This window comes from Bacillus sp. EKM501B, from assembly GCF_011800505.1.
Lineage (GTDB): Bacteria > Bacillota > Bacilli > Bacillales > Bacillaceae_G > Bacillus_A > Bacillus_A cereus.
On record NZ_JAALFZ010000015.1, the window covers coordinates 1 to 115,343 of the forward strand.

A 115,343-nucleotide genomic window follows, 5' to 3' on the forward strand; every position below is an offset into this window, starting at 1 on the left:
CTCCAGATAAAACAGTATTGAGTCCATCATATCAGATGGACTCTTTTTTTACTGTCTACCTATAGGGGATAATACCAACCCGCGTCCTCTTTTTTATTGGTGATTTTGTTGAAATTGACTCAATAAAATAATACCAAATATTATTTTACTTTTAAATATAGTTATATTAAAATTTACAAATAAAATACATTCATCTTATTCTTTTAATATATTTTTTACAAATATCCATATAGTATTGAAAAAACAGAGAAGGGGAAACTTCTCTGTTTACTTTTGTATGTTTTTTTCGACTTGTTCTCGAACTGTTTGAATGTAATTCATTTTATGATCCCAGCACTCTTGGCTTAAATCGACAGGGTATTCTTCAGGATTTAAAGTTCGCATATATTCTTCCCAAAATAGAGAGAGACTCTGTTCATTATATTTTTGAGTATCTAATATACTTGGTAGTTCATATGTTCTTTCACCGTTAACGAAAATATCTTTATGCAGTTCACGGGCTTCAAAGTTTGTTACGAATTTACTTATATATGTGTGAACTGGATGGAACATTTTTAAGCGCTCTTCTTTTCCAGGTTCTTCAGAATCTAATGCAATATAATCGCCTTCTGCATGATCGTTTACCCGATTGATAATACGATAAATTCGTTTCAGTCCTGGAGTGGTAATTTTTTCAGGGTTAGATGAAATTTTAATCGTATCATTTAATTTTCCGTCAGTATCTTCAATCGCAACTAGTTTGTAAACAGCCCCCAATGCAGGTTGCTCAAAGGACGTAATTAATTTTGTCCCAACGCCCCATACGTCAATTTTTGCTCCTTGAGATTTAAGGTGCATAATTGTATATTCATCTAAATCGCTAGAAGCGATAATTTTTGTATTTGTAAACCCTGCTTCATCTAATAGTTTTCGTGCCTTTTTCGATAAATAAGCCATATCACCACTATCAAGACGTATGCCATAGAAATCAATACGATCCCCAAATTCTTTTGCAACACGAATCGCATTTGGAACACCAGATTTCAATGTGTCATATGTATCAACGAGAAAGACGCACTTTTTATGAGTTTCAGCGTATTTTTTAAACGCGACGTATTCATCGCGATATGCTTGAACGAAAGAGTGAGCGTGTGTGCCAGCTACAGGAATCCCAAAGCGTTTCCCAGCACGAACGTTGCTTGTAGAGGAGAAACCACCAATAAAGGCAGCACGCGTCCCCCAAAGGGCAGCATCGAACTCATGGGCACGTCTTGTGCCGAACTCTAAAAGCTCATCATTACTTGCAGCATGTTTCATACGTGCTGCTTTTGTTGCAATTAATGTTTGGTAATTCACAATATTTAAGAGGGCAGTCTCAATAATTTGTGCTTCACCAAGTGGTGCATCAACACGTAATAAAGGTTCGTTATTAAATACAACTTCGCCTTCTTGCATACTGCGAATCGTCCCAGTGAATTTCATATTTTGTAAATAATGAAGGAATTCTTCTTCAAATTGTAATTCTGCTAAATAAGCGATATCGCTTTCAGTAAAACTGAAATTTTCTATGTACTCTACAATTTTCTCAAGGCCAGCAAAAACAGCGTAGCCGTTCTCAAATGGAAGCTTTCGAAAATATAAATCAAAAACAGAACGGCGATTATGAATACCATCTTTCCAATATGTATAAGCCATGTTGATTTGATATAGGTCTGTATGTAAGGCATAACTATCGTCTTTATAATGAGTCATCGCGAGAACACCTCCATAATTTGGTTATAGTATACCAATTTTTCACCATTCGTAGCAAAGAAGAGATATTGATGTGAAGTCAAGAGAGAAAAAAATGAAATTATGCATATTTTTTAGAAAATTTATATTTATCAATTTATATTTCTCCAGATTTTATGTATTATTAGAGTAATGGGGGTAATGAGAATGGAGGAGGACAATGCAACAAACATTAGAAAAAATAGGCAAACAAGTCTTTTATAAACGGCTACAGCAAAAAATGACACAAGAAGAATTATGTCAGGGCATTTGTTCTGTCTCATACTTAAGTAAGATTGAAAATGGAAAGATTGAAGCATCAGAAGAAATTCTACAATTGCTCTGCGCAAGATTAGAAATTGCCGTGACGGATTTGAGGGATGTAGAAGAAGATGTGAAGGGGAAGCTGGATGAATGGTTGAATGCACTAGTTCATTTAGACAAGCAACAAGTAGAACGTATATATGAAGAGTTGCAAGGTGAAATGAAGCATGTGTTGGATTTTGAAATTATAAATTATTATAAACTGCTGTATACACGTTATTTAATTATGAAAAGGGATATTTCTGCACTCGAAGAAGAATTAGATAAGTTGAAGAAGGTATATAAAAAATATTCTCCATTTCAGAAGTTGTTATATATGTACAGTAGAGGATTATTGTGCTGTTTACAGTATAGATGGAAGGATGGGCTAGATTACTTATTAAAAACAGAAGTAATGGCCAAAGAACAAGGGTATCATGAAACAGGCTTGTATTATAATATAGCGCTTGCATATACTCATTTAGATATTCATCATCTTGCAATTCATTTTGTAAATATGGCATTAGAAGGATTTCGTAGTGAATATAAGTTTAGAAACATAATTAATTGCCAAATCCTTATTGCGGTAAGTTATACAGAAAAAGGTCAGTATGAAGAAGCTTTAAAAATGTATGAGAGTATATTGAGAGAGGCCACATCTTTTGCTGATAAGGATGTACTATTAGCTATTACTTTAAGTAATATGGGAAGTATCTATTATAAAAAAGGCAAATATCAGCAAGCGAAAAAATATTATTTAGATAGTCTACAACTTCAAAAACAAATAGATTTAAACTATTTAGATACAATATACGAAATGGCATTAGTATGCATTAAATTAGAAGAGTTGGAAGAGGCAAGAACATTAATTGATAAGGGAATTGATGCAGCAAAACAGGAAGAGAGATTTAATGCAAAATTATATTTGCTTTTAATGCTTAGATATAAATATTTTGAAGAAGCAAAAGATTATAAAGCATTTTTGGAAAATGAGGCTATCCCGTTGTATAAATCCGCAGGAAATAAAATAGAATTAAAGAAAGTATACGTTGAACTAGCAGAACATTTTTCCAGTTTATCGAGATTTGAAGAAAGTAATCGATACTATAGGTTAGTTATTGATTTAATGAATGATAATAAGGAGGAATAAAAATGAAAAAGATGGTATTTGGAGTATTGGCGTTTATAGTGACTCTTACAGTTGTTGGAGGAATACATCAATATAGCAGTAAACCTGATATTGTTGGTCAACAAGCTAAAACTGTTGAACAAGTTAATTTATAATCTCCCCCCCTTTCCAACAGGAAAGGGGTTTTTCAATATTTGTTCCTCAAAATTCTACAAAACTTGAGAAAAAAATTATTTGAATTTTTAGTATATTAATAGTGGAAACATAATGCTAATATGAAACTACTCTTTTTCAAAAAAAATTTTTATTAGGGGGAAGGTTCATGAAAAAGAAAAGTTTAGCGTTAGTGTTAGCGACAGGAATGGCAGTTACAACGTTTGGAGGGACAGGCTCTGCATTTGCGGATTCTAAAAATGTGCTCTCTACGAAGAAGTACAATGAGACGGTGCAGTCACCTGAGTTTATTTCTGGTGATCTAACTGAAGCAACTGGCAAGAAAGCAGAATCTGTTGTGTTTGATTACTTAAACGCAGCAAAAGGTGATTACAAGCTAGGGGAAAAGAGTGCACAAGATTCTTTCAAAGTGAAACAAGTGAAGAAAGATGCTGTAACTGATTCAACAGTAGTACGTATGCAACAAGTTTACGAAGGAGTGCCTGTATGGGGTTCTACTCAAGTAGCTCACGTAAGTAAAGACGGTTCTTTAAAAGTATTGTCTGGAACAGTTGCACCTGATTTAGACAAAAAGGAAAAGTTGAAAAATAAAAATAAGATTGAAGGCGCAAAAGCAATTGAAATCGCGCAGCAAGATTTAGGGGTAACACCGAAATATGAAGTAGAACCAAAAGCGGACTTATATGTATATCAAAACGGTGAGGAAACAACATATGCATATGTTGTAAATCTAAACTTCTTAGATCCAAGCCCAGGAAACTACTACTATTTCATTGAGGCAGACAGCGGTAAAGTATTAAATAAGTTTAATACAATTGATCATGTGACGAATGATGATAAGTCACCAGTTAAGCAAGAGGCTCCTAAACAGGATGCGAAAGCTGTTGTAAAGCCTGTAACAGGAACGAATAAAGTAGGAACTGGTAAAGGTGTATTAGGAGATACGAAGTCGCTTAATACAACGTTATCTGGATCATCTTACTACTTACAAGATAATACACGCGGGGCAACGATTTTCACATATGATGCGAAAAACCGTTCAACATTACCAGGAACATTATGGGCAGATGCAGATAATGTTTTCAATGCAGCGTATGATGCAGCAGCAGTAGATGCTCATTACTATGCAGGTAAAACATATGATTACTATAAAGCTACGTTTAATAGAAATTCTATTAATGATGCAGGAGCACCGTTAAAATCGACAGTTCATTACGGAAGTAATTATAACAATGCATTCTGGAACGGATCACAGATGGTATACGGAGATGGTGATGGTGTAACGTTTACTTCATTATCTGGTGGAATTGATGTAATTGGTCACGAGTTAACGCATGCTGTTACGGAAAATAGTTCAAATCTAATTTATCAAAATGAATCTGGGGCTTTAAATGAAGCGATTTCTGATATCTTTGGTACTTTAGTAGAATTCTATGATAACCGTAACCCGGATTGGGAGATTGGTGAAGATATTTACACACCTGGTAAAGCAGGAGACGCACTTCGCTCTATGAGTGATCCTACGAAGTATGGTGATCCAGACCATTATTCTAAGCGTTACACTGGTTCAAGTGATAACGGTGGTGTTCATACAAACAGCGGCATTATTAATAAACAAGCTTATTTATTAGCAAATGGTGGTACGCATTATGGTGTAACTGTAACTGGTATCGGTAAAGATAAATTAGGTGCGATTTACTACCGTGCAAATACACAGTATTTCACGCAATCTACTACATTTAGTCAAGCTCGTGCTGGTGCAGTACAAGCTGCTGCAGACTTATATGGTGCAAATTCTGCTGAAGTAGCAGCAGTTAAGCAATCATTTAGTGCTGTTGGTGTAAACTAAGGCTTTAAGGAAGAGCTAGTAATAAAATACCTCAAAAATAAAGAAGGAGCATAGGCTCCTTCTTTATTTTTTTCTCCATTTTTTCCACAAATAAAACAATCCAATAACGCCTGCGATTGTTACAACCCACTTCGCTTCATTTGTTCCGTTCATGACTTGGTATGCCGAATATACTTCAATCAATAAGGCCGGTATTTTACCTATTGTACTGGCAATACTGAAGGAGAGTAATGACATTTTCCCTAGAGCTGCAAATAAAGTCACGATACTTGATGGGATGAAAGGTATCAATCGAAACGATAGAACGAGTAGAAAGGCCTCTCTACCTTCTACATAAAGAAGACGCTCTACCTTTGGGTACTTATTTACTTTATCGTGAGTGAACTTTTGAAGGCCCAGGCGGTAAATATAAAACGAGATAATAGCCCCTAAGGCCTCACCTGCGATCGAAATGATTGTGCCATTTGTTACACCGAAGAGCTGTATATTAATGGCGGTTAAAAAGATGCTAGGAATAACACCTAAAAGACTAATGATGATGTTAATTAAGATACTAAGTGGAATTGCGATTGAATAGTATTCTGTTAAGAAATTTTGAATCGTTTCAGCCATTGTTTAAAATCCTTTATCTTTTTTTGCATTACACCATATTTCGATTGTATAGGCAAGGGAAAATTTACATAATGTAGAAAAACGTTGATAAGAAGGGGTCCTGATACCTTATATAGGTATTAGGTATATAAAAATAGGGGTATTTTAAATCGTTTTGAAAAACAGTATAAAACCCTTTTTATAAAAGGGTTTTATAATTATATTATTGGTGATTTTATTTGGGAAATAATTATAAAATATAGGGGGTATATATTATAAAAGGCGGAAAATAGAGGGTTGATGAAATTGCGCGGGTAAATATGGAAAAATAGATGAAAAAAATGAAAACTGATAGATTTTTTCGTTGTGAAATTGACTTTTAGTGAAGTTGCGATAATAATCATGGAAGAGGTGATATGATGAAACGAATAAGTAGTCTTTTCTTCAGTAGTTTATTGGCATTAATGCTGATCTTAAGTGGATGTGCAGGAAAAGAACAAAAAACAGAGAAACAGACAGGTAATCAAGCTACATCGGTAGAAAAAATTAGTGATAATATTTTAGATGAAATGGAAGGACCACCTAAAAATGGTCATACGATTGAAAGACATGTAGGCAAGTCAGAAGAGGATTTGAAGAATCGCTTGAAGACAGATAAAGTGTCAGCCGCAAGTACATACTATGATAAAGAAACAGCGACGAAAGCTGTAAAAGATAGCTTGAAGCAACATGACAAGGAAATTCAAGATTGGTTAAAAAATTCTAAAGAGGCTCGTCTCGTAGTAAATACAACTCATTCATTCCCTGTTGGAAAAACGGTAATAAAGAAAAATATGAGTGTAAAAGACAAGTTGGTAAAAACTGTTACTGTTTTAGCAAGAGATAAGTCAGGGGAATTAGGGTTTAAGATTATTACTTCTTATCCATCTGATAAATAAGAAGGGGGAGTACATTATGTATATGACATTACAATACTTTCTTAAATCGTACTGTACGTTAAGTATTCATGAGGATGAAATAGTAAGCGTGATGGAAGAGTTTATTGAACAAGAAGACGAAGAAATTGTTTTGAAATTACGTGATGAATTAATAAATATGAAGAAAAAGAACGCGTGGGAAGAGGCGTGTGTATTAGCTGCGAAGCAAGGAAATCGTATGTGGTCTTTAGAAGAAACGAAAGACCATCTTGAAACTTTTTTACTATTACTGCAAAAGAAAAAGGCGTGATTTAATCACGCCTTTTTCTTTATGTTATTCGGTTGATATTATCTATTCTTTTGGGGCGCTTTTATATACACTTTTTGAAATTTGTCCATTTGATATTACTTCCCCGTTTTGTGTTACTTTTTTATACGTAACCGCTGTGATTTTATCACTAGTCCTACTAATTACTTGAGAAGAAACTTCAACATTTTTACCAGTATTTGTACCGAAAATGCGTGTAGTAATACTACCTCCATTTGAAAATGCTTGAATATAAATATGATTGCCTGTATTATTTTTAAATTTTAAATCTGGACCATAATCTGCTACTGCTGCATCTTGCCCAAGTGGTAAATAATTTACTGGCATAGAATGATTGCTTCGAGAAACAATTCCTAAATCAGCCCTTAAAGCTGCGCTGTATAAAGTACTACTGACTTGGCAAACTCCTCCGCCTGCACTTTGTATTACTTTACCTTGTGAATATACTGCTGCAGATTTGTAACCATGTGCAGCATCAGTTACGCCAACGCGGCCGTTAAAACTAAATGTTTCATCAGGTGCCACAATAACCCCACTTAAAGTATTAGCTGACTTATTTACGTTAAATGATTGATTTCCGTTACGGCCAGCCATTGGAGTAGAATATTCAGCAATGACTTCTTTAATACCCATTTTCTGTATATCTTCTGTAGAACGTTCTGGTTTTATGAATGTAACTGGTAATGTAACATCTGATTTACCAGTAGTAATAGCTTCGTTTGTTAAACTGTTTAGTTTTCCTTTATCAATTTTTTCTCCGTTTTGGCTTTGACTAACATTTACTGTTGAGCCTTCAATGCTTAATTCTGCATTAACAGGATTTTTTAATGTTTCATTATATTTATCTTTTATAAAGGTTTCATAAGCTGTTGCATTTAATTGTGGTGTTAATTTATAGTCACGTTTTAATTCACCGTTTTCAGCTTGCTTGCGCATTTCGTAACGATTCATTACGTTTCCTTCTTGTTCTTTGAAGATTTTGTCAATAATATCTTTCTCTTTATAATTTACCCCTAAATCTTTCCATGTGTAAGTTTGTTTATCGTTTTGGAATATGTAGGTAAGGGATTTTTGATCTAATTCAGTTACCCTTTGATTAATAATTGCTTGAATATCTTTCTTATTTTTTCCATCGAGAGAAATACCTTCAAATGTAGTATTTGGTAATGCAGTAGTATCTAATTGATTATTTAATTTGGATACATATTGATATCCCCCAACACCGCCTACACAAAGTAATATGCCCCCAGCAATTGCAGAACCAATCAGTATTTTACTTAGCTTCATTTATTTCCCCCCAGAAATTTATGTATAAATATATGTATTACATTTTTTGTATAAAAATGATGAAAATAACATTATGTACGTACTAGTATACTATTATTTTCACTGTGTGTGTAATGTTTTCATAAAAAATGTTACATTGCTGTAATAATTGTCACTTCTTGTCACAATGTGTATGAAAAATATGTTGAAAAATATAATAAAAAGGCTGTCTAGAATGATCTAGCAGCCTTTTTATTATATTTTTTTATGTTCATTTTTATTCGTAACACCGAGATGTTTTTGAAGGGTAGTTGAAATAGTATCGACGCTTTTTTCATTTGGCACGTAATAATAAATACCACCTATATATTTATCTGTACCTTCTACTTGCATTTTTTCCATCTTTAAATTTGAATCCATTGAATTTTTTGTAATTGTCATCATATCATCAAAAGTTAAATTGGTTTTTAAGTCTTTATCGACAGCGTCTAGTAGGCCACCGATTTTATTAATGGAATTAAGAGATAGTGCCTTTTCAGCAATGGCCTCTAATACAAGCTGTTGTCGTTGGCCACGCATATAATCACTATCGATGTGACGAGTTCTAGCTAGTGCCAGTGCCTCTTCTCCATTTAAATGTTGACGTCCTTTTTTTAGATGAATTGCATCTGCTTCATCTTTACTATTTTGCTCTGTGAATTCAACTGGAACGTCCACAGTAATGCCACCAAGAGAATCAACAATTTTAATAAAGGATTTAAAATTGAATTTTACATAATAATCAACTGGAACATCTAAAAAGTTCTCTACCGTATCAATTGTGCTGTCTACACCACCGAATACGTGCGCATGTGTGATTTTATCGTATTTATCACGTGATTTAATGTAGACGCGTGAGTCACGTGGAATGCTTACAAGTTTAACGGATTTATCGTTTTTATTAATTGTTGCAAGTAATAACGCATCTGTTCGAGTTGCTTTTCCATAATCTTTTTCCCTAATATCACTTTCATCAACACCCATAATTAGTACGGAAATGTTGTCGGTCATAGGTTTAACAGCTTTTTCACGTTTACTGGACTTTTCTCCTCGACCTAGTTCAGCATAAGCATTATTTAAGACGGACTTTGCTTTACTGTATATATGGAAGGAGTAGCCTCCTGCTCCAAGTGCTACAATTAGTAATGGAATAAGAAGGAACCAAAGTAGGCGTTTTTTCTTTGAGCGTCCTTTTTTGGCTCGCGTATCGTTGTTCGTGTCGGATTTCATCATTTTTTCTCCTTTAAAACTATCAAAGTGTATACATTTAGAAGTGTATTCAAACACATAAAAAATATTTTACGCTAAATAAAAGCGATTGTACATGTATAAAAAATAGATGTCTTGATTATTTATCCGGTATTAACGAGCAGTAAAACGCCCACCTCAAAGTCCAGTGAATACAATGAAGTTAGGTGGGAGATAACTGCCCGTAAATACCCGATTGATGAAGGCTAATAATCAGAGTGGGGATAGCCCCACTCTGATTAAAGTTTCACTTTATAAGACACCTATTCGTTATTGTATACAAAAGATAGGGATAAGAAAATGATAAAATTTTACCTAATTACAACATAATGCTTACGATAATTGCAGATAAAATACTAACGAGAGTAGCTCCATATAGTAATTTAAGGCCAAACCTCGCAACAACGTTTCCTTGTTCTTCGTTTAGTCCTTTTACCGCACCTGAAATAATACCAATGGAAGAAAAATTGGCAAAAGATACAAGGAAAACAGAAATAATACCAACTGTACGGGGAGAAAGGCTATTAGAAATTTTACTAAGGTCCATCATTGCGACAAATTCATTCGTTACAAGCTTCGTTGCCATAATGCTACCAGCTGCTACAATTTCAGAGCTTGGTACACCGATAAGGAATGCGATAGGTGCAAATACGTAGCCAATTAATTGTTGGAACGTAATACCGAATATAATGAGGAACAAGTCATTAATACAACTAATTAATGCGACAAATCCGATGAGCATAGCGCCGACAACAATGGCTACACGAAAACCATCAAGAATATATTCTCCAAGCATTTCAAAAAAGCTTTGTTTTTCACCTTTGATTTCTAAAATATCTTCGTCATCTTTAACGTCGTAAGGGTTAATGATGAGTACGATAATAAAACCGCTAAATAAATTGAGAACGAGTGCAGTTACTACATACTTAGGTTCAATCATTGTCATATAGGCACCTACGATAGACATAGATACGGTTGACATAGCGGAGGCACAAAGTGTATAAAGACGGTGTTTTGGAATTTGAGCTAATTGCTTTTTCACTGTAATAAAAACTTCTGATTGGCCGACAATGGCAGAAGCGATAGCGTTGTAAGATTCTAATTTCCCAAGACCATTTATTTTACTAAGAAAGTACCCGATCCAACGAATGAAAAATGGTAGTATTTTGAAATGTTGTAATATACCAATTAAAACAGAAATAAAGACGATTGGTAATAATACAGTAAGGAAAAATGGCATTTCACCTTTATTTGCAAGACCACCAAATACGAAATTTATTCCATTAGCAGCATACTCGAGTAGCTTTGTAAACAAACTGGAAATGATTCTAATAAGTATGAGGCCGATTTCTGTATTTAATAGTAAATAGGTTAAAATTAACTGTATAATAAGCATGATAAAAATTGGTTTAAATTTAATATGCTTCTTATTATTGCTAGCAATATAAGCGAGCAAGAAAACAACAATTAATCCGACGAAAAAAGTAATGAATTTCATGGTAAGCCCCCTAAAAGAGATATTCTGCTATATATGTTTTTCATTTCAAGGGAGAATATGCATCTTTGGTAAAGAAAGGAATAGAGAGAGTATGAATATATGTAGAGTGCATCACGTTGCAATTATTTGTTCGAATTATGAGACGTCAAAGTATTTTTATACTAGAATATTAGGGTTTAAAGAAATGAATGAAGTATATAGAAAGGAACGAGATTCTTATAAATTAGATTTATGTGTAGGAGAAGAGTATCAAATCGAATTATTTTCATTTCCAAATCCGCCTGAGCGCAAAAGTTTTCCAGAAGCAGCCGGTCTTAGACATTTAGCATTTGCTGTTACAAATATAGAAGAAGCTGTGAAGCATTTAAATCAATGTGGTGTTGAGATCGAACCGATCCGTATTGATGAAATAACGGGGAAGAAATTCGTCTTTTTCCAAGACCCTGATGGTTTACCTTTAGAATTGTATGAGGTTTGAAAATTGGTGGATTTTATATAGAGTTGCTTTCCAATAATTGAAGAAACTAAAGTGAAACTTCTTTTTAAAAGGAGGTGTAACTTTAGCTAAGAAAGCTAAAGAGCATATGTGGATATTTTAAAATTATTGATGGTAGTCATTCTTATTGGGTTAACAGCATTTTTTGTGGCTGTTGAATTTGCAATTATTAAGGTACGTAGCAGTCGTATTGATCAACTCGTTAGCGAAAAAAGACGAGGTGCACTGGCCGCTAAAAAGGTAACTACAAATTTAGATGAATATTTATCGGCCTGTCAGCTAGGTATTACAATTACTGCTTTAGGGCTCGGGTGGTTAGGGGAACCAACCATTAAACATTTACTCGAGCCGTTGTTTTTAAAATTGCAATTCTCACCTGCAATTTCCAGTACAGTTTCATTTATTATTGCCTTTGCAGTAATTACATTTTTACATGTTGTCATTGGGGAACTTGCTCCAAAGACATTTGCTATACAAAAAGCAGAACAAGTTAGCTTATTGTTATCGAAGCCACTTATTTATTTTTACCGAGTTATGTATCCGTTTATTTGGGCTTTGAATGGTTCAGCGAGGGTTGTAACTGGTTTATTCGGATTACATCCAGCTTCTGAACATGAAGTAGCTCATTCAGAAGAAGAATTAAGGTTAATCTTATCTGAGAGCTATGAGAGCGGAGAGATTAACCAAAGGGAATTTAAATATGTAAATAATATTTTTGAATTTGATAATAGAGTAGCAAAAGAAATTATGGTACCTCGTACGGAAGTTGTAGGCTTATATGAGGACGAACCATTTGAAACACATATTAAAGTAATCGCGCAAGAAAAGTACACGAGATATCCTGTATTTGGTGAAGATAAAGATGAAATTATTGGGATGGTTAATGTAAAAGATTTATTTATTCGTTATATGGATGGTAATCGGGACGAGGAGTGCTCGATTATGCTATATACAAGGCCAGTTATTGAAGTGCTAGAAAATATTCCAATTCATGATTTACTATTACAAATGCAAAGAAAACACATTCCATTAGCTGTATTGTATGATGAATATGGTGGTACAGCAGGGATTGTTACACTAGAAGATATTTTAGAAGAAATTGTTGGAGAAATTCGAGATGAATACGATGAAGATGAGAATCCACCTATAGAGCATGTAAGTGAAGGCTATAAAATCGTAGAGGGAAAAGTGCTTATTAGTGAAGTAAATGATTTGCTTGGCATACATTTAATTGCTGATGATGTAGATACAATTGGTGGCTGGATTATGGTACAAAAACAAATCGTTGCTGAAGGAGATATTATTGAGAAACACGGTTTTTATTTTAAAGTCCTTGAAAAGGATATGCATCAAATTAAACGAGTGGAAATAAGGAAAGTAGGAGAATGATTTTCTATAAACTTTAATAAAAAGGATATACAGAAAAATAAATGTTTGCGCTTTCAAAAAAGGTACTATATAGTGAAGGTGGATACTGAAAAATTCTTCTGAATGATACTCGTGTTTTTAGAGGGCGGATTTTTTGGATAAGGATTTAGAATGAAAAAGTATAGGTGATAAAAATGATAGCAACGAAGGATATACGTATAGAAAAAGATTTTTTAGGTGAAAAAGAAGTACCAAGTGCAGCTTATTATGGTGTACAAACATTACGTGCTGTAGAAAACTTCCCAATTACAGGATATCGCATTCATCCATCACTCATTACAGCAATGGCAATTGTGAAAAAAGCGGCGGCACTTGCGAATATAGATACTGGTTACTTAGCTAAAGACATTGGACATGAAATTGCAGAAGCAGCGCAAGAAATTGTTGATGGAAAGTTTCATGATCAATTTATCGTGGACCCTATTCAAGGCGGAGCCGGAACTTCTATTAATATGAATACAAATGAAGTAATTGCGAATAGAGCGTTAGAACGTATGGGATATGAAAAAGGTGCGTATGCGAAAATTAGCCCAAACACTCATGTGAACATGGCCCAATCAACGAACGATGCGTTTCCAACAGGGATTCATATTGCAACTCTTATGATGTTAGAAAAGCTTCTTATTACAATGGAAGAACTTCATTCTGCTTTTCGTAAAAAAGCAAAAGAGTTTGATCACGTTATTAAAATGGGACGCACACATTTACAAGATGCAGTTCCAATTCGCCTTGGACAAGAATTTGAAGCGTATAGCCGAGTGCTTGCGCGCGATATAAAAAGAATTAAACAGTCTCGTCAACATTTATATGAAGTGAATATGGGGGCGACAGCTGTTGGTACAGGATTAAATGCAAATCCTACGTATATTGAACAGGTGGTAAAACATTTAAGAACGTTTAGTGGGTTCCCACTTGTTGGTGCAGAGCATTTAGTTGATGCAACGCAAAATACAGATGCATACACAGAAGTATCTGCAGCACTTAAAGTATGTATGATGAACATGTCTAAAATTGCAAATGATCTTCGTATTATGGCGTCTGGGCCACGTGTTGGGTTGGCTGAAATTCAATTGCCAGCACGTCAGCCAGGTTCATCGATTATGCCAGGTAAAGTAAATCCAGTTATGGCAGAAGTGATTAACCAAGTCGCATTCCAAGTAATTGGAAATGATCATACAATTTGCCTAGCATCAGAAGCGGGACAATTAGAGTTAAACGTAATGGAGCCTGTGCTTGTATTTAATTTAATTCAATCTATTAGTATTATGAATAATGGATTCCGTGTATTCCGTGAATATTGTATTGAAGGAATTACAGCAAATGAAGAATTGCTGAAGCAATATGTTGAGAAAAGTGTTGGAATTATTACAGCAGTTAATCCTCATATTGGTTATGAAGCAGCATCTCGTATTGCACGTGAAGCGATTGAAACAGGAAAATCTGTTAGGGAGTTATGTTTAGAGCATGGTGTACTGACAGAAGAGGAATTGGATATTATTTTAGATCCATTCGAAATGACTCACCCTGAAATTGCTGGAGCTTCTTTATTAAAAAATAAAGAAATGTAATGTGAAAAACACCGATCCATTTGGATCGGTGTTTTATTTTTAAAAGATATTAAATACAGCGTTTAATTGAAGTAAGCTAATAACAGCTAAGAAGATTAAACTGTATTTCATTGCTGTTTTAAATAGAGCAGATTCTTTACCAACTAGTCCAACTGCGGCACAAGCAACTGCTACAGATTGTGGTGAAACCATTTTTGCCATTGTACCACCTACTACGTTTAAGGCAACGAGTGTAGAAGGAACGATGTTTAACTGGTCTGCTGTTACTGCTTGAAGTGGTGCGAATAAAGAACCACTTGAAACTACTGAACCTGTAATGAATACGCCAATCCATCCTAAGATTGGAGAAAGAATTGGGAATGCATTACCAGTAGAAGAGAATGCAAGTCCAAGTGTAGATGACATACCAGAGTAGTTCTCTACGTAAGCTAATGCGATAACGCTACAAATTGTATATACTGGAGCTTTTAATTCTTTCATTGTTTCAATCATTAATTCTTTAACCATTTTACCTTTTACGCGGTAAACGATAAGTGAAACGATAATTGCTAGTACAATCGCAGTAGTTGTAGAAGAGAATACATCAAATTTGAAAACAGCTGCGAAAGGTGTATCAGCTTTTGTAATTGGTGTAGTTTTCATAACAGCATTATGAAGACCAGGGAACTGAATGTTAAATACTAAGTTTGCTAACGCACCATCTGGAGCAAATAAAGCTTTAATCGGTTTTAAGTTAAAGATTGTTACAAATGCAGTTAAGAATACGAATGGAGACCAAGCATATAAAATTTGATTGAATGTATGTGATACTTTAGTTTCTTGTTTTTCTTCTTTAGTAGAAGATTTTGGTTGCCAAACACGTAAGAATAATGCAAGAGAGATCATACTTACAACGGCTGCGAAAATATTAGTAAGTTCTGCGCCTAAGAAGTAAGTTACAGCGAATTGAGTAATAGCGAAAGAAACACCACTTACAAGAATACCTTGCCAAGTTTCTTTAATACCTTTAATTCCATCGACCATTGAAACAAGTAAGAAAGGTAAGATAACACTAATGAAAGGTAAAATAAGAACAGTTTGACGACCAATAGTTAATGCGTCAAGTTGAGTTAATTGTGCTGGTACTGTAACTGGAATACCCATAGCACCCATAGCACCACCAGCAATATTAGCTACTAAACAAATACCTGCTGCTTTTAATGGATTAAAGCCCATACCTACAAGTAGTGCAGCTGTAATAGCAACTGGAACCCCTAGACCAGCTGCGCCTTCTAAGAAAGCACCGAAAGAATAAGCGATTAATAATACTTGTAAACGTTGATCATTTGTAATGCTTGAAATACTATCGCGAATAATATTGAATTGCTCTGTTTTAACAGTTAATTTGTAAAGGAAAATTGCAGCGATAACGATAGTACAAATTGGATAAAATCCAGATAAAACACCGAATCCGGCAGATGCTACAGCTACTGTTGCTGGCATTTTATAAACAAATATTGCAAGGATAATAGCGACAATTACACTATAAAGACCAGCCATGTAACTTTTCATTTTGAATCCCATTAAACAAATGATGAAACAAAAGATTGGAAGTGCTGCGATTAGTGCAGATAACCAAATATTGTTTAATGGGTCATAAATTTGTGTCCAAGTACTCATAATAATGACAACTCCTATCTATTATATGTGAAGAAATTCACATTATTTGTGAAACTATTCACAATCAACTTACATGCTTAGTATATTCTCCTTCAACACTATTGTCAACGTAAAAAAGTATAATTATTCCATAATAGTGTTAAAAGAAAAGCTTTGTTCATAAAGTAGACAAAAAACACACTCAAATGAATTTAAGTGTGCTGTATAAACTATGTGCATATTATTTTGCTTATTCAGATGGCATGTTCCTTATAGGCCTATATTAGATGAAGTCTTTTATATTAAGTATAAAGTTTGATATATGCAATTATCTGTCCTATTTGATCTAGTGGGGGGAACGGTGAGTGGATTTAATAGGAAGTTTTGCACAACAATCCAACCGCTTGCAATACGAATAAAAAATAAGAAACAAATTTTTAATATCACATCATCTCTTTTTACTGAAAATTCCTTTTAGCGTAACAAAGAGGTTAATTATAGTTCAACTACATTACGATAGGTTATCAATTATAGACGGTATTTTACAATACCGTTACTGTGCATTTCAATGAGGTGAAAATATAACAAAAAGCCTGATAAAACAACGTTTGCAAGCAAAGTATTCGTAGGCCATTATTTTGCTTTTTCGTTATATCATATAGTATAATATTCAAAATCAGCAAGGATTTTTTCCTGAATTTTTGCTGATAAAGATGGAAAAATTTTTCGGCTTTATAGGTTGATAAAGTTATGTCGTAACAGGAAATATAAGAACAGATATATAAATAAATAAAAAGAACATAAAAACGCAAATAAAAACGAAAATGAGGGGAACTTTATGAGCCAAAATCAATTCGAATGTCGTATTTCAGAAGAAGATGTACAAATGTTAAGAGCGTTAGCTCACCCACTTCGTCTACGTCTAGTAATGGAACTTATGCAAAGAGGAACATGTAATGTAACACAGCTACAGGAAGTATTAGAAATTCCACAATCAACTGTTTCACAACATTTAACGAAGTTAAAGCAAAATAAAGTAGTACGCTTTGAAAGACGAGGATTAGAAGTGTATTATCAAATCCATAATGATAAAGTAAGTGCGGTAGTAAAAACATTATTTTCTTAAAATTTGAATATTATGGAAAAAGACGTGTAGAATATACGTCTTTTTTTATTTGTCAGAAAGGTAGCGAGAGAGTAAATATTAGCATGTTAGGAAGAAATGACTATCAATCAACATGCTGCCTTACGGAATATATTCTAAAAGGAAAAGAAAAAATAAAAAGGAGTGTAGTAAGCAAAAGGAGGGATAGTAGTATGGATGTGAAACGTGTGAAACAAATCTTATCTTCTTCAAGTAGAATTGACGTTACATATGAGGGCGTACCAGTATGGATTGAGAGCTGTGATGAGCAGAAGGGGAGTGCTCAAGTGTATGATGTATCTAATCCTGGTGAGAGCGTTCATGTGGACGTGACGGCTTTAGCGGAGAAGTAATAGAAAAGACGCTTCTAAAATTAGAAGCGTCTTTTTTGTTATTCCATCATATGTGCAATTTTCTTAGAGAACATAAGAAGTACTAATCCCAGTACGATTACGATAATACCGATGCTTGCGAATACTTCTAAATATCCTAAAGATTGAGTGAAAGCAGCTAATTGTCCTGCTAAGAAGTTTGCACATCCAGTACCAGCTAACCATACACCCATTAATAATGATGCTAATTTAACAGGAGCGATTGCACTAACCATAGATAATCCGATTGGTGATAAGAATAATTCACCGATTGTATGGAACATGTAAGTGAATACAATGAATAGTAAGTTTGCCTTCATTGTAATGTTACCTTCATCGCTACCAGTTTTTAGAACAGCTAAAGTTAAAACTAAGTACCCGATTCCTAGTAAAATCATACCGAAAGCCATTTTTGTAGGGATTTTTAAATCACCATTTTTTGTTTTTGAAAGTTTGATCCATAAAGCTGAAACAGGTAATGCTAGTAAGATAATGAATAGTGGGTTTACAGATTGGAACCAAGGTGTTGGAATTGTAAATCCACCAATTGTACGATCTACGAACTTATCTGTGTAAAGTGTTAAAGAACTACCAGCTTGTTCAAAGCCTGCCCAGAAGAATACAACGAAACAAGTTAAAATTAAAATTGCAGCTGTACGTTTTTTCTCTTGTGATGTTAAAGGTTTTTTCTCAATTACTTTTGCAGTCTTTTCTTTAGACTTTTTACCTACAACAGTTGTACCAATTGTTCCTAAGTAACGAGGTGCTAAGAAATTAAAAGCAACCTGTCCAATGATCATACCGATACAAGCTGTTAGGAATCCATATTTGTAATCTGTGAAGTAACCGCAAATGAATGGAGCGATAAGAGCTCCTAAGTTAATTCCCATGTAGAAGATAGTGAAGGCACTATCACGACGAGAATCGTTGTCGCTATATAATTGACCTAGTAAAGTCGAAATATTTGGTTTGAAGAATCCATTACCAATAACTAATAAGCCTAATCCTAAAAATAGTCCAGTTTTTGTATTCATTGAAAATAGTACGAAGTTACCAATCGCCATAATGATACCGCCAATAGTAATGGCATGTCGTTTCGTAATGAAATGGTCAGTTAACCAACCGCCGAGAATCGGTGTGAAGTATACTAACATTGTGAAAATACCGTAAATTTGAACGGCAACTGCTTTATCAAATCCTAAACCGCCACTTACTAAGCTCGTTGTTAAATAAAGAACTAATAAGCCACGCATTCCGTAATAACTAAATCTTTCCCATGCTTCTGTAAAGAACAACAAGTATAACCCTGGTGGATGTTTTTTTGGTGATTGTTGCTCTCCAGCTTTGTCTAATTTTAAAGCTGCATCCATTTTTGTTTCCCCCTAATCCTGTATAACGGATATTTATGTAATCATTTTAATTTACAAAATATTTAGAAGTCAATAGAATTATATGGAAATAGAAAGAAAATTTCTAAAAAAGTTCTATTTTTCTTCGACCGTTACTGTATTTTGCCCTGAAAACGAGATGATAAGCGTTTTCAAATGTAATAATTGAATTCTAAAAGAAAATAAAATAGTGATTAATCAGAAAATTTAGATTAAAACATTTATTCTGATATAAAGAAAATATATTCTATTTACTTTCTCAATATAACATATTGGGAATAAAAATACAAAACGAAATAATGTGACATTTAAGTGAATTGAAAAATAACCAGCTCCACAGAAGGGAGCTGGTTAAGGAAATATTATTTAACAAAGCGTTTTTCAATGTCATCTAATAGTAGGTTAGCGGCCATTACGCCACCAGCTGTATTCCAAATAACGTCATCAACTTTGTATGCTTTACCATTTTTTACTGCATTTAAATTTTTAAATAGAGGATCGTTTATATACTCTTTTTCTAGTTCAGATCCTTTTTTCTCATTTCCTTTATCGAATGTGAAGTAGAATAATACGTCACCATCCATAGCAGAAATACGCTCTTTAGATACGTTACGCTCTGCAAAATCATCTTTATTTTGATCTCCAGGACGTTTAAATCCAAGTTCTTTTAAAATAACACCAGAGAATGTATCGCCATGATAAATACGAACATCACCAGGCATGAAACGAACCATAGAGATTTCTTGGTTTACTTTATCGCCAAGTTTGCCTTTTAAATCTTTTATACGTGATTCGTAATCAGCTACAACTTTTTGACCTTCTTTTTCTTTATTTAATGCTTTTGCATAAAATCTGAAGTTATCTTTCCATTCACCACGTAATGTTTCTGAGAACACAGTAGGTGCAATTGCTTTTAGTTGTTCGTACACTTTTTCGTGGCGCATTTTATTACCGATAATTAAGTCTGGTTTTAAAGAAGCAATTGTTTCAACGTTAACTTGTCCTTCATCACCAACAACTTTTACATCTTTCATTTTATCCTTAATATGTGGATACCATGGGTCACCAGTCCAAGACTTTACAGCACCAACTGGTTTCACACCTAATTCAAGTAAAGCTTCAGTTCCTTCATTTGTTAAGATAACTACACGTTTTGGATTAGCAGGAACTTCTGTTTTACCCATTGCATGTTCTACAGTAACCACTTCTTTTTTATTATCTTCTTTTGTAGATTCTTCTTTGTTATTTGATTTTCCACAAGCGCTTAAAAGCATTGAAAATGCTAGTAAAAATACAAATACTGTAAACGATTTCTTCCGCATGAAATTCATTATGTACCCCCTACATGTTGAGAATATTTTTCAATAGCAAGCATGATATTAAGCCTTTATCTTTTGATTGTCAATACATATGGGTGAAAATAATTCTCATTTCCGTTGACAATGAGAATTAAGTTGAAATACACTAACAACGTATCATTATACATTGAAGGGGAAACGCTGCATGTTATTAAAAACAAATCGAGCAAAATGGATTGGATTATTTGTTGGAATCATTGCAGTCGTTATTTGTATTTGGGGAAGTATTATTTTCGGGTATACAAATACGAGTTGGAAACTAGCATTGGATGCTTTTTTCCATTTTAACGGTTCCAATGAACATATTATTATTCAAAATGTACGTCTGCCTAGGGCGTTAATTGCAGCTAGTGTTGGTGCTAGTTTAGCCATTGCTGGTTGTCTTATGCAAACTTTAACTAAGAATCCACTTGCTTCTCCAGATTTTATTGGATTAAATTCAGGTGCTGCGTTCTTCATAGTTGTAGCAATTGTAATCTTTTCAGTAACATCATTATCAGCTTTCACATGGATTGCCTTTTTAGGAGCGGCGGTTGCAGCTGTACTTGTATTTGCTTCTAGTTCTTTAGGAAAAGAAGGAACTACTCCTCTTAAGTTAACGTTAGCAGGGGTCGCAATTAGTGCGTTATTTTCATCATTAACACAAGGATTACTTGTGTTAAATGAAAAAGCACTTGAAGAGGTATTATTTTGGCTTGCTGGATCTGTGCAAGGGAGAAAGTTAGAAATTTTACAATCTGTATTCCCATATTTATTAATAGGATGGATTGCATCTCTTATGATGGCAGGGAAAGTAAATACATTGATGATGGGAGAAGACGTCGCGAAAGGACTTGGACAACGAACAATTTTAATGAAATCATTCGTGTTACTTATTATTGTACTGTTGTCTGGTGGTTCGGTTGCGGTTGCTGGCCCAATTGGATTTATTGGAATTATTACTCCGCATTTTGCGAGATTTCTTGTTGGAGTTGACCACAGATGGAGAGTGCCTTATAGCGGATTGTTAGGTGCAATACTACTAATATTGGCTGATATAGCAGCAAGATATGTCATTATGCCACAAGAAGTACCAGTAGGAGTTATGACAGCATTTATTGGAGCTCCATTCTTTATTTATATTGCACGTAAGAGAGGGCTTAGCAAATGAAGAAATATATTCCGTTTCGTATAGGAAAAGGTGAGCTCTCGTTTTTAATGTATAAACGAGCTTGTCTCGTCTTGTTAAGTTTACTAGTTGTTTTAATAGGATTATTCTTTGCGAGCGCAGGTATGGGAGACATGAAAATTGCTCCTTATGACGTATGGCAAGCAATTACTGGAAATGGCGATGCGATGTCAAATATGGTTGTGAATAAGTTTCGTATGCCACGTATTTTAATTGCTATCCTCGTAGGAATTGCGCTTGCTGTAGCAGGATGTATTTTACAAGGTCTCGTTCGAAATCCACTTGCTTCTCCGGATATCATCGGGATTACGGGCGGGGCAAGTGTTGCAGTTGTATTGTTTTTAGCTATATTTAGTGATAAAAATAATGCGCTAACTGTAAGCATTCATTATATGCCGTTAGCAGCCTTTGTTGGGGCAACGATTGTGGCGCTTTTTGTATATTTATTTGCATGGAGAAATGACGGGTTATCGCCGATTAGTCTTGTTTTAATTGGTGTGGGGTTTTGGGCATTAACGAAAGCGGCAACGACTTTGTTTATGTTGTTAGCACCAATTTATCAAGCGAGTCAAGCGAATGTATGGATTACAGGTACTGTTTATGGTTCTTCATGGCAAAACGTTATGGTGCTTGCACCGTGGGTTCTCATTTTAACGGTAATATCATTTATAGCTGCTAGACATTTAAATGCGCAAGAGCTAGGGGATGATATTGCGGTAGGACTTGGTGTTCCTTTAACGAAGTCACGCGTATTCATGTTATTACTTAGTACGGCTTTAATTGGGGGAGCAGTTGCCTTCGCCGGAGGAATTGGATTTGTCGGTTTAATGGCACCTCATATTTCACGAAGGCTAGTTGGTTCTTTATACGGTGCATTACTCCCAGTTGCAGCTATTGTTGGTGCAATTCTAGTACTTGCTGCAGATTTAATTGGGCGTACAGTTTTCACACCACTTGAAATTCCAGCAGGGGTATTTACATCAGCAATTGGTGCACCTTATTTTATTTATTTACTTTATAAAAGTCGGAATTCATAAAGGGAGATGAATATGCAAAAAGCATTGGAGACGAAACGTTTGACGTTGTCTTATGGTGAAACAATTATTATTGATGAGTTGAATTTAGAAATTCCAAAAGGTGAAATTACAATCTTTATCGGTTCCAACGGTTGCGGGAAATCAACTTTATTACGTTCACTAGCTAGATTATTAAAGCCAACAACTGGTGACATTTTGTTAGATAATCAAGCTATTCAAAGTATGCAAACTAAGCAAATTGCTCGTCAAATGGCAATTTTACCGCAAGGACCGCAAGCACCTGAAGGGCTTACAGTATTGCAACTTGTAAAACAAGGACGCTATCCATATCAAACATGGCTGAAACAGTGGTCAGAAAAAGATGAGGAAATGGTACAGAAGGCACTTGCAGCAACAGGTATGACAGAATTTGCTGAGCGTGATGTGCATGCTCTTTCAGGTGGACAACGACAACGTGCTTGGATTGCAATGACGCTTGCACAAGATACAGATATTATTTTACTGGATGAGCCTACTACATATTTAGATATGACTCACCAAATTGAGGTGCTAGATTTATTATTCGAATTAAATGAAACAGAACAAAGAACAATTGTCATGGTATTACACGATTTAAATTTAGCATGTCGCTATGCAGATAACATTGTAGCCATTCAGGATAAACAAATATATGCACAAGGTAAACCTGAAGAAGTGGTAGATGAGAAACTAGTACGTGATGTATTCCGAATGGAGTGTCAAATTAGTACGGATCCGTTGTTTGGAACACCGCTTTGTATACCTCACGGAAGAGGAAGACGTGTAGTTAAAGAAGTTGCTCAGGTAATGAGATAAAAAAACGATGAGTGATTCATCGTTTTTTTTATTTGGTACAAGAAAATAAGAGGAAGAGAGGAATACGTAAGCGACGTTTATACTCTTCTTCATTTTGAAAATAGGTTGGATTTGGTGTAGCTTCTTTTAATGATGTAATGGTAAATCCAGCTTGCTGTAATAATGTGAAATAATCTTCCGTTGTACGATGATATTTAATAACTTCTTGGTCAATCCATGGTTCAACCCGTTTGCCTAGTTTAAAGTAATCATCGACGAGCCAACTCGTTCTTTTACCACTTGTTTGTAAGCTTTCAAACGAAGAAGTAATAACGGGATGTTGAACGCTAAAGGTAAAGGTGCCATTTGTTTTTAAAGTTTGAAACACATTTTGAAAAATGGTATCAAGATGTTCAATATAATGTAAGGCGAGTCTAGATGTTACTAAATCAAAAGTGGAAGAGGGGTAGGTATAATCTTTGAGGTTTAAAAAATGAACAGATCCATTTTTATTTTCTAGTTGTTTTTTAGCTTTTTCATACATAAGTTCAGAGCCTTCAATGCCGGTGTAAGAGTAGCATCCCTTTTCTAATAATTCCGCGCCAAACTTAGCATCACCACAGCCTAAATCGAGAATTTGTTTTCCTCGTACATGACCAATGAGCTGAAAGAATACTGGTTTTTCAATGGATTCATTTGGGCTATTTTCTCGGTATCTTCGTTTCATATATTGTTCGAAAAATGCTGTGTTATTGTATACATCAGATTCTGTAAATGCCATGTTTGAAACCTCCTGAAATATTTTTTTAATTCTATCAAATATGAAAAGTAAATAATAGATTTATTGTAATGAATCATATATAATCTAAAATTGTAAGCGGTTACTTTAAACTATTTTTCTATAATAAATTCTGAAAACGTGTTAAGCTAGTAGAGGGATTATTAGAACTATTAAGACAATAATCCGCTTACATGAACGATGGGAGGCTTCACGATGTCTAGTAAAACACTTGCGAAATTTTTAGAAGAAAATTTAGAGGATTTAAAATCAAAGGGGCTTTATAACGTAATTGATCCGCTTGAGAGTTCAAATGGACCGATCATTACAATTGGCGGAAAAGAATATATTAACTTATCTTCAAACAACTATCTTGGATTAGCAACAGATAGCCGTTTGCAAGAAGCAGCAATTGGTGCTATTCATAAGTACGGTGTTGGAGCAGGGGCTGTTCGTACAATTAACGGTACTTTAGATTTGCATATTAAGTTAGAAGAAACAATTGCAAAGTTTAAACATACAGAAGCAGCAATTGCTTATCAATCAGGATTTAACTGTAATATGGCAGCGATTTCAGCTGTTATGGATAAAAATGATGCAATTCTTTCAGACGAATTAAACCATGCTTCTATTATTGATGGTAGTCGTCTATCAAAAGCAAAAATTATTGTTTATAAACATTCGGATATGGAAGATTTACGCCAAAAAGCAATTGCGGCGAAAGAATCAGGTCTTTACAATAAATTAATGGTAATTACAGACGGTGTCTTTTCAATGGATGGAGATGTTGCAAAACTACCAGAAATTGTTGAGATTGCAGAAGAGTTAGATTTAATGACATACGTAGATGATGCACACGGTTCAGGTGTACTTGGAAAAGGTGCAGGAACTGTAAAGCACTTCGGTCTTTCTGATAAAGTTGATTTCCAAATTGGTACATTATCAAAAGCAATTGGGGTAATTGGTGGATATGTAGCAGGGAAACAAAACTTAATTGACTGGTTAAAAGTTCGTTCACGTCCATTCTTATTCTCTACAGCATTAACACCAGCTGATGCAGCAGCTTGCATGAGATCAATTGAAATCTTAATGGAAAGCACAGAGTTACACGATCGCTTATGGGAAAATGGCCGCTACTTGAAACAAGGATTAAAAGAACTTGGCTTTAACATTGGAGAAAGTGAAACGCCAATTACACCTTGTATCATTGGGGACGAAGTATTAACACAAGAATTTAGTAAACGTCTAAATGAAGAAGGGGTATACGCAAAATCTATCGTGTTCCCAACTGTAGCAAAAGGAACAGGGCGCGTTCGTAATATGCCTACAGCAGCTCATACGAAAGAAATGTTAGATGAAGCAATTCTTAAGTATGAAAAAGTAGGAAAAGAAATGGGCATCATTTAAGTAACGACATCTTTTGAATAGCTTGCAAATGAGGAGTGGGGAAAATGAAAAAAATTCTAGTAACCGGTTCTTTAGGGCAAATTGGTTCTGAACTAGTAATGAAACTTCGTGATGTATACGGCGCATCAAATGTTATTGCAACAGATATTCGTGAAACAGATAGTGAAGTAGTAACGTCTGGTCCATTTGAAACGTTAGATGTAACAGATGGACAAAAACTACATGATATCGCAAAGCGTAATGAAGTAGATACAATTATTCATTTAGCAGCTTTACTTTCAGCAACAGCAGAAAAAAATCCGTTATTCGCATGGAACTTAAATATGGGCGGACTTGTAAATGCATTAGAAGCAGCTCGTGAATTAAACTGTAAGTTCTTCACGCCAAGTTCTATCGGTGCATTCGGTCCATCGACGCCAAAAGATAATACACCGCAAGATACAATTCAGCGTCCTACTACGATGTATGGGGTAAACAAAGTGGCAGGAGAATTACTATGTGATTATTATCATCAAAAATTTGGCGTAGATACGCGCGGTGTCCGTTTCCCAGGTTTAATTTCTTACGTAGCTCCTCCAGGAGGCGGAACGACTGATTATGCAGTTGAAATTTATTATGAGGCGATTAAAAAAGGTGCATACACCTCATACATTGCTGAAGGAACGTACATGGACATGATGTATATGCCTGATGCTTTACAAGCGATCATTTCATTAATGGAAGCTGATCCAAGTAAGCTAGTGCATAGAAATGCATTTAACATTACAGCAATGAGCTTCGAGCCAGAGCAAATTGCAGCGTCAATTCGTAAACACATTCCGACGTTTACAATGGATTATGCAGTAGATTCAGCTCGTCAAACAATCGCTGATAGCTGGCCAAACTCTATTGACGCAACTGCAGCAATGAAAGAGTGGGGCTTTAAAGCAGAATACGATTTAGACAAAATGACAACTGACATGCTGGCTAAGTTAAAAAAAAAGCTCACAGCTGAGTTAGTGATGAATTAATAGGAAGAGTCGATTCTTAGGAATCGGCTCTTCATTATTTTTGGGAGGAGAGAAGTCTTATGCAAAGAGTTGATGTCGTATACGCACTAATACATGACGAAGAAACAGATAAAATATTAATGGTACATAATGTAGAACAAAACGTTTGGTCATTGCCAGGTGGGGCTGTGGAAAAAGGTGAAATATTAGAGGAAGCACTAATAAGAGAAGTGAAAGAAGAGACAGGTTTAACCGCCTTGGCTGGGGGGCTTGTTGCGATCAATGAAAAATTCTTTGAAGAATCAGGGAATCATGCACTATTTTTTACATTCCGAGCGAATGTAGTAAAAGGGGAACTTATTGCGGAAGATGAAGGTGAAATTTCTGCAATAGAGTGGGTAGATCGAACAATTGCGAATGAGCGTTTCCCATACTATGACGGAGGATTTGAATCTTTATTAGAAGTAGCCATTCCATACAAGTTTCAACCAGAAACAAAGTAATTGAACGAAAAAACAGGAGCCACAAGGCTCCTATTTTCTATTCAATCGTCTTCAGTAATAGTTTTTTCAGCAATGGTTTAATCTTCAATCGTAAATCTTCAGCATGATTTGCAACTAAGAAGTGATGGTTATAAATGTTTTTCATCAATTGATAAGTTGCTTCTTTCGCTTCGCCTTCTTCGATGAAGATACCGATTACTTCCATACCACTTTTACGCGCGAGTTTAACAGCTTCATGCGTATCTAAAATTCCGTCTTGTTGATAGTCTAGCGCAGAAGGCTCACCGTCTGTGAAGACTAGTAAGAATTTATGTTTCTCAGGTCTTTTGGCAAGTTTTTCAGAAACGATACGAATAATATATCCGTCGCGGTTATCTTCTTCTTCACGAAGTTGCATAATTTCTGGACCAACGTTTGGCAACGTTGAGTTTTTATAATTTACAACTTCATGGATAACGTTCGGCTTATCTTCAGGTTTAGCGCTAGAGGCATCTTCCCAAAATCCGCTAATAGCGTGCGGGATTTTTAAAGACTTTAAAGCTTCATGGAATAGTACAACACTCTTCTTCGTTTCTTCCATTTTGTTATACATAGAACCAGAACAGTCAACTAATAGTTGGAATGCAACATCGAGTTCTTGTGACTCTTGTCCTTTTTTATAAAACATACGCGGTTGTTTTTCGGTATAAATACGAAGGAATTTCTTACGAAGTCTTCCGTAATATTTATCACTATTCGCATTCGTTTTATTTTCAATTGTTTTTTCGATAATTTTCTTTAATTCTTTTACATCTTTATTGACGACTGATTTGATAGCTTGGTAATCTTTTTTCTCATCTGAGTTTGGTTTGCGAGCTTCTTTAAAAGTATGAGAAGCACCTACATTATACTTACCGTATGCACCGTCGTGCTGGCTAGAAGCGTGTGAAGCCCTTGCTTCTTCTGTATCAGCGCCATCAAAGTTGGATTGTGTACTTTTTTGTGAAGTACCTTGTACAGAACCAAGTGCTTGGTCGCCATCTTCTGATTCACGGGCAGTATCACCCATCATATTAGTTTTTGTTCCGCTTTCTAATTCAAAGCGTAAAAAGTTCTCGTTTTCGTTATTTTTATTTTCACGATGCCATGTGGAGAAACTTTCATCCATTTTGTTTTTATTTTCATCGTCATCTATAAGCTGCGTATCATCATTTGCTAAATCTTCGACGCGACAGTTCTTTTCGTCTGCAAGGACAGATAAGTAAAGTGGAGCATGTCCGAAATAGTTGTTAAGCATATCGCTTTCAAGAAGCGCCTCTAAGCGATAGCGAATTTTCTCAACGATATACATAATATCTTCTGTATTACGTGCTTGGAATGTTTCATGTAAAATCGCTTCAATTTGCTCAAAATATTCATTATTAAACATTTCGTATTTATCGCTAGTTAATGAAAGATAGCATAGGCAAAATAGACGATCACCGTGATAATTACGAACACGGTTTATTTCATTTTGAGAGCCGAAATAATTGCGGTACATTTCTTTTCGACGTTTAAAAACATGCTTCGTGCCAGGACGTAAGTTCTTTACGATTTCCTCAACGCGTAAATCTTCTAATAGAACAAATAATTGTGTTAAAAACTTTTTTAGGGGCGATTCTTGCAATTCAATCGCATAAGAACGAATTAAAGTCATGTCCGAGTAATGTTTATTACCAAGTGCTTTTAAGAACACTTCGCTTTTTAATCCGATTACTGTATCTTCTTCTTTTCGATCATCCCAAAAGTGACTAATGACAACCTTCTTTTCAATTTCGTCGTAGTATGCTTTATAGCCATATTCAAGATAGGCATCGTCTTCTTTTAGAAGGGCATACATTAAGTTTTCCATTTGTAGAAACAGCGACGCATCAATTTTTTTGTCACTAAAAATTTGTCTCATAAATTATCCCTCAAAGAAATAACTTTCTGCTAATTCACGGACAGTCATTTGTTCTGTTTCATCATTAAGTTTTGCAATTATGCTTCGTTCAATCGCTCGCATAACAGGAATATATACACCTAAATCACATGCGTCGATAATACCACGAATACTTGCTGCTTCTTCACTTACACGTCCATCGCGAGCTAAAGGCATAAGGTCGCTTGCAAATGCAACAAACTTTTCAATTGTTGCAACATCATTTAATTTTGATTCTGCTAATAATAGTTCTTTTAATGTATCACCTTGAATGTAAGGAACTTCAATAATAACGAAACGGTTTTTTAACGCTTCATTTAGTTCACTTGTTCCAACGTAACCTTCGTTAATCGCAGCAATTACACGGTATTCGTCATCACCGTATACAACCTCTTGTGTAAATGGGTTTGTAATCATTTTACGGTAATCTAATGCGCCGTGAAGAAGTGGTAACGTTTCAGGTTTTGCCATATTGATTTCGTCAATATATAGGAAGTGACCGTTCTTCATTGCTTTCATAAGAGGACCGTTAACGAATGAAACTTCAGATGCACCATCTTTCGTTTGTAGTGTGTTGTATCCTAAAATACCCTCTACATCTAAGTCGACAGAGCAGTTAATGCTATGCATTGGTTTTTGGAATAAAGAAGAAAGAGTTTCCGCTAGTACTGTTTTACCACTACCAGTCGGTCCTTTTAATAGAATGTTCTTGCCAAGAAGAAGTGCTGTAATCGCATCTTCAATAATGCTATTATCAGACGCTTTATATATTTTCGTTCCGATTAAATGTGCATTTTCACCAGCTTCTTGTTTATTCTTTTCATGAATCGTAGAAAGCTGTTGTTTTAAATCAGCATGTATATGAAATTGTTCTAACATGTATTTCCCACCTAACATTATTTTCATAAAGTAATACATCTTATGATAACTTGTTTTAATATGGTATGCAAAGAAAAGGAAGGAGGATAAAGGGAAAAGAAAAAGCAATCAAGATGAAGTTGATTGCCTACAGTAAAGGAGAAATGAGCCTCATGAAAGACTCCAATATGCGTTTTTTTATACTTCTTTTTTGGAAAGAGTTCCATTTAATTTCAGTTGAATGTTTAAAATCTTCTTCAAAATCACGTTTAATGTCGTGAACTGTTTTTGATTCATAAAGCACGCTAATAATTTCGTAATTCAATTCAAAGCTACGTACATCCATGTTCGCTGTTCCAATAGTTGCAATTGTATCATCAACGAGTACAATTTTTGCATGCATAAAACCATCTTTATAACTGTAAATAGAAGCACCAGCTTTTAAAAGCGGAGTGAAATAGGATTGAGATGCTTGATCACTAATGATGCTATCACTTTTACCTGGATATAAAATCCGTACATCTATTCCGGCAATTGCACTTAAGCGTAATAATGTTAAAGTTTCTTGATCTGGAATAAAGTAGGGTGTAGCGATCCAAATGGATTTTTTTGCAGAGCCCATAACAGCTAATAATGTATTACGAATACTTTTATCATCGGAGCTTGGTCCGCTTGCTACGATTTGAACAGCACCTTCTGCATTTGAAATCTCTTTACCTGGGAAGTATTGTCTATTCATGAATTGATCCCAGGAATAAGTATTTAAACCACTAGAGGCATAGAGCCAGTCTTCTAGAAAGATTGCTTGTAATTTATATAATGCTTTTCCTTCTATTTTTAAATGACTATCACGCCAAACAGGAAATTTCTTGGAACGGCCAAGATATTCATCACCGACATTGAGTCCTCCGGTAAAACCAATTTTTCCATCTACAATAACAATTTTTCGATGGTTACGATAATTGACAGTTTCAAGTAACCAAGCTGAAAAAATAGGGTCAAATTCTACAATTTCAATCCCAGCTTCTTTCATAGGTTGCAAAAATCGTCGTCGTAACGTATTACTTCCAAGGCCATCATAAAGGAAGCGTACAATAACACCATCTTTTGCTTTTTGTATTAAAGCATCTCGAACTTTTGTACCAATTTCATCAGATTTATAAATGTAGTATTGAATATGTATATGATGCTTTGCCTGCTCTATAGCTCGCAAAATTTCTGAAAATGTTTGATCTCCGTTTGTTAAAAGTTTTGTAGTTGTTTTATCTGCGGCAGGACCACCTCCAAATTTTTGTATGACTTCTGTTAAATGTATGGAACGTTCATTTAGTGGGACTGTGAGTAATAACTCTAGTCTTCTTCCTTCTAATATTTCACGGAATAATTTTCTTTGTTCTTCTGAACGATGGAGATGTTTTTTTCTTCTCCAGCGGCTGCGTCCGAAAATAGCGTATAAAAGCACACCTATAATAGGAAGAAGTGCTAATACTAAAAACCATGCTAACGTACTTTGTGGAGATCTATTTTCTATAAAAATAACGAATGAAATTCCGACAATTGTGATGGACCATAGAGCACCGACAAATGTATATAACGAAATATACGATGTATTTAATAGGAACAGAACGATAGATACAATTGTAAATATTAATAGTAATTGAACGATAGGCTTCTTCATTTCTATATAATTCCCCTAATCTTTTTTCAATATAGACTTCTTAAATAGAAGATGTAATATGACATCTTTATTATAAGGTGTTTTGCTTTTTTTACAAAATATAGACATTTCACCTATACTTTCCGCATTTGTCCTACATACAGTGTACTATCCCATTTTTTATCCCACTCTTAACGCATATGAAAATGAAAAAATCGAAAAGGAGCGGAGAAACATGAATTATATAGAAAATAATGGATTGTACTATCGAAATCATCATCATGGAGGACACAATCATGGTGGACATCATCACCATGGAGGACACAATCACTATGATCACCATCATCATCACGGAGGCGGATGGGGCTGGGGTGGTGGTAGTTCATGGGGAGGCGGATTTTTCCCTGGAAGCTTTGCAGGAGGAGTGTTAGGCGGACTGACAGCTGGTGCATTAACAGGTGCAACAAGTGGAGGATATTATCCGGCTCCATATCCAGTAGCTTATCCATCACCATACCCTGTAACGTATCCAATGCCATACCCAGGTTATCAGCAAATACCATATTCGTATTAAACTAAAAAAGAGGCTATCCTCTTTTTTAGTTTAATACAGTATTTATTTATAAAATAATTCCAAAGTTAAGGTGGAAATATGTTAATATTTTGTTATTGTAATTCAAAAACATGCACATTAATGTAGATTTTCATATTATTATTTGTGAATAGTTATGTAGTATGATCTAATTTCTATTTCGTTATTAAAAACAAAGAGATCAGATATGAGTGGTATTAGTTGGAAACAAGGCTTGCATAGAGCTACTTAAAAGGATTGCGGTATAATAAGGCGCGAAGTAATTAGAGATATGGGAAGCTACCAGTTATAATTGAAACGGTATAATATTGCTTTTTATTACAAATAATATTATGTTATTTTAATCGGTTTATTTAAAAAGATAATTTATGTAAAGGGCTAGTATTAGAAAATGAAATATCTCTATTTCTATGAAGAGAAACAGGTTGTGTTTTAGTCAGATAGAAGCAAGGAGAGATGCGCATGCTAGAACAGAGAGGTCATGCATTATATGACTCTTCGTTGCGAGATTTAAAGTTAGCATTAGATGAGTCTTCAATTGTTGCAATTACAGATCGAAAAGGTCTTATTACATATGTAAATGATAAATTTTGTGAAATCTCTAAATACAAAAGAGAAGAATTAATTGGAAAAGATCACCGTATTTTAAATTCAGGTCATCATCCGAAAACCTTTTTTCAAAACTTATGGAAACGTATTTTGAATGGGAAAGTATGGACAGGTGAGATTCGGAATCGAGCAAAAGATGGTACATATTATTGGGTCAAAACAACAATTGTTCCATTTTTAAATGAAAAAGGAGAGCCTTACCAGTTTATCGCAATACGAAATGATATTAGTAGTAGAAAAGAAGCGGAACAGAGGTTGCGGCTAAGTGAAAGTCGTTATAGGGAACTTGCCTATCATGATGCTTTAACGAGTTTGCCGAACCGTTTGCAATTAATAACGACCGTTAATAAATTGATTGCAGATAAAAAAGAATTTGGTATGATTTACTTTGATTTGGACCGTTTTAAATTAGTAAATGATACGTTAGGTCATATGATAGGGGACTTACTTTTAAGCGAAGTCGCTTCAAGGTTGCATTATGTACTAGGAGAGAAAGATGTTCTGGCTAGGCTAGGTGGCGACGAATTTGTGCTGTTAACAAAAAATCATAGACAAGATGATATGAGGCAGTTAGCGACATCTGTGTTGTCATGTTTCCAGGCACCATTTATTCTTGAAGGCCATGAAGTATATATTTCAGCTAGTCTAGGACTTTGTTCTTATCCACAAGACGGACAAGACGTGGAAACATTATTGAAAAACTCCGACTTAGCTATGTATAGTGCAAAAGAACAGGGGAGAAATGCTGCATGTTTCTTTACAGATGAGCTACGCGCGAAAATAAATCGTAGAATGAAAGTTGAGTTTGCTTTGCAAAAGGCAATTCGTGATGAAGAGTTAGATGTAGTATTGCAGCCTATTATTGATTTGAAAACGAAGAGATATTCTGGTATAGAAGCTCTAGTACGCTGTATGACAGAAGACGGACCTATTTCACCAAACGAATTTATCCCGGTAGCTGAAGAGTCTGGACTTATTATAAAGCTAGGAGACTGGGTATTAGAAAAATCGTGCCGATTGTTTAAAACATTGCCCAATTATCAAGAAGGACTAAAGTTATCAGTGAATTTATCTATACAACAATTAATGCAGAAACGTTTTATTTTCTCTGTACGTAGCATTTTAAAGAGAACTGGTTTTCCTCCGAACCGTTTAATATTAGAAATAACGGAAAGCATAGCAGTCCGCCATTTTGATTATATTATTGCTACATTACAAGAATTAAGAAATATGGGTGTTTTAATTGCTTTGGATGATTTCGGAACTGGCTATTCTTCCTTATATTATTTAAAACAACTACCACTGGATATTGTAAAAATTGATCGTAATTTTATTCGTGAATTTCATTATGATCACGCACAACCAGAACGAACGATTGTAAAATCCGTTATTGAAATTGCTCATAGTTTAAATTTAGCAGTAGTTGCTGAAGGAGTAGAAACAGTAGAGCAAGAGAGTTTGTTACAATCAATGAGCTGTGATTATGTACAGGGATTTTATTATGCGAAACCTTTATCTGTAGGAGAGCTAAAAGAAAAGTTAATTACAGATTTTTAATAAAAAAGAGAAGCCAGCAGCTTCTCTTTATTTAATCCGTTTTTTGTGAGTCTTTCATTAGTACTGGATAAAGAATAAGACCTAATACGAACAATCCAATTCCTAAGAAGAATGTTTTTAAATCAGCAGTTCCCGTTTTGATAACCCAAATAGAGTATACCAACGCTAATGTCGTAATGATTCCATCTTTTACTCGAGATCCGGGCAGTATATCATACGTTTCTCCTGTAATAACTAATTTTAATTGGTACAAGGTAGAAACAAGGTATGGAATTAAATAGGCTAATGTTGCTACGACGATAGCGAAACTATACGCTTCTGAAACAGTACCAGAAATCGTTGAAAATAAGAAAATTTGCGTCATTATATTTGTAATCAATAGTGATTTTGAAGGACTACCTTTTTTATTTGTTTTCCCGAAAAACTTAGGGAAAAGTCCATTTTTTGCTGCCTGGTAAGGTACTTCTGAACTAACAACAATCCAGCCAACTGTAGATCCAAATAAAGATATAAGAGCGAGTAAGGCCATTATATATGCACCTTTATTTCCAATTGCTAAATTTAATGCATCTACTAACGGTTTTTGAGACTCCTTTAAAGCATCTTGCGGAAGAGCTCCCATTGTAAGTAAAGTAATTGACATGTAAATAAGAAGAGCGATAATTAATCCGAAAATCGTAGCTTTTTTTACATCGCGCTGTGATTTTGCACGATTAGAAAGCATAACTGCTGATTCAATACCGATAAATGCCCAGAGTGTTGCAATAGCAGCTGAATTGATTTGGCCACCTAATGAGATTGATTGTCCTGCTTCATTCATAAAGGTTTGACCGTCTCCGAAATTAGAGGCGTTGAAAATGAACAATGTAATTACAATAAACATTGTAAATCCGATAATTTTTGCAATAGTAGCAAGTAGATTCATATTTCCAGCTCGATCAATATTTTGCGAAAGAATATATTGAATTCCCCACAGCATAAGGCTACATACGAGGAAAGTTAATCCTTTTCCGAGCTCCAGTGAAAATCCATTTATTGAAAAAAGAATTTGCTTACTTTGTAAAACTGGAAAGAATGTTGATAAATATCCAGCAAAGGAAATAATAACAGATGCTGTTGCAGCCCAGTTAGCAGCCCAATATCCCCATGCCATACTATATCCTGCAACTTTACCAGCTTTTTTTGAAGGAAACATCGCTTGAGCATAGCTTTGTGGTCCAGCTTTTAATTCTGGTTTCCGAATCGCTAAATTTCCAAATACAAGTGCAATCATAAATACGCCAAGGCCTGTAATACTCCATGCGAGTGTAGAACCCATTGGACCTGATACTTGTGCTAAATTTGCTGGAAGCATAAATACGCCACCGCCAACCATATTCCCGATAACAAATGCTGTTAAAACCCATAATCCCCATTTTTTCGTTTCCATTTTTGTTAACTCCTTTGTAGTAAGTTTTGCTTAAACATCATTTTTTACTAGCTTTTTGACAATAAAAAAAGAGCCATGTAGATAAAAAAATACCTACATGGCTCTTTTGCCAAAGCGTAGGTACAACGGGAATAACCCTTGTACCTACGCGTAATTTTTCCGCTAGGTTTCAAGGGTTACGTATGATGATGATGTTTTTGTGCAAATGTAACTACAGTTGTTGTATAAGTAAGCATAGTTCTTTGCTCCCTTTCTCCTCTGATTTTGAAGTTAGTATACTACATGTTTTTTTGAATGAAAAGAAAAATATAAAAATTTTTATAAAAATACGTTTTAAAGATTAAATATTTACCTATATTTTTCTTGTACTGGAAAATAAGTGAGAGATTGGCAGAAGAGTGAAGCATGTTATAATACATATAGAATTAGAAGGTGACAAGGGGCTATTGTAGATGATGAGTAAGTATGAACAAATTTATACAGAAATCAGTAAATCTATTGATAATAAACAATTAAAAGAGGGATGCAAAATCCCATCAGAAACAGAATTAATGAAGCAGTATGAGGCAAGCCGAGGCACGGTGAGAAAAGCTGTAGATTTACTGCAAGAACGTGGGTATGTGCAAAAAATTCATGGAAAAGGTGTTTTTGTTTTAAAGCGAAAAAATATTGAATTTAATTTTGGCGGTATTGTAAGTTTCCAAGAAGAAAATGAACGTTTGGGACGTCATTGTATTACGGAAGTTGTGGAAATGGACAAAGAAAAAGCCACAAAAGAAATTGCAAAATTATTAAATGTAAAAGAAAAAACAGAGATTGATCATATTAAACGTGTACGAAATATTGATGGAGAAAAAGTAATTTTAGATATAAATCATTTTGTATCTGAGTTTATTCCAGGATTAACGAAAGAAATTGCAACTGCATCGATTTATAAATACATCGAGAAAGAGCTTGGGCTACATATTAGTTATTCGCAGAGGGTAATTGAAGTACAGCCATGTACAGAGGATGACAGAAAGTATTTAGATTTAAATGGAACAGACTATGTTGTCGTTGTGAAAAACTTTACACATTTGTATGATGGAAGTCAGTTTGAATATACAGAATCACGCCACCGTTTAGATATTTTTCACTTTTCGGATGTGGCACGCAGGAAGTAAAGAGGTGGAACAAAATATTGTTTCATCTCTTTTTTTTATAAAAAAAACACAAACTCGTATATACGAGTGTTGACTAACTTATATATACGAGTTAATATGTAATTGTAAACGGTATCAAAAAAAGAAAAGAGGGACGGGAATATGGGGAAAGACTATCGTAAAACAGCAGAGGAAGTGTTGCAGTATATTGGTGGGAAAGACAATATTGAACAAGCTGCACATTGTGTGACGAGGCTCCGTATCGCTTTAAAAGATGAAAGTAAAATAGATAATGATAAATTACAGTCTGTTTCATTAGTGAAAGGAGCGTTTCATAACGCTGGTATATTTCAAGTTGTAATTGGTCCAGGAGATGTAGATCGTGTTTACGCTGAATTGATAACGCTTGCGGGTATGAAAGAATCGACTGTAGCTGACGTAAAAGACTCTGGAAATCAGAAGTTAAATCCAGCTCAAAAGTTTGTAAAAATATTTTCAGATGTATTTATGCCGATATTACCAGCGATCGTAACGGCTGGTTTACTAATGGGTATTAACAATCTATTAGGCGCAAAGGACTTATTTTTTGATGGGAAAAATTTATTAGATGTTTATCCGAACTTAGGCGGGCTTTGGGATTTAATTAATATGATGGCCAATACAGCATTCGTATTCTTACCAGCACTTGTCGGGTGGTCAGCAACGAAGCGTTTTGGTGGTAGTCCAATACTAGGGATTGTTATGGGATTAATGCTTGTGCACCCGGCCTTATTAAACGCTTGGGACTATGGAAAAGCAGCGACTGGTTTAGACGGACAAAAGATTGAGTACTTCGATATTTTAGGACTGTTCCAAATTGAAAAGGTAGGGTATCAAGGTCAAATCTTGCCGGTTTTAGTAGCTGCATTTGTGTTAAGTAAAGTAGAAATTTTCTTAAAGAAACATGTACCAAATGCAATTCAATTATTAGTTGTACCAATTACAACAATCGTTGTGACAGGTGTGTTAGCATTAGGAATTATTGGTCCGGTTACACGTCATATTGGAGATTTATTAACAGTAGGATTAGTAGGTGTATATGAAACAGTACCAGTAGTTGGAGCAGTATTATTTGGAGCGTTATATGCACCACTTGTAATTACAGGTATGCATCATATGTTTATTGCAATTGATTTACAATTGATTGCACAACATGGCGGTACATTTATTTGGCCGATGATTGCTCTTTCTAATATTGCGCAAGGTAGTGCGGCACTTGCGATGTTCTGGATTTCTAAAAATCAAAATGATAAAAGTATGGCATCAACATCAGCCATTTCAGCATACTTCGGTATTACAGAACCAGCGATGTTTGGTGTGAATTTACGAAATAAGTTCCCGTTTTATGCAGCGATTATAGGGTCTGCTGTGGCAGCGATATTCATTACATTAAATGGTGTATTAGCACCTGCTATCGGAATTGGGGGATTGCCAGCATTTATTTCTATCATTCCGAAATCGATTCCAATGTTTATTGTCGGAATGATTATTGCAGTTGTAATCCCATTTACTTTAACATGGTTATTTGCAAAAAGAGTGAAACAGAAGTAGGAGGAAGTTAAACATGAAGGATTGGCATAAAAGTGTAGTCTATCAAATTTATCCGAAGAGCTTTAATAGTTATTACAATAGAGAAACCGGTGATATAAAAGGGGTTACAGAGAAACTAGATTATTTAAAAGAACTCGGAGTGGATTATATTTGGTTAACACCGATATACCAATCACCACAAAATGATAATGGATATGATGTAAGTGATTATTACAGCATTGATCCATCTTACGGAACGATGGAAGAGTTTGAAGAACTTTTAGCAGAAGCGAAAGTACGTAACATTGAGATTATGCTGGATATTGTTGTAAATCATAGTTCGACTGAACATAAGTGGTTTAAAGAAGCGAAGGAAGATAAAAATAGTCCATATCGTAATTACTATATTTGGCGTGATGAAAAAAATAATTGGCAGTCTAAGTTTGGTGGATCTGCTTGGAAATATGATGAGAAGACGGAGCAATATTATTTACATTTATTTGATGAAACACAAGCTGATTTAAATTGGGAAAATGAAAAACTTCGTGAAGAAGTATATGATATGATGCGTTTTTGGCTGGATAAAGGGGTAACAGGATTTCGATTAGATGTCATTAACTTAATTTCAAAAGACCAATGCTTCTTAAACGATGAAGGTAGTACTGCGACAAGTGATGGACGCAAGTATTATACAGATGGTCCGCGTGTTCATGAATATTTACAAGAGATGAACCGAAATGTTTTTGCAGGAAAAGATGTCATTACAGTTGGAGAAATGTCATCTACGACAATTGATAATTGTATTAAATATTCTAATCCTGAGCGTAATGAATTAAGCATGACGTTTAGTTTCCATCATTTAAAAGTAGATTATCCGAATGGTGATAAGTGGACGAAAGCAGAGTTTGATTTTATTAAATTAAAAGAGATTATGTCTAACTGGCAAATTGAAATGCAAAAGGGCGGAGGATGGAATGCGTTATTTTGGTGTAATCATGACCAGCCTCGCATCGTGTCACGCTTTGGTGATGATGGAAAGTACCGAAACGAATCTGCAAAAATGTTAGCGACAGCCATGCACATGCTGCAAGGAACGCCTTATATTTATCAAGGGGAAGAAATCGGTATGACGAATCCTAAATTTGAGTCCATCGAGCAATATCGTGATGTAGAATCGTTAAATATATACGATATAAAGCTAAAAGAAGGGCTATCAAAAGAAGAGATTATAGGGATTTTAAAGCAAAAATCTCGTGACAACTCTCGCACTCCGATGCAGTGGAATGAAGAGATGAACAGTGGTTTTACAACAAGTACACCTTGGATTTCAGCGGCTGAAAATTTTAAAGAAATAAACGTAGAGAAGGCATTAGAAGATAAAGAGTCCGTATTTTATCATTATAAAAAGTTAATAGAGCTTAGAAAAACGTATGATGTAATTACAGAAGGAGAATATGCTATTTTGGATAAAAATGATCCTAAAATTTGGGCATATACTCGTACTACAGAAAGTGAAGTACTACTTGTTATAAATAACTTCTATGGAGAAGAAATAACGTATTCAGTACCAGCGCACGTTCAGTTAGATGGAATGAAACAAGAAGTACTACTGTCGAATTATAAAGATGCCAGCAAGGATATTGCAAAACTTAACTTAAGACCATATGAATCAATTGTGTATCGATATACGAAATAAAAAGGTTGTATGCCCGAGCGGCATACAACCTTTTTATTTTAAGACACCACTATACAAAATGCTTACTTCTACTTCAGGTTTGAATTTTACTTTTGCATAATCTTTATTCCAATTTTTTTTCTTCCATAAGTTAGGATGATAAGCGATAAGATGTCTTCCAATACCGAAAGCATCACAATTTGCTTTTTGTAGTTTTTGTGTTATTTTTTTCGCTTCTTTCGTGAGTTGCTTAGAAAGTTCTTTATTTAGTTTTTCTCTATCGTCCATTGTATACATATTATCTCTTGGAGATTCAAGTGCTATAACTTTTAATTGGAGCTTAATGTGAGCATAAACATTTCCTTTTTTATCTGTTGTTATTTTTAAGTCGCGTTTTAATTTTCGATTACTAATTTCCATTGTTAAATAATCAGATGTCTTCTCAGATTCATCACTAGTCAGTTTTTGGGTTATACGGGCACTTGTTCCCATTTTTCCGGTTAATAACACGAATAAAACAGATTGTTGCAAAGGTAAATGCCCAGTTAATTTATCATTGTTAAATAAAGCTAACCCGTTTGTAACTACTTCTTTTCCTTTTATTTTTATAGAAGGAAGGGTAAAGTCTTTACCGGGATCTAACATTTTTGTAGCAGCTGTTTCTAAAGTTTCTTTTGGAAATACACTCATATCTTCTAAGCTTTTCACTTTTTTCTTTAGAAAATCTCCAATTAGTAAATTTCCTATTTTCTTTTTTTCGAGTATCTCCGATGTTTCACCATCTACTGCAATAAGTTTTACTAAAGCAGTTGGGTTTGTTGGATCTCGAAAGCTGACATCTAAATAGGGGAGTATACCCTTTTTTAGAATTTTGGTTCCGAGTAATTGAACACCATATTTAAAATAGCGAATATTCCCAGTCACATTTTTTTTTAGGGTATCGCCTGTATCCATTATGTTATGCCCGGTTGCTGAATATATTTCATTCTCAAATGAAGATTGCTCTCCGCTTGAACTTTTTACGAGCTCGATTGTTTGCTGGAGTTTATTCTCTTCCGTAATATCAGCTCCAACGCTATAAGCTAAACTTGCCTCCCTTAATGGTTCTTGATCCCAACAGCCAGAAAGGAGGGAACTAGCACATAATATTAAAAGTAATTTAACTCTTTTTGGGAACATACTGTTCTCCTTTCTTCTTTCTTATTATTGAATAAAGTAGAAATAAAAGAGGGAGAACAACGATGAAAATATAGGTGAACTTATCAGTGAAAGTTGAAATTACTTTTAATTCTTCAGGTGTATCTATAAATAAGGCTACACTAAAAGCAATAATACCAACGATTGGAACAGCCTTTTTATGATTAGCAAGGTTGAATATATGTCCAATTCCGATTGAAGCAGCGCAGTAATAACTAGCAATAGAAGCGACAACTGTTATCATCCAAATTGGGATGAAGATTAGGTCCGTTCGATCTATAATTCCAATATGCAAGGAGCGTAATAAGTAAGCAACTGGCTCTGGAATAAGCTCAATTTGCTTTGGACTAAATACGATAAAGCAAATCCAAACGGTAAAAGTATAAAAAAGAGTTACAAATCCATTGGCGATAGAAATGGCCTTCAGTTTTGCAATAGAACTCCCATTTACTTTTGGGAAAGCGATAAGAATAATTTCAAAACCATACATGGCTGTAATTGTTTCCTTGGATGCTTGAATTATATTCCACCATCCGGCTTCTGTAATAGGAAAAATATAAGAGAAATCAGCTCGTGAAAGCCCTAGGGCAATTAAAAGAGCCATTGGAATAATGAGAATAGAGGCCATGACATAAAATCGTACGATGACTTTAAATGTGTTATAAGCTACATAACAACAAGCTACTGTACATAATATGAGAATTGCAGACCACGGAGTTGCGTGTAAAACCCATACTTTAATGACGTTACAAGCATTCAACATAACCGTCATACCGATAAGGGTAAAATAAAAAACATAAGAAAAGCCCAATAGTTTTCCTAACTTATTACCAAATAGCATACAAACACTTTTATACATATCTGCATCAGGAAATCGTTTTAAGAAAAGCCACATAAGTAAAATAATAAGTTGAATGGCAAGCCCCGCGATGAGCGCAGAAATCCAACCACCACCTTTTGCTATCGGATGAAGCCGGTTAGGTAGAGATAGTATACCGACCCCAATTTGGCATTGAATAACGAAAAAGGTAAATTGAACAAGTGAAATTTTACTTTGCGTGTTTGTCACCGTCCTCATCCTCTCTCGTTACATGTTGGCGCTGCATTTTTTTCGGTTTTGGATCATGTGGTCTTTCCCAAAATGACCAAATTGGTAGTCTTATGAAAGAATCTTTCATATCTTTAATCCGCATCGGGGCAACAGGAGAAAGATATGGTGTATGAAATGAATGAAGCTGACATAAGTGAACGAAAGTTATAATGAGACCGAATGATATTCCTACATATCCGAATATGGCAGCAAGGAGCATTAATGGAAAACGAAGAATCCGAACTGCTGAACTCATATCGTTTGATGGAACGAGAAAAGATGAGATTGCAGTTAAAGCTACAACGATGATCATTGTGTAAGAAACGAGTCCAGCTTTTACAATTGCATCCCCAATTACTAAACCACCTACAATACCGATTGTTTGTCCAACGCGGCTCGGCAAGCGAATACCAGCTTCTCGTAATAACTCGAAAATTAACTCCATTAAGAGAGCTTCAAAAATAGGAGGAAGCGGTACTTTCTCTAATGAAGCTTTAATCGTATACACAAGTTCGAGCGGTAACACATCAGGATGAAAAGCAACAGTTGCAATATATAAAGCTGGTAAGAGAAAGGCAATTAAAAAACTTACTAAGCGAATCATTCGGACGAAAGAACCGACAATCCAACGGTTATTATAATCATCTGGTGATTGATAGAAAGCAAATAACGTAACAGGAACGATGAGCGCTGTTGGATCTCCATCAGATAAAATAGCAACACGCCCTTCCATTAAATTAGCAACAGTTCTATCTGGACGCTCTGTATTTAATTGCTGCGGAAATGGGGAGAAAGACGTATCCTCTATAAATTCTTGTATGTATCCTGGTGGCATAAGTGCATCCGTTTTAATGGTTTCCAATCTTCTTTTCACTTCTATAACTAAATCGTCATTCGCTATATTTTGCATATAAGTAATTGCCACTTTCGTGTGCATTTCTTCACCGAGTGTAAAATACTTAACAACTAAATTTGGACTCTTAATGAGTTTACGAATAGAGGTTAAATTAGTTGCTAGATCCTCTACAAAACCAGTATGTGGACCGCGCACAACTCCTTCATTATCAGGCTCTGCTATATCTCTCTTTAAAGATAAGGTTGTTTCGAAAATACAAAAACTGTCGACGTGTTCATGAAAATATAAGGATTTACCTTGTAATAAAAGTTGTATCCCATAATTTAAATTCGTTTCTTTTTTCATATTTAACGTAGAAAAAGCTTTATCTAAAGATAAATCTGATCGCGTTAATAATGGCTCAAGGACTAACTGATGAATTAGATTTGGATCTGCTAAAGATTCGATATATAAGATTGCTCCTTTTCCGTTTTGAAAAGGGAGATCTAATTTTTTTATATCATCAGAATGAGAAAGTTTATTTTCAATGTAATTAATGTTCTCCGGAAGTGATGGAAACATATGCTTTTGGTTTTTACTCTCTTGTTGTTCTTTTTGCTCTGTCATAATTTCCACCTCTCTTAAAGTGCAATTGTTTCTGTTAATTTTTGTCGTTTGTGAGAAATTTATGCTTGAATTATTTTAAAAAAAGAGGATTGAAGGTTACGTTACATTGTCTTTTGTGCATTATTCAATTTCATAGCAGTACTTCTAACATTTGTGTCGAATTAAGAAGATATATAGGAGGGATACATATGGAAATAGCTGTAGAACGTGTTTTTACGAAAGAGATTTTAAAAAGAGCAGCGAATTTGTTTCATGTAACAGTGGAAGAAAAGCCACTTGGAGATTTTGAGAATTATATTTTTAAGGCGAAGGGTGATAATGATGAAGATTACGTATTACGTTTAACACATTCTTCTCATCGTTCTAAACAAGAGGTAGAGGCCGAACTAGATTTTTTACGATATGTTGCGGAGAATGGGGCAAAGGTAGCAGGACCTCTTTATTCAACGTCTCGAAATCTCGTAGAAGAAATCGTAGCAGAGGATGAAACTTTCTTTTTCGCTTCCTTATTTACATATGCAAAAGGTGAGCAAGTAAAAGGAGAGGAATCGCCTTATTGGGGCGAGCCTCTCTTTGAAGCATGGGGAAAAGCGATTGGGCAACTGCATCGCCTTACAATGGAATATCCTAAAACAGACTATCGTGATACGTGGGAAGAAGACGAGAGTGGGATTGTTAATGAACTAGAAGATGATCAAGTGAAAAAAATCGCTGCGGTATTAATGGATGAGATAAAGGCTCTTTCAATTGAAAGAGAAACGTTCGGCCTTATGCACGGGGATATTCATCCAGGTAATTTTCATTATGATGGTAAAGAGTTAACAATCTTTGATTTTGATGATGCAGCTTATAATTACTTTATACATGATTTAGCGATGGTTCTTTATTACTCTGTTCTATTTACACCGTGGACAGCAGAAGAGAAGACAGATTTTGCTCGTAAACAGTTACAAGTGTTACGAAAAGGATATGAGTATGAGCACAGGCTGGCGGATAGTTGGTATGAATCGTTGCCACTATTTTTACGTTTACGTGATATAGGTTTATATGGAACGCTTCAGAAGAAGTTTAAAGGGAAAGATATGCCTGATAACTTCTTGAAATTATCAGAAGAGCTATACGAAAGAATTATTAAAAGAGAAGCAATTGTGAATATATAATACATTTAGTTCAAAACAAAGTATATAAAACAAATATATACTTTGTTTTTTTATACAAAAATATGTTTACTTTATTAAAATAATATTGTCCTAGATTCGGTATGCACTTATAATTTTATATATATTCTGAATATTCTTTATAAAGAAGGAGGGGGAATGTTGGAAACTTTCGTAAATTGGTTAAATAATATTGTTTGGAGTCCAGCACTTGTTTATTTATGTTTAGGAGTAGGTTTATATTTTTCCATTCGAACGAAGTTTTTACAAGTAAGGCACGTAGGAGAAATGGTGAAGCTGACATTTCAAGGAGAAAAATCAGAGGCTGGTGTTTCTTCATTCCAAGCGTTAGCACTTTCGTTATCAGGACGTGTTGGGACAGGGAATATCGCTGGGGTAGCAACAGCGGTTGCATTCGGTGGACCAGGAGCTGTATTTTGGATGTGGGCAGTAGCCTTTTTAGGGGCAGGATCAGCTTATGTAGAATCAACACTCGCGCAAATATATAAGACGAAACATCAAGGGCAGTTTCGTGGTGGACCTGCTTATTACATCGAAAAAGGTCTAGGAGTTAAATGGTATGCTTTAGTATTCGTTGCAGCGACAATTCTTGCAACAGGACTTTTACTACCAGGCGTACAAGCAAATAGTATTGCTGTAAGTTTAGAAACGGCTTTTGGTATTAATACTACCGCATCAGGGGCTATATTAGTTGTCGTATTAGCTCTTATCATTTTCGGTGGAGTAAAGCGAATTGTTAACGTAGCGCAAGTTGTCGTACCTTTTATGGCAATAGGCTATATTTTAGTAGCTTGCGTCATTGTTGCTATGAATATTGAAAAATTGCCAGAAGCATTTATGTTAATTATAAGAAGTGCATTTGCATTAGAAGCTGCTTTCGGTGGTATTATCGGTTTAGCAATCTCTTGGGGGGTAAAACGTGGTATTTATTCCAATGAAGCAGGACAAGGGACTGGACCACACGCAGCAGCAGCAGCCGAAGTATCACATCCAGCTAAGCAAGGTTTAGTGCAAGCATTTTCCGTTTACATTGATACATTATTTGTTTGTTCAGCAACAGCATTTATGATGATTATTACAGGCATGTATAACGTATTTGATGCAAGCGGAAAAAACTTTATCGTTAATAAACTAAACGGTGCTCAGCCAGGACCAGGATATACACAGGCGGCGGTAGAATCTGTTTTCCCTGGATTTGGAAACGGTTTCGTTGCAATCTCGTTATTATTCTTCGCGTTTACAACAATTATGGCGTATTACTACATTGCAGAAACGAATATTGCGTACTTAAATCGTGATAAAGACCGTCCTTGGATGTCTATGGTACTAAAGTTTGTATTTTTAGGAGCTGTATTCTATGGATGTATAAAAACAGCAGCAACGGCTTGGGCTTTAGGCGACATTGGGGTAGGAATTATGGCATGGGTAAATATCATTGCGATTTTACTATTACAAAAACCTGCATTAGTCGCATTAAAGGATTATGAAAAACAGAAAAAAGAAGGAAAAGATCCAGTATTCGATCCAGGGCCATTAGGAATTAAAAATGCTGATTTTTGGGAGCATGAATACGGGAAAGATAAGAAAGAAGAAGTATCTTAACAGAATAGAAATGAAGAAGCAAAGGGGAAACTCTTTGCTTTTTTTTATGGACAAATTGAAGCTAAAAGTTATTTTTGGGACTATTTTTGAATATAAAAAGAATGTACATGCATTGTTAGGGGAAGGGGGAGTATGTTGATAGAATTTCGTAATGTAAATAAATATTATGGTAACTTTCAAGTTTTGAAAAATATTAATGTGCAAGTGAAAAAAGGCGAAGTGGTAGTAGTTGTCGGGCCTTCAGGATCAGGAAAAAGTACATTGCTTCGATGTATAAATCAATTAGAGGCAATTACAGATGGAGAATTAATTGTACAAAATACAGAGGTACACAATAAAAAAACGGACATGAATGAATTGCGGCGAAATATTGGGATGGTCTTTCAACATTTTTATTTATATCCACATAAAACGGTTCTTCAAAATATTACATTAGCACCGATTAAAGTAAATAAAGTTTCCAAAGAAGAAGCAGAGAAAACAGCAATGCTTTATTTAGAGAAAGTAGGAATCCCAGAGAAGGCTAATGTATATCCGCATCAATTATCCGGAGGACAACAACAAAGGGTAGCAATTGCTAGAGGACTTGCGATGCAGCCGGAAATTATGCTGTTTGATGAGCCTACGTCTGCTCTTGATCCAGAGATGATTGGAGAGGTACTTGATGTTATGAAGGCCCTGGCTAAAGAAGGGATGACGATGGTTGTCGTTACACATGAAATGGGATTTGCTAGAGAGGTAGCAGATAGGATCTTATTTATGGATGATGGTCAAATTATTGAAGATACAACACCGGCGCACTTTTTTGCAAACCCTGAACAAGAAAGAGCTCGTTTATTTTTAAGTCGGGTGCTAAATCATTAGAGGAGGAATTTCATGCTTAAAATGAAAAAATTATTTACTTTAATCGTATTTTCATGTTTATTCGTGCTTGTTGTTGCTGGTTGCGGAAGTAAGAAAGATGAGGCAAAGGAAACAAATACGAAGCAAGGCGGGGCTGTTGAGCAAATTAAGAAACGAGGGAAATTAGTAGTTGGGGTGAAGAATGATACGAATTTATTTGGATTAAAAAATCCTTCAACAGGGCAGGTAGAAGGATTCGATGTTGATGTCGCGAAGGCACTTGCGAAAAAGATTCTTGGAGATGAAAAGAAGCTAGAGCTGAAAGAAGTAACGTCTAAAACACGTATTCCAATGCTGAAAAATGGTGATATTGATGCAATTATTGCAACAATGACAATTACGGAAGAACGCAAAAAAGAAGTGGATTTTTCAGATGTATATTTTAAAGCAGGACAATCGTTACTTGTGAAAAAAGGAAGCAATATTAAGAGTGTCGATGATATAAAACAAGGCGTTAAAGTATTAGCTGTAAAAGGGTCAACATCTACAAATAACATTCGTCAAAAGTCACCAGAAGCGACTGTATTAGAGTTTGAAAATTATAGTGAGGCATTTACAGCGTTAAAGGCAGGTAAAGGTGATGTGTTAACGACAGATAATGCGATCCTTTACGGAATGGCAAAACAAGATTCTAATTATGAAGTAGTAGGAAAAATTTTCACAGATGAACCGTATGGAATTGCAGTGCAAAAAGGGGCAGATGATTTAACGAAAGAGATTAATACTTTAATTAAAGACATGAAAGCAAGCGGAGAGTATGACAAATTATATGAGAAATGGATTGGACAAAAACCAGAAAAGTAGATAGTAAAAGTGAGAGGATGAGAGTACTCATCCTCTTCTTGTAAAGAAAGAGGGGAGAATATGTGCCTGATTTTTCTATATTAACGAATAACATTGATATGTATTTAGAAGGATTTAAATATACAGTTATGTCTAGTGTAATTGCATTGATAGGCAGTTTTATTTTAGGAGTAATTTTGGCAGTAATGCGTATTGCACCTATTCGTATTTTAAATTGGATAGGATCAGCTTTTGTGGAGTTTGTAAGAAATATTCCACTCGTATTAATTGCATTTATATTCTATTTTGCTTTACCTGTAATAGGAATTACTTTAAATGGTTTTGTAGCAGGAACAGTTACGCTTACGGTATATACGGCAGCTTTTATTGCAGAAGTAATTCGCGCTGGTATTTTATCAGTTGCGAAAGGGCAGATGGAAGCTGCTCGCTCTTCAGGGCTAACGTATGTGCAGGCGATGTATTATGTTGTCTTACCCCAAGCAGTGAAAATTGTAATTCCCCCTTTAGGAAACCAGTTTCTCAATTTAGTTAAAAACTCCTCAATACTTGGAATTATTGCTGGTGCTGATTTAATGTATCAAGGAGATTTAATTTCAACGAAGACGTTTGTTACGTTTGATGTTTATATATTTGTCGGGATGTTTTATTTAATATTAACAATTCCGCTCAGTATGCTAGTGCGTTATTTAGAAAAACGCTTAGCAAAGGAGGCGGTGTAAATGGATTTCAAGGGAGCAATTACAGGAGATCATATTCTATTTTTATTAAAAGGATTACTTATAACATTAGAGGTAGCGCTCATAGCAATTGTACTTAGTTTTATTATTGGAAGTGTAATCGGTATATTGCGCTACACGAAAATACCTGTCGTCTCACAAATATTAGGAGTTATAGTTGAAGTGATTCGAAACTTACCACTACTTTTAATTATATTTTTCACGTATTTTGCACTTCCAGAAGCAGGCTTGAAATTAGAAATTATAACAGCTGCAATTGTTGCTTTAACAATATTTGAGGCAGCAATGATATCTGAAATTGTTAGAAGTGGTTTATTGTCTATTGAAAAAGGGCAGGTTGAAGCCGCAAGATCTTCGGGATTAACTTATGTGCAAGCGCTTTGGCATATTATTTTGCCACAAGCATTAAGGAGAATGGTTCCGCCGCTTGTCAGTCAATTTATTTCATTGCTGAAGGATACGTCGCTAGCGGTTGTTATATCACTCCCTGAGCTTATGCATAATGCTCAAATTATTAGCGGGCAAAATGTGAATTACATGATTCCAACATTTATATTAGTAGCTTGTATGTACTTTATCGTAAATTATAGTTTATCAATTTTATCGAGAAGATTAGAACTTCGTTGACTCTTACAATATATGTAAGGGTTTTTTCCTTGTTTCTCCTTATTTTCCTCTAAATAGAATCTAAATCTTGCAATAATTCGATTTTTATATTATTTTATCAGAAAAGTTTTAATTTTATATAGAAAATGTAATCGCTTTCGTGTATATTTTTATTATCAGAAAATTTTAACAAGATATAGGGGTATTGGTAGGGGGAGGATTTAGATGCAGCAACCAACGAATGAGAAATTACATCGCACGATGAAGAGTAGACATTTATTTATGATCGCACTTGGTGGTGTAATCGGAACTGGTTTTTTCTTAGGTTCAGGTTACACTATTAATCAGGCTGGACCAGGGGGAGCCATCCTTTCATATTTAGTAGGCGGATTTATTATGTATTTAACAATGCTTTGTCTTGGAGAGTTAACGGTAGCTATGCCGGTTTCAGGATCTTTCCAAAAGTATGCAACGAAGTTTATTGGACCAGGAACGGGCTTTATGATTGGCTGGTTATACTGGCTTGGCTGGGCAGTAACAGTGGGGCTAGAATTAACGTCAATCGGTTTAATGATGAAAAGATGGTTTCCAAATGTTGATGTTTGGGTATGGTGCCTTGTATTCGGTGTTATTTTATATGCTTCAAACGCAATTTCGGCAAAAAGTTATGCTGAATTAGAATTTTGGTTTTCTAGTATTAAAGTAATTACAATCCTTGCATTTGTCGTTCTTGGTGGTAGTGCATTATTAGGATTTATATCATATGACGGAAAAGAAGCAGCACCTCTTTTCTCTAACTTTGTAAGCGATGGTGGACTTTTCCCGAATGGACTAGCTGCCGTACTACTTACAATGATTACAGTTAACTTCTCATTCCAAGGAACAGAGTTAATCGGAATTGCAGCGGGAGAAAGTGAAAATCCAGAAAAAACAATTCCACGTGCGATCCGTAATACAGTATGGCGCATTATGTTATTCTTCATTTTAACAATGACAATTTTAGTAGGATTAATTTCTTGGAAAGAAGCAGGCGTAATTGAAAGTCCATTCGTAGTCGTATTTGATAAAATTGGTATTCCATACGCAGCTGATATTATGAACTTCGTTATTATTACTGCGTTATTATCTGTAGCGAACTCTGGATTATATGCAGCGACGCGTATACTATGGTCACTTGCAAATGAGGGAATGGCACCAACTTCCTTCCAGAAAGTAAATAAGCGTGGTATTCCAATTACAGCGCTAGTCGTAACGATTGCGGTAGCTGGATTATCTCTATTCACAAGTTTCCTTGCAGAAGATACAGTATACATGTATTTATTATCGATAGCTGGTTTATCGGCTGTTTCAAGTTGGATCATTATTGCTCTATCGCAACTTCGCTTTAGAAGTCAGTATATAAAGGGCGGAGGAAAGTTAGAGGACTTAAAGTATAGAACACCACTATACCCGATTGTTCCAATTTTAGCTTTAATTACAAATAGCATCGTTGTTATTAGTTTAGCGTTTATTCCTGAACAAAGAATGGCGTTATACTGTGGTATTCCATTTATCATTTTCTGCTATATATATTATTATATTAGTAAGAAACGGCAGAAACCGATGAAAGTGGAGATGGAAAAAACAAATGAAACTAACAATCAAACACGATGATATAGAAGCAGATTTATCGTATGGTCAATTAGCGATTGGAAAAGAAAACGGGTATTCACCGTTACAATTACTCATTTCTTCTATCGCAGGATGTAGTGCAATTGTCTTTCGAACAATTTTAGAAAAGAAACGTATTCCATACGATACGTTTACAATCGAAACTGAAGTTGGTAGAAGTGAAGCTTTATCGAAGCCAGTTGAAAGTGTCCATTTGCACTATAAAATTAAAGCACAAAATGTTACAGAAGAGCAGCTGGACAAGGCGCTGCAACTTGCAGTGAAAAATTGTACGATTGTTCAATCTGTAAAAGATAGTATAAAGGTTACGGAAACAATTGAACTAATAAAATGAAACATAAAAACGTGAGAATACGGCTCTCACGTTTTTATGTTTTTAATAAAGGGGGAAATATGATGGAATGTTTAGGGTGTAAATTAGCAGGCGGAGAGGAAATTATATATAAAATATATGAAGATGATTATGTAACTTGCTTTTTAGATCATGCGCCTTTCTACCCAGGACATACTTTAATTGTGCCAAAGCAACATGTTGTAGAAGTAGACGAATTAGATGATGTTGTAGCCAAATCCGTTATGGATGCTTCTAAGCTTATTGCAAAAGCGATTAAGATAGTATATAAACCTGACGGAGTTACAGTTTGTCAAAATGGTGGAGTATTTAACGAGTTAACACATTATCATATGCATGTCGTACCAAGATATAAAGAGCGTTCGTTTGCTGAGTTTTATATGGTACAACCGGGAGAAAAGAAGAATCATAACTTGGAAGAGACAAAGAATTTGTTAAAAGAAGCGATAGAGCATATGCTGCTTACTGAAAAGGCGTAGCGGTCAGGAAAATTCTAATATTAAAAAGCCCAATTTCTCAGTTAAAATAGAGAAATTGGGCTTTTGTTTATTCTATTATTAAATTTTATAAATAAAAAGATTTTGCAGTGTCACAAAGTATAGCGCTTATTCGTTATATAGAGTGAGAGGAGGAATTATATGAAAGTTACAAACAACGATTATGAAAAGATGGAAGAGCTATATGAGTTGTATGAACAAAAGATTTATTATGTAGCGTATTCTATTTTAAATAATATTCAACAGGCTGAAGATGCGGTTCAAGAGACGTTTATTACTCTTTATAAGAACTTGGAAAAGCTCCATAGCTTGGCTACTCGAGAGCTTAAACGCTACATTTTGAGGGTCGCGAAAAACAAGGCGATTGATAGTTACCGGAAAAACAAACGACATGAAACATTTTTAGAAGAATATGAAAGAGAATCTGTAGAAGCAGTAGATGAAAATATTGAAGAGTGGGAAAAACGTGTAATGTCCGAGGTTCAAATTGATGCATTGCTAAAAGAGTTAAACGAATCTAATAGACAGGTGTTTAAGTACAAAGTCTTCTATAACTTAACGTATCAAGAAATTTCAAGTGTCATGGGGATAACCGAGGCAAATGTCCGCAAGCAGTTTGAACGCGCTCGAAAACGAGTCCAAAATATGATAGGAGGTATACAACATGACGAATTCAAAGAACTCCAAAGAAATATATGAACTTGCTGAAAAAATTGCTTTAGATGATTTTGATAAACTTGAAGAACAACATGAATTTTCACATACATATACGCGCAAAAAGAAATTGTTTATGGAGGAAATGAAGCCGCAAAATGGACAACCGCTGAAAAAGCGTAAAAGACATCGTATGTTAATCGCTGCTGCTTGCTTATTGATCGGCATGCCGACAACCGTTTTTGGAGCAGTAAAAGTCTATAATATGATCGTTCAAAAACAAAATTATGAAGTAAATATTTCAGTAACAAATAAGGACTCGAAAAAGGCTGATAAGTGGTATAAGCTGAAAATCGATAAATTACCAGAAAATATGGAAGCAATTGATGACTCTGCTATGAAATATTCCTTTAAAGATAACTACGCAATGGGTGGATTTTCATTCGTTCTTTGGAGAGTAGGAGGGAATTCAGATTTTCCAACTCTGTACTCGAAAAATTATGAAGAAAAAGAGATAAATGGTAAGAAGGCAGTAATTGTCCATAGAGAAAATGGTAATAAAGATTTAATGTTTAATAGAGTAACTTTTCTCTATTTTGAGGAAGAAGGAATTATGTTACAAAGTTATATTGGAAATGATATAAACGAAGAACAAATGATAGATGTGCTAGGGAGCATTTCACTTGAGCCCACGTCAAAAGAAAAGTCATCATATATAAGCGATTATGATAAAAAGTATTTTAGCCAAGAAAGTAAAACAACTAAGGTAATTCCTTTGAAGAAGGATAGCAAACGACTATTTCATATAGGGCAAAAGGTTCCAGTAACGATATCTATGGATAACAGTCAAATTGAATATGTGATAGAAAAAGTTGAAGCCTTTGATTCAATCAAAGATTTTAAACAAGAGAACTTTAATGAAATGGGCTTAGGAATACTAAGCAGGAATCAAGCTTTGGATCAAGCTGGACAATTGATACCATATAGAAGAGATAAATATAAAATTGGAAATGGTAAAGATTCAATTGATCAATTAGTAGAATCAAAATTAATTCATCCTAAATTTGTCTACCTGACAACAAAAGTGAAAAATATAGGTAAACAGGCGACAGAAGAAATCTATATGACTCCATCTATAAAAGTTCTTGAAGATAAAGGAAATGCATGGCAGTATGCTGGGAAAGATGGAATCGCAGAAAAAAATATTATGACAGGCGAAGTTGATTATTTAGAGCCTCATGGAGATGGAAAAAGCTTTTACAATATTGGCAGTATCACACCAGGAGAAACGGTAAAAGTTAATTTAGGTTATTTTGTAGATGAAGATAAATTAGATTTAATCTTTTTGGATGCTTTCAATTACAGAGGGATTGGTGACACTGAAAATATGAATTCGAAAAATCGTTGGTGGTTTGATATTCGTCAATAATAAAACAATAGGAACAACAGGACAAAGAAGCTGCTTATATTTAGCAGCTTTTTTCGTCTTCATACATATGTAAAACTTCTTTCGCACGCATACGTAAACCATCTATCAATTCTGTCGGTTCTAAAACTTTTGCATCTTTTCCGAGTCTATAAAATAAAGGGGTAATAAAATTGATTTCTCCTTTATCAATTGTTGAATTTATATATCCTGTCCCATCCTCGTTTACTATAACGAATTCCTCAAGATAAGGGACGCTTTTACATTGGCGTACGCCTTCTGGTGTCAGTAAAACATGTAACTGAGTAGGGATGTGTACTACGTTAGAGTTAGAGGAAAACCACTCTTCTAAATTCATGAATGTATCCTCATTTTCTTTCGTTGATAATATAGAAAGAATACGATCGATGCGATACAGTAATACTTTTTTCCTGTCATAGTCATAGGACGGTAAGTACCATAGCCCGTCATGAGCATATACACCGATAGGATGAACATGTTTTGTTTTTATCCCCGTTTTAGATTCGTATTGAAAGTGTAAATTTTTATTTTCAATAGCCGCTGTTAACACTTCGTTTAAAAGTGGTGTATCAATTGTTCTCTTCGGATTCCAAAAGGCGATATAAGAACGTATTTTGTCAACTTTCGCTTTCGCATCATGTTGTAGGGAGCTATATAGTTTATGTGTAACGGAATTTATTTCTGTGTTAAAAGGTAAGTCTCTGTAGTAGCTTAAAGATTGAAAGGCAAAAAAGATGGAAACTGCTTCTTCTTCGGTAAATAAAATAGGCGGAATTACTCTATTCGTTAATACTTTATATCCTCCGTTGCGACCTTGTTCAGCGTAAATGGGTAATCCCATATCACTTAAATCTAAAATGTATCTATGGACAGTACGAACGGAAATATTAAATTCATCGGCTATTTCTTGAGCAGTAAATGCCTTTTTCGCAGAAGCAAATATAAGAATATCTAATAAGCGTTTAGCTTTTGACAAATGTATCACCTTTTTTCTTTTTAAACATGACACAAATTGTCGTGTTTTATTGTTAGTATATTGTTTACATCATATGTTATCAAGATGAGATGCAAGGAGGAAAAGATATGTCACGTGAAATAGTTTTATTTATTGCGGCGAGCTTAGATGGATATATTGCGAAAGAAAATGATGATTTACAGTGGTTAATGGAAACGGAAGGAGAGGGAGATAACGGTTATACAGAAATGTACGAAACGATTGATACAATAATTATGGGAAAAAGAACGTACAATTATGTAGTAGAGCATACAGAAACATTCCCGTACTTAGATAAAAAATGTTATGTTTTTTCTAATTCGGAAAAAGGTTCAAACGGAAACGTGGAGTTTGTAAATGAAGATGTAGTAGAGTTTACAAAAAGGTTAAAATCGCAAGAAGGATCTAAAATATGGATGGTCGGTGGAGGGAATCTACTGAGAGAATTCTTTAAGAATAATTTAATTGATGAATATGTTGTCACGATTACCCCTCACATATTAGGTTCTGGAGTTCCGTTATTTCAAGATAAGAATCCGGAAATTAATTTAACTTTAACGGATACGAAACGTTTTGGGCAATTTGTAAATTTATATTATAAAGTAAAATGATAAAGAAACACGACTACTGATGGTAGTCGTGTTTCTTTATAGATGGCAATGAAATGATAAAGCAAGACCCGTAATCGACTTCGCTCGTTACAGTAATATTTCCGTCGTGTAGTTCTACAATTTCTTTTACGATAGATAGCCCTAAACCAGTTCCGCCTGTAGATCGTGTTCTTGCTTTATCGACACGGTAAAAGCGGTCAAAAATGTGAGGGAGGTCTTCAGGTGGAATACCTTCGCCTTCATCTTCAATTGTAATGGAGATACGTTTATGTTCTTCTGTAATAGAAATGTTTATATGAGAATGTTCTTTTGAATGTCTATAAGCGTTATTTAAAATGTTTACTATAACTTGTTCAAATCGTTGTTCATCTAAGTTTACTAGCAGTGTAGGAGGACAAGAGAAAGAAACCTTAATATATCTTTCTTTATACATGGCGTTTACTTTTTCAGCTATGCGAGTAAAGAAGGTGTGTAAATGCACTTCCTTTACTTGAATAGAAAAGTTATGTTGTTCCATTTGTGCAAGTGAAAATAAATCTTGAACTAAGTTTGTAATGTAATCAGACTCATCTTTTATAATAGATAAATATCGTAAACGTTGCTCAGGAGAGGTGCTTTCTTTTAATGCAATGTCTGCATAACCTCTTACGTATGTTAACGGTGTTCGTAATTCGTGAGCAACACTTGCTAGAAATTCACTTCGCTCTGTTTTCATATAATGTAGATCATTTGCGAGCGTCTGAATAGATGATGCTAGTTCACCAATTTCATCATTTCGAGTAGTTGTTAATGAAACGGACAAATCACCTTTACTCATTTTTTCAGTGGCATGTTTCATGTGTAACAATGGTTTTGTTAATAATCGAGATAATAGAAAAATGGTGATGACTGTTAGTAGAAATGTGATGATACCGGCAATAATGAATTGTTTCGTTAACCCATTAACCAGCTCTTCAATTGATTCTGTTCCAAGAAACATATACACATACCCTTCATGTTTTCCATCTACTACAATGGGGCTAACTGTACATATATAATTAGATGTTTTCCAATGATTTTCTATAATCGCTCCGTTATGGTCTGTTCGAGTTTGCATTTTACTAATATGATCGTTTATAGTCGTGTTTATTTCGTTAGATTTAGCTAGTATTTCTTTATTTGCATTTGTAATAACGACAGTTGTTTCAGCTTCAGATTCCATTAATGCTACGTGAGAGATGGTTTGCTCATCGTAATATTTTTCAAGTACATCTCGATGACTATTTCCTCGCTTTAATAAAGCTGTCATTTCTTCATTTACTCTAGTGTTTACAAGACTATAATAGAGCAAAATAAAGAGAACACTTTCAATTAAAAGTGTAACAATTAAAAAATAAAATCCGAATTGAATTGAAATTCGTTTCATCGTTTTGCCCCTTACTGTTCAGTATCAATCCATCGATAACCTACTCCATACACGGTTTTTAAATGATGATCAATAGGGAAATTTGCTTTTCGCAATTTATCACGTAAATTACGAATATGTGAATCGACTGTGCGATCTTCTGTATTTGTGTTTAACCCCCAAATTCGTTCGATGAGCTGATCACGGTTTAATACGTAGTTCACATGGCGTAAAAATAATCCGAGTAAAGAAAATTCAATTGGTGTGAGAAGGAGTTCTTCATTATGGACAGAAACGAAGTGTTTTGTTTCATCCCATACAATACCGTGATATTGGATTTGTTTATGTTCATTTGTACGTCTTAAAACGGCTTCAATTCTTGCGAAAAGTTCTTCTTCATGGAAAGGTTTCGTTACGTAATCATCGGCTCCAATTTTTAATCCTTGAACGACATCTACTGTTTGATCACGAGCTGTAACCATAATAATAGGAATGTTACTAAAAGATCGGATTTTTTTGCAGGTTTCCCATCCGTCCATCTTTGGCATCATAATATCGAGTAAAACAAATTTAAAGTTTCGATTTTCTATATGTAAAATAGCTTCTTCTCCTGAAGTCGCACATACGCAGTTATATCCAATTGGTGTAAGATAAAGCGTTAATAATTCAAGCATTCTCGGTTCATCGTCTACAAGCAGTATATCAATCATAGAGAGCCCTCCATATTTATAATCGTTACTTAAAGTGTAATGCAAAATCATGAAGAAATGGTGCAGATTATGATGTGTCTGCATAATTTCTTCAGAATTGCTTGTTATTGTGGAGTTGAAATTACATTTTAGGTAATCATATTGGCTCAAAAATGATTAATACGGAGGCGGTATAGTGAAAAAAATGACCCGAATTTTTGGGATAACAATAATTACAGCAGTTGGTCTTGCTGCATGCGGACAAACGAATACAGACCATAAAAACCATGAATCTACAAAAGAGAAGAAAAAAGAGCAAAAGGAAATGAAAATGAATCAGGAGGTAACGGCGCCAAAAGAAATGAACCAAGGTGCATCTAATGATTTATTAACGACAAGTTTAAAAAATGTAACGAGATTAAACACAAATGATCCTTCGCAAATGGCAGTATTAACTTCGCAAACGATATGGCCAGCAACTCATAAGGAGAACCAGCCAGGTGCTGTTATTTTAGTACCAGCAAGCGAGTGGCAATTAGGTATTGCGAGTGCAGATCTTATTCATCATCCGAATAACGGGCCGATTTTATTTATAGAAAAAGAAAAGATACCGGAAATGACGTTAAAAGAAATAAAACGATTAAATCCAATCGGAACGAAAGATGGAACACAAATTATGGTGATGGGAGATGTAGGTACTAGCGCGCTTGAACAATTAAAAGGTTATAAAGTAAAACAAATAAAAGAAACGGACCCAGCTATATTTGCGAAGGATGTTGATAAGGAGTATGCCGATATAACAGGAAGCTACCCAAATAGTGTTATTATCGGTTCGTCTGCAGAAGAAGGACGTTTATATACAACCCCCGCTGTAAATTGGATTTCTCATATGCCGGAACCACTACTCTATACAGAAAAGAATAAAGTGCCAGAAGCGACAATAGAGGCATTAAAAATGAGAAAAGATAAAGCAAATATATATGTATTAGGGCCAGAAAAAATTGTTTCAAAAGAAGTAGAAAAAGAGCTAAGCAAATACGGGAAAGTAACGCGTATTAGTGGAGAGACCCCTACAGAAAACTCGATTGCGTTCGCTAAATTTAAAGATGAAAAAACAAAATTTGGCTGGGGATTCACAAAACCTGGTCACGGTTTATCATTTGTTTCAAGTAAAACACCAGATTTAGCAGTTGCTGGGGCACCTTTTTCACATATGGGTAAACATGCACCTGTTGTATTATTAGAAGAAGGTAAAGCTTCACAACCAGTGTATGACTTCCTTGCAAGCATTCAGCCGAAGTTTAAAGATGATCCAACACTTGGACCATATAATCACGGTTTCTTATTAGGAAGTACGAGTGATATTTCATTTGAAACACAAGGAATACTAGATGAGAGGTTAGAAATTGTTCAGGAAAGTGGTCAAGGACACGGTGGACATTAATGAAATGAGCAAAGACGCTACTGATATAGCGTCTTTTTCTTTAGGAAACTTTTACATAGTAAAAAATCTTCTACTCGTTATATAATAGCTTTCGTGCAGTCGGCTGATTTTCTTATGGAGAAAATCAAATGATAAAGGAGTAGAGGAGTGGTATTTTGTTTCAAACGATAAAAAATGATTGGTTTTCTAATGTGAGAGGGGACGTGTTATCAGGAATTGTCGTTGCTTTAGCATTAATTCCTGAAGCGATAGCCTTCTCTGTTATCGCTGGTGTGGATCCGACCGTTGGGTTATACGCAGCCTTTTGTATTGCAGTTACCATTTCATTTGTTGGGGGAAGAACTGGAATGATTTCAGCTGCAACAGGTGCAATGGCATTATTAATGGTAACGCTTGTTAAAGATTATGGTTTCAATCGGAACGTTTGATTGGAACTCTGTAACAACAATTCATAAAGTACCAAAAGGAAACTCATTTGTTATGATCGTAACAGTTGTGATTGTCCTAATTACACATAATTTAGCATTAGGTGTAATTATCGGAACAGTAATTAGTGCGGTGTTATTTGCATTCAATATGGCAAAGATTCACGTGAAACATTTATATATTGAAAATAAGAAAATATACGAAATTCACGGTCAACTTTTCTTTGTATCTACAGCCGATTTCATAAATAATTTTTCATTTAAAGAAGATGTAAAAGAAATTGAAATGAATTTTACTCATGCGCACGTATGGGATGATTCAGCAGTGGCATCAATTGATAAAGTTATCATGAAGTATGAACAAAGTGGTGTGAAAGTAACTATAACAGGATTAAATGAACGTAGTTCAAAACTTGTTGCAAATTTAGCGACTTATAATAAAAGAATTGCTAGTTAAAAGCCTCCTTTTTAGGGGGCTTTATTATATAATACGAGTAGGATAACGAAAAGGGGATTCAGCATATGTACAAACAAATTATATTAGCATGTGACGGTTCTGAACATGCACTTCGAGCAGCAGAGCATGCAACATATATTGCGAAATGTAGCGAAGAAACAAATGTTGAAGTTGTGTACGTAGTAGATAATAGAACGGCAAAATCAGATATTATACAAGGTCAAACAGATTTAGAAACAATATCGGCTAGTCGAAAAGATAAATTAAAAGAGATTGAAGGTTTATTAAAGAAAGAGAACATTTCTTATACAATTACGATATTACATGGTGATCCTGGAGATACAATTGTTCAATATGTAAATACAGGAGATATAGATCTTGTCATTGCTGGAAGTAGAGGGCTCAATACACTGCAAGAAATGGTGCTTGGAAGTGTAAGTCATAAAATAGCAAAACGAGTGAAATGTCCGGTGATGATTATAAAATGAAATAGAATGTAACGAAGACCTTAGTATAACTGAGGTCTTTTTTTATGTATAAATGACTCTTATTTGTGGAAATACTAGATATATAAGTTGAAAAGATGTTAACTTACAAATTTGTAAGTTAGTTGTTAGAGAAATCGATGTTATGAGATTTTTCCCATTGGTAAAATAAAAGTATCAAAGGGGAGATAGGGAGGATGGAAGTAATGAAATCATTTCAAAATTTGTCATATAGTCAAGGGGTAAGCTTAATTTGTCTAGGGGGATTTGCTGCATCTGTTACGTTAGCTGTTTTAATAAAGGTGTTTCATCAAATCTTTTAATTTTATAGTAGGGAAGGAATTGGTTGTTATCATTAGTAGGAACAGCAATGAAAATAAAAAATAGCTCTTAGCATGTATGTAAATGCTAAGAGCTATTTTTATGCTTGTTATATGTTATTTAAGCTTGCTTTTGTTTTACTGACCCTGTATTTAAAGTAAGAGCAAGGAAGAACATTGCAAGTACGCAAGATGCAAGTAATAAGATGAATCCGCCATCCCATCCGAATGCATCTACGATAAAGCCCATAGCTGCACTAGCGAAAGCAGCTCCGCCTAAGTAACCGAAGAATCCAGTTAAGCCTGCTGCAGTTCCAGCAGCTTTCTTTGGTGCTAAGTCTAGAGCGTGTAGACCAATTAACATAACCGGTCCGTAAATTAAAAATCCAATTGCGACAAGTGCGATACTATCAACCATTGGATTACCAGGAGGGTTTAACCAGTAAACAAGAACTGCGATAAATACACCGACCATAAATAGAATACCAGCAGGTGCACGACGTCCTTTAAATAGTTTATCACTCATCCATCCGCAAAGAAGTGTACCTGGAATACCAGCCCATTCATATAGAGCGTAAGCAGTACGTGAGCTACTATGAGTAAAGCTTTTTTCTTCTACTAAATAAGTAGGAGCCCAGTCTACAACGCCGTAACGTACGAAATATACGAAAACGTTCGCAATAGCGATGTACCATAAAAACTTATTGTTTAATACGTATTTAAATAAAATTTCCTTTACTGAAAGCTCGCGTTCGCGGTCTTTTACTTTTTCATCTGGTGGATATTCTCCAGTATGTTCTTCAATAGAAGGTAGTCCACAAGATTGAGGCGTATCTTTCATCGTAATTAATACATAAATACCAACTAAAATTGAAAGAATACCTGGGAAGTAAAAAATACTTTTCCAGTCATCTGCGAAGAAGTATAAGCCTAATGTTACAAGTGAAGGCATAAGCGCTCCGCCAACATTATGAGCGACGTTCCAAATAGACATTTTTGTACCACGTTCGCTAATAGAGAACCAGTGAACCATCGTACGACCACAAGGAGGCCATCCCATACCTTGTACCCATCCATTTAAAAACTGAAGTACAAACATAAGTATAATGCTCGTTGTAATGAAAGAAAATGAGCCGAAAATAATATTAATGATACCTGATAAAAATAGCCCAGCTGCTAAAAAGTAGCGAGGATTACAACGATCGGATATGATACCCATAAGAAATTTACTTAATCCGTAAGCGATAGAAACTGCTGAAAGGATAACCCCAAGTTCCCCTTTACTAAAGCCTTGCTCGATTAAGTATGGCATTGCTAGTGAAAAGTTTTTTCGAACAAAGTAGTAACCTGCATAACCGATGAAGATACCTAAGAATACTTGTAAACGTAATTTACGGTATTCGCTATCAACGCGATCAGCTGGTAAGCGTTCCGCGTGGGGCGCAGGTTTAAATAATTGTGTGAAAAACATAAAATGAAAATCCTCCCCTAATTAATTCGAAGCGTTTTAAGACAGAGAACATAAAAAGGCCATGAAATATAAAAAAGTTTCCTTTTTTATGATTCATAGCCGTGTACTCCGTTTCTCCGTGACTGTCAATATTAACTTCGTCGAAAATTATACAACTTTGTGACAAAAATGTAAACGTTTTTATGAATAAAAGTATTGACGGATTTTGTTCGTGGGATTAATATTTAAATACATTAAATATTTTATTGTTTAAATAAGAGGTGGATAACATGCCAAATGATATGACGCATATCGATAAAATTCAAGCTCTTGCCTTTTCGATTGGAAAGAAAATGCAGACGGAGTTATTAGAACAAATGCAAGCGACAGGACTTACACCACCGCAGTTTTATATTTTAAAGATTTTAGATCATTATGGGGCTTCAAGAGCGACAACATTAGCGAAAAAGATGTATGTGAAGCCTAGCGCGATTACAGTGATGATTGATCGTCTAATCGATCAAGAACTTGTAGAACGCTATCACGACAAAGATGACCGTCGCGTTGTCATCATCGAGTTAACGAAAAAGGGGAAAGCTAGAGTAGAAGAGGCAATGACAGCTCGTAACGAGCATATTGCAAAATACTTTTCACATTTAGAGTTGCAAGAAAGAGAAGATTTATTACGTCTCTTTGAGAAGTTAGAAACCATTATTTGCGGGACACAAGAGAAAAAAGAGAATAACTAAGAGGAATTGAGGAGATTACATGGAGCAACAAGAAAATCAAAATAGAAAGTTGTTGTTAATCGGTTTAGTAATCGCGATGCTATTTGCTGCATTAGATGGAACAATTGTTGGTACAGCAATGCCACGTATCGTCGGTGACCTAGGCGGATTAAGTTTAATGACATGGTTAACGACAGCTTATATGTTAACATCAACGACAGTTGTACCAATTGCAGGTAAATTAGCGGATTTACTTGGTCGTCGTAACGTATATATAACAGGGCTAGTTATTTTCATGATTGGTTCGGCGTTATGTGGTATGGCGAATGGTATGACAGAATTAATTATTTTCCGTGGTATTCAAGGTCTTGGTGGCGGTATTATGATGCCAATGGCTATGATTATTATTGGAGATATGTTCACGGGAAAAGAACGTGCGAAATGGCAAGGTATTTTTGGTGCGTTATACGGTCTTGCTTCTGTAATTGGACCGCAAGTTGGTGGTTGGATTGTAGATGCAGTGAACTGGAGATGGGTATTCTACATTAACTTACCGGTTGGTATTTTAGCAACAATCTTTATTGCAATGGGATTAAAATCGCATAAACAAACAGGACCAATTAAAATCGATATCGCTGGAATCTTTACGATGATTCTCGGTGTTGTAAGTTTATTACTTGCGCTAACGTTTGGCGGAAAAGATTATGCATGGGATTCTTGGCAAATTATCGGTTTATTTGCACTAGCTGTAATTGGTATCGTTAGCTTTGTTATCGTTGAAACGAAAGCTGAAGAGCCAATTTTACCAATGCATTTCTTTAAAAATCGCACATTTACAATACTGAATGCGATTGGATTCTTTATGAGTATTGGAATGTTCGGCGCGATTATGTTCGTACCATTCTTCATGCAAGGTATTGTAGGAGTAAGTGCTGCTGAATCAGGAACAATTATGACTCCAATGATGATTACAATGATTGTGATGAGTATTATCGGTGGGCAACTTGTATTAAAAGTTGGTGTAAAACCACAAATTATCGCAGGTATGCTTATTATGGCCGGTGGTTTCTGGTTATTAACAACGATGGATATGCACACAACGAAGCTTACAGCTACTTCTTATATGATGGTTATCGGTTTAGGAATGGGTCTTGTAATGCCGACATTAACATTAGCGTTACAAGAAAGCTTCCCGAAAAAAGACCTTGGTGTTGTAACATCATCAAGTCAGTTCTTCCGACAAATCGGTGGTACATTTGGTATTACAATTTTAGGATCAATTATGAATAACACTTCAGGTGCGACATTAACAAAGAATTTAGTACCTGTATTAGATACATTCCCGAAAGAAGCGGGACAAATGGTAACGAAATTTAAAGATATGATTCACACAGATCCACAAGGTTTATATTCAATGCTATTTAGCCCAGAGGCATTAAAACAAATGCCAGAAGCGTTCGCTAACAGTATTGTACCTATTTTGAAAAACTCTTTAGTAGACTCGCTTCATACTGTATTCTTAACAGGATTAGTATTTATCGTAGTAGGTGCCATCTTTACGATTTTCTTACAAAAAATTAAATTGTCAGATCGTAAAAAAGATGCTAAAGAGCCTGCTGTAGAAGAAAAAGAAAAAACTGTATCATACTCGTAATGAAGAAGCATCGCCTTATGGCGGTGCTTTTTTGAGTATAACCTTAAAAGCTTTTTAGTGAGAAATGATTGACGTATTTTTAGAAATACGTTATATTATTTTCTGTAAACGGTTACATGAAATGAGGAGAAAAGAGAATGAGTACGATCAAAGACGTTGCGAAATTAGCGGGAGTATCTGTTGCGACCGTTTCCAGAGTTCTAAATAAAAATGGATATGTTCACGAAGATACATTAAAAAAGGTAGAACGTGCAATTGAGATGTTAGATTATAAGCCTAGTACAGTAGCGCGTTCACTGTATAATAAAAAGTCTCGTTTAATTGGCTTAGTTGTTCCAAATATCGTGAATCCATTCTTTCCGGAAGTTGCACGTGCCGTAGAAGATGTAGCACATAAACAAGGTTACACAGTTGTCCTTTGTAACTCTGATGAAAGTTTAGAAAAAGAGAAACAATATATTGATGTGCTTAGACAAAATAATGTAGATGGATTTATTGTAGCAACGAATCCACAAAATAGTGTTAATTACATGAATTTATCTATTCCAATTGTTGCGATTGACCGTATGTTTAATGAGCGTATTCCTACTGTATATGCAGATAACTATGCAGGAAGTCAGGCTGCGACAAAGTTGTTACTAGATAAAGGATGTAAACATATTGCACATATTCGCGGTCCACGTGATGTGAGTACTGCAAATGAACGTTTTGAAGGTTTTGTAGACGTTATTACGCAAAATAATCTTTCGTATATGATTGCAGAGAGTACGTTTGATCCAGCAAATAGTGAGCGTGTAGCGATGGAATTATTAGAAGAATACCCGCATATTGATGGTATTGTTGCTGGGAATGATTTAATTGCGATTGGTATTGTAAAGGCTGCACTTCAAAAGGGGATTGTCATTCCAAATGATTTACAAATTATCGGATTTGATGGAATTTCTTTAACGGAAATGATGTATCCATCTATTACAACAGTTGCACAACCGATATATGAAATGGGGAAAATTGCAACAGAGTTGTTGTTAGAGCAAATGGAAGGAAATACATTAGAAGAGAAACACTATCGTTTGCCGATCGAAATTATAGAACGAAATACAACAAAGTAAGGAGATGAAACAGATGCCAAATATTGCAGTAGTAGGAAGCATTTCAATGGATTTAGTGGCTGTTTCAAAAAAACGGCCGAAAGCAGGAGAAACAGTAATTGGTGAAGCGTTTCATACAATCCCAGGAGGGAAAGGAGCAAACCAAGCAGTTGCTGCAGCTAGATTAGGAGCAAATGTAGCAATGGTTGGAGCGGTAGGAAATGATGATTATGGAACAGTAGTTAGAAAAAATCTAGAGAACGAACGCATTTTTATCGATTATGTGGTACCGGTTACAGATAGAACGACAGGAATTGCTCATATCGTTTTAGCAGAAGAAGATAACAGTATTGTTGTCGTACAAGGGGCAAATGCTCTTGTAAATAAGTCAGTTGTAGATCGCTCCAAAGACCTTCTTGTAAAAGCGGATATGGTTGTTCTTCAACTAGAAATTCCACTTGAAACAGTAAAATATGTATTGGCTATTTGTGAGGAACAGAATATTCCTGTTATGTTGAATCCAGCGCCAGCACAAGTTTTATCAGAAGGAATTTTAGAAAAGGCGACTTATATTACGCCAAATGAACATGAGTGCCGCATCGTATTAGATGATTTTACATCACCAATTGAAGATTTATTGGCGAAGTATCCCAATAAATTATTGATGACAGAAGGTTCTAACGGTGTTCGTTTCCATAATGGCACGGAGATTGTACATGTTCCTAGCATTGCTGTTGATGTAGTGGATACAACTGGAGCTGGTGATACATTTAATGGTGCGTTAGCAGTTGCACTTTCTGAAGGAGAGACACTTCAAAAAGCAATTCGTTTCGCGAATATTGCCGGTGGTCTTTCTGTAACGAAACTTGGGGCGCAAGGCGGCATGCCAACGAGAGATAAAGTACGTGAAGTGCAGGTGATTGTTGGATGAAGAAACACGGCGTATTAAACAGTGAGATTGCATCAATCCTTGCTTTACTTGGGCATACGGATACGATTGTAATTGCTGATTGCGGTTTACCAATTCCTGACGGAGTAAAAAGAATTGATTTAGCTGTTGAAATTGGAAAACCTAGCTTTTTAGATGTATTGCAAGTGGTAGCTGATGATATGGCAATCGAAAAAGTGACGTTAGCAGAAGAAGTTATTATAAATAATGCGGAAGTAAATAAAGAAATAGAGCAGAAATTAATAGAGCCAGCATTTGAGTATGTATCTCATGAGCAATTTAAAGAGCATACAAAGAAAGCGAAGGCGATTATTCGTACAGGCGAGGCTACGCCTTATGCAAATGTAATTTTACATGCAGGCGTGATTTTTTAATAAAGGGAAGTGATGGGAATGCATATTGAAATGAAAAACATTTCAAAGGCGTTCAATGGAAATCCTGTTTTGAAGAATGCACAGTTTATGATTGAAACAGGAGAAGTCCATGCATTGATGGGGGAAAATGGAGCGGGTAAATCAACGCTCATGAAGATTTTAACAGGTGTATACAAAAAAGATGGTGGGACAATCACGATTGATGGGCAAGAGCGCACCTTTAAAAATGCGAAAGAAGCTGAAGAGTACGGCATCGCATTTATACATCAAGAACTAAACATATTGCCGAATTTAACAGTAGCTGAAAATATGTTTCTCGGCAAAGAGTTAATGTATGGGAAAACAGGTATTTTACGCACTCGACAAATGAACGCGATTGCGCAGCAGCAACTAGCGGAGTTAGGGTTGCATGTAAGAGGCGCTATGTTAGCAGAGGAATTATCGGTTGGACAACAGCAAATTATCGAAATTGCGAAAGCATTAATGACAAACGCGAGCGTTATTATTATGGATGAACCTACTGCGGCACTGACGGATCGTGAAATCGAAACGCTCTTTACAGTAATCAATAAGTTACGTAAAGAAGGTGTTTCATTCGTGTACATTTCGCATCGTATGGAAGAGATTTTCTCAATATGTGATGCTATTACGATTTTGCGTGATGGAGAATTCGTCGGAAAGAGATTAATTCCAGAAACATCATTTGATGAAGTAGTGAGTATGATGGTGGGGCGCAGCATTGGTGAACGTTACCCAGAGCGAAATAGTCAAATTGGTGATGTCATTTTTGAAATGCGTAACGGAACGAAGAAAGGGAAATTTGAAAATGTTTCGTTTCAAGTGAGGAAAGGTGAAATCCTTGGTGTAGCTGGTTTGATGGGGGCTGGTCGCACTGATATTATGAAAGCGATATTTGGTTATGAACCTTTAGACTCTGGACAAATTTTTATAAATGGACAAGAAGTAAAGATTGATAGTCCAATAGATGCAATTAGACAAAGAATTGCTTTCATTACAGAAGATAGAAAGTCTGAAGGATTAGTGTTAGATTTTTCAATTCGAGAAAATTTAGCTTTACCAAATTTAGAAAGTCTTTCAAAGGGAAGTGTTCTAAGCAACGAGCTAGAACAACAGTTTACGGCGGATATGATGAAACTTCTTAATGTGAAAGCATCTAGCGGAGAGCAGGCAGTGAAATCTCTTTCTGGTGGAAATCAGCAAAAGGTTGTAATCGCAAAATGGCTAGGCATTCATCCGCAGTTACTCATTTTAGATGAACCAACAAGGGGTGTTGATGTTGGAGCGAAAAAAGAAATTTACTCTATTATGAATAAGCTTACGGAGCAAGGAGATGCCGTTATTATGGTATCATCTGAGCTTCCAGAAGTTTTAGGGATGAGTGATCGTGTTCTTGTTATTCATGAAGGAAAAGTAGGCGGAATTTTAGGGAAAGATGAGGCATCACAAGAGTCTATTATGGCACTAGCTACAGGGGGAGAGTAAGGATGACTAAGAAGGGGAATGTATTACAACAACTCGGTTCTTTAATCGGTTTAGTATTAATTATCGTCGTAATTACAGCTTTAAATCCAGCGTTTATTGAAATTCCAAATTTATTTAATATACTGCGTCAAGTATCGATTAATGCGCTTATTGCATTCGGAATGACCTTCGTAATTTTAACAGGGGGTATTGACTTATCGGTAGGTTCTATTTTAGCATTATCAAGTGCACTTGTTGCTGGAATGATGGCAAGTGGCATGGATCCGTTCCTTGCAATGGCAGTTGGATTATTAGCAGGTCTTGTAATGGGAATTGTAAACGGTATCATCATTGCGAAAGGAAAAGTAGCTCCATTTATTGCAACTTTGGCAACAATGACTATTTTTCGTGGGTTGACGCTTGTTTATATGGACGGACGTCCGATCACTGGTCTTGGTGATCATTTAATGTTCCAAATGTTTGGCCGCGGTTATTTTCTTGGTATTCCGGTACCAGCTGTTACAATGATGATCGCTTTCGTAGTACTGTACTTCATTTTGAAGAAAACGACATTTGGTCGCCGTACATTTGCAATTGGTGGAAATGAAGAAGCAGCAGCACTATCAGGTATTAATGTTACGAGAATTAAAGTAATGATTTACGGTCTTTCCGGAATTTTGGCAGCGCTTGCAGGTATTGTCTTAACATCACGATTAGATTCTGCACAGCCGACTGCAGGTACTTCTTATGAATTAGATGCAATTGCAGCAGTTGTATTAGGTGGAACAAGTCTTTCTGGGGGAAGAGGATGGATTGTTGGTACATTCATCGGTGTACTTATTATCGGTGTATTAAATAACGGTTTAAATTTATTAGGTGTATCTTCTTTCTTTCAACAAGTTGTAAAAGGACTTGTAATCTTACTAGCTGTATTAATTGATCGCAGAAAAGAAGCGTAATGGAGGGACAGTTCATGAAGAAATGGTTACTTATACTCGTTGCATGTATTATGGTCATTACTGCTGGTTGTTCAATGGAACCGCCAGAATGGGCAAAGGATTCTAGCGATAAAGGTCGAAATAAAACTATTAAAGTTGGATTCTCTGTTTCAACTTTAAATAATCCCTTTTTTGTAACTTTGAAAAAGGGTGCAGAAAAGAAAGCGAAAGATAGTGGCATCGAATTAATTGCTGTTGATGCACAAAATGATGCAGCAAAGCAAACGAACGATGTTGAAGATTTAATTCAAAAGGGTGTCGATGTAGTTGTTATTAATCCGACCGATTCAGATGCTGTTGCTTCAGCAGTAAGTGCGGCAAATGCAGCAAATGTTCCTGTTATTACAGTAGACCGCGTTGCGAATTCAGGTAAGGTTGTTTCTCACATTGCTTCTAACAATATCGAAGGTGGTCAAATGGCTAGTGATTACATTCGTGAATTAGTTGGCGAAGGAGCAAACGTTGCTGAGTTAGAAGGAATCCCTGGATCTTCCGCTGCTCGTGAACGTGGGAAAGGATTCCATAACGTAGCCGATAAGTCTTTAAAAGTAGTTGCAAAACAAGCAGCTGATTTTGATAGAGCGAAAGGATTATCTGTTATGGAAAACATTTTGCAAGCAAATGGTGATATTAAAGCCGTGTTTGCGCATAACGATGAGATGGCATTAGGTGCACTTGAAGCATTGAAGTCTGCTGGAAAAACAGATGTAGTCGTTGTTGGATTTGATGCAACAGACGATGCAGTGAAAGCGGTTAACGATGGGCGTATGGCTGCAACAGTTGCTCAAAAACCGGAATTAATCGGGGAGAAGGCGATGCAAACAGCAAAAGAGATAACACAAGGTAAAAAAGTGGACAAATCTATTCCGATTGAATTAGAGCTTATTAAGAAAAATAAATAAATATAAAATGAAAATTAGGAAGGAAGAACAACAAATGAAATTCTTTATTGATACAGCAAACGTTAACGAAATTAAAGAGGCAAATGAATTAGGTGTATTAGCTGGAGTAACGACAAATCCATCACTTGTAGCAAAAGAAGGCGTAGACTTCCACGAACGCATTCGTGAAATTTGCAACGTTGTAGAAGGACCTGTAAGTGCAGAAGTAATTAGCTTAGAAGCTGATAAGATGATTGAAGAAGGAAAAGAACTAGCGAAGATTGCTCCAAACGTTGTAGTAAAAGTTCCAATGACAACAGAAGGTTTAAAAGCAGTAAAAGCGTTCTCTGATTTAGGAATTCGTACAAACGTTACATTAGTGTTCTCAGCAGTTCAAGCATTACTTGCAGCTCGTGCTGGTGCAACATACGTTTCACCATTCTTAGGTCGCTTAGACGATATCGGTCATAACGGTATGGACTTAATTCGTCAAATCGCAGAAATCTTTGCAATTCATGGCATCGAAACAGAAATCATTGCAGCATCTGTACGTCACAGTGTTCACGTAACTGACGCAGCATTAAACGGTGCACATATTGCAACAATCCCAGCAAACGTAATTGCTTCATTAGTGAAGCACCCATTAACAGATCAAGGAATTGAGAAATTCTTAGCTGATTGGGAAAAAACACAAGAGAAATAATAGAAAAGCAAGAATCCTAGTTTAATTGACTAGGATTCTTTTTTTTATTTAAAAGAATTTTCATGCAATTTTGCATATTGTCTTTTAAATTTGTTATATAAGATATTTAATATATATCACATAACTCTTTATTTTTCATATTTCGACATAAAGTGAAACTTTAATCAGTGGGGGCTTTGTTCATCCCCCCACTGATTATTAATTGAACCAAGGGATAAAAAGATAGAGGGTCTGACCAGAAAACTGGAGGGCATGATTCTATAACAAAAAGCTTAATGTTTATAGAATTATGTCTTTTTATATAGGGAGGGTAGTAAACAGAGATTTCGACAAAAACGCACCAATTTATCTGAATTTTAAGTTTTATAAAAGGGGAGAAATGGAATGAGAAGAAAAGCACCATTTAAAGTGTTGTCATCATTAGCAATTGCGGCAATTATCGGATGTACATCTGTAATGAGTGCTCCGTTAGCATATGCAGAAACGGCAGCAAAAAAGAAAGATAATGTATCTACAACACCAATTGATTACAATTTAATTCAAGAAGATCGTTTAGCGGAAGCACTGAAAGAAAGAGGAACAATTAATCCATCATCTTCTAAAGAAGAGACGAAAAAAGCTGTTGAGCAATATATTGAAAAGAAACAAGGAGATCAGGCGAATAAAGAAATTCTTCCAGATGCTCACTCACAAGAAACGTCTGATTTCACAAAAAAAGTAAAAGAGAAAAAGATGGAAGAAAAGGAAAATGTAAAAAAGGCTGAAAAAAATGTTAGTCTTGAGCAAAAGCCAGAACCAAATAAAAATCAATTGAATGGGCAAGTTCCAACTTCAAAAGCAAAGCAAGCTCCATATAAGGGATCTGTTCGATCAGATAAAGTATTAGTGCTACTCGTTGAATTTAGTGATTATAAACATAATAATATTGATCAAACACCAGGTTATATGTATTCGAAAGACTTTAGTAGAGAACATTATCAAAAGATGTTGTTCGGTAATGAGCCGTATACTTTATTTGATGGTTCAAAAGTAAAAACGTTTAAACAATACTATGAAGAGCAGTCTGGTGGTAGTTATACGACAGATGGATATGTAACGGAGTGGCTAACTGTTCCAGGAAAAGCATCTGATTATGGAGCTGATGGTAGCAGTGGGCACGATAATAAAGGTCCGAAAGGTGCACGTGATTTAGTGAAAGAAGCTTTGCATGCAGCTGCTGAGAAAGGACTAGATTTATCCCAGTTTGATCAATTTGATAGATATGATACAAACGGGGACGGGAATCAAAATGAACCTGACGGTGTAATTGATCATTTAATGGTAATCCATGCTGGTGTTGGTCAAGAAGCTGGTGGCGGTAAATTAGGTGATGATGCGATCTGGTCACATCGTTCAAAATTAGCAGTAGATCCAGTAGCGATTGAAGGTACGAAATCAAAGGTAGATTACTTTGGTGGTAAAGTCGCAGCACATGATTACACAATTGAACCAGAAGATGGAGCTGTAGGTGTGTTTGCACATGAATTTGGACATGATCTTGGATTACCAGATGAATATGACACGAAATATACTGGAAATGGTTCACCAGTCGAAGCTTGGTCATTAATGAGTGGAGGTAGTTGGACAGGGAAAATCGCAGGAACAGAGCCGACTAGTTTTTCACCACAAAATAAAGACTTCTTACAAAAGAATATGGGTGGCAACTGGGCAAAAATATTAGAAGTAGATTACGATAAAATTAAGAGTGGTGTGGGAGTTCCTACATATATTGATCAAAGTGTTACGAAATCAAATCGTCCAGGCGTTGTACGTGTTAACTTACCAGGTAAAAGTGTTGAAACGATTAAACCGGAGTTTGGAAAGCATGCATATTATAGTACAAGAGGCGATGATATGCATACAACGTTAGAGACACCATTATTTGATTTAACAAAAGGAACAAATGCAAAATTCGATTATAAAGCAAATTATGAGTTAGAAGCAGAGTGCGATTTCGTCGAAGTACATGCAGTAACAGAAGATGGAACGAAGACGTTAATTGATAGACTTGGAGAAAAAGTAGTCCAAGGAGATAAAGATACAACAGATGGGAAATGGATTGATAAATCATATGATTTAAGTCAATTTAAAGGCAAAAAAGTGAAACTACAATTCGACTATATTACAGATCCGGCTGTAACATATAAAGGTTTTGCGATGGATAATGTAAATGTAACTGTTGATGGACAAGTTGTATTTTCTGATGATGCAGAAGGACAGTCTAAAATGAATTTAAATGGTTTTGTTGTTTCTGATGGGACAGAGAAGAAAGCTCATTACTACTACTTAGAATGGAGAAACTATGCAGGATCAGATAATGGATTAAAAGCAGGAAAAGGTCCAGTGTATAATACAGGTCTTGTCGTTTGGTATGCAGATGATAGCTTTAAAGATAACTGGGTTGGGATGCATCCAGGCGAAGGATTCCTTGGTGTTGTTGACTCTCATCCAGAAGCGCTAGTTGGTAATTTAAACGGGAAACCAGCATACGGTAATACGGGCATGCAAATTGCAGATGCTGCATTTTCATTTGATAAAACACCAGCATGGAGTGTAAATTCATTAACACGTGGTCAGTTTAACTATTCTGGATTACAAGGTGTTACAACTTTTGATGATTCAAAAGTATATAGTAACAAGCAAATTGCAGACGCAGGAAGAAAAGTTCCAAACCTTGGACTTAAATTCCAAGTTGTTGGACAGGCAGAAGATAAATCGGCAGGCGCTGTTTGGATTAAACGTTAATAACATAAAAGCACATTCTTCATATGAAGAATGTGCTTTTTAATTGTACAGTAAGTTATTATTTTAGCTTATGTAATACAAGTCTCTGTTCATATGTAGTGTATCAAATTATGTGGGGAAAGGAAATATTTCCGAGGAAATTGTCGAAGTATCGTCGGTATTTATACACCTTTTTTGTAAAAGAAGAAATGTAGTATTGCCTTTACAGTTTAATTTATTTACATTGTTACTTGGTTACACACAAAAGTAATATATTCGGCAGTAAAAGAGCGCTATTGGATAGTGTTCTTTTTGTAGATAGAAAGGAGTTGAGTTAAATGAAAGAAATAATTGAATGTCCACAGTGTGAAGGAGAGATTACTGCGCAACATATTATTGATCTCCCGCATCCTTTTTCATTCAGATGTCCACACTGCAAGGTGAGGTTAAAAGAAATGAGAATCACACCGTGCTTAATATTAGCAGCAATTTGTATCATTCCACTGTTTATTATAATTGGAGAGAGTATTAAGGAATTACTAGTAAAATATTTTTCTATTATAGATGATGTACCAACTGTACTTATTTTCTTCTTATTTTGTTATCCATTGTATTATTTCTATGAAAAATATAATGCTATATTGTTTATTAAATACGGCTTATTGAAAGTTAAAAGTTGAATTGAATAGGAGATTATCATAATGCTTTGGAAAATATATTTAGTTATTGTAGCAATGTTAGCTATTATTTCGTTAGTAAGGGGCATGTTTCAAACACCAATTCAAAAGTTTGACTTTGTAGTTTCTATTATTACGTGGATAGGGCTCTTTGGTTTTGTATTTGATGTACAAATATTAACCTCAATTGTTTGGAAATGTATCTTCTTGTTTAGCGTCATTTGGACTTTAACTGCAGTTTTTGTTTTTCGTTTATATGAAGAGCGAGATGAGCCGTTACCTTTTATATTTAAATTAATTGGCATTATTCCAACGCTTCCATTATATTACGGATTATATCAATATGCATTTTAAAAAAGACAACGATGGATTATCCCATCATTGTCTTTTTTACTTTGCTTCTTACATAAATCATCCCAGCAAATGTTAATAAAAATGCTGTCCCGATAATGAAGCTGACGCTAGGTGATGCTCCGATTGCACCGACTGTAAAGGAGCCAGCAACAACTCCTAATGAGAAGAAGGCATAAAATAATCCGAATGCCTTTCCACGATTATCGTCTGTAGTATTTTCAACGAGTAAAGCGTTAATAGACGGGAAGAGGATTGCGAATCCAATTCCATAAATCATCATTACGATAAAGAGCATACCTTTTGTAGCAAATAATCCGAGTAAAGATAATGCGAATGCCATAACTGCAATTCCGATTAGCATTAGTTTCGAACGATTAAATCGATCGTAAATACGATTTGTTGGAAGCAAGAAGAAGAGGATAGCAGTTATACCAAATACACTTAACATCATGCCTGTTGTGGATGCTTTAAGCGCTAATGCCTCAACTTTTACTGGTAACATATAAGTGACAATTCCTTGTGAAAACATTAATGTGAAAGCACCAATATATGCTTGTAATAACGGTTCTGATTTTAAAAGTTCAACCATATCTTCTTTGTTCATCATTTGCGTTCTTGATGTATCTTTTCTTGATACGTTATTTGGTAAGAAGAATAGAGATACGATCGTACCAAGAGCCATTAAAATAGAAATAGTAATGAAGACCCATTCTACGCCAGCTGTTGCTTTCATAATACCGCTGAAAGCAGGTCCTACGATTGCCGCTGTTCCAACAGCAGCACCAGATAGAGCCATTGCTTTTCCTTGTTTTTTTGCAGTTGTTTGTTTTGATAAAAATGTAAAGGTAGCAGGAATTAAAAAGCCATCACTAAATCCATGCATAAAGCGAACAACTAATAGTTGTTCACCACTTTGAACAACGGTGTATAACAAGACTATGAAACTCGTAATTCCCATGCTTATATAAAGGATTTTTTTTGCACCAAATTTATCGACAGCTGCTCCAGCAATAATATTACCGATCATATTAGCGAATGAGTACATACCGACAACTAGCCCGATAATAAGAGGGGTTCCTCCAAGGCTTTGAGCGAAAGTACTCATAATAGGTAATTGTGAAAATGTATCTAAAAATGCCACGATAACGATAAAGTAAATAAAATATTTCAAGCGATATTCACCTCTCCTATGCTATTATGGCATAATGCTAATTTCACCTGCAATGAAATTGAATTAACAGATGTGGAAAAAAGTACAAAGTGACAAAATATTGAACGTTATTTGTAAAAAATTAGTAGAGATGCGATTGTTTTTTTGAAATATATGGATAGAAGTATTATAATAGAATTGTAAACTTCACCAGGTTAAGTATATACATAGAGAGGGATGTATAAAATGAAAGCACTACTTTGGCATAATCAACGTGATGTACGAGTAGAAGAAGTACCAGAACCAACAGTAAAACCAGGAACAGTGAAAATCAAAGTTAAATGGTGTGGTATTTGTGGGACAGATTTGCATGAATATTTAGCAGGGCCTATTTTTATTCCAACAGAAGAACATCCATTAACACATGTGAAAGCACCTGTTATTTTAGGTCATGAGTTTAGTGGTGAGGTAATAGAGATTGGTGAAGGAGTTACATCTCATAAAGTGGGAGACCGCGTTGTTGTAGAACCAATTTATTCTTGTGGTAAATGTGAAGCTTGTAAACATGGACATTACAATGTTTGTGAACAACTTGTTTTCCACGGTCTTGGCGGAGAAGGCGGCGGTTTCTCTGAATATACAGTAGTACCAGAAGATATGGTTCATCACATTCCAGATGAAATGACGTATGAACAAGGTGCGCTTGTAGAACCAGCAGCAGTAGCAGTTCATGCAGTACGTCAAAGTAAATTAAAAGAAGGGGAAGCTGTAGCAGTATTTGGTTGCGGTCCAATTGGACTTCTTGTTATCCAAGCAGCTAAAGCAGCAGGAGCGACTCCTGTTATTGCAGTTGAACTTTCTAAAGAACGTCAAGAGTTAGCGAAATTAGCAGGTGCGGATTATGTATTAAATCCAGCAACTCAAGATGTGTTAGCTGAAATCCGTAACTTAACAAATGGTTTAGGTGTAAATGTTAGCTTTGAAGTAACAGGTGTTGAAGTTGTACTACGACAAGCGATTGAAAGTACAAGCTTCGAAGGACAAACTGTAATTGTTAGTGTATGGGAAAAAGACGCAACAATTACTCCAAATAACTTAGTATTAAAAGAAAAAGAAGTTATTGGTATTTTAGGATACCGTCACATCTTCCCAGCTGTTATTAAATTAATTAGCTCTGGTCAAATTCAAGCAGAGAAATTAATTACGAAAAAAATTACAGTCGATCAAGTTGTTGAAGAAGGATTTGAAGCACTTGTAAAAGATAAAACACAAGTGAAAATTCTTGTTTCACCTAAATAAGATAGAATCGAATAGAGTAGCCCTTTTCTAGAAATAGAAGAGGGCTACTTTTTTTCTATACTGAAAGGTGATAGACTTTCCTTTGACTAAATGTATTTTTGTTTGGAAGGGAGAATCTAATGCTTTCATTTTTGTTAACTTTAAAGCGAATGTTAAGAGCCTGTTTACGAGCGTGGAAAGATAAAGAATTTCAAGTATTATTCGTATTAACAATTTTGACTTTAATATCGGGTACGATTTTTTATAGTACAGTTGAAGAATTACGTCCTATTGACGCTTTATATTTTAGTGTGGTCACGTTGACGACTGTCGGTGATGGGAATTTTAGTCCGCAAACTGATTTCGGAAAGATATTTACAATCTTATACATATTTATTGGGATTGGATTAGTGTTTGGATTTATTCATAAGTTAGCAGTTAATGTACAATTGCCAAGTATATTATCGAATAGAAAAAAAGAGTAAAGCGTTCAGATGCTTTACTCTTTTTTTACATTAGTTTAGACAAGCCTTAATAATAGTTTATTAAAATGAAAGTGTATTCATTCATTATATTCACTGTGTATAAAGTTATAATGATATGAACATTTGCATATTTTAATTTATTGATAGAAATTTCGTGAAAGGTGGGATATTCTAGTCATAGGTTAACCGGACGACATCATAGGATCCTAACAAAATGTTTACAATAATTCAATTATAAAATGGAGGATTTTATATGAAAAAGAAAGTACTTGCTTTAGCGGCAGCTATTACATTAGTTGCTCCATTACAAAGTGTTGCATTTGCTCATGAAAATGATGGGGGACAGAGATTTGGAGTTATTCCGCGCTGGTCTGCTGAAGATAAACATAAAGAAGGCGTGAATTCTCATTTATGGATTGTAAACCGTGCAATTGATATTATGTCTCGTAATACAACACTTGTAAAACAAGATCGAGTTGCACTATTAAATGAATGGCGTACGGAGTTAGAGAACGGTATTTATGCTGCTGACTATGAAAATCCTTATTATGATAATAGCACATTTGCTTCACATTTCTATGACCCTGACAATGGGAAAACTTATATTCCGTATGCAAAGCAGGCAAAGGAAACTGGAGCTAAGTATTTTAAATTAGCTGGTGAGTCTTACAAAAATAAAGATATGAAACAAGCATTCTTCTATTTAGGATTATCTCTTCATTATCTAGGGGATGTAAACCAACCGATGCATGCAGCAAACTTTACAAACCTTTCGTATCCACAAGGGTTCCATTCTAAATATGAAAACTTTGTAGATACGATAAAAGATAACTATAAAGTAACGGATGGAAATGGATATTGGAACTGGAAAGGTACGAATCCAGAAGATTGGATTCATGGAGCGGCAGTAGTTGCGAAACAAGATTACGCTGGCATTGTAAATGATAATACGAAAGATTGGTTCGTGAGAGCTGCTGTATCACAAGAATATGCAGATAAATGGCGCGCTGAAGTTACACCAATGACAGGTAAGCGTTTAATGGATGCACAACGTGTTACTGCTGGATATATTCAGCTTTGGTTTGATACGTACGGAAATCGTTAAGTATTTAAAAAAGGTCAAATCTCAGAATAGAGTATTTGGCCTTTTTATCACTATACAATACATGGAGGTATGAAACGTGAAAGGTAAATTGCTAAAAGGTGTACTTAGCTTAGGTGTTGGTCTAGGAGCTTTATATAGTGGAACGTCAGCTCAAGCAGAAGCGTCTACAAATCAAAACGATACATTAAAAGTGATGACGCATAATGTATATATGCTATCACCAAACTTATATCCGAACTGGGGACAAACTGAGCGTGCTGATTTAATCGGGGCGGCAGATTATATAAAGAATCAAGACGTAGTTATATTAAATGAAGTGTTTGATAATAGCGCATCAGATCGTTTATTAGGGAATTTGAAGAAAGAATATCCAAATCAAACAGCAGTATTAGGTCGTAGTAGTGGAAGTGAATGGGATAAAACGTTAGGAAACTATTCATCTTCAACTCCTGAAGATGGTGGCGTTGCGATTGTGAGCAAATGGCCAATCGCTGAAAAGATTCAATATGTATTTGCAAAAGGATGCGGGCCAGATAATTTATCGAATAAAGGATTTGTATACACGAAAATTAAGAAAAATGATCGCTTTGTTCATGTAATTGGTACGCATTTGCAAGCGGAAGATAGTATGTGCGGAAAAACTTCACCTGCATCTGTACGTACAGACCAATTAAAAGAAATTCAAGACTTTATTAAAAATAAAAATATACCAAATAATGAGTATGTGTTAATTGGTGGTGATATGAACGTAAATAAAATAAATGCAGAGAACAAGAATGACTCAGAGTATGCATCTATGTTTAAAACATTGAACGCTTCTGTACCATCTTATACTGGACATACAGCGACTTGGGACGCAACGACAAACAGTATTGCAAAATATAATTTCCCTGATAGTCCTGCTGAGTATTTAGATTATATTATTGCAAGTAAAGACCATGCGAACCCATCGTATATAGAGAATAAGGTGTTACAGCCGCAATCTCCACAATGGACTGTTACATCATGGTTCCAAAAATATACGTATAATGATTACTCTGATCATTATCCAGTAGAGGCGACTATTTCTATGAAGTAGTTTCAAAAAGTTTCTTCGTAAAGAAGAAACTTTTTTTATTTGCAAACAGGAAAATCACACTTTCTTTCCAATATGTATAAGACATATTGAGAAGAGGAGAGAAAAATGTGGATCGAGGAATTTTTAAAGAAGTTCCATTACCGTGTGCATTTTTGGATGAAGTGGCTTTAGATAGAAATATTCAATCGATTATAGAGTTAAGTGGAAATAAAAAGATTCGTATAGCGAGTAAATCGTTACGCTCTGTTCCGATTATGCAAAAGATACTAGCTGCAAATGATCGATTTCAAGGTATTATGTGCTTTTCACCTAGAGAGATTTTATTTTTAATAGAACAAGGATTTAATGATTTATTGCTTGGATATCCTGCTTACGATGAAAGAGCTCTGTATGAAATTAGTTTGTTAACAAAGAAAGGTTTCATTATAACTTGTATGGTGGATTGTGAAGAGCATATTGTGTATTTAGAAAACATTGCTGAGCAATCTAAAGGATGTTTTCGTGTTTGTTTGGATATTGATATGAGTAGTCGCTTCTTTCAATTTCATTTTGGTGTACAAAGGTCCCCAGTAAAAAATGTGCAGGATGCGTTGAAAGTAGTAGAAAAGGTGAGAAGGTCATCATATTTAATGTTAGATGGTGTAATGGGATATGAAGCTCAAATTGCCGGGGTGGGCGATTATATACCGAATCAATGGTTGAAAAGTAAAGTGATTTCGTATTTAAAGCAGAAATCAGTGCTAGAAGTTAAAGAAAGAAGAGAACATATTGTAAAAGCAATACAAAACATTGGTATTGAGCTAAGGTTTGTAAATGGAGGCGGAACAGGAAGCATAAAAACAACCGAGAAAGATAATTCAGTTTCAGAGATTACAATAGGTTCTGCTTTTTATTCTCCGAAGCTGTTTGATTATTATAAAGAGGTGAAATTTCATCCAGCGGTCGGATTTGCCTTACCAGTTGTACGTAAACCAGTCCCGTTTATTTACACTTGCCTAGGTGGTGGATATATTGCTTCAGGAGCAGTTGGAAAAGATAAAGAGCCTGAAGTTTGGAGACCGAAGGGTGCAAAATTATTAGCTTTAGAAGGTGCTGGCGAGGTACAAACGCCAATTTTTTATAACGGCGAGGAACGAGTGGATATAGGAGAGACCATTTTGTTTCGTCATAGTAAGGCTGGTGAATTATGTGAACGCTTTCCTTTTTTGTATCGTGTTAAAAAAGGAGAGATTGTCGGGGAGTATTCAACATATCGGGGGGATGGCCAATGCTTTCTATAAAGGGACAAAAGTGGAGAAATTGGACAGGGAATGTAGAAGGAACGCCGCATTATACGATGTATCCAGAAAGTATACAAGATGTAGTAGAAGTTGTGGGGCTTGCGCGAAAAAAGGGAAAGAAAATTCGTGTTGTCGGTTCAGGACACTCGTTTACCCCCCTTGTGCAAACGGAAGAAGTTTTAGTTTCTTTAGATGAATTGAAGGGTATTGTGAATATTGATGCAGAGAAGATGGTTGCTGAAGTATGGGCAGGAACAAAGTTATATGATTTAGGGAAGTTACTTGAGGAAAAAGGTTATGCGCAAGAAAATTTAGGGGATATTGATTCGCAATCTATTGCAGGAGCGATTAGTACGGGGACTCATGGAACAGGTATTACCTTTGGGAGTTTATCAACACAAGTTATAGAGATTACGGCAGTTCTATCTAATGGTGAGAGTATAGTTTGTTCGGAAGCTGAGAACGTAGAATATTGGAGAGCGTTTCAGTTGTCACTTGGAATGTTAGGTATCATTGTAAAGATAAAATTGAAGGTTATTCCAGCGTATTCACTCGTTTATGAAAGTGAAAAACAGTCATTATCCACTGTAATGAACAAACTAGAAGAATATAAGAAGCATCGTCATTTTGAATTTTTCGTTTTTCCTTATTCTGATGAAGTACAAGTGAAACTTACGAACGAAACAACGAATAAAGGCAGTGATTTGAAATGGCATAAACTAAAGGTGGAGTTACTTGAAAATAGGATGTTCTCTTTACTATCTAAAGGATGTAAATGGTTTCCTTCTATAAGTAAAGGCGTGAGTCGGTTATCAGCTAAAGCTGTACCAAACACAAAAATAATTGGCCCGAGCTATGAAGTATTTGCTACATCACGTACGGTGCCATTTTATGAAATGGAGTATAGCATTCCTTCAAAGTATATGAGGACGGTTGTAGAAGAAATCTCAAATCTTATTGAAAAGAAAAAGTATAAGGTGCACTTCCCAATCGAATGCCGTTATGTGAAAGGGGATGATATATGGCTTAGTCCGGCCTATGGAAGAGATTCAGCATATATCGCTGTTCATATGTATAAAGGTATGAAATATGCTGCTTACTTTGGCGAAGTGGAAAAGATTTTTCTAAAGTATGAAGGGCGTCCACATTGGGGGAAAATGCATACATTATCATATGAGCAATTACAATATATATATCCAGAATTTCATTCGTTTTTACAGGTGAGGAAATCTCTAGATGAACTTGGAATGTTTTTTAATCCTTATGCAGAAAAGTTATTTATCCCGCTATTTGTCGGGCAGTAACACTCTCGTCGCAAAATTCGGTGGGAGATAACCGCCCGGTTGGTGAGGGCTAATTAAAGTTTCACATTATGTATATGAAAAAGGTGACAAATAATTATTTGTCACCTTTTTTTAGTGTAATTGCATTTCTTGTATGACTAATATGTTCATAAAATAGTAGTTTATCACGGCTAAATACATGCAGTAAAACATGAATAATAAATAGGCCGTTAATGATGAATAGGAATAATAATGTAACGAGTAATACTAAAGGCTCTGTGTGATTTAAAATAGAGCTACTAGAAAGAATATAATTGATTCCACCTAATGCAAAATAAAATATACCGTAGCGAATAAATAGTTCTTTTAATGTAATACGATTTGATTTTCCTTTCACGTGAATGCGAAGCAATGCTTTCCCAATTGTTTTTCCGTTAGTAAAGTATGGAATAATAATAAAGTAAATAAGGATTGAACACGTAATGAAAATGAGTTCATACATATTGGTGTAAGATTGCATATTAGAAACGAAGAAAGAATTTCCTTTGTTTTTAACGACAGGTACGACGATAGATAAGAAAATCCAATCAATTTGCATCGCGATAAGGCGACGAATGAATCCGACTGGTTTCGTTTCCAAATCAATATGACTATCTAACTCGTTTGTCTTCGGAAGGAAGTACGTAAATATTGGTGCAATGATAAAACCAATTACGCCACCTAATGTATTTAAAAACAAATCATCGATATCAAATAATCGGTATGCACAATTGTATATACCGTATAATCCAGTCACTTGTGTTAGCTCGAAAAATAGTGAAAGGAAAAAGGAAATGCAAATTGTTTGTAAGAAACTACGTCGGAAATAATAACGTAAGTAAATACCGAATGGAACAGTTAATAGAACGTTAAAGGCAACTTGTAAAAACGCAGACTCTTTTAATAAGTAGAAATAAGTAGCTGGTTTCGTTAAAACTGCCGATGTATGACTACTAATCTCTTGTATGAAATAAAATGGTGCGAGTTGCATGTGTTGTGTATTAGCCGGTTGTAGGCTACAAGTATCAAACGTTTGTGGCAACGGCAAAATAACAAGAAAATAGGCATTTAATAAGTAAAGTAATAATGAGTATAAAATAAATGAGCGCCATTTATTTAAATAACCGTATTTTCGATAATTAAATATTAAAAAAGGGATTAAAAGAAACATTGCTAAAAAAGGAAATAAAATAAATGCTGTTTTCACTGGAAATAAATATGCAGTCAAAGTAAAACTCCTTTCAATAAAAATTCGTTTATCATTATAGCGCTAAAAATATTTAAATACAAAGTTAAAACCTTTCTAAATAGAAAAAATTACTAATTTGATAGGGATTAAGTTATAATAAATTTAATATAAGGATATTGTGATTATATAAGTTGAGAGAGGGTACAAGAGATGCGATATGAACTTTTTTCTGTAAGTGGGGATCATATTACGACTTTTGAAAGTGCATGGCGTTTTCAGGAGGGAGAACAGATTTTTGTTCATGATGATCAAACAAAACGAAACTTTATTATTATTCGGCTGACGCATGATGTATTTCAACAAAATAAACATGTTATTCGTTTGTATTGTCAAGAGAAGAAAGTGTATGCATAAGAGAAGCCCTCTTACAGTATGAAAAGTAAGAGGGTCCTTATCTCGTTATTTGTGACCAGCCCAATTGATGAGGGCTGATTAATTTAACTTTATCATTTTGGCCCTCGTAAGGAATAAAAAGAGAAGGATTAATGCACATAGGTAGCATTTGATTTGGAAGAAAGGATATAGCCTTGTATTTTGTGCTTCAAAGTTTCAGTGCCTTCTTTTTGAGAAAGCCATGTATGGTAATCTTGTTGTGTTTTCCATAACATACGAATCATATACTCTGCCTTATCATTTGTACGATGAACAGGTGAAAACTCTATGTTAATACAACCGTTCGTTCCGGGGGAAGGATAATATTGTTTAAGCCCATAAAGTAGCTCATTTTCATATTCGTACTTAATGTGAATGAGTTTAGTAACTATAAACATATAAACACCTCTTTTACGATAATAGTAGGAAAGATAGAATTACTGTAATAGTGAATTCGATAAATATTATACTATTCTGAAAATTATAAGTAAATAATAGGTTTTAACTTAATAAAGGTATAAAAAAGCGAGTCATTCTATTACACTAGATGACTCGCTTTTAATTTGTAAGTTTTACTTTATAAGAAAATAAGAGTAAGTACACCTACGATAATACAATAGAAAGAGAAATATTTTAAATTTCCTTTTGCCATAATGTTCATAAACCATTTTAGTGAAATATACGTCATGATAAATGTTGCGATGAATGCAACGACATATGGTACGAATAATGTGTCTAGATTTGGGTCATTTGCAATGTCTGTAATGCTTAACAATAAGCCACCTAAGCTAACAGGAATGTATAGTAAGAATGAGAAGCGAAGAGCTGTTTCTTGCTTCATACCAAGTAACATTGCTGCTACGATTGTGGCACCAGATCGGCTTATTCCGGGAATCAGTGCGCAAGCTTGTGCTAATCCGACGATGATTGCATCTTTCATAGAAAGGTCGCCATCATTTTTACGACCGCGTAAATTTCTAATAATCCAAAGGCCGACAGCAGTAATAAGAAGGGAAACCCCAACCATCTTCACACCTTTTAAGTACTGATCGATGTAATCTTTAAATAAAACACCAATAACACCTGCTGGAATGGTTGCAATAACAAGATAAATAATAAAGAAGAAATCTGATTTTGCGTCTTCTGCTCTTGTAAATATATAAGAGAGACCATTCTTTGTTAGACGAATTAAATCATTTCTATAAATAAGTAATACAGCTAATAATGAAGCTGAATTAACAAGTAGTTCGAAGCTAAACCCTTCTATTTTTAGTCCTAGCAAATGTTGTGCTAAAACGAGATGACCACTTGAAGAAATCGGAATTGGTTCTGTTAATCCTTGGAACAGACCGAGAATTAAATATTTTAAAACGTAGTAAAATTGTTCCATAATAACCTCCTTGTTTATTAGTTGAAAGAAACAACTTTTCCATTATAACAAAGATATGGATGAATATTGAAAAGAAATAAATATTCGAAATAAAATAAAAATCCCTTATAGCAGTATAAGGGATTTTTATTTTTAATTAAGAAGTCACTGTTCCTTGAAGACTTTTAGACAATTGAACATCGACTTTTTCAGCATCATGAATATGATTCATAATAGTAGTATTTAATTTTTGGAACATTTGTTGTGTGTTAGCAAATTCTCGTAATATGTCATCATTACAAGACTTTTGGTTTTCGATAGCCTTAATAACATTTGTAGCACCATTTTGTAACGTTTGAATCATAACTAAAATATTTTCAATTCTAGCATTTGTATCGGCGCTCATTTCTACACCTTCATCGACTAAATGTAAATTATCTTTTGTGTTATCATATGCTTTTTCAATTTCTTCTTGAATTTTTTTCGTTAAGTTGCCGATGTTTTTTGTACTTTCTGCTGTACTTTCCGCTAGTTTTCTTACTTCATTGGCAACGACAGCGAATCCTTTACCGTGCTCTCCAGCACGCGCGGCTTCAATACTCGCATTTAATGCAAGTAAATTTGTTTGTGCTGCAATGTTTTGAATGACTTCTACAATTTGCTCGATTTCCTTTGAGCGTTCGCTTAGATGATTCATACTATTAGACGTGCGTTGAGATTGTTCACCTAATTTATTAATTACAATAAGTAAGCGGTGAACGGATTCTTTTCCTTCATTAGAGCAGTCAATAATTTCTGCAATAGACTGAATTAAGCTTTGTTCCTTTTGTAACATTTCATTATTTAACTCATTGGAATGTGTCGTACGTGTTGAAACATTTTCGAAACATGAACTTAACTGTTGAACTAAATTTTGAAGTGTATTGTGTTGGTTATTTACAAGTTGATGCTCTTGTACAACGCTTTGTACACGATCGTGGATAGTAGAAATAGTCTCTTGCTTTTCAATATCTTTTTGTTTTAATTCTGCTTCTAATTCTTGTATACGCTCTTCTAATTGAGCAATTGTATGTTGGAGTGATTTTTTTTGAGTAAACATGTATTTATTTCAACCGCCTTCGAAAGTTATATTTTCTCTATATTTGGATTTTAGCATCTTTTGTATTTTTTAAATATAGGAATTGTTAAATATTTAAGAATCTATTACATTTTATTCATAATTCTCTTTTTTTCGTCACGAAAAATAAACTGTATTTAATCGTTTTGTAAACAAACTGTAAAATAAATCATGTATAACTGTATAAGAAGGGAGTCGGATTATGAACTATTTTAAGCGAATCAGCTGTCTAGTATTAGCAGGAATTATCGGTCTTTCTAGTACAGTCGCTGTTAAAGCAGAGTCAAACGACGAGAAACTTAACAACATGCAACAGCAATTGCAACAAAACGATGCAGAAATGCAAAAGAAAGAGCAAGAGAAGCAAGCTGTTAGTAAAGAAATTAAAGGTATTGAAAACGAACTACATAATTTAAATAATACAATTGCAAAAAATAAAGAGGATCAAGCTGCTATTCAACGTAAAATCGATGAAACACATAAGCAGATTGAGCAAAAAAAGCAAGAAATTGTCGTTTTGGAGGATAAAGTCCTTGCTCGTAAAGATATTATGAGAAAACGTATGGTTTCTGTTCAAAACAGTTCAAATACAAGTTTAGTAGTAGAAGTTGTAGTAGAGTCAAAAAACTTTGCAGACTTCTTACAACGTATGAACGCAGTTTCTACTATTCTAGAAGCTGATAAAGAAATTTTACGTCTACAAGAACAAGATCTTCGTCAAATTGAAGAAGATAAGAAAACAATTGACGAAAAAGAAGCATCTTTAGTAGTAGACAAACAAAAATTAGCAAAAGCGCAAGCTGAACTGCAAGATAACTTGAAAAAGCGTCAAGATAACTTACAAACAGTTCAAGCTAAATATAATGAAGTTGCAAGTCAACTTAATTTAGCAGCGGAAGAAAAAGCTAAAATTGAATCAAATATGAAGACAGTACAAGAAACGATTGCTCGTGAGCAAGAAGCAGCAAGAATCGCAGCGGAAGAGCGTGCAAAAGCAGAAGCAGCTGCAAAAGCAGAGCAAGAAGCTTTAGCGAAAGCACAAGCAGAAATTGCTGAAAAGCAAAAGCAGGAAAAAGCTAGTAAACCAGCTGAACCAGTTGCTAATAATAATTCGAAGGTAGAACCTGCAAAACCTGAACCATCTTCTAAGCCAACTGCTGGTGGGAAAGAAATTTATGTAGAAGCTACAGCTTATACAGCTGATCCAGGGGAAAATGGTTATGCACCAGGTCAACAAGTATTTTCTGCATGGGGACCAGGTGGTAAAGGTTATAATCTAACTGCAAACCCAGGAATGAAATTAATTGCTGTAGATCCAAATGTTATTCCATTAGGTAAGACTGTAAATGTTGAAGGTTATGGAGTAGCAATTGCAGCCGATACTGGTGGGGCTATTAAAGGGCATAGAATTGATGTTTTAATGCCAGATAAAGGTTCATCAAGTAGCTGGGGCAGAAGAACAGTTAAAGTTACAATTTTAAACTAACAAGTAATCCAACTTTACAATACGTAGAGTTGGATTTTTTTATAATAATAATGTTAAGTTGAGTTTACATTTTGTTAAGAATAGCATACAATAATGGTGAGAGGTGGTAAATTTGACCATTTTAAACAGAGTAAAAGAATTAAGAGCTCGTTTTAACTTTACGCAAAGCGTATTAGCAGAAAAGGTTGGAGTAACGAGACAAACAATTGCAGCAATTGAAAAAGGGGATTACGTTCCTTCGTTGTTATTAGCACTTACGATTTGTGATGTGTTCCAGTTAAAGATGGAAGATGTGTTTGTTTTAAATAAGGAGGGAGAAGAGGATGAATAGAATTGTTTTTTCTTATATTATAAATGTACTCTATACTGCACTAGCATGTTGGACATTTGTTGAATTTTATAGTGTTATTACAGAGTTAGCAGATATAATTAAAAACGAGAAATTCCCGTTTGAAGTATGGTTTAATGGAGTACCATTCATTTTATTATTTATTGGAGCAATTATAGTTACAATTTTTTATAGAATTCAAAAGAAAAAATATAAGAATTTATCTTTTTGGATGTATCCATTATTATTTCCGCTAGAAGATGAACGTGAAAAAGCGATTACGGATAAAGCTTGCCGAACAACATTTGTATCGTTATGGTTTGTGTTACCTTGTGCAGTTGGATTTTTAACTTTTTCGCCTATTATTAATGAATATCTTCCTGGATACCCATTATATATTCTATTTTCTATTTTCTTTATTCAAATGACAGTATTTCACGTATCACTATACAGAAATAAATTAGCTTAAAAAGAAACCTTCTTGCACCGGCAAGAAGGTTTCTTTTCAGCTAATACTTGTACATATGACGATATTATTTTATCATTTTATATAGAGTAAGATTTTGTAAGGGAAAGGAACTGTGTATGAATAAGCAAAGAATTTATAGTATAGTAGCAATTCTGCTATTTGTTGTAGGTGGCGTGTTAATTGGAAAGCCATTTTATGATGGATATCAGGCTGAAAAGAAACAGACTGAAAATGTGCAGGCTGTTCAAAAGATGGATTATGAAAAGCATGAGACGGAATTTGTAGATGCTTCCAAAATTAATCAACCAGACTTGGCGGAAGTAGCGAATGCATCATTAGATAAGAAACAAGTAATTGGTCGTATTTCGATTCCAAGTGTTTCAGTAGAACTGCCTGTTTTAAAAGCTTCTACTGAAAAAAACTTATTATCAGGTGCAGCGACAGTAAAAGAGAATCAAGTTATGGGAAAAGGAAATTACGCATTAGCAGGACATAATATGTCTAAAAAAGGTGTTTTATTTAGTGATATAGCTTCTTTGAAAAAAGGCGATAAAATTTATTTGTATGACAATGAAAATGAATATGAGTATGCGGTTACTGGTGTATCTGAAGTGACTCCTGATAAGTGGGAAGTTGTAGAGGATCATGGGAAAGATGAGATAACGCTTATTACATGTGTATCTGTAAAGGATAATTCTAAGCGTTATGTTGTTGCTGGTGATTTAGTAGGAACGAAGGCGAAGAAGTAAAAAAGAAGGTGAACTCTTTAAAGAGTTCACCTTCTTTTTTACTAATGTTGAGAAATAATAGAATATTTCGGTTCGTATTTAAGTATTCTTCTATTTATGTATAATAAAGTTAGAATTCTATATTTTGGGAGGAACAAGAGTGAGACAACAGGTGAAGAAACTTCTTTTAACAACGAGTATAGCGTTATTGGTAGCTCCAATTTCAGCTTATGCGCATCCAGGGCGTACAGATGCTAATGGCGGACATACGTGTCGTACAAATTGTGAGAAGTGGGGATTACAGTACGGGGAATATCATTATCACAATAAACCAGCTTCTAGTAGTGGCGCAACGAGCCCAGCTCCTAGTCAGAATAATAATAGTGCTGTAGAAGCTGAGAGACAAGCAGAAGCACAGCGCAATACTGAGGCTGAAAAACAACGTGCTGCAGAAGCACAGCGTAAAGCTGAAGAAGAGAGACAACGTGTAGCCGAGGAACAAAGAAAAGCTGAAGAGGCACGTAAGCAAGAGGAAGCGCAGCGCCAAGCTGATATGGAAAAAGGTCAACTTGAAGGTCAAAAGAATGGAGAAACTGATTTTAAAGCAGGAAAAAATGATGCAGAAGTGCATGTAGCTGGAAAATCTGATGCATATAAACAAGCGTTTAAAGCGACTTATGCAGCCGCATGGTCTTTAGAAGAGCAGAAGAAAACGCATTTTGAAAAAGGAAAAGAACAAGGTTTAGCACAAGAGACAATGGACGATAGTCAAGTTGCTCCAGAGTTTAAGGTAAACTTTGCAGACGGATTCAAAGTAGGGAATAAAGAAAGAACAGAAAAAATTGAAAAAGAGCAAGCTGAATTAGGGGAAAAGACAGGGAAAGAACTAGCTGAAAAGAATCCTGGAAATAGAGAGAAAGAAGTATACGTGAAGGCATATGAAAAAGCGTATGAAAAAGGCTATAAGTCTACAAAAAAGGCAGTAGAAAAGGCTGGCTATAAGTATGCATTTGAAAACTATGATTTAAAAGTTCCTGCTAAGTATGAACGAAATGAATTGTTAAAGAAATGGTTTACTGAAGGATTTAAATCGAATAAAAAAGCAGCGGAAATTCGAGAAGAAGGGTATAAAAAGGGAGATAGCTGGTTCTCATTTTTCTATAAGAGTTTCGTACCAAGTGAATATAAAGAACATAAAGAGCTGTACGAACAAGCAATAGAAAAAGGTAAAACAGTATAAAAAAAGATGAGGAGAAATTCCTCATCTTTTTTAATCCATCCATTTCACTAATTTCTTAGAAATTAATAATAAAACACAGCCTAATACAATTGCCACAGCGCCAATAACTGTGAATACTTCAGCGTATCCAAGTGAAGTTGTGAAGCTTGCAAGTTGTCCGCCTAAAATGTTGGCGATACCTGAACTTGCTAGCCATACACCCATTAATAAAGATGCTAATTTTACCGGAGCAAGCGCACTAACCATTGATAGTCCGACAGGTGATAAGAATAGCTCACCTAACGTATGGAAAAGATACGTAAAGACGATAAACAGTAAGTTTGCTTTTTCTGTAATGTTATGTTCATCACTACCTGTTTTTAATGTAGCAATAACGAGAATGATATAACCGATACCGAGCAAGATCATACCAAGTCCCATTTTAGTTGGGATTTTTAAATCACCTTGCTTGCGAGTTGCAAGTTTTGCCCATAATGCAGAAATGACTGGAGCAAGTAAAATAATAAATAATGGATTGACCGATTGGAACCAAGATGTTGGAACTTCCCATCCGAACACAGAGCGGTCTACAAATTTGTTTGTATATAATGTTAATGAGCTACCAGCTTGTTCAAAGCCAGCCCAGAAGAAGACAACGAAGCATGTTAAAATGACGATAACTGCGGTACGTTGTTTTTCTTTTTTTGTTAACGGTGTATCTCCTACTGATGGTTGTCCAGCAGCTGTTTGTAAATCACGAGTTGGTTTTTTACCGATATTACCAAGGAAGCGATTTGATAGTGTTGTAAATAAAATTTGTCCAATGATCATTCCGATTGAAGCGGCTAAGAAACCGTAACGGAATCCGTAATGTACAACGCCATCAACTGTTGTTTTGAATAAATTTTCTGATAAAAATCCGCAAACGAGTGGAGCTAAAAATGACCCGACGTTAATACCCATATAGAAAATGGTAAATGCACTATCACGTTTTGGATCGTTCTCTTCGTATAATTCTCCAACCAGTGTAGAGATGTTCGGTTTGAAGAATCCGTTACCTATAATAATAAGCGCTAATCCGAGGTATAGGCCTAATTGGTTTTGCAAGGCAAATAGTGTAAGGTTACCGATTGCCATTGTTATACCACCAATTGTGATTGCTTTTCGTCTACCTAGAAAACGGTCTGTTAAGTATCCACCAATCATTGGTGTGAAATAACAGGCTCCAGTATAAAATCCGTAAATAGAGAGTGCCCATGCGGGACTAAACCCAAGACCACCGCTTACTAAAGCTGTCGTTAAATATAATGTTAATAATCCTCGTAATCCATAGTAACTAAATCTTTCCCACATTTCTGTAAAGAAGAGTAAGTATAAACCTGGAGGATGTTTCTTTTTTCTTTGTTGTTCTCTTTCTAGTTGTATCGCTGATTCCATGTTATTTTCCTCCTGACACAAACAAAAACAAAGTTAATAATTTTGTACATTTAATATTTTACTTTATTAACTATTATAAGTCAATAAAGGTTGATTTTTCAGAAGAAATTGGAAAAGAGGAATAGCTATAGAATGGGTGTTTCTTTTGTGATAGACTATGGACTATGTTTTCTTTGTAAGGAAGCGGGTTATTGTACTTTTTTATATGTGAAATTGATTTCATAAAAGATGAAATTAAAGAAGGAGAAAGAAATGAAATTGTTACAGAAAAAAGAAATTTTACTTATTAGCCTTATGTTATTCTCTATGTTCTTTGGAGCAGGGAATCTGATATTTCCACCTTTCCTTGGATATGAAGCAGGAGAACATGTTTGGATTTCATTAGTAGGATTTATTATATCAGCAACAGGTCTTCCTATATTAGGTGTTATCTCCATTGCAAAAGCAGGAAGTTTTCAAACGTTAGCGGGTAGGGTTCATTCTTCATTTGCAATTATTTTTCCATGTATCGTGTATGTATTTATTGGACCTGGGCTTGGTATACCACGTGCGGGAAGTTTAGCTTTTGAAATGGGGCCAGGTCAGTTATTCCCTGAAGCAGGAAACGGATTATTATTGTTTTACACAGTTATTTTCTTTAGTATTGTTTACTGGTTAAGTTTATCCCCATCTAAATTAATGGGGTTGTTTGGAAAAGTCTTGACGCCGTTATTATTATGTATGATTGCACTCATTTTTATAAAGAGTATGTTTACAACGGTAGGAGATATGAAAGAACCAATAGGGAACTATGGACAAGCTCCTATGTTTCAAGGGTTTTTAGATGGATATTTAACAATGGATGCGTTAGCTGCTTTAATCTTTGGAATTGTTATTGCAAATGCATTACGTGCAAAGGGTATTGAAGATGATAAAGGTTTAGCGAAATATATGAGTATTGCTGGCATTGGGGCAGGATTATTATTATCGATTATTTATGTCATCCTTGGATATGTGGGGGCAATTAGTGGCTCATTAGGAACATTCGATAACGGTGCGAAAGTGTTAGCACAAGTTATGATTACATTATTTGGACAGGGCGGAGTCGTTTTATTAGGTCTTATTTTTACTATCGCGTGTTTATGTGTTTCAATTGGACTTGTTACGTCTTGTAGTCAATTTTTTGCGAGTGCATTTCCGAAAGTATCTTATAAATTGTGGGCATTTATAGTAAGCGTTGTTAGTATGATTTTAGCTAATTTAGGGTTAACGCAAATTTTAAAAGTATCAGTACCAATTCTTGGATTTATTTATCCAATTGCGTTAACGCTTATTATTCTAGGGTTATTCCATCAGTATATTGGAAAGTATGCATACGTATATGCAGTAACTGTTTTGGTTGTAGCGATATTTAGTGCAATTGATATTTTAAATAAAAATGTAATGATGAATCAGTGGACGTCAGCATTAAAATACATTCCGTTTTATACAGAAGGTGTTGGGTGGATTGTTCCAGCTATTGTAGGCATGTGTCTTGGTTTTATCGTTAGCATTTTTCTAAATAAGAATAACTGAGTAAAAAGGTGTTTTCCGATTTTGGAAGACGCCTTTCTTTTTTTGGAAAAAATACTATTGAAAATGAATAGACTAGGAGTATGATAAAGATAATTGGTAATATATAGGTTTAATGAGAGTTACAAATGAGGGGGGAGCGTATGAAGAAGGATTTGGATAAGAAAATAGAAGCACTCGAAACGGCAATTGAAACAATTCAAGAAGCACTTGCTGAATTAAAAGTAAAGCAAAGGGAAATAGAAGTAGAAAACGCTCAGCAACATGTTAGTAAGAACAAGAAAGAATATATTGAAACGGTAATGGAGGAAAAGCCAAAAGAAGAAATAGTTAAGATAAAAGAGCCTTTGCAAGAACGTCAGGTAAAACAAGTAGATATATCTGCTTTTAAACCAGAGCCATTTAATATTATTAAGTTTTGTCAAACATGGTTACCGCGTGTATTTGTCGGTATTATGTTGCTTGGAGTGATCTGGTTATTTAAAGCAGGGGTAGATGCTGGCTTATTAACACCAGCGATACGAATTGTGTTTGGTATCGTATTATCTATCGGATTGTATTATATAGGAGATATTCAAATTAAAAGAGAGCGGCAGGCGTTAGGGTTAGTATTAGCTGGAGGAAGTATTACCGGGATTGTTCTAACAACGTTTGCAGCACATTATTTATATGGATTTATTCCGGCAAGTGTCGCGTTTCTCTGTAATATTGCATGGGTTATTTTAGGTATTTATTTAGCGAAAAGATATCAATCGGAATATCTCACTATTTTCGTAGCGGTCGGAGCGTTCTTCGTACCATTCTTGTTAAATAGTACGACTCCTAATCCTTATATTTTCTTTGGATATGAGACAGTATTAACACTTAGTTTATTATGGTATGCGTTGAAAAATCGTTATAAATACTTATATATGATTTCTTACGCTGTTGCAGCCATTGTCCTTTTCGTTTTCTTTGCTGTTATGTCAATGTTAGTAGAGAACTTGCAAATACAGTTAACGATTGTATATGGTTTGATTCATTTACTATTATTTTGGCATATGTTTACGGAGAGAAGTTTTATACTAGAACCACGTTTAGCGATATTTAGTGCAAATGCAGTGTTCTTTATACTAGCTATTTCAAAAATACATGATTTTACAACATGGGGATTAATTATTAGTGCAATCGTGCATGCCGCTATGTTCGTATTTGAATATAGGAAAAATAGACATTCTACATTTACAAATCTCTTATTTGGTTTCGCAATGGGAGCATTTAGTTTAGCAATTTTATATGAGTATAGTTTAGTGAATGCAGCGATTGTACTATTATTACAAGGTTTCCTCGGCATGGTCACTTCTATTAAAGTAAAACAACAGATAAAATTGTATGTTAGTGCGACGGTTTACGCAATTGGAATGATACAGACTATTTTTAGCCCGTTTGATCAATTTATTTCGGCAGGCTTTGTTGCTCATCTTATTTTAATAGGAACGTTCTATTATTGCATGAGAGAAGCGAAAGAAGTATTAGCGAGCTTCGGCAAATATATGTATTCTATAGTGCTCTATTGGTTTATGATAATTGTATTTATTACAATTACGAGAATCGGTGAAGTTTTATCTACAGATGGAAGCGTAATTAGTGTATCAGTATCGTTATTATGGATGGTATATGCATTATTTGCGGTTTGGTTTGGAAGAAATAGAAATATGAATGAAATATTATATGCTGGTTTAGTCGTTTTAGTCGTAACGGTAGGGAAGTTATTCTTACTTGACTTACCAGAGGTATCGATGATGATTAGGGCAGTGTTATTCCTAATCGTCGGTAGTATAGGTATCGTTATTTCAAGAATGTTTTTCTCGAAGGAAGAGAAGTGAGAAGAAGGCAATCCATGTATGGATTGCCTTTTTTATTATTTCTTATTAATTGTTACAGTTTCATTATATTTCGTTGTTGTATTTTGGCGTAGACGAAGCGTTGCTTGTCCAATTGTATTTGAATCAATCTGTACATTTACAACTTTCTCAGCAGAGCCTAAGCTGTTTGTTGTGAAAGAAAATGCACTGCTATATCCAAAAGTAGATGGCCAAGTGCCGTTTGCATTTTGTACTTTAGCCACTTGTGTTCCTCCAGTAGTGAAGATACCTAAAGAATAGTTGTTATAAGTTGTATTAGGTAGTAAGTTGTTTACTTGAATCTTCATTTGGAAAATTTCATTGTTTGGTAGAATGCTAGGGTGTGTAACGACGTAGTCGCTTGTTGTTACCGCACCATTATAACCGTATGAACCTGGTTTGAAAGTATTTGTATTAAACCATTGATAACCTGCATTTGGTGCACCCCAAGGTTCAGGTTGTGGTTCTGTTGATAAGCTTGGCTGTTCAAATGTCTGTAGAGCTGTAGGTGAATCAAGTTGTAAACCATTTACTTGATCTAAACTTGTAAATGTCTCTTTATTCGATAACCAATTTACGATGTTTTCTAATAAGATAGCATCGTTTTCTTCTTTATAACCATCGTAAGTTTTCTTTGTTTGGCCAGAATCTTCACGAACGTACTTTGGCGTAGCATCTTCAACAGGAGAAGAGTCACCAATAAAGGCAGCTTTTCCAAGTCCTACTTTTGCAATTGCAGCATATGGGCCTTCTGCAATACCACCGCCATTATAAACGCCACTATCAACAGCGTTATTCCATTTTGATGGATTTTCTGGAAGGTAAACAAGTCCTTTTGCTAGTTTTGGGTTTGTAATTGCTAGAGTAGAACCAGCATGCATTGCTACAGACGAAACACCTTTTGTAATTCCGAAAGATTGTTCAGGTGATACAATTGTTTTCGCTGAAACATCACCAAGTGCATTGTAGCGGAAGCGAATACCGAAGTTGTCAGAGAGCCAATCAGAGCTTTCTACTCCTTGCATAGCTTGTGAATTTGCTTCTTCATTAGACATTCCTTTTGCTGGATTATCCCAAGCACCGCGTCTATATCCATTAAATACTTCAGAAGAGTCCCAGCGATTTTTATTACGATCTGCATTGTAATGATCAGCAATAAAGAAGATACTACCACCATTTTTTACATATTGTAACATAGCGTCCTGCTCAGATTTTTTGTAAGGAATATTAGCTTCTGGAACGATAAATACATTGTAATCTTTTAAATCTTCGTACGTAATAGGTGTTGATTTACGAAGTTCCTTTACGTGATATCCGTTTTTTGCAATGCCGTTTCCGAAGTCAGAAAAGCCGCCGTCAATAACCCAGTCAGCTGTCCCAGCAGTTTGACCGTGTGTATTATCAAATAATACTTTCTTCCCATTGTTTTGATTTACAACTTTTGCAGCAATTTCAGGAGCTGGGTCTACAGAGCTTTCGGCATAAGTAGACGGTATGAACGAGGTCCCTATACTTAGTGTAATTGCTGTTGCTAAAGAAAATGTAATCCATTTTTTATTCTTCATAGAAGAATCCCCCTAATAATAAATATATGTGCTTTAATAATGTAATTTATTTTTCTGTAAAAATAAAGACGGAAAACATAAAAAATATTAAAAAATTGTAAAAATACCGTGAATTTTGTTGAGAAATATTTATATAGATATAAAAACATCCCTTCCAAGTAATAAGGAAGGGATGTTTTGCTTAACTAATTTTTGAGTTAGGTGTTTCATCAATCTTATGAAACCCTTTCATGTAATATACGATTGCTAAGCCAATAAGCCAAATTGGGCCGACAATCAATGCAATTCGTGTATCTTCTGAATACGCCATTATACATAAGACTAGTGCAAGGAAGGCAAGTGAGAAATATGAGCTTAATGGGTATAAAGGCATTTTATATGATAACTTTTGTTTATTTTGAGTAGGCAAGCTTTTACGGAATTTAATTTGAGCGACTAATATAATGCCCCAAGTCCAAATTGCACCGAAAGTTGAAATGCTAGTAAGCCATGTAAATACCTTTGCAGGTACAAGATAGTTTAATATAACACCAATTAGTAAAACGATAGCAGTTGCTACAATTCCTTGGCTTGGAATGCCATTTTTATTTAAACGACCAAATCTTTCAGGAGCTTTTTTCTGCTGAGCTAATGTATATAGCATACGGCCTGTACTAAATAAACCACCGTTACAAGAAGAAAGAGCTGCTGTTAATACGACAAAGTTAATAATACCTGCTGCTTTTGCGATACCAATTTGCTGGAATGTTAATACGAATGGACTGCCTTTCTCACCAAGTTCGTTCCATGGATAAATTGCCATCATAACGAATAATGCCCCAACGTAAAAGAGTAGAATTCTCCAAAATACGTTATCAATTGCCTTTGCGAGTGTTTTCTTCGGATTTTGAGCCTCACCAGCTGTAACGCCGATTAATTCAACGCCTAAATAAGCGAATAGTACCATCTGCATGGAGAGTAGTAACCCAGAAAATCCATTTGGGAACCAGCCACCATGTGACCAAAGATTTGAAATACCAGTAGCGATACCACCGTTTCCGAATCCGAATAAAATAATACCAGCTCCGACTACTATCATACAGATAATTGTGACAATTTTAATGAGAGCAAACCAAAACTCAAGTTCTCCAAATACTTTTACCGATAAGAAGTTAAAAGCGCTCATTAATAATAGAGCAAGTAATGCCCAAGTCCAGCGCGGGATATCAGGGAACCAGTACTGCATGTAAATGCCAGCTGCTGTAATTTCAGCCATACAAGTAACAACCCATAAGAACCAGTAATTCCAACCAGTAATATAACCAGCGAGTGGTCCAATATAATCATATGCATATTTACTAAAAGAACCAGCAACAGGTTGTTCAATTGCCATTTCCCCAAGCGCTCGCATAATGAAAAAAATAACGAGACCGGCAATCATATAGCCTAGCAAAATAGAAGGACCTGCTAGTTTAATGGCGGAAGCGGATCCTAAAAATAGCCCAACGCCAATAGCTGAGCCCAGTGACATTAAAGTAATATGTCGTTCTTTTAAACCACGATTTAAAGTTCCAGATTTGTTTGTGTGCTGCATAAGAAGAATCCCCCTTGTAGAGTGAACGATATTTGAATGCGTTTACTAAATATTTAACTATTTCAAATTATAAAACATTTCTATCTGTTATGCTACAAAAATAATCATAATGAACTGTACTACATCTGTACTTGTCAGACTTAAACTTAAAATTCGAACTATTAGGGAATATATTGACTCTTCTTTTTATTGATTGTTAAGATTAAGTATTATAATTTCTCACATACTAGTAAGAAAAAGAATGTGTGATAATAATTCAGGTGTAGGAAGGGTACATAAGCATGTTTCAATTACAAAAATATAACACTTCTGTGAAGCAAGAGTTTTTAGCTGGCATCACAACTTTTTTTACATTTGCGTATATTCTTGTCATCAATCCAAAAATATTATCTGATGCAGGTGTACCATTTGACCAAGCGTTTACAGCAACAATTATTGCAACCGTTGTTGGAACAGTAGGTATGGCGATTTTCGCGAATTACCCGATTGTTATTGCTCCAGCTATGGGAATGAATGCATATTTTGCTTATTCTGTTGTACAGAAGGCAGAAGGGATTACATATGTAGTTGCCTTTTCAGCTGTATTTGTAACGGGGATTATTTTTCTTTTATTATCTTTTACTTCGTTTAGGCAAAAGTTAATTTTAGCAATTCCTGATAGTTTAAAGCATGCAATTGCAGGTGGAATTGGACTATTTATTGCTTTTATTGGATTGCGCCTTTCTGGAATTATCGTGGGTCATCCGTCTAATTTAGTTACGATTGGTGATTTTCATTCTCCAGCTGTTATTTTAACTTTAATTGGTTTAATATTAGCGGCGGTATTAATGACATTGCGTGTGAGCGGTGCATTATTTATTAGTATGATTGTGACAGGAATTATTGCCTTCTTTACAGGGCAATTGAAGTTTGCTGATAAAATTGTGGCGATGCCTCATTTACCAGAGGGTATCATCGTTTCAAACCCAATCAATGCCTTTTCAGATGTAATTGAATACGGATTATACGGCGTTGTATTTTCATTTTTACTTGTACTTTTATTCGATACAACAGGTGCATTACTCGGTTTAATTAAACAAGCAGGTTTAATTACAGACAATACAGAGAAGCGTTTTGGTAAAGCGTTTATTGCAGATGCAATTGGCGGGACTACAGGTTCTATCTTTGGAACAAGCCCAACAGCAGCGACGATTGAATCGTCAGCAGGTATTGCTGCAGGTGGTAAAACTGGATTAACAGGGATTGTAGTTGTTGGTCTAACAATTATAACGGCATTTTTTAGTCCTGTTATTGCTTCTTTATCAAGTGTAGCCGCTATTACAGCTCCTTCATTAATTATAGTAGGTAGTTTAATGGCACAAAGCATTCGAGATATTAATTGGAATGAATTTGAAGATGCGTTACCAGCATTTTTAATTTTTATAGGTATTCCGTTAACATCTAGTATTGCAAATGGAATCGCAATTGGATTTTTAGTATATCCAGTCTTGAAAATTGTGAAGGGTAAAGGGATGGAAGTACATCCATTACTATACTTATTTGCATTCTTATTTGGATGTCATTTATTCTTATAATATAAATATAGGAGAGGGCCTTCTTATGGGAGGCTCCCTTTTTGTGTATAATAAAGTGAAACTATAGGCAGTAGGGGATATCCTCACTGTGTATTAGCCCGCACCAATTGGGATAAGGTGAAAACTTAATTGGTTTCGTAAAATATAAATTACATAATGCAATATATATGTTACAATAAAGGTGGAGGAGGAACATGAATGGCTGTAAGTAAAATAAAAGTCGCGCGTGTTCAGTTAGATTTAACACAGCAACAATTAGCAGAAAAAGTAGGCGTTACAAGGCAAACGATTAGTTTAATTGAGAAGGGGAAATACAATCCATCTTTAGATTTATGTTTAAAAATTTGTTATGCAGTAGATAAAACGTTGAATGATTTGTTTTGGGAGGAAAAGGAGTGGTAGGATGAAAATCGTGAAAGATGAACGTTTAATGATTGAAGGGTTAAAACATATTAGATTAGCTTTCATCTTACAAAATATCGTCATACTAGCTATCGTCTTTTACCGCTATGTCTTGCAAGGGGCAGGATATGAAAGTGTTTCGGATTTATTAATGGTATTTATGGGCGGGATAATAATTATTAACTTTTTAAATCTGAAAAATTCAGTGGAAGTGTATGAGCATACGGGCGGAGTGTCGCGTCGTTATTTTATGAAGCTATTATTCATTCCGGTGGGTATTATTATTGGGATTTTAGCTATTTGTATCGTTGTAACACCAGATATTTCGATAAAGGAAATTAGTATGACAGGACTTATTATGTTTGCTTGTTTTTTAGTTCCTAGTTTGTTTATATACATATATATGAAAAAAATAAAAAGAGAAGATTGAAATATAAGAAAGGCTTTCCCGTATTGAGGAAAGCTTTTCTTATATCTTTTTATACAAAACTTTATGAAGGCCAATTGGTTCAATTTCAAAAATTTCACCATGCTCCTGAAAGCCTAATCGCTTGTAATAGTCAGCTACAGTAATTCGGCCATTACACCATAACATATTTGCTTGACGCTCTTGTAAGATTTGTTCTGCATTCTGAATTAAGGAGCTTCCAGCGTGGTTGTTTCGAAACTCAGGTAATGTGGCCATTCCTCGTAGACGATAATGAATACCGGCTGGTAGGTCAGGGTATATTTCTTTTGAGAAGGAAGCGATACTAATTAGTTCATCGTTTATAAATGCGCCTAAGTGGAAGGTGTCTGTTTCATAATCGGAAGGATATTTACAATCTGCTAATGTTTGATTGGGGCGTAAAATTTTTTGACGTAATACGTAAGTTTCAGATCCCTCAATATTTTTCACGATAATCATATTAACATCCTTTCTTATAAGGCCTTTTCTGTTAATTGTATAAAGAAATAAGCAGGTGCGGCGAGAAGTCCGAGTATGCTAGCAGTTCCGAGAAGGAGTGAAAGTAGGAGGCAAGAATATTTTATTCCATTCGATTTTTTCCATCCGTAACTACAAATCTCAATACTAACACCGATGAGAATAATGGCAACGAGTATTTCTGCTAATAATAAAAGAGCTAAAGTTACAATAGACATAATGTGATCCATCCTCATAATATGTGATAGTAACATTTTACCATATGAAGTTAAAAAAATGCCCCTCAATTATGTGAGGGGCATTTTTTTACTCTAATATGTTTTTTAGTGTATCGATATGTTCTTTTGAACCTGTTACAAGTAATGTGTCACCGTGTTGTAGTCTTGTATCACCATGTGGTATTAATGCTTTGTTACCGCGGTAGATTTGAATGACAAGTACATCACCTAAAAACGGGAGGCGGCGAAGCGCAACGCCGTTATATTTATTGCTGCGCAGTTCAACTTCACGTACTGTTTCGTTTGCTGTTGTAATTAAGCGAACGAGACTAGGTTTATCAATAAGTGCACGTAATAAAATACGTGTAGAGTTAATTGTTGAGAATACAGCGATATGTTCTTGCGTTGCTTTTTCTTGTAGAAGTGGATCTTCTACACTTGCAATAACATGTTCAACACCTAGCTCTTTTGCATGTTCTGCCAATAATAAGTTTTGTTCATCATCGCTTGTTGCAACAACGACGCGATCTGCATCAAATGCTGTTTGTTCAGTTAATGATGCGATTGTGATGTCATCTAATTTCACGATAGGGAAGTCATGTGATTTCGCTTCTTCATCATTTATTTTGTTTTGACGCATCATATATAGCGTTACGTCATAATCTTCTCGTTTTAAATCTAGTGATAACGGAAGGGTAATTCTGCTCGCGCCAATAATAGCTACTTTTGGTTTTGGTGTTTCTACTTTTGGGAACATTTTTTTAAACAATATAGGTGCAAAAATACAAGTAATAACTGCGCTTAAAATAAGAGAGGCAGATAAACTTGGACTGATGATCTCCAGTTTTTCACCAATTTGTGCAGCCGCAATAACTAAAGAAAGTGTCGATGTTAATAAGATTGCACTTCCAAGTACGATATTACGTGGATACCATTTTCTTAAGACGAGTGATGGTAAGAGTTTCGAAATAAAGAGTCCTACAATTAAGATTGGAATCATTAGCATGCTAGAAGGTTCTTTGAAAATAGACCACACCTCTAGATTTACACCAACCATTACGAAGAAAATAGGGATGAAGAAACCATAGCCGATAGAATCAAGTTTTTCCACCATATCTTCATTTGGTGATAATAACGATACAAGTACACCTGCTAAGAAGGCACCTAAAATATTTTCTGCTCCAACAGATTCCGATAACCCAACTAAGATTAAAATGAGTGCAAAAACAGCTCGTGTATCAATTTGTACACTACCAGCTTTTAAACTATCTAAGTATGGAATGTTTTTAAAGCGTTTTGCAATAAAGTAAATGACAATACCGGCACCGAATAGAATAAGTAAGAGCCACATACTTTGACCGCTTTCGGAATTTAATCCGACGAAAACAGCGAGTAAAATCATTGTAACTAAGTCTGCGATAACAGCAACTAATAAAATGATTTGTCCGATTGCAGTTTTTCCTAGGTTGTTTTCTTTTAATGTTGGTACAACAACACCTAAAGAAATAGTTGAAATAATTAAAGTCATGAACATTGCATTATCTACAAATCCTAGCCATACGAATAGTAATGATAGGGCATAAGATAAGATGAAAATAAATAAGAAGATAATGCTTGCTACTTGAAATGTATTTGGCTCGTTTGTCGTATTTTTTTTCCCTTTTTGTTTAAAGATAGAAAAATCAATTTCTAAACCGCTTAAGAACATGAGGAAGATAAATCCTAATGTTGATAAAACTTGAAGCCATATATCTGGCTCAATAATATTAAACCCACTTTTACCTACAAAGATTCCTGCAATAATTTCTGCAACGACAACAGGAAGTGCTTTTAATTTAAAGCGTTGTAACAAAAGGGGAACGAAAAACGCGATTGCAACGACAACCATAAGTGATAGAACAGAAGTATGATGTTCCATTGCGTTCTCTCCCTTCAAATAAATATAGTACCTATTTAGCCATATAATAGGTAGAAAAGCAACGCATATGGATTCGATTTCATAAAGAAAGATTTTTCTTAACATTTGTCATAATAAGTATATTTTTCATGATTCTGTTGTTAATTCCGTAATGTGGATGTAATAGGGGAGGGGATAAAAAAAGACTGCTGAGGAATCTCAGCAGTCTTTTTCATGTACATTACATTGAGAAGAAGATCCATACAGTTAAACCAACTGTTGCAGTTGCAACGAAGAAACTGTATATCATTGTAAGAATTTGAACTCTTCCTTCTCCTTCTTTTAAATGCATGAACATAATTAATTGTAACAATGCTTGCGCAACAGCCATTATGATAATAGTTGTTAAGACTGTTGAAAGTGGCAATGTTGTGTAAAGTGCCACGTATAACGCTAGAAACGTTAATGCAAGCGATAAAATAAATCCGAAAACGTGTGACCAAGGGAATCCGCTATGCGCATGCCCGTTTGCTTGATTGTTGTTTTGAGCCATTTACGCCACCATCCCGTTCAAGTAAACTAGTGTGTAAATAAAGACCCAAACTAGATCAAGGAAATGCCAGTATAAGCTGATAATGAATACTTTACGAGCTGTAACTGGTGTTAAACCTCGTTTTAAAATTTGGATAATAACACAAGTTGCCCAAATGATACCGCCTGTTACGTGAGCTCCGTGCGTTCCAAGAAGAACGAAGAATCCAGATAAGAAAGCACTTGTTTGAATTGTTGCGCCTTCACCAATGTACATAATGAACTCTTCGATCTCAAAGAATAGGAAACCTGCACCTAAAAGTAATGTAAGGACGAACCATCCAAGCATCGCTTTTTGGTTATGCTTACGCATTTCATGAATTACGATACCGCATGTAAAACTACTTGTTAAAAGTAGTAATGTTTGAATTAAAAGCGTTTTAAGTTCAAACAATTGCGCTGGTGTTGGGCCATCTGCCGTACGACCAGCAAGGACTAGATAAGAGGCGAAAAGTGTTGCGAACAGCATAATTTCAGCCCCAAGAAAAATCCAGAATCCTAGGATATTCAATCTGCTTTGTTCGGATTGATATTCCAAAGGTAAGCTTTTATCTAAAGCCGCCATGTCATTTCACCTCTCATGCTATATGTTCTGTTTTTTTAATTTCATCAACACTGATATAGTAACCTTCATCATAATCGAATGAACGATAGATTAAGCAAGCTAAAATACCAACTCCACCGATTGCTGCAAGCCAGAACCAGCTAAATACTAATGCGAAACCTGCAAGACCGAAGAATCCAGACGCAATAATAGGCACACCAGAGTTACTTGGCATGTGAATTGGTTTGATATCTTCTGCTGCTGGTGTAACTGTTTCTCCGCGTTTTTTCATGTACCAGAAAGCATCAGCTTCTTTAATTTCAGGAAGCTTCGCGAAGTTGTAATGTTGTACAGGAGAGTGAGTTGCCCATTCAAGTGTACGACCATCCCATGGATCTCCAGTTGTGTCACGTTCACCGTGACGTGCACTCCAAATTACGTTGTAGCAAAGAAGTAGGAAGCCGATACCCATCATTACCGCACCAACAGATGCGATTTGGTTTAGCCATCCCCATCCAAGACTTTCAGAGTAAGTGTACATACGACGAGTCATACCGTCTAAACCTAAGAAGTACATTGGGAAGAAACAGATGTTGAATCCGCTCATAAAGATCCAGAATGTCCATTTACCTAGGCGTTCATTTAACATATGACCAGTCATTTTTGGATACCAGAATGTGAATCCAGCAAGCATAGCGAATACTGTACCTGCGATTAATACGTAGTGGAAGTGAGCGATTAGGAAGTAGCTGTTATGGTATTGATAATCAGCAGCTGCCATTCCAAGCATAACCCCTGTAACCCCACCGACTACGAAGTTTGGAATAAATGCCAATGACCAAAGCATTGGAACTGTAAAACGAATACGTCCTTTATACAGTGTAAACAACCAGTTAAAGATCTTAACCCCGGTTGGAATCGAAATCGCCATTGTCGAAATCGAGAAGAATGAGTTAACCGCTGGACCTGCACCCATCGTGAAGAAGTGGTGAAGCCATACGACGAAACTTAGTAAAGAAATTGCAACCATTGAGTATACCATCGCACTGTAACCGAATAGACGCTTACGTGAGAATGTACTAATGATTTCAGAGAAAATACCGAATGCCGGTAAAATAACGATATATACTTCAGGGTGACCCCATACCCAGAACAGGTTGGCCCATAACATCGGCATACCGCCGCTCGCCATCGTAAAGAAGTGAGCATCGAATAGACGGTCAAATGTCATTAATGCAAGAGCAACTGTTAATACTGGGAAAGCGAAAATAATGATAATTGTTGTAATTAAGATTGACCAAGTAAACATTGGCATTCTCATTAAAGTCATACCAGGTGTACGCATTTTTAAGATAGTAACAAGGAAGTTAATACCGGTCATTAGCGTACCGAGACCTGAAATCTGTAATGCAATTGCGTAGTAGTTATTTCCTACGCCCGAAGTAAACTCTGTACCTGCCATTGGGAAGTAAGAAGTCCACCCAGCGTCTGGAGAACCACCAATTACGAAAGCGATGTTGAATAACATTGCTCCGACAAAGAATAACCAGAAACTTAAAGCATTTAAGAACGGATATGCAACGTCACGAGCACCAATTTGTAATGGTACTACAAGGTTCATTAATCCCATAACGAATGGCATTGCCATGAAAAGAATCATTACTGTACCATGTGTTGTAAAGATCCCGTTATAGTGTTCAGCGTTTAAATAAGTTGTTTCTGGGAATGTTAATTGTGCACGGATCATTAAACCATCCATACCACCACGGAATAACATGATAACCGCAGAAATAATATACATAGCTCCGATTTTTTTATGGTCAACAGTTGTTAACCATTCGTCCCAAAGCCATTTCCATTTTTTATACTTTGTTAGTACGAAAATGATTGCTAATGTCACAAGAACGATAGAAGCGTCTGCACCGTAAATAATCGGATCACCTGTGACAAAGAATTCATCAAGCTTCACTGTGTTCACTCCAATCTGTTGGAATTATAGCTATTATTTTTTGTTTTTGTAGTAGTTGTAATCACAATATTCAAGTGATTTTGGATCAACATAACTTAAGTGGTGACTAGAGAATGTCATACGACCAACTACACCAGGTTTAACAATTTCGTTGTACTTAGCTTCTGTTAGTTTAGGAGCAGTTTCTTGTACTTCTTTAACCCACTTGTCATATTTCTCTTTAGTTTTTGCTTCAACTTCGAACTCCATGTGAGTGAATCCTTCACCAGAGAAGTTCGCGCTACGGCCTAGGTAAGAACCTGGCTTATCAGCTTGTAAATAAAGGTCCATAATCATGCCATCCATTGTGTACTTCATACCACCAAGTTCTGGTACCCAGAAAGCATTCATTGGGCCGACAGAAGTCAGTTTGAATTGAATTGGTACACCAGCTGGGATGTTTAAATAGTTAACGGTTTCAATTTTTTCCTCTGGGTAACTGAATAACCATTTCCAGTTTGCAGATGTAACATAAATCTCCACTGGTTTAATATGTTCGGACTCTTTCGGAACCTCTTCCGAAGCATAAGTTGCTTTTACTGTTGGAATCGATAATGCGATAACGATAATAACAGGAACAAGCGTCCAAATGATTTCTAATAATGTGTTACCGTGTTGTTCAGGTGGCTCATAGTCCATATTCTCTGGTTTTTCACGATAACGAATCAAGATGACTGTAAACAAGATGAATACAATTGCGATAATTAATGACATAAGCAAGAATGACCAAACAATTAAATCATACTGTGCTTTTGCAACAGGTCCTTGCGGATTTAATACTGCGAGTTTTTTATCACAGCCACCGAGGAACAGAAGTAATGATAACGGAAGAAGCGAAGCCAACTTCCAAAACGCTTTCTTTAGTTGCACGATTGAAAATCTCCTTTCTCCTTGGATTGAAACTATGCCAATAAAACAATATAAACCTATTAATTTATAGAAGGCAATAGTTTTTGATATATTGTTAAAAAATAGACACAAATGCACACTTTTTAAGGTGAATATCATTTGTAACTTGATTACATTGTAAACTATTTTCCAGAGAAAAACGTGATTGTGAAAATTTTAAGATAAATAAAGTTATACCAGGATATCCAAGAAATAGAAAAAAGCTATCTTATGATAAGAAAGATAGCTGAATATTTTGTATATTTAGTTTATTTCTTGTGTGACAGTTCGTGGCTGTTCAAGTGTGACAATTTTTTTATATTTAACTTGGTATAAAATGTAACAAATAATCATAAATGGAATGCCGCAATAAAGAGCAATTCTTTGATCTGGAATGAAAGCCAAACTAACAAATGTAATGAAATTGAGCGAGAACGCTACGATTGGAACGAGTGGATAGAGCGGTGTACGATATTTTAAATCATTTATGTCGCCACCATTTTTCACGAAATTTCTACGGAAGAAAAACTGTGAAGCGGCGATTGACATCCAAACGACAACGGCAGCCATTGCTGCAATAGATGTTAAAACTAGAAAGACAGTATCTGCCGCAAATACACTTGTTAGTAAGGACAGGCTAGCGAAAATTAGGCTGAAAATTAATGCATTTAGCGGTACACCTTTTTTAGTTAATTTCGTAAATGCTGGGCTTGCCATTCCTTGTTTTGCCATCGCCCACAGCATACGAGAATTTGCATATAGACCAGAGTTAGCAACGGATAATACAGCTGTAATAATAACAAAGTTCATAATATCTGCTGCATATGGGACACCGGCTACATCAAATACAAGTACAAAGGGACTTTCAACTAGATTAGCCTCTTGCCATGGGAGTAAACCTACAACAACTGATATCGCTAAGACGAAGAAGAAGAGAGTTCGCCAAATTGTATTTTTTATTGCTTTTGGAATTGTTTTTTCAGGATTTTCACTTTCTCCTGAAGCGATTCCAATTAATTCTGTTCCTTGGAAGGAGTAATTTACTGTAATCATCGTAAGAAGAACAGCTAATGCACCGTTTGGAAATAGCCCGCCATTTTCAGTGAAATTATGAAGCATTGGAGCTGGCTTTCCATTAAAGTCTAGTAGACCGAACATAACAGCGCCACCAAGCACGATGAAAATGACAATTGTCGCGACTTTTACACTTGCGAACCAAAACTCTGCTTCTGCATATGCTTTTGCTGATAAAGCGTTTACGAGGAAGAGTGCTGCTGCAAATGTAACGCACCAAATCCAGGAAGAAACGTCTGGAAACCAGCGTTTCATTAAAATACTTACAGTTGTTAACTCTACGCCAACTGTAACAGCCCAATTTAACCAATACATCCAACCGACAACAAATCCAAAACCAGGTGAAATGAATTTGCTTGCATAACTTTGGAATGAACCTGCTTCTGGCATAGCAACGGATAATTCACCAAGACATAACATCGTTAAATACATAACAAATCCACCGACTAAAAATGCAAGAATAGCACCACCAGGTCCGGCATTATGGACGATTTGACCAGATCCCATAAATAGCCCGGTTCCGATAACACCGCCGAGTGCAATCATAAATAGGTGTCTACTTTTCATTGTTCGTTTTAAATCTGTTTGTTCAATTTGTTGATTCATATGCCCCTCACCCCGTATTTTCTTGAATGTGTAAACTTCGTTTTATTCTGAGTTTTTAATCATTAGTGGGGGATGCAAAACACACTCGGTTTATTTGCTATGAAATGAATGGAGTATGTAAAAAACGAACTATGACTAAATACTCTAAGAATGTTTGTTAACATGGTGATATCTTCACTATGTTAACAATTTTGATTTTAGCAAAATATTCTGTAAATGTATATTTATTTTTCTTTTTATTAAAAATAATTAGAATTTTTATAATTAATTCTATGAGCGATAATTCACATGATCTTTCTAGCAAACTAGTAAGAAGAAGGGTACAATGATAAGAGGTGTATCTGTAAAATAATAATTAATGGAGTTTTGTTTATAATGAAAAAGTTAAAATATCTTTTTGTTTTTGGAATTATACTTGCTGCTGCATTTTTTATAGGAAAAGATAAAATCATGCAAAAGGCGCAAGTTCTACGCTTAGAGTTTCTATCTGAAATGAAAGAAGCAGCTATGATTGAAGATGTTCCGTTTATTAAACAATTACCAGAATTACCTCGAGGATGTGAAGTGACAAGTTTAGCTATGTTGCTGCAATATAAAGGTGTACAAGTAGATAAGATGCAACTTGCTAGCGAAATTCATCGTGTTCCATTTGAACAAAATGGTTTGCGTGGAAATCCTTACGAGGGATTTGTGGGAAATATTTATACAAAGGCAGAGCCTGGATATGGTGTATACAATAAACCAATCTTTGATTTAGCAGAAAAATATGTTCCTGAAAAAGTAATTAATTTAACAGGTAGAGACATGCAAGATATATATAAAGTAATTAGTTCTGGTTCTCCGGTATGGGTCATTATTAATACGACGTTTAAGCCGCTAGCTGAAAGTAGTTTTGAAACATGGAATACGAGTTCAGGCGAAGTGAAAATTACATATTATGAGCATAGTGCAGTAGTAATTGGATATGATCAAAACTTTGTATATGTAAATGATCCTCTTAAAAATAATCCGCGCTTGGCTGTTCCGCGAGCAGAATTTGAGAAAGCTTGGGAGCAAATGGGAAAACAAGCAATTACTATTTTATAATAATGAAAAAGTCATCTTTTGGATGGCTTTTTCTTTTTAGTTTATTATCACTGAAAATTCAGAAGATTCTTTTAAAAGTTAACAATTCACGTTATAATAACATTTAACTTGGTGAAGAAGGGGAGAAGAGAAATGGATGTTGCAAAGGAACTTGTTTTGTCAAAAAATCAGTTAGTTGAGTGGAGAAGGCATTTTCATAAGTATCCAGAGTTATCTTTTCAAGAAGAGAAAACATCGCAGTTTGTGTTCGATATACTTCGGAAATTCCCATATTTAGAAGTGTCACGGCCGACTAAATATAGTGTGATGGCAAAGTTAGTAGGTAAACATCCGGGCAAAACAGTTGCGATTCGAGCCGATATGGATGCTCTTCCTATTCATGAAGAAAATGAGTTTGATTTTATTTCTATATATAAAGGTGTAATGCATGCATGTGGTCATGATGGACATATAGCGATATTACTTGGGGTTGTACATAAGTTAGTAGAAGAAAGAGAGAAGATTAAAGGAGAGATTCGTTTTCTATTCCAACATGCTGAAGAGAATTTTCCTGGTGGTGCAGAGGAGATGGTTGCTGCAGGTGTAATGGAAGGTGTGGATTATATTATTGGTGCTCACCTTTGGGCGTCGTTAGAGGTTGGGAAAATAGGTGTTATTTATGGTCCTGCAATGGCTGCACCGGATGTTTTTAAAATTAAGATAGAGGGAAAAGGTGGACATGCTGGAATCCCTCATGAAACGGTGGATAGTATTGCAATCGGAACACAAGTCGTTTCGCAACTTCAGCAAATTGTATCTCGCCTCACGAATCCATTAGATTCTCTCGTAATATCTGTTACGCAATTTCATGCGGGGACAACTCATAATGTAATACCAGAGCAAGCCGAGATTGAAGGGACAGTGAGAAGTTTAAGACATGAATTACGAGGTGAAACAGAGAAGAAGATTGAGCGGATTGTGAAGCATATTACGGAATCTTACGGAGCGAAATATACATTTTCATATGAATATGGGTATCGACCAGTTGTAAATGACTATGAAGCTACAGAGCTTATTGAACAAACGGCATTACAACTTTATGGAAGGGATAGAGTTGTTCGTTTACAGCCGACGATGGCTGGAGAAGATTTTTCAGCGTTTTTACAAAAGGCACCGGGGACATTCTTTTTTATCGGAGCGGGAAATAAAGAGAAAGGTATTATATATCCTCACCATCACCCTCGTTTTACGATTGACGAAGATGCATTACCGATTGGAGTGGAAGTCTTTGTATCAGCCATTATGAACTTTATAAGTAAAGGAGAATGAGATGAAGAAAATACACATTCTAGCGCTTATCCCAGTTCTTTGTTTAGTAGTTGGGCCAATATTTGCGAATTCAGTTACTCCTTACGTATTAGGGATGCCATTTTTATTATTTTGGGTATTATTATCAGTGTTTATTACATCTTTTTGTATGGGGCTTGTGTACGTGTTTGATCCTGCTAATAAGGAGGATGTAAAATGACTGCATTACTTATCATTATTTTATTTTTGTTTCTCGCACTATTTTTAGGGATTCGGGCACAACATGGAAAAGATATGAATTTAGAGCAATGGTCAGTTGGGGGAAGAGGGTTTGGCACTATTTTTGTTTTTCTCCTTATGGCAGGTGAAATTTATACGACGTTTACATTTTTGGGAGGAAGTGGCTGGGCGTATAGCAAAGGAGCACCTACCTTTTATATTTTAGGTTATGGCGCTTTAGCTTATCTTTTATCGTATTTTTTATTGCCACCGATTTGGAAGTATGCGAAAGAGCATAACCTTGTTTCACAGTCGGATTTTTTTGCGAAGAAATATAGAAGTAAAGCGCTTGGGATTATTGTTTCAATTGTTGGTGTTGTTTCCATCATCCCATATCTTGTTTTACAGTTAAAAGGACTGGGAATTATCGTTTTAGAAGCTTCTTACGGAAGGGTGTCACCTGTTGTTGCGGTTTGGATTGGTGCTATTGTTATAACTATATATGTAATGGTTTCAGGTATACATGGTTCGGCTTGGACGGCTGCTTTGAAGGATATTATGATACTGTTTATCGTTATGTTTTTAGGTATATATTTACCGTATCATTATTATGGAGGATTTCAGCCGATGTCTGAGGCTGTAGAGGCAGCGAAACCGGGATTTTTATCTTTACCTGAAGAAGGAATGAGTATTTCTTGGTTTGTTTCTACTATTATATTAACGGCCCTCGGTTTTTATATGTGGCCTCATACATTTGCTTCTGCTTTTTCTGCAAAAAATGAAAAAGTATTTCGTAAAAATGCAGCAATTATGCCATTGTATTCTTTAGTTTTACTTTTCGTATTTTTTGCAGGATTTGCTGCTATATTGCAAGTTCCTGGGTTAAAGGGAGCGGATGTAGATCTTTCGTTATTCCGTCTTGCTTTACAAACTTTTGATCCTTGGTTTATTGGAATTATTGGTAGTGCGGGAGTATTAACGGCATTGGTTCCGGGTTCGATGCTTGTTATGGCGGCTTCTACACTGTTAGCGAAAAATATTTATCGAACGATAGTTCCATCTGCTTCAGATAGACAAGTTGCTAAGATGGCAAAATTATTTGTGCCTGTAGTAACGCTCGTGGCAGTTTTATTTACATTTAAAGGAGGAGAAACGATAGGAGCGCTTCTATTAATGGGATACAGTATTGTTACACAACTTTTCCCTGCACTTGTATGTAGCTTGTTTCCACGCCAAATTATTACGAAGCAAGGAGCGATTGCAGGAATAGGAGTTGGGCTGTTAGTGGTCGCATATATTACCTTATCTGGTTCAACTATAGCCACAATGTTTCCGAGTTTCCCGCAGTATATAAAAGATTTGAATGTAGGCATAGTCGCATTGTTAATTAATATGATTGTGATGTTTGTAGTTAGTGGATTTACAAAAAGTGTATCTATAAAGAAAAACAATATAATAGTAGAAAAGTAATTCGTTTATCCCGCATTAACGGGCAGTAAGACCCTCAACTCAAAATTCAGCGGAAGCAAAGAAGTTAGGTAGGGGCCCTGCTGCCTGTAAAAGTCCGATTGGTGAGGGCTGATTAAAGTTTTACTTTATTAGAGCTATCTTTGAAAAGAGATAGCTCTTTTTTGTATATATTTTCTTCAATTAGCGGAATCTAACTAAAAACTTGTTGAAAAGGAAGTTAGGTGGGGAAATTGTTAGAGCTTGAAGGTAACTTATTTGAAGTTATGAAAGAAATTAGGGATGAGTTAGGTTCACCTAATGATTTAACAATTAGAGAAGTTGTTCTTGCTGGGAGTTTTACACGTTGTGCGGTTGTGTTTTTATGTGGGTTAACAGACAAGGATAATGTTTATAAATATGTAGTTCGTACTCTTCAATATGAAGAAGTGCAAAATGAAGCGGCTGTCGTTCAGACGTTATTGGATCGTTTTATTTCTATTGCGGAAGTGGGTAAGAAGACAACGTTTCCGGATATTATAAATGCGATTTTAGCGGGAGATACAGTTATATTAATTGATAATATTCAAACTGCTATCGTTATTAATAGTAGGGCTTGGGAGAAGAGAAGTTTAGAGCCACCAGTGACAGAAGATTTAATACGCGGACCAAGAGTTGGATTAAATGAAGATATTAATGTGAATAAAATGTTAATCCGACGCAGTTTACGCGATCCAAAGTTGAGGTTCCAATCTTATATTATGGGGAAGCGATCGCAGAAAGAAGTAACCCTAGTATATATAGAAGATATTATTAATCCTCACATTGTAAAAGAGTTAGATCGCCGTCTTCAATCAATAGTGACAGATGTTATTTTGGAAACAGGTACGATTGAACAATTAATTCAGGATAATAATTTATCTCCATTTCCACAGTTTTTGAATACAGAGAGGCCAGATAATATTATAGCGTCATTAGCGAAGGGAAAAGCGGCCATTTTAGTAGACGGATCTCCGTTTGCACTTATTGCACCGCTTGTGTTTGTTGATATTTTTCAATCTGTAGAAGATCATTACGAGCGCTGGGTGATTGGAACGTTACTAAGATTTTTACGTATGGGTTCAGGTATAATCGCGGTTTTGTTACCAGCTATGTATGTAGCACTTGTATCTTATCATCAAGGACTTATTCCTTCTAAACTGGCTTATTCAATTGCAGGT

General features: G+C 35.3%; 105 protein-coding genes and 2 pseudogenes (1 of these 107 running past the window's edge). 71 read left to right on the top strand and 36 right to left on the bottom strand.

Annotated elements, in window-relative coordinates; translation table 11 throughout:
- Positions 1–267 precede the first annotated feature (267 nt).
- Positions 268–1,731, bottom strand: a complete 1,464-nt coding sequence (locus HFD78_RS22065; protein WP_000150188.1) for a nicotinate phosphoribosyltransferase — start codon at positions 1,729–1,731, stop codon at positions 268–270.
- A gap of 199 nt (positions 1,732–1,930) precedes the next feature.
- Here HFD78_RS22065 and HFD78_RS22070 point away from each other — a divergent pair, with 199 nt between their 5' ends.
- The 3 genes from HFD78_RS22070 to HFD78_RS22080 all read left to right on the top strand — a co-directional run bounded on the left by HFD78_RS22070 (position 1,931) and on the right by HFD78_RS22080 (position 5,204).
- Positions 1,931–3,202, top strand: a complete 1,272-nt coding sequence (locus HFD78_RS22070) for a helix-turn-helix transcriptional regulator (protein WP_001187938.1) — start codon at positions 1,931–1,933, stop codon at positions 3,200–3,202.
- A 2-nt stretch (positions 3,203–3,204) separates the two neighbouring features.
- Positions 3,205–3,336 carry a quorum-signaling peptide NprX gene (nprX, locus tag HFD78_RS22075; protein ID WP_000738913.1) on the top strand — a complete coding sequence of 44 codons (132 nt, stop codon included), beginning with the start codon at positions 3,205–3,207 and terminating at the stop codon, positions 3,334–3,336.
- Positions 3,337–3,503: 167 nt separating this feature from the next.
- A complete protein-coding gene (locus tag HFD78_RS22080; RefSeq protein ID WP_000730369.1) occupies positions 3,504–5,204 on the top strand; it encodes a M4 family metallopeptidase in 1,701 nt (566 codons plus the stop codon).
- Positions 5,205–5,267: 63 nt separating this feature from the next.
- Here the strand turns inward: HFD78_RS22080 and HFD78_RS22085 are convergent, their stop codons facing one another.
- Positions 5,268–5,816, bottom strand: coding sequence for a TVP38/TMEM64 family protein (locus HFD78_RS22085; RefSeq protein ID WP_000852232.1), 549 nt, complete (start codon positions 5,814–5,816; stop codon positions 5,268–5,270).
- A gap of 398 nt (positions 5,817–6,214) precedes the next feature.
- Here HFD78_RS22085 and HFD78_RS22090 point away from each other — a divergent pair, with 398 nt between their 5' ends.
- Positions 6,215–6,733 carry an RNase A-like domain-containing lipoprotein gene (locus tag HFD78_RS22090; protein WP_000822695.1) on the top strand — a complete coding sequence of 173 codons (519 nt, stop codon included), beginning with the start codon at positions 6,215–6,217 and terminating at the stop codon, positions 6,731–6,733.
- Between the two features lie 16 nt (positions 6,734–6,749).
- Positions 6,750–7,022 carry a hypothetical protein gene (locus tag HFD78_RS22095; protein WP_000282019.1) on the top strand — a complete coding sequence of 91 codons (273 nt, stop codon included), beginning with the start codon at positions 6,750–6,752 and terminating at the stop codon, positions 7,020–7,022.
- 42 nt (positions 7,023–7,064) lie between these two features.
- Here the strand turns inward: HFD78_RS22095 and HFD78_RS22100 are convergent, their stop codons facing one another.
- From HFD78_RS22100 to HFD78_RS22110, 3 genes are all read right to left on the bottom strand, one after another.
- Positions 7,065–8,327: a VanW family protein gene (locus tag HFD78_RS22100; RefSeq protein WP_000777360.1), complete on the bottom strand. Its 1,263-nt coding sequence runs from the start codon at positions 8,325–8,327 to the stop codon at positions 7,065–7,067.
- A gap of 234 nt (positions 8,328–8,561) precedes the next feature.
- Positions 8,562–9,578: an LCP family protein gene (locus tag HFD78_RS22105; RefSeq protein WP_142330787.1), complete on the bottom strand. Its 1,017-nt coding sequence runs from the start codon at positions 9,576–9,578 to the stop codon at positions 8,562–8,564.
- A gap of 334 nt (positions 9,579–9,912) precedes the next feature.
- Positions 9,913–11,091: a NupC/NupG family nucleoside CNT transporter gene (locus tag HFD78_RS22110; protein ID WP_000668870.1), complete on the bottom strand. Its 1,179-nt coding sequence runs from the start codon at positions 11,089–11,091 to the stop codon at positions 9,913–9,915.
- Positions 11,092–11,182: 91 nt separating this feature from the next.
- Here HFD78_RS22110 and gloA2 point away from each other — a divergent pair, with 91 nt between their 5' ends.
- The 3 genes from gloA2 to aspA all read left to right on the top strand — a co-directional run bounded on the left by gloA2 (position 11,183) and on the right by aspA (position 14,583).
- Positions 11,183–11,569: an SMU1112c/YaeR family gloxylase I-like metalloprotein gene (gene gloA2 / locus HFD78_RS22115; RefSeq protein ID WP_001017684.1), complete on the top strand. Its 387-nt coding sequence runs from the start codon at positions 11,183–11,185 to the stop codon at positions 11,567–11,569.
- Between the two features lie 108 nt (positions 11,570–11,677).
- Positions 11,678–12,976: a hemolysin family protein gene (locus HFD78_RS22120; protein ID WP_000353321.1), complete on the top strand. Its 1,299-nt coding sequence runs from the start codon at positions 11,678–11,680 to the stop codon at positions 12,974–12,976.
- 173 nt (positions 12,977–13,149) lie between these two features.
- On the top strand, positions 13,150–14,583 hold the full coding sequence (gene aspA / locus HFD78_RS22125) for an aspartate ammonia-lyase (RefSeq protein ID WP_000562129.1): 1,434 nt from the start codon (positions 13,150–13,152) through the stop codon (positions 14,581–14,583).
- A 39-nt stretch (positions 14,584–14,622) separates the two neighbouring features.
- Here the strand turns inward: aspA and HFD78_RS22130 are convergent, their stop codons facing one another.
- Positions 14,623–16,242: an L-lactate permease gene (locus HFD78_RS22130; RefSeq protein ID WP_000109103.1), complete on the bottom strand. Its 1,620-nt coding sequence runs from the start codon at positions 16,240–16,242 to the stop codon at positions 14,623–14,625.
- An 817-nt stretch (positions 16,243–17,059) separates the two neighbouring features.
- On the opposite strand from HFD78_RS22130, the gene HFD78_RS22135 reads away from it, so the two are divergent.
- Entirely contained in the window at positions 17,060–17,347 is a 288-nt protein-coding gene (locus tag HFD78_RS22135; RefSeq protein WP_000081428.1) for an ArsR/SmtB family transcription factor, read from the top strand.
- Between the two features lie 191 nt (positions 17,348–17,538).
- Positions 17,539–17,718: an acid-soluble spore protein H gene (locus HFD78_RS22140; RefSeq protein WP_000382678.1), complete on the top strand. Its 180-nt coding sequence runs from the start codon at positions 17,539–17,541 to the stop codon at positions 17,716–17,718.
- Positions 17,719–17,756: 38 nt separating this feature from the next.
- Here the strand turns inward: HFD78_RS22140 and HFD78_RS22145 are convergent, their stop codons facing one another.
- Both HFD78_RS22145 and HFD78_RS22150 read right to left on the bottom strand, forming a co-directional pair.
- Positions 17,757–19,106, bottom strand: a complete 1,350-nt coding sequence (locus HFD78_RS22145) for a peptide MFS transporter (RefSeq protein ID WP_000338318.1) — start codon at positions 19,104–19,106, stop codon at positions 17,757–17,759.
- Between the two features lie 380 nt (positions 19,107–19,486).
- Positions 19,487–20,455 (bottom strand): ABC transporter substrate-binding protein, encoded by a 969-nt coding sequence (locus HFD78_RS22150; RefSeq protein ID WP_001010278.1) that lies wholly within the window; start codon positions 20,453–20,455, stop codon positions 19,487–19,489.
- Positions 20,456–20,627: 172 nt separating this feature from the next.
- Here HFD78_RS22150 and HFD78_RS22155 point away from each other — a divergent pair, with 172 nt between their 5' ends.
- Genes HFD78_RS22155 through HFD78_RS22165 form a run of 3 tightly spaced genes read left to right on the top strand, consistent with a single transcriptional unit; the run spans position 20,628 to position 23,521 of the window.
- Positions 20,628–21,632: a FecCD family ABC transporter permease gene (locus HFD78_RS22155; RefSeq protein ID WP_000925232.1), complete on the top strand. Its 1,005-nt coding sequence runs from the start codon at positions 20,628–20,630 to the stop codon at positions 21,630–21,632.
- Positions 21,629–22,687: a FecCD family ABC transporter permease gene (locus HFD78_RS22160; protein WP_000760054.1), complete on the top strand. Its 1,059-nt coding sequence runs from the start codon at positions 21,629–21,631 to the stop codon at positions 22,685–22,687. Before HFD78_RS22155 ends, HFD78_RS22160 begins: the two co-directional genes overlap by 4 nt.
- A 12-nt stretch (positions 22,688–22,699) precedes the next feature.
- Complete coding sequence (locus HFD78_RS22165; protein WP_001167963.1) at positions 22,700–23,521, top strand: ABC transporter ATP-binding protein; 822 nt, start codon at positions 22,700–22,702, stop codon at positions 23,519–23,521.
- Between the two features lie 28 nt (positions 23,522–23,549).
- On the opposite strand, the gene HFD78_RS22170 is transcribed toward HFD78_RS22165, so the two are convergent.
- On the bottom strand, positions 23,550–24,281 hold the full coding sequence (locus tag HFD78_RS22170) for a class I SAM-dependent DNA methyltransferase (RefSeq protein WP_000885978.1): 732 nt from the start codon (positions 24,279–24,281) through the stop codon (positions 23,550–23,552).
- A gap of 213 nt (positions 24,282–24,494) precedes the next feature.
- Here HFD78_RS22170 and HFD78_RS22175 point away from each other — a divergent pair, with 213 nt between their 5' ends.
- From HFD78_RS22175 to HFD78_RS22185, 3 genes are read left to right on the top strand one after another with little or no spacing between them, the layout of a single operon-like run.
- Positions 24,495–25,685, top strand: coding sequence for a glycine C-acetyltransferase (locus HFD78_RS22175; protein WP_000095905.1), 1,191 nt, complete (start codon positions 24,495–24,497; stop codon positions 25,683–25,685).
- Between the two features lie 44 nt (positions 25,686–25,729).
- Complete coding sequence (locus tag HFD78_RS22180; RefSeq protein WP_000723129.1) at positions 25,730–26,695, top strand: L-threonine 3-dehydrogenase; 966 nt, start codon at positions 25,730–25,732, stop codon at positions 26,693–26,695.
- Positions 26,696–26,754: 59 nt separating this feature from the next.
- Positions 26,755–27,177, top strand: coding sequence for an NUDIX hydrolase (locus tag HFD78_RS22185; RefSeq protein WP_001189940.1), 423 nt, complete (start codon positions 26,755–26,757; stop codon positions 27,175–27,177).
- Between the two features lie 37 nt (positions 27,178–27,214).
- On the opposite strand, the gene HFD78_RS22190 is transcribed toward HFD78_RS22185, so the two are convergent.
- The 3 genes from HFD78_RS22190 to HFD78_RS22200 form a co-directional block, all read right to left on the bottom strand.
- Entirely contained in the window at positions 27,215–29,098 is a 1,884-nt protein-coding gene (locus HFD78_RS22190; protein WP_001248851.1) for a vWA domain-containing protein, read from the bottom strand.
- A gap of 3 nt (positions 29,099–29,101) precedes the next feature.
- A complete protein-coding gene (locus HFD78_RS22195) occupies positions 29,102–29,995 on the bottom strand; it encodes an ATP-binding protein (RefSeq protein WP_000892973.1) in 894 nt (297 codons plus the stop codon).
- A gap of 127 nt (positions 29,996–30,122) precedes the next feature.
- Positions 30,123–31,652 (bottom strand): cardiolipin synthase, encoded by a 1,530-nt coding sequence (locus tag HFD78_RS22200; protein WP_000743031.1) that lies wholly within the window; start codon positions 31,650–31,652, stop codon positions 30,123–30,125.
- A 214-nt stretch (positions 31,653–31,866) separates the two neighbouring features.
- On the opposite strand from HFD78_RS22200, the gene HFD78_RS22205 reads away from it, so the two are divergent.
- Both HFD78_RS22205 and HFD78_RS22210 read left to right on the top strand, forming a co-directional pair.
- On the top strand, positions 31,867–32,205 hold the full coding sequence (locus HFD78_RS22205; protein ID WP_001106403.1) for a hypothetical protein: 339 nt from the start codon (positions 31,867–31,869) through the stop codon (positions 32,203–32,205).
- A 480-nt stretch (positions 32,206–32,685) separates the two neighbouring features.
- On the top strand, positions 32,686–34,389 hold the full coding sequence (locus tag HFD78_RS22210; RefSeq protein WP_000893350.1) for a putative bifunctional diguanylate cyclase/phosphodiesterase: 1,704 nt from the start codon (positions 32,686–32,688) through the stop codon (positions 34,387–34,389).
- Between the two features lie 31 nt (positions 34,390–34,420).
- Here HFD78_RS22210 and HFD78_RS22215 read toward each other — a convergent pair whose 3' ends face one another.
- Complete coding sequence (locus HFD78_RS22215) at positions 34,421–35,818, bottom strand: amino acid permease (RefSeq protein WP_000448444.1); 1,398 nt, start codon at positions 35,816–35,818, stop codon at positions 34,421–34,423.
- A 452-nt stretch (positions 35,819–36,270) separates the two neighbouring features.
- Between HFD78_RS22215 and treR the strand changes: the two genes are divergently transcribed.
- The 3 genes from treR (at position 36,271) to treC (ending at position 40,225) form a co-directional block, all read left to right on the top strand.
- The gene (treR, locus tag HFD78_RS22220; protein ID WP_000987242.1) at positions 36,271–36,981 is read left to right on the top strand and encodes a trehalose operon repressor; all 711 of its coding nucleotides are present in this window, start codon (positions 36,271–36,273) and stop codon (positions 36,979–36,981) included.
- Between the two features lie 141 nt (positions 36,982–37,122).
- The gene (gene treP / locus HFD78_RS22225) at positions 37,123–38,550 is read left to right on the top strand and encodes a PTS system trehalose-specific EIIBC component (RefSeq protein WP_000513940.1); all 1,428 of its coding nucleotides are present in this window, start codon (positions 37,123–37,125) and stop codon (positions 38,548–38,550) included.
- Between the two features lie 13 nt (positions 38,551–38,563).
- Entirely contained in the window at positions 38,564–40,225 is a 1,662-nt protein-coding gene (treC, locus tag HFD78_RS22230; protein ID WP_000656144.1) for an alpha,alpha-phosphotrehalase, read from the top strand.
- Positions 40,226–40,258: 33 nt separating this feature from the next.
- Here the strand turns inward: treC and HFD78_RS22235 are convergent, their stop codons facing one another.
- The 3 genes from HFD78_RS22235 to gerKA are packed head-to-tail and all read right to left on the bottom strand — an operon-like array spanning position 40,259 to position 43,953.
- On the bottom strand, positions 40,259–41,383 hold the full coding sequence (locus HFD78_RS22235) for a Ger(x)C family spore germination protein (RefSeq protein WP_191968112.1): 1,125 nt from the start codon (positions 41,381–41,383) through the stop codon (positions 40,259–40,261).
- Positions 41,364–42,470: a GerAB/ArcD/ProY family transporter gene (locus HFD78_RS22240; RefSeq protein ID WP_000185796.1), complete on the bottom strand. Its 1,107-nt coding sequence runs from the start codon at positions 42,468–42,470 to the stop codon at positions 41,364–41,366. The genes HFD78_RS22235 and HFD78_RS22240 overlap by 20 nt, the downstream gene beginning before the upstream one ends.
- Positions 42,451–43,953 carry a spore germination protein GerKA gene (gerKA, locus tag HFD78_RS22245; RefSeq protein WP_000139248.1) on the bottom strand — a complete coding sequence of 501 codons (1,503 nt, stop codon included), beginning with the start codon at positions 43,951–43,953 and terminating at the stop codon, positions 42,451–42,453. Before gerKA ends, HFD78_RS22240 begins: the two co-directional genes overlap by 20 nt.
- Before the next feature lie 188 nt (positions 43,954–44,141).
- On the opposite strand from gerKA, the gene HFD78_RS22250 reads away from it, so the two are divergent.
- From HFD78_RS22250 to HFD78_RS22300, 11 genes are all read left to right on the top strand, one after another.
- A complete protein-coding gene (locus HFD78_RS22250) occupies positions 44,142–45,113 on the top strand; it encodes a phosphotransferase enzyme family protein (RefSeq protein WP_000401641.1) in 972 nt (323 codons plus the stop codon).
- A gap of 159 nt (positions 45,114–45,272) precedes the next feature.
- On the top strand, positions 45,273–46,733 hold the full coding sequence (locus HFD78_RS22255) for an alanine/glycine:cation symporter family protein (RefSeq protein WP_000447396.1): 1,461 nt from the start codon (positions 45,273–45,275) through the stop codon (positions 46,731–46,733).
- Positions 46,734–46,865: 132 nt separating this feature from the next.
- On the top strand, positions 46,866–47,597 hold the full coding sequence (locus HFD78_RS22260; protein ID WP_044584131.1) for an amino acid ABC transporter ATP-binding protein: 732 nt from the start codon (positions 46,866–46,868) through the stop codon (positions 47,595–47,597).
- Between the two features lie 12 nt (positions 47,598–47,609).
- Positions 47,610–48,440: a glutamine ABC transporter substrate-binding protein GlnH gene (gene glnH, locus HFD78_RS22265; protein ID WP_000916491.1), complete on the top strand. Its 831-nt coding sequence runs from the start codon at positions 47,610–47,612 to the stop codon at positions 48,438–48,440.
- 62 nt (positions 48,441–48,502) lie between these two features.
- Positions 48,503–49,159, top strand: coding sequence for an amino acid ABC transporter permease (locus HFD78_RS22270; protein ID WP_001112667.1), 657 nt, complete (start codon positions 48,503–48,505; stop codon positions 49,157–49,159).
- A complete protein-coding gene (locus HFD78_RS22275) occupies positions 49,160–49,804 on the top strand; it encodes an amino acid ABC transporter permease (RefSeq protein WP_000345955.1) in 645 nt (214 codons plus the stop codon).
- A gap of 204 nt (positions 49,805–50,008) precedes the next feature.
- Positions 50,009–51,436, top strand: coding sequence for an amino acid permease (locus tag HFD78_RS22280; protein WP_001187097.1), 1,428 nt, complete (start codon positions 50,009–50,011; stop codon positions 51,434–51,436).
- On the top strand, positions 51,411–51,788 hold the full coding sequence (locus tag HFD78_RS22285) for an OsmC family protein (RefSeq protein ID WP_000778830.1): 378 nt from the start codon (positions 51,411–51,413) through the stop codon (positions 51,786–51,788). The genes HFD78_RS22280 and HFD78_RS22285 overlap by 26 nt, the downstream gene beginning before the upstream one ends.
- The gene (locus tag HFD78_RS22290) at positions 51,785–52,285 is read left to right on the top strand and encodes an HIT family protein (protein WP_114160371.1); all 501 of its coding nucleotides are present in this window, start codon (positions 51,785–51,787) and stop codon (positions 52,283–52,285) included. Before HFD78_RS22285 ends, HFD78_RS22290 begins: the two co-directional genes overlap by 4 nt.
- Positions 52,286–52,444: 159 nt before the next feature.
- The gene (locus HFD78_RS22295; RefSeq protein WP_000869273.1) at positions 52,445–53,002 is read left to right on the top strand and encodes an RNA polymerase sigma factor; all 558 of its coding nucleotides are present in this window, start codon (positions 52,445–52,447) and stop codon (positions 53,000–53,002) included.
- Positions 52,968–54,386, top strand: coding sequence for a DUF4367 domain-containing protein (locus HFD78_RS22300; protein WP_000185114.1), 1,419 nt, complete (start codon positions 52,968–52,970; stop codon positions 54,384–54,386). The genes HFD78_RS22295 and HFD78_RS22300 overlap by 35 nt, the downstream gene beginning before the upstream one ends.
- A 40-nt stretch (positions 54,387–54,426) precedes the next feature.
- Here the strand turns inward: HFD78_RS22300 and HFD78_RS22305 are convergent, their stop codons facing one another.
- Positions 54,427–55,413, bottom strand: a complete 987-nt coding sequence (locus HFD78_RS22305; RefSeq protein WP_114160370.1) for a helix-turn-helix transcriptional regulator — start codon at positions 55,411–55,413, stop codon at positions 54,427–54,429.
- A gap of 74 nt (positions 55,414–55,487) precedes the next feature.
- Between HFD78_RS22305 and HFD78_RS22310 the strand changes: the two genes are divergently transcribed.
- Positions 55,488–56,009 carry a dihydrofolate reductase family protein gene (locus HFD78_RS22310; RefSeq protein ID WP_000085800.1) on the top strand — a complete coding sequence of 174 codons (522 nt, stop codon included), beginning with the start codon at positions 55,488–55,490 and terminating at the stop codon, positions 56,007–56,009.
- 13 nt (positions 56,010–56,022) lie between these two features.
- Here HFD78_RS22310 and HFD78_RS22315 read toward each other — a convergent pair whose 3' ends face one another.
- Together HFD78_RS22315 and HFD78_RS22320 are read right to left on the bottom strand one after the other, a co-directional pair.
- Complete coding sequence (locus tag HFD78_RS22315) at positions 56,023–57,414, bottom strand: sensor histidine kinase (RefSeq protein WP_000822522.1); 1,392 nt, start codon at positions 57,412–57,414, stop codon at positions 56,023–56,025.
- An 11-nt stretch (positions 57,415–57,425) separates the two neighbouring features.
- Positions 57,426–58,103 (bottom strand): response regulator transcription factor, encoded by a 678-nt coding sequence (locus tag HFD78_RS22320; protein ID WP_000565475.1) that lies wholly within the window; start codon positions 58,101–58,103, stop codon positions 57,426–57,428.
- 175 nt (positions 58,104–58,278) lie between these two features.
- Here HFD78_RS22320 and HFD78_RS22325 point away from each other — a divergent pair, with 175 nt between their 5' ends.
- The 4 genes and pseudogenes from HFD78_RS22325 (at position 58,279) to HFD78_RS22340 (ending at position 61,216) form a co-directional block, all read left to right on the top strand.
- The gene (locus HFD78_RS22325; RefSeq protein WP_000738860.1) at positions 58,279–59,526 is read left to right on the top strand and encodes a hypothetical protein; all 1,248 of its coding nucleotides are present in this window, start codon (positions 58,279–58,281) and stop codon (positions 59,524–59,526) included.
- A 155-nt stretch (positions 59,527–59,681) separates the two neighbouring features.
- Positions 59,682–60,408: pseudogene (locus HFD78_RS22330) on the top strand (SulP family inorganic anion transporter).
- Between the two features lie 65 nt (positions 60,409–60,473).
- On the top strand, positions 60,474–60,896 hold the full coding sequence (locus tag HFD78_RS22335; RefSeq protein ID WP_000277998.1) for a universal stress protein: 423 nt from the start codon (positions 60,474–60,476) through the stop codon (positions 60,894–60,896).
- A gap of 203 nt (positions 60,897–61,099) precedes the next feature.
- Positions 61,100–61,216 (top strand): DUF4027 family protein, encoded by a 117-nt coding sequence (locus HFD78_RS22340; protein ID WP_000834733.1) that lies wholly within the window; start codon positions 61,100–61,102, stop codon positions 61,214–61,216.
- Positions 61,217–61,334: 118 nt separating this feature from the next.
- On the opposite strand, the gene glpT is transcribed toward HFD78_RS22340, so the two are convergent.
- On the bottom strand, positions 61,335–62,684 hold the full coding sequence (gene glpT, locus HFD78_RS22345; RefSeq protein WP_000466381.1) for a glycerol-3-phosphate transporter: 1,350 nt from the start codon (positions 62,682–62,684) through the stop codon (positions 61,335–61,337).
- A gap of 269 nt (positions 62,685–62,953) precedes the next feature.
- Here glpT and HFD78_RS22350 point away from each other — a divergent pair, with 269 nt between their 5' ends.
- The 12 genes from HFD78_RS22350 (at position 62,954) to HFD78_RS22405 (ending at position 75,314) form a co-directional block, all read left to right on the top strand.
- On the top strand, positions 62,954–63,412 hold the full coding sequence (locus HFD78_RS22350; protein WP_001132365.1) for a MarR family winged helix-turn-helix transcriptional regulator: 459 nt from the start codon (positions 62,954–62,956) through the stop codon (positions 63,410–63,412).
- A 19-nt stretch (positions 63,413–63,431) separates the two neighbouring features.
- Positions 63,432–65,045 (top strand): MDR family MFS transporter, encoded by a 1,614-nt coding sequence (locus tag HFD78_RS22355; RefSeq protein ID WP_000437645.1) that lies wholly within the window; start codon positions 63,432–63,434, stop codon positions 65,043–65,045.
- Positions 65,046–65,182: 137 nt separating this feature from the next.
- Positions 65,183–66,154 carry a ribose operon transcriptional repressor RbsR gene (rbsR, locus tag HFD78_RS22360; protein ID WP_000104034.1) on the top strand — a complete coding sequence of 324 codons (972 nt, stop codon included), beginning with the start codon at positions 65,183–65,185 and terminating at the stop codon, positions 66,152–66,154.
- Between the two features lie 13 nt (positions 66,155–66,167).
- A complete protein-coding gene (rbsK, locus tag HFD78_RS22365) occupies positions 66,168–67,064 on the top strand; it encodes a ribokinase (protein ID WP_001132868.1) in 897 nt (298 codons plus the stop codon).
- On the top strand, positions 67,061–67,456 hold the full coding sequence (gene rbsD, locus HFD78_RS22370) for a D-ribose pyranase (RefSeq protein ID WP_000716154.1): 396 nt from the start codon (positions 67,061–67,063) through the stop codon (positions 67,454–67,456). Before rbsK ends, rbsD begins: the two co-directional genes overlap by 4 nt.
- An 18-nt stretch (positions 67,457–67,474) precedes the next feature.
- On the top strand, positions 67,475–68,959 hold the full coding sequence (rbsA, locus tag HFD78_RS22375; protein WP_002100767.1) for a ribose ABC transporter ATP-binding protein RbsA: 1,485 nt from the start codon (positions 67,475–67,477) through the stop codon (positions 68,957–68,959).
- A 2-nt stretch (positions 68,960–68,961) separates the two neighbouring features.
- Positions 68,962–69,897 (top strand): ABC transporter permease subunit, encoded by a 936-nt coding sequence (locus HFD78_RS22380; protein WP_000162130.1) that lies wholly within the window; start codon positions 68,962–68,964, stop codon positions 69,895–69,897.
- 14 nt (positions 69,898–69,911) lie between these two features.
- Positions 69,912–70,838 carry a ribose ABC transporter substrate-binding protein RbsB gene (rbsB, locus tag HFD78_RS22385; protein ID WP_000758974.1) on the top strand — a complete coding sequence of 309 codons (927 nt, stop codon included), beginning with the start codon at positions 69,912–69,914 and terminating at the stop codon, positions 70,836–70,838.
- A gap of 34 nt (positions 70,839–70,872) precedes the next feature.
- Positions 70,873–71,520, top strand: a complete 648-nt coding sequence (fsa, locus tag HFD78_RS22390; RefSeq protein ID WP_000667698.1) for a fructose-6-phosphate aldolase — start codon at positions 70,873–70,875, stop codon at positions 71,518–71,520.
- 384 nt (positions 71,521–71,904) lie between these two features.
- Positions 71,905–74,304 carry a M6 family metalloprotease immune inhibitor InhA2 gene (gene inhA2, locus HFD78_RS22395; protein WP_001252963.1) on the top strand — a complete coding sequence of 800 codons (2,400 nt, stop codon included), beginning with the start codon at positions 71,905–71,907 and terminating at the stop codon, positions 74,302–74,304.
- 317 nt (positions 74,305–74,621) lie between these two features.
- A complete protein-coding gene (locus HFD78_RS22400) occupies positions 74,622–74,963 on the top strand; it encodes a hypothetical protein (RefSeq protein ID WP_000658667.1) in 342 nt (113 codons plus the stop codon).
- Positions 74,964–74,984: 21 nt separating this feature from the next.
- A complete protein-coding gene (locus HFD78_RS22405; RefSeq protein WP_000964469.1) occupies positions 74,985–75,314 on the top strand; it encodes a hypothetical protein in 330 nt (109 codons plus the stop codon).
- A 16-nt stretch (positions 75,315–75,330) separates the two neighbouring features.
- On the opposite strand, the gene HFD78_RS22410 is transcribed toward HFD78_RS22405, so the two are convergent.
- Entirely contained in the window at positions 75,331–76,485 is a 1,155-nt protein-coding gene (locus tag HFD78_RS22410) for an MFS transporter (protein WP_097863073.1), read from the bottom strand.
- A 225-nt stretch (positions 76,486–76,710) separates the two neighbouring features.
- Here HFD78_RS22410 and bdhA point away from each other — a divergent pair, with 225 nt between their 5' ends.
- The 6 genes from bdhA (at position 76,711) to HFD78_RS22440 (ending at position 82,994) form a co-directional block, all read left to right on the top strand.
- Positions 76,711–77,763 carry a (R,R)-butanediol dehydrogenase gene (gene bdhA, locus HFD78_RS22415; RefSeq protein ID WP_000645827.1) on the top strand — a complete coding sequence of 351 codons (1,053 nt, stop codon included), beginning with the start codon at positions 76,711–76,713 and terminating at the stop codon, positions 77,761–77,763.
- A 119-nt stretch (positions 77,764–77,882) separates the two neighbouring features.
- Entirely contained in the window at positions 77,883–78,227 is a 345-nt protein-coding gene (locus HFD78_RS22420) for a potassium channel family protein (RefSeq protein ID WP_000948209.1), read from the top strand.
- A 253-nt stretch (positions 78,228–78,480) separates the two neighbouring features.
- Positions 78,481–79,332 (top strand): phospholipase CerA, encoded by an 852-nt coding sequence (gene cerA / locus HFD78_RS22425; protein ID WP_000730997.1) that lies wholly within the window; start codon positions 78,481–78,483, stop codon positions 79,330–79,332.
- 76 nt (positions 79,333–79,408) lie between these two features.
- Entirely contained in the window at positions 79,409–80,410 is a 1,002-nt protein-coding gene (gene sph, locus HFD78_RS22430; RefSeq protein ID WP_000676785.1) for a sphingomyelinase C, read from the top strand.
- 107 nt (positions 80,411–80,517) lie between these two features.
- Positions 80,518–81,690, top strand: coding sequence for an amino acid deaminase/aldolase (locus HFD78_RS22435; protein ID WP_000373747.1), 1,173 nt, complete (start codon positions 80,518–80,520; stop codon positions 81,688–81,690).
- Positions 81,678–82,994 carry a D-arabinono-1,4-lactone oxidase gene (locus HFD78_RS22440; RefSeq protein ID WP_000948949.1) on the top strand — a complete coding sequence of 439 codons (1,317 nt, stop codon included), beginning with the start codon at positions 81,678–81,680 and terminating at the stop codon, positions 82,992–82,994. Before HFD78_RS22435 ends, HFD78_RS22440 begins: the two co-directional genes overlap by 13 nt.
- Before the next feature lie 94 nt (positions 82,995–83,088).
- Here the strand turns inward: HFD78_RS22440 and HFD78_RS22445 are convergent, their stop codons facing one another.
- Positions 83,089–84,240 (bottom strand): VanZ family protein, encoded by a 1,152-nt coding sequence (locus HFD78_RS22445; protein ID WP_000128014.1) that lies wholly within the window; start codon positions 84,238–84,240, stop codon positions 83,089–83,091.
- 171 nt (positions 84,241–84,411) lie between these two features.
- Between HFD78_RS22445 and HFD78_RS22450 the strand changes: the two genes are divergently transcribed.
- Positions 84,412–84,615, top strand: a complete 204-nt coding sequence (locus HFD78_RS22450) for a hypothetical protein (RefSeq protein ID WP_001268332.1) — start codon at positions 84,412–84,414, stop codon at positions 84,613–84,615.
- 128 nt (positions 84,616–84,743) lie between these two features.
- Here HFD78_RS22450 and HFD78_RS22455 read toward each other — a convergent pair whose 3' ends face one another.
- From HFD78_RS22455 to HFD78_RS30140, 3 genes and pseudogenes are all read right to left on the bottom strand, one after another.
- Positions 84,744–85,031 (bottom strand): hypothetical protein, encoded by a 288-nt coding sequence (locus HFD78_RS22455; RefSeq protein WP_000471240.1) that lies wholly within the window; start codon positions 85,029–85,031, stop codon positions 84,744–84,746.
- Between the two features lie 179 nt (positions 85,032–85,210).
- Positions 85,211–86,023 carry an undecaprenyl-diphosphate phosphatase gene (locus tag HFD78_RS22460; protein ID WP_000434796.1) on the bottom strand — a complete coding sequence of 271 codons (813 nt, stop codon included), beginning with the start codon at positions 86,021–86,023 and terminating at the stop codon, positions 85,211–85,213.
- Positions 86,024–86,159: 136 nt separating this feature from the next.
- Positions 86,160–86,690: pseudogene (locus HFD78_RS30140) on the bottom strand (methyl-accepting chemotaxis protein); the annotation flags it as partial.
- A gap of 631 nt (positions 86,691–87,321) precedes the next feature.
- Between HFD78_RS30140 and HFD78_RS22470 the strand changes: the two are divergent.
- The 5 genes from HFD78_RS22470 (at position 87,322) to HFD78_RS22490 (ending at position 91,370) form a co-directional block, all read left to right on the top strand.
- Positions 87,322–88,605 (top strand): 3D domain-containing protein, encoded by a 1,284-nt coding sequence (locus HFD78_RS22470; protein WP_001105787.1) that lies wholly within the window; start codon positions 87,322–87,324, stop codon positions 88,603–88,605.
- 112 nt (positions 88,606–88,717) lie between these two features.
- Positions 88,718–88,936, top strand: coding sequence for a helix-turn-helix transcriptional regulator (locus HFD78_RS22475; RefSeq protein WP_000154019.1), 219 nt, complete (start codon positions 88,718–88,720; stop codon positions 88,934–88,936).
- On the top strand, positions 88,929–89,402 hold the full coding sequence (locus tag HFD78_RS22480; RefSeq protein ID WP_001080043.1) for a DUF2178 domain-containing protein: 474 nt from the start codon (positions 88,929–88,931) through the stop codon (positions 89,400–89,402). The genes HFD78_RS22475 and HFD78_RS22480 overlap by 8 nt, the downstream gene beginning before the upstream one ends.
- Before the next feature lie 116 nt (positions 89,403–89,518).
- Positions 89,519–90,151, top strand: coding sequence for a class A sortase (locus HFD78_RS22485; protein ID WP_001041724.1), 633 nt, complete (start codon positions 89,519–89,521; stop codon positions 90,149–90,151).
- A gap of 139 nt (positions 90,152–90,290) precedes the next feature.
- Positions 90,291–91,370 (top strand): YHYH domain-containing protein, encoded by a 1,080-nt coding sequence (locus HFD78_RS22490; RefSeq protein ID WP_001249813.1) that lies wholly within the window; start codon positions 90,291–90,293, stop codon positions 91,368–91,370.
- A gap of 30 nt (positions 91,371–91,400) precedes the next feature.
- Here HFD78_RS22490 and HFD78_RS22495 read toward each other — a convergent pair whose 3' ends face one another.
- Positions 91,401–92,786: a peptide MFS transporter gene (locus HFD78_RS22495; protein ID WP_000443143.1), complete on the bottom strand. Its 1,386-nt coding sequence runs from the start codon at positions 92,784–92,786 to the stop codon at positions 91,401–91,403.
- Positions 92,787–93,038: 252 nt separating this feature from the next.
- Between HFD78_RS22495 and brnQ1 the strand changes: the two genes are divergently transcribed.
- Both brnQ1 and HFD78_RS22505 read left to right on the top strand, forming a co-directional pair.
- The gene (brnQ1, locus tag HFD78_RS22500; protein ID WP_000771690.1) at positions 93,039–94,340 is read left to right on the top strand and encodes a branched-chain amino acid transport system II carrier protein BrnQ1; all 1,302 of its coding nucleotides are present in this window, start codon (positions 93,039–93,041) and stop codon (positions 94,338–94,340) included.
- 140 nt (positions 94,341–94,480) lie between these two features.
- A complete protein-coding gene (locus tag HFD78_RS22505) occupies positions 94,481–96,202 on the top strand; it encodes a DUF2339 domain-containing protein (protein ID WP_000710927.1) in 1,722 nt (573 codons plus the stop codon).
- 35 nt (positions 96,203–96,237) lie between these two features.
- Here the strand turns inward: HFD78_RS22505 and HFD78_RS22510 are convergent, their stop codons facing one another.
- On the bottom strand, positions 96,238–97,785 hold the full coding sequence (locus HFD78_RS22510; protein ID WP_000791508.1) for a DNA-binding protein: 1,548 nt from the start codon (positions 97,783–97,785) through the stop codon (positions 96,238–96,240).
- A 181-nt stretch (positions 97,786–97,966) separates the two neighbouring features.
- A complete protein-coding gene (locus HFD78_RS22515; protein WP_001164895.1) occupies positions 97,967–99,358 on the bottom strand; it encodes an amino acid permease in 1,392 nt (463 codons plus the stop codon).
- A 281-nt stretch (positions 99,359–99,639) separates the two neighbouring features.
- Here HFD78_RS22515 and HFD78_RS22520 point away from each other — a divergent pair, with 281 nt between their 5' ends.
- From HFD78_RS22520 to HFD78_RS22530, 3 genes are all read left to right on the top strand, one after another.
- Positions 99,640–100,932 (top strand): NCS2 family permease, encoded by a 1,293-nt coding sequence (locus HFD78_RS22520; RefSeq protein ID WP_000487197.1) that lies wholly within the window; start codon positions 99,640–99,642, stop codon positions 100,930–100,932.
- Positions 100,933–101,130: 198 nt separating this feature from the next.
- Positions 101,131–101,334, top strand: coding sequence for a helix-turn-helix transcriptional regulator (locus HFD78_RS22525; protein ID WP_000301183.1), 204 nt, complete (start codon positions 101,131–101,133; stop codon positions 101,332–101,334).
- 1 nt (position 101,335) lies between these two features.
- Entirely contained in the window at positions 101,336–101,764 is a 429-nt protein-coding gene (locus HFD78_RS22530) for a hypothetical protein (RefSeq protein ID WP_000706629.1), read from the top strand.
- A 39-nt stretch (positions 101,765–101,803) separates the two neighbouring features.
- On the opposite strand, the gene HFD78_RS22535 is transcribed toward HFD78_RS22530, so the two are convergent.
- From HFD78_RS22535 to HFD78_RS22570, 8 genes are all read right to left on the bottom strand, one after another.
- Positions 101,804–102,241 (bottom strand): GNAT family N-acetyltransferase, encoded by a 438-nt coding sequence (locus HFD78_RS22535; RefSeq protein ID WP_000587679.1) that lies wholly within the window; start codon positions 102,239–102,241, stop codon positions 101,804–101,806.
- 14 nt (positions 102,242–102,255) lie between these two features.
- Positions 102,256–102,513, bottom strand: coding sequence for a DUF4022 family protein (locus HFD78_RS22540; protein WP_044129536.1), 258 nt, complete (start codon positions 102,511–102,513; stop codon positions 102,256–102,258).
- A 52-nt stretch (positions 102,514–102,565) separates the two neighbouring features.
- Positions 102,566–104,395: a monovalent cation:proton antiporter family protein gene (locus tag HFD78_RS22545; protein ID WP_000399972.1), complete on the bottom strand. Its 1,830-nt coding sequence runs from the start codon at positions 104,393–104,395 to the stop codon at positions 102,566–102,568.
- Between the two features lie 220 nt (positions 104,396–104,615).
- Positions 104,616–104,927: a cytochrome aa3 quinol oxidase subunit IV gene (qoxD, locus tag HFD78_RS22550; protein ID WP_000068425.1), complete on the bottom strand. Its 312-nt coding sequence runs from the start codon at positions 104,925–104,927 to the stop codon at positions 104,616–104,618.
- A complete protein-coding gene (gene qoxC, locus HFD78_RS22555; protein WP_000729318.1) occupies positions 104,928–105,530 on the bottom strand; it encodes a cytochrome aa3 quinol oxidase subunit III in 603 nt (200 codons plus the stop codon).
- Positions 105,531–105,543: 13 nt separating this feature from the next.
- A complete protein-coding gene (gene qoxB / locus HFD78_RS22560) occupies positions 105,544–107,478 on the bottom strand; it encodes a cytochrome aa3 quinol oxidase subunit I (protein ID WP_000762367.1) in 1,935 nt (644 codons plus the stop codon).
- A 33-nt stretch (positions 107,479–107,511) separates the two neighbouring features.
- On the bottom strand, positions 107,512–108,387 hold the full coding sequence (locus HFD78_RS22565; RefSeq protein ID WP_001176162.1) for a cytochrome aa3 quinol oxidase subunit II: 876 nt from the start codon (positions 108,385–108,387) through the stop codon (positions 107,512–107,514).
- A 282-nt stretch (positions 108,388–108,669) separates the two neighbouring features.
- Positions 108,670–110,085, bottom strand: a complete 1,416-nt coding sequence (locus tag HFD78_RS22570) for an amino acid permease (RefSeq protein ID WP_001075749.1) — start codon at positions 110,083–110,085, stop codon at positions 108,670–108,672.
- Between the two features lie 375 nt (positions 110,086–110,460).
- Here HFD78_RS22570 and HFD78_RS22575 point away from each other — a divergent pair, with 375 nt between their 5' ends.
- The 5 genes from HFD78_RS22575 to gerLA all read left to right on the top strand — a co-directional run.
- Positions 110,461–111,171, top strand: a complete 711-nt coding sequence (locus tag HFD78_RS22575; protein ID WP_000734488.1) for a C39 family peptidase — start codon at positions 110,461–110,463, stop codon at positions 111,169–111,171.
- A gap of 132 nt (positions 111,172–111,303) precedes the next feature.
- Positions 111,304–112,479, top strand: coding sequence for an amidohydrolase (locus tag HFD78_RS22580; protein WP_000382127.1), 1,176 nt, complete (start codon positions 111,304–111,306; stop codon positions 112,477–112,479).
- Position 112,480: 1 nt separating this feature from the next.
- On the top strand, positions 112,481–112,678 hold the full coding sequence (locus HFD78_RS22585) for a DUF3311 domain-containing protein (RefSeq protein WP_000719833.1): 198 nt from the start codon (positions 112,481–112,483) through the stop codon (positions 112,676–112,678).
- The gene (locus HFD78_RS22590) at positions 112,675–114,147 is read left to right on the top strand and encodes a sodium:solute symporter family protein (RefSeq protein WP_000125928.1); all 1,473 of its coding nucleotides are present in this window, start codon (positions 112,675–112,677) and stop codon (positions 114,145–114,147) included. Before HFD78_RS22585 ends, HFD78_RS22590 begins: the two co-directional genes overlap by 4 nt.
- 221 nt (positions 114,148–114,368) lie before the next feature.
- Positions 114,369–115,343, top strand: the 5' portion of a protein-coding gene (gerLA, locus tag HFD78_RS22595; RefSeq protein WP_002196203.1) for a spore germination protein GerLA. The gene runs 504 nt beyond the window's last position; only the first 975 of its 1,479 coding nucleotides appear in the window; its start codon is at positions 114,369–114,371; the stop codon falls past the right edge of the window.

Coding starts and splice junctions, on each gene's coding strand:
- HFD78_RS22065 (WP_000150188.1), bottom strand. CDS start 1,731: ATGACTCATTATAAAGACGATAGTTATGCCTTACATACAGACCTATAT.
- HFD78_RS22070 (WP_001187938.1), top strand. CDS start 1,931: ATGCAACAAACATTAGAAAAAATAGGCAAACAAGTCTTTTATAAACGG.
- nprX (WP_000738913.1), top strand. CDS start 3,205: ATGAAAAAGATGGTATTTGGAGTATTGGCGTTTATAGTGACTCTTACA.
- HFD78_RS22080 (WP_000730369.1), top strand. CDS start 3,504: ATGAAAAAGAAAAGTTTAGCGTTAGTGTTAGCGACAGGAATGGCAGTT.
- HFD78_RS22085 (WP_000852232.1), bottom strand. CDS start 5,816: ATGGCTGAAACGATTCAAAATTTCTTAACAGAATACTATTCAATCGCA.
- HFD78_RS22090 (WP_000822695.1), top strand. CDS start 6,215: ATGAAACGAATAAGTAGTCTTTTCTTCAGTAGTTTATTGGCATTAATG.
- HFD78_RS22095 (WP_000282019.1), top strand. CDS start 6,750: ATGTATATGACATTACAATACTTTCTTAAATCGTACTGTACGTTAAGT.
- HFD78_RS22100 (WP_000777360.1), bottom strand. CDS start 8,327: ATGAAGCTAAGTAAAATACTGATTGGTTCTGCAATTGCTGGGGGCATA.
- HFD78_RS22105 (WP_142330787.1), bottom strand. CDS start 9,578: ATGATGAAATCCGACACGAACAACGATACGCGAGCCAAAAAAGGACGC.
- HFD78_RS22110 (WP_000668870.1), bottom strand. CDS start 11,091: ATGAAATTCATTACTTTTTTCGTCGGATTAATTGTTGTTTTCTTGCTC.
- gloA2 (WP_001017684.1), top strand. CDS start 11,183: ATGAATATATGTAGAGTGCATCACGTTGCAATTATTTGTTCGAATTAT.
- aspA (WP_000562129.1), top strand. CDS start 13,150: ATGATAGCAACGAAGGATATACGTATAGAAAAAGATTTTTTAGGTGAA.
- HFD78_RS22130 (WP_000109103.1), bottom strand. CDS start 16,242: ATGAGTACTTGGACACAAATTTATGACCCATTAAACAATATTTGGTTA.
- HFD78_RS22135 (WP_000081428.1), top strand. CDS start 17,060: ATGAGCCAAAATCAATTCGAATGTCGTATTTCAGAAGAAGATGTACAA.
- HFD78_RS22140 (WP_000382678.1), top strand. CDS start 17,539: ATGGATGTGAAACGTGTGAAACAAATCTTATCTTCTTCAAGTAGAATT.
- HFD78_RS22145 (WP_000338318.1), bottom strand. CDS start 19,106: ATGGATGCAGCTTTAAAATTAGACAAAGCTGGAGAGCAACAATCACCA.
- HFD78_RS22150 (WP_001010278.1), bottom strand. CDS start 20,455: ATGAATTTCATGCGGAAGAAATCGTTTACAGTATTTGTATTTTTACTA.
- HFD78_RS22155 (WP_000925232.1), top strand. CDS start 20,628: ATGTTATTAAAAACAAATCGAGCAAAATGGATTGGATTATTTGTTGGA.
- HFD78_RS22160 (WP_000760054.1), top strand. CDS start 21,629: ATGAAGAAATATATTCCGTTTCGTATAGGAAAAGGTGAGCTCTCGTTT.
- HFD78_RS22165 (WP_001167963.1), top strand. CDS start 22,700: ATGCAAAAAGCATTGGAGACGAAACGTTTGACGTTGTCTTATGGTGAA.
- HFD78_RS22170 (WP_000885978.1), bottom strand. CDS start 24,281: ATGGCATTTACAGAATCTGATGTATACAATAACACAGCATTTTTCGAA.
- HFD78_RS22175 (WP_000095905.1), top strand. CDS start 24,495: ATGTCTAGTAAAACACTTGCGAAATTTTTAGAAGAAAATTTAGAGGAT.
- HFD78_RS22180 (WP_000723129.1), top strand. CDS start 25,730: ATGAAAAAAATTCTAGTAACCGGTTCTTTAGGGCAAATTGGTTCTGAA.
- HFD78_RS22185 (WP_001189940.1), top strand. CDS start 26,755: ATGCAAAGAGTTGATGTCGTATACGCACTAATACATGACGAAGAAACA.
- HFD78_RS22190 (WP_001248851.1), bottom strand. CDS start 29,098: ATGAGACAAATTTTTAGTGACAAAAAAATTGATGCGTCGCTGTTTCTA.
- HFD78_RS22195 (WP_000892973.1), bottom strand. CDS start 29,995: ATGTTAGAACAATTTCATATACATGCTGATTTAAAACAACAGCTTTCT.
- HFD78_RS22200 (WP_000743031.1), bottom strand. CDS start 31,652: ATGAAGAAGCCTATCGTTCAATTACTATTAATATTTACAATTGTATCT.
- HFD78_RS22205 (WP_001106403.1), top strand. CDS start 31,867: ATGAATTATATAGAAAATAATGGATTGTACTATCGAAATCATCATCAT.
- HFD78_RS22210 (WP_000893350.1), top strand. CDS start 32,686: ATGCTAGAACAGAGAGGTCATGCATTATATGACTCTTCGTTGCGAGAT.
- HFD78_RS22215 (WP_000448444.1), bottom strand. CDS start 35,818: ATGGAAACGAAAAAATGGGGATTATGGGTTTTAACAGCATTTGTTATC.
- treR (WP_000987242.1), top strand. CDS start 36,271: ATGATGAGTAAGTATGAACAAATTTATACAGAAATCAGTAAATCTATT.
- treP (WP_000513940.1), top strand. CDS start 37,123: ATGGGGAAAGACTATCGTAAAACAGCAGAGGAAGTGTTGCAGTATATT.
- treC (WP_000656144.1), top strand. CDS start 38,564: ATGAAGGATTGGCATAAAAGTGTAGTCTATCAAATTTATCCGAAGAGC.
- HFD78_RS22235 (WP_191968112.1), bottom strand. CDS start 41,383: ATGTTCCCAAAAAGAGTTAAATTACTTTTAATATTATGTGCTAGTTCC.
- gerKA (WP_000139248.1), bottom strand. CDS start 43,953: ATGACAGAGCAAAAAGAACAACAAGAGAGTAAAAACCAAAAGCATATG.
- HFD78_RS22250 (WP_000401641.1), top strand. CDS start 44,142: ATGGAAATAGCTGTAGAACGTGTTTTTACGAAAGAGATTTTAAAAAGA.
- HFD78_RS22260 (WP_044584131.1), top strand. CDS start 46,866: ATGTTGATAGAATTTCGTAATGTAAATAAATATTATGGTAACTTTCAA.
- glnH (WP_000916491.1), top strand. CDS start 47,610: ATGCTTAAAATGAAAAAATTATTTACTTTAATCGTATTTTCATGTTTA.
- HFD78_RS22275 (WP_000345955.1), top strand. CDS start 49,160: ATGGATTTCAAGGGAGCAATTACAGGAGATCATATTCTATTTTTATTA.
- HFD78_RS22280 (WP_001187097.1), top strand. CDS start 50,009: ATGCAGCAACCAACGAATGAGAAATTACATCGCACGATGAAGAGTAGA.
- HFD78_RS22285 (WP_000778830.1), top strand. CDS start 51,411: ATGAAACTAACAATCAAACACGATGATATAGAAGCAGATTTATCGTAT.
- HFD78_RS22290 (WP_114160371.1), top strand. CDS start 51,785: ATGAAACATAAAAACGTGAGAATACGGCTCTCACGTTTTTATGTTTTT.
- HFD78_RS22295 (WP_000869273.1), top strand. CDS start 52,445: ATGAAAGTTACAAACAACGATTATGAAAAGATGGAAGAGCTATATGAG.
- HFD78_RS22300 (WP_000185114.1), top strand. CDS start 52,968: ATGACGAATTCAAAGAACTCCAAAGAAATATATGAACTTGCTGAAAAA.
- HFD78_RS22310 (WP_000085800.1), top strand. CDS start 55,488: ATGTCACGTGAAATAGTTTTATTTATTGCGGCGAGCTTAGATGGATAT.
- HFD78_RS22315 (WP_000822522.1), bottom strand. CDS start 57,414: ATGAAACGAATTTCAATTCAATTCGGATTTTATTTTTTAATTGTTACA.
- HFD78_RS22320 (WP_000565475.1), bottom strand. CDS start 58,103: ATGATTGATATACTGCTTGTAGACGATGAACCGAGAATGCTTGAATTA.
- HFD78_RS22335 (WP_000277998.1), top strand. CDS start 60,474: ATGTACAAACAAATTATATTAGCATGTGACGGTTCTGAACATGCACTT.
- HFD78_RS22340 (WP_000834733.1), top strand. CDS start 61,100: ATGAAATCATTTCAAAATTTGTCATATAGTCAAGGGGTAAGCTTAATT.
- glpT (WP_000466381.1), bottom strand. CDS start 62,684: ATGTTTTTCACACAATTATTTAAACCTGCGCCCCACGCGGAACGCTTA.
- HFD78_RS22350 (WP_001132365.1), top strand. CDS start 62,954: ATGCCAAATGATATGACGCATATCGATAAAATTCAAGCTCTTGCCTTT.
- HFD78_RS22355 (WP_000437645.1), top strand. CDS start 63,432: ATGGAGCAACAAGAAAATCAAAATAGAAAGTTGTTGTTAATCGGTTTA.
- rbsR (WP_000104034.1), top strand. CDS start 65,183: ATGAGTACGATCAAAGACGTTGCGAAATTAGCGGGAGTATCTGTTGCG.
- rbsK (WP_001132868.1), top strand. CDS start 66,168: ATGCCAAATATTGCAGTAGTAGGAAGCATTTCAATGGATTTAGTGGCT.
- rbsD (WP_000716154.1), top strand. CDS start 67,061: ATGAAGAAACACGGCGTATTAAACAGTGAGATTGCATCAATCCTTGCT.
- rbsA (WP_002100767.1), top strand. CDS start 67,475: ATGCATATTGAAATGAAAAACATTTCAAAGGCGTTCAATGGAAATCCT.
- HFD78_RS22380 (WP_000162130.1), top strand. CDS start 68,962: ATGACTAAGAAGGGGAATGTATTACAACAACTCGGTTCTTTAATCGGT.
- rbsB (WP_000758974.1), top strand. CDS start 69,912: ATGAAGAAATGGTTACTTATACTCGTTGCATGTATTATGGTCATTACT.
- fsa (WP_000667698.1), top strand. CDS start 70,873: ATGAAATTCTTTATTGATACAGCAAACGTTAACGAAATTAAAGAGGCA.
- inhA2 (WP_001252963.1), top strand. CDS start 71,905: ATGAGAAGAAAAGCACCATTTAAAGTGTTGTCATCATTAGCAATTGCG.
- HFD78_RS22400 (WP_000658667.1), top strand. CDS start 74,622: ATGAAAGAAATAATTGAATGTCCACAGTGTGAAGGAGAGATTACTGCG.
- HFD78_RS22405 (WP_000964469.1), top strand. CDS start 74,985: ATGCTTTGGAAAATATATTTAGTTATTGTAGCAATGTTAGCTATTATT.
- bdhA (WP_000645827.1), top strand. CDS start 76,711: ATGAAAGCACTACTTTGGCATAATCAACGTGATGTACGAGTAGAAGAA.
- HFD78_RS22420 (WP_000948209.1), top strand. CDS start 77,883: ATGCTTTCATTTTTGTTAACTTTAAAGCGAATGTTAAGAGCCTGTTTA.
- cerA (WP_000730997.1), top strand. CDS start 78,481: ATGAAAAAGAAAGTACTTGCTTTAGCGGCAGCTATTACATTAGTTGCT.
- HFD78_RS22440 (WP_000948949.1), top strand. CDS start 81,678: ATGCTTTCTATAAAGGGACAAAAGTGGAGAAATTGGACAGGGAATGTA.
- HFD78_RS22450 (WP_001268332.1), top strand. CDS start 84,412: ATGCGATATGAACTTTTTTCTGTAAGTGGGGATCATATTACGACTTTT.
- HFD78_RS22455 (WP_000471240.1), bottom strand. CDS start 85,031: ATGTTTATAGTTACTAAACTCATTCACATTAAGTACGAATATGAAAAT.
- HFD78_RS22460 (WP_000434796.1), bottom strand. CDS start 86,023: ATGGAACAATTTTACTACGTTTTAAAATATTTAATTCTCGGTCTGTTC.
- HFD78_RS22470 (WP_001105787.1), top strand. CDS start 87,322: ATGAACTATTTTAAGCGAATCAGCTGTCTAGTATTAGCAGGAATTATC.
- HFD78_RS22480 (WP_001080043.1), top strand. CDS start 88,929: ATGAATAGAATTGTTTTTTCTTATATTATAAATGTACTCTATACTGCA.
- HFD78_RS22485 (WP_001041724.1), top strand. CDS start 89,519: ATGAATAAGCAAAGAATTTATAGTATAGTAGCAATTCTGCTATTTGTT.
- HFD78_RS22495 (WP_000443143.1), bottom strand. CDS start 92,786: ATGGAATCAGCGATACAACTAGAAAGAGAACAACAAAGAAAAAAGAAA.
- brnQ1 (WP_000771690.1), top strand. CDS start 93,039: ATGAAATTGTTACAGAAAAAAGAAATTTTACTTATTAGCCTTATGTTA.
- HFD78_RS22505 (WP_000710927.1), top strand. CDS start 94,481: ATGAAGAAGGATTTGGATAAGAAAATAGAAGCACTCGAAACGGCAATT.
- HFD78_RS22510 (WP_000791508.1), bottom strand. CDS start 97,785: ATGAAGAATAAAAAATGGATTACATTTTCTTTAGCAACAGCAATTACA.
- HFD78_RS22515 (WP_001164895.1), bottom strand. CDS start 99,358: ATGCAGCACACAAACAAATCTGGAACTTTAAATCGTGGTTTAAAAGAA.
- HFD78_RS22520 (WP_000487197.1), top strand. CDS start 99,640: ATGTTTCAATTACAAAAATATAACACTTCTGTGAAGCAAGAGTTTTTA.
- HFD78_RS22525 (WP_000301183.1), top strand. CDS start 101,131: ATGGCTGTAAGTAAAATAAAAGTCGCGCGTGTTCAGTTAGATTTAACA.
- HFD78_RS22530 (WP_000706629.1), top strand. CDS start 101,336: ATGAAAATCGTGAAAGATGAACGTTTAATGATTGAAGGGTTAAAACAT.
- HFD78_RS22535 (WP_000587679.1), bottom strand. CDS start 102,241: ATGATTATCGTGAAAAATATTGAGGGATCTGAAACTTACGTATTACGT.
- HFD78_RS22540 (WP_044129536.1), bottom strand. CDS start 102,513: ATGTTACTATCACATATTATGAGGATGGATCACATTATGTCTATTGTA.
- HFD78_RS22545 (WP_000399972.1), bottom strand. CDS start 104,395: ATGGAACATCATACTTCTGTTCTATCACTTATGGTTGTCGTTGCAATC.
- qoxD (WP_000068425.1), bottom strand. CDS start 104,927: ATGGCTCAAAACAACAATCAAGCAAACGGGCATGCGCATAGCGGATTC.
- qoxC (WP_000729318.1), bottom strand. CDS start 105,530: ATGGCGGCTTTAGATAAAAGCTTACCTTTGGAATATCAATCCGAACAA.
- HFD78_RS22570 (WP_001075749.1), bottom strand. CDS start 110,085: ATGAATCAACAAATTGAACAAACAGATTTAAAACGAACAATGAAAAGT.
- HFD78_RS22575 (WP_000734488.1), top strand. CDS start 110,461: ATGAAAAAGTTAAAATATCTTTTTGTTTTTGGAATTATACTTGCTGCT.
- HFD78_RS22580 (WP_000382127.1), top strand. CDS start 111,304: ATGGATGTTGCAAAGGAACTTGTTTTGTCAAAAAATCAGTTAGTTGAG.
- HFD78_RS22585 (WP_000719833.1), top strand. CDS start 112,481: ATGAAGAAAATACACATTCTAGCGCTTATCCCAGTTCTTTGTTTAGTA.
- HFD78_RS22590 (WP_000125928.1), top strand. CDS start 112,675: ATGACTGCATTACTTATCATTATTTTATTTTTGTTTCTCGCACTATTT.